72 protein-coding genes, 4 pseudogenes and 1 riboswitch (2 of these 77 cut by a window edge) are annotated in these 115,343 nt (G+C 70.8%); of the genes and pseudogenes, 34 read left to right on the forward strand and 42 right to left on the reverse strand.

Annotated elements, in window-relative coordinates:
* From AB0I82_RS02650 to rph, 4 genes are all read right to left on the reverse strand, one after another.
* A protein-coding gene (locus AB0I82_RS02650; RefSeq protein WP_363255207.1) for a glycosyltransferase family 4 protein crosses the window boundary here: on the reverse strand, positions 1-854 show its 5' portion. It extends 442 nt beyond the left edge of the window; 854 of the gene's 1,296 nt are visible here — the first part of the coding sequence; the start codon lies at positions 852-854; its stop codon lies off the left edge, out of view.
* Complete coding sequence (locus tag AB0I82_RS02655) at positions 844-2,160, reverse strand: nucleotide sugar dehydrogenase (protein ID WP_363255208.1); 1,317 nt, start codon at positions 2,158-2,160, stop codon at positions 844-846. The genes AB0I82_RS02650 and AB0I82_RS02655 overlap by 11 nt, the downstream gene beginning before the upstream one ends.
* A gap of 73 nt (positions 2,161-2,233) precedes the next feature.
* Positions 2,234-3,712 (reverse strand): sugar transferase, encoded by a 1,479-nt coding sequence (locus tag AB0I82_RS02660; RefSeq protein WP_363256050.1) that lies wholly within the window; start codon positions 3,710-3,712, stop codon positions 2,234-2,236.
* A gap of 359 nt (positions 3,713-4,071) precedes the next feature.
* A complete protein-coding gene (rph, locus tag AB0I82_RS02665; protein ID WP_363255209.1) occupies positions 4,072-6,711 on the reverse strand; it encodes a rifamycin-inactivating phosphotransferase in 2,640 nt (879 codons plus the stop codon).
* 280 nt (positions 6,712-6,991) lie between these two features.
* Between rph and AB0I82_RS02670 the strand changes: the two genes are divergently transcribed.
* Positions 6,992-7,945, forward strand: coding sequence for a squalene/phytoene synthase family protein (locus AB0I82_RS02670; RefSeq protein WP_363255210.1), 954 nt, complete (start codon positions 6,992-6,994; stop codon positions 7,943-7,945).
* Positions 7,946-7,987: 42 nt separating this feature from the next.
* Here the strand turns inward: AB0I82_RS02670 and AB0I82_RS02675 are convergent, their stop codons facing one another.
* A complete protein-coding gene (locus AB0I82_RS02675) occupies positions 7,988-9,169 on the reverse strand; it encodes an acyl-CoA dehydrogenase (protein ID WP_363255211.1) in 1,182 nt (393 codons plus the stop codon).
* 190 nt (positions 9,170-9,359) lie between these two features.
* Here AB0I82_RS02675 and AB0I82_RS02680 point away from each other — a divergent pair, with 190 nt between their 5' ends.
* Positions 9,360-9,536 (forward strand): hypothetical protein, encoded by a 177-nt coding sequence (locus tag AB0I82_RS02680; protein ID WP_363255212.1) that lies wholly within the window; start codon positions 9,360-9,362, stop codon positions 9,534-9,536.
* A gap of 105 nt (positions 9,537-9,641) precedes the next feature.
* On the opposite strand, the gene AB0I82_RS02685 is transcribed toward AB0I82_RS02680, so the two are convergent.
* A complete protein-coding gene (locus tag AB0I82_RS02685; RefSeq protein WP_363255213.1) occupies positions 9,642-10,202 on the reverse strand; it encodes an EF-hand domain-containing protein in 561 nt (186 codons plus the stop codon).
* Positions 10,203-10,446: 244 nt separating this feature from the next.
* Here AB0I82_RS02685 and AB0I82_RS02690 point away from each other — a divergent pair, with 244 nt between their 5' ends.
* From AB0I82_RS02690 to AB0I82_RS02700, 3 genes and pseudogenes are all read left to right on the forward strand, one after another.
* Positions 10,447-14,901, forward strand: coding sequence for an alpha/beta fold hydrolase (locus AB0I82_RS02690; RefSeq protein ID WP_363255214.1), 4,455 nt, complete (start codon positions 10,447-10,449; stop codon positions 14,899-14,901).
* 45 nt (positions 14,902-14,946) lie between these two features.
* Positions 14,947-15,090 (forward strand): annotated as a pseudogene (locus AB0I82_RS02695) (GntR family transcriptional regulator); the annotation flags it as partial.
* 65 nt (positions 15,091-15,155) lie between these two features.
* Positions 15,156-15,308 (forward strand): annotated as a pseudogene (locus AB0I82_RS02700) (hypothetical protein); the annotation flags it as partial.
* Positions 15,309-15,579: 271 nt separating this feature from the next.
* On the opposite strand, the gene AB0I82_RS02705 reads toward AB0I82_RS02700, so the two are convergent.
* Genes AB0I82_RS02705 through AB0I82_RS02715 form a run of 3 tightly spaced genes read right to left on the reverse strand, consistent with a single transcriptional unit; the run spans position 15,580 to position 25,413 of the window.
* Complete coding sequence (locus AB0I82_RS02705; RefSeq protein WP_363255215.1) at positions 15,580-16,518, reverse strand: adhesin; 939 nt, start codon at positions 16,516-16,518, stop codon at positions 15,580-15,582.
* A gap of 37 nt (positions 16,519-16,555) precedes the next feature.
* A complete protein-coding gene (locus AB0I82_RS02710) occupies positions 16,556-19,336 on the reverse strand; it encodes a right-handed parallel beta-helix repeat-containing protein (RefSeq protein ID WP_363255216.1) in 2,781 nt (926 codons plus the stop codon).
* A complete protein-coding gene (locus tag AB0I82_RS02715; protein ID WP_363255217.1) occupies positions 19,333-25,413 on the reverse strand; it encodes a putative T7SS-secreted protein in 6,081 nt (2,026 codons plus the stop codon). Before AB0I82_RS02715 ends, AB0I82_RS02710 begins: the two co-directional genes overlap by 4 nt.
* Before the next feature lie 235 nt (positions 25,414-25,648).
* Between AB0I82_RS02715 and AB0I82_RS02720 the strand changes: the two genes are divergently transcribed.
* Positions 25,649-26,659, forward strand: a complete 1,011-nt coding sequence (locus AB0I82_RS02720; protein WP_363255218.1) for a hypothetical protein — start codon at positions 25,649-25,651, stop codon at positions 26,657-26,659.
* 83 nt (positions 26,660-26,742) lie between these two features.
* Positions 26,743-27,051 carry a hypothetical protein gene (locus AB0I82_RS02725; RefSeq protein WP_030253916.1) on the forward strand — a complete coding sequence of 103 codons (309 nt, stop codon included), beginning with the start codon at positions 26,743-26,745 and terminating at the stop codon, positions 27,049-27,051.
* Between the two features lie 67 nt (positions 27,052-27,118).
* On the opposite strand, the gene AB0I82_RS02730 is transcribed toward AB0I82_RS02725, so the two are convergent.
* The 4 genes from AB0I82_RS02730 to AB0I82_RS02745 form a co-directional block, all read right to left on the reverse strand.
* A complete protein-coding gene (locus AB0I82_RS02730) occupies positions 27,119-31,885 on the reverse strand; it encodes an FtsK/SpoIIIE domain-containing protein (RefSeq protein ID WP_363255219.1) in 4,767 nt (1,588 codons plus the stop codon).
* Positions 31,882-33,597 carry a hypothetical protein gene (locus AB0I82_RS02735; protein WP_363255220.1) on the reverse strand — a complete coding sequence of 572 codons (1,716 nt, stop codon included), beginning with the start codon at positions 33,595-33,597 and terminating at the stop codon, positions 31,882-31,884. The genes AB0I82_RS02730 and AB0I82_RS02735 overlap by 4 nt, the downstream gene beginning before the upstream one ends.
* Positions 33,594-34,157 carry a sigma-70 family RNA polymerase sigma factor gene (locus AB0I82_RS02740; RefSeq protein ID WP_363255222.1) on the reverse strand — a complete coding sequence of 188 codons (564 nt, stop codon included), beginning with the start codon at positions 34,155-34,157 and terminating at the stop codon, positions 33,594-33,596. Before AB0I82_RS02740 ends, AB0I82_RS02735 begins: the two co-directional genes overlap by 4 nt.
* Before the next feature lie 294 nt (positions 34,158-34,451).
* Positions 34,452-34,874 (reverse strand): secondary thiamine-phosphate synthase enzyme YjbQ, encoded by a 423-nt coding sequence (locus AB0I82_RS02745; RefSeq protein ID WP_363255223.1) that lies wholly within the window; start codon positions 34,872-34,874, stop codon positions 34,452-34,454.
* Positions 34,875-34,992: 118 nt separating this feature from the next.
* Between AB0I82_RS02745 and AB0I82_RS02750 the strand changes: the two genes are divergently transcribed.
* From AB0I82_RS02750 to AB0I82_RS02775, 6 genes are all read left to right on the forward strand, one after another.
* A complete protein-coding gene (locus AB0I82_RS02750) occupies positions 34,993-35,106 on the forward strand; it encodes a putative leader peptide (protein ID WP_363255224.1) in 114 nt (37 codons plus the stop codon).
* Positions 35,107-35,375: 269 nt separating this feature from the next.
* A complete protein-coding gene (locus AB0I82_RS02755) occupies positions 35,376-36,161 on the forward strand; it encodes an ABC transporter permease subunit (protein ID WP_363256051.1) in 786 nt (261 codons plus the stop codon).
* Positions 36,134-36,892: an ABC transporter ATP-binding protein gene (locus tag AB0I82_RS02760; protein WP_363255225.1), complete on the forward strand. Its 759-nt coding sequence runs from the start codon at positions 36,134-36,136 to the stop codon at positions 36,890-36,892. The genes AB0I82_RS02755 and AB0I82_RS02760 overlap by 28 nt, the downstream gene beginning before the upstream one ends.
* 62 nt (positions 36,893-36,954) lie before the next feature.
* Positions 36,955-38,016 (forward strand): ABC transporter substrate-binding protein, encoded by a 1,062-nt coding sequence (locus AB0I82_RS02765; RefSeq protein WP_363255226.1) that lies wholly within the window; start codon positions 36,955-36,957, stop codon positions 38,014-38,016.
* 97 nt (positions 38,017-38,113) lie between these two features.
* The gene (locus AB0I82_RS02770; RefSeq protein WP_363255228.1) at positions 38,114-39,241 is read left to right on the forward strand and encodes an NAD(P)-binding domain-containing protein; all 1,128 of its coding nucleotides are present in this window, start codon (positions 38,114-38,116) and stop codon (positions 39,239-39,241) included.
* 370 nt (positions 39,242-39,611) lie between these two features.
* Entirely contained in the window at positions 39,612-39,746 is a 135-nt protein-coding gene (locus AB0I82_RS02775) for a hypothetical protein (RefSeq protein ID WP_363255229.1), read from the forward strand.
* A gap of 64 nt (positions 39,747-39,810) precedes the next feature.
* Here the strand turns inward: AB0I82_RS02775 and AB0I82_RS02780 are convergent, their stop codons facing one another.
* From AB0I82_RS02780 to AB0I82_RS02805, 6 genes are all read right to left on the reverse strand, one after another.
* Positions 39,811-41,484 carry an ABC-F family ATP-binding cassette domain-containing protein gene (locus AB0I82_RS02780; protein WP_363255230.1) on the reverse strand — a complete coding sequence of 558 codons (1,674 nt, stop codon included), beginning with the start codon at positions 41,482-41,484 and terminating at the stop codon, positions 39,811-39,813.
* Between the two features lie 218 nt (positions 41,485-41,702).
* A complete protein-coding gene (locus AB0I82_RS02785) occupies positions 41,703-42,323 on the reverse strand; it encodes an L-threonylcarbamoyladenylate synthase (RefSeq protein WP_363255231.1) in 621 nt (206 codons plus the stop codon).
* A 57-nt stretch (positions 42,324-42,380) separates the two neighbouring features.
* Positions 42,381-44,009 carry a beta-N-acetylhexosaminidase gene (locus tag AB0I82_RS02790; RefSeq protein WP_363255233.1) on the reverse strand — a complete coding sequence of 543 codons (1,629 nt, stop codon included), beginning with the start codon at positions 44,007-44,009 and terminating at the stop codon, positions 42,381-42,383.
* A 7-nt stretch (positions 44,010-44,016) separates the two neighbouring features.
* Positions 44,017-44,850 (reverse strand): carbohydrate ABC transporter permease, encoded by an 834-nt coding sequence (locus tag AB0I82_RS02795; protein WP_363255234.1) that lies wholly within the window; start codon positions 44,848-44,850, stop codon positions 44,017-44,019.
* 11 nt (positions 44,851-44,861) lie between these two features.
* Positions 44,862-45,755: a sugar ABC transporter permease gene (locus AB0I82_RS02800; protein WP_363255235.1), complete on the reverse strand. Its 894-nt coding sequence runs from the start codon at positions 45,753-45,755 to the stop codon at positions 44,862-44,864.
* Between the two features lie 10 nt (positions 45,756-45,765).
* On the reverse strand, positions 45,766-47,070 hold the full coding sequence (locus AB0I82_RS02805; protein WP_363255236.1) for an extracellular solute-binding protein: 1,305 nt from the start codon (positions 47,068-47,070) through the stop codon (positions 45,766-45,768).
* A gap of 234 nt (positions 47,071-47,304) precedes the next feature.
* Between AB0I82_RS02805 and AB0I82_RS02810 the strand changes: the two genes are divergently transcribed.
* From AB0I82_RS02810 to AB0I82_RS02820, 3 genes are read left to right on the forward strand one after another with little or no spacing between them, the layout of a single operon-like run.
* Positions 47,305-48,528 carry a cytochrome P450 gene (locus AB0I82_RS02810; protein ID WP_363255237.1) on the forward strand — a complete coding sequence of 408 codons (1,224 nt, stop codon included), beginning with the start codon at positions 47,305-47,307 and terminating at the stop codon, positions 48,526-48,528.
* A 40-nt stretch (positions 48,529-48,568) separates the two neighbouring features.
* On the forward strand, positions 48,569-48,763 hold the full coding sequence (locus AB0I82_RS02815; protein ID WP_363255238.1) for a ferredoxin: 195 nt from the start codon (positions 48,569-48,571) through the stop codon (positions 48,761-48,763).
* Positions 48,760-49,440, forward strand: a complete 681-nt coding sequence (locus tag AB0I82_RS02820; RefSeq protein WP_363255239.1) for a TetR family transcriptional regulator — start codon at positions 48,760-48,762, stop codon at positions 49,438-49,440. Before AB0I82_RS02815 ends, AB0I82_RS02820 begins: the two co-directional genes overlap by 4 nt.
* 17 nt (positions 49,441-49,457) lie before the next feature.
* Here the strand turns inward: AB0I82_RS02820 and AB0I82_RS02825 are convergent, their stop codons facing one another.
* The 3 genes from AB0I82_RS02825 to AB0I82_RS02835 form a co-directional block, all read right to left on the reverse strand.
* Positions 49,458-49,961 (reverse strand): DUF4188 domain-containing protein, encoded by a 504-nt coding sequence (locus AB0I82_RS02825; RefSeq protein WP_363255240.1) that lies wholly within the window; start codon positions 49,959-49,961, stop codon positions 49,458-49,460.
* Positions 49,958-59,275, reverse strand: coding sequence for an amino acid adenylation domain-containing protein (locus tag AB0I82_RS02830; RefSeq protein WP_363255241.1), 9,318 nt, complete (start codon positions 59,273-59,275; stop codon positions 49,958-49,960). The genes AB0I82_RS02825 and AB0I82_RS02830 overlap by 4 nt, the downstream gene beginning before the upstream one ends.
* Positions 59,276-59,385: 110 nt before the next feature.
* Positions 59,386-59,931, reverse strand: a complete 546-nt coding sequence (locus tag AB0I82_RS02835; protein WP_363255242.1) for an enterochelin esterase domain-containing protein — start codon at positions 59,929-59,931, stop codon at positions 59,386-59,388.
* Between the two features lie 93 nt (positions 59,932-60,024).
* A riboswitch (cobalamin riboswitch) is annotated at positions 60,025-60,246 on the forward strand.
* Positions 60,247-60,400: 154 nt separating this feature from the next.
* Between AB0I82_RS02835 and metE the strand changes: the two genes are divergently transcribed.
* Both metE and AB0I82_RS02845 read left to right on the forward strand, forming a co-directional pair.
* The gene (metE, locus tag AB0I82_RS02840; protein WP_363255243.1) at positions 60,401-62,710 is read left to right on the forward strand and encodes a 5-methyltetrahydropteroyltriglutamate--homocysteine S-methyltransferase; all 2,310 of its coding nucleotides are present in this window, start codon (positions 60,401-60,403) and stop codon (positions 62,708-62,710) included.
* A gap of 162 nt (positions 62,711-62,872) precedes the next feature.
* The gene (locus AB0I82_RS02845) at positions 62,873-65,068 is read left to right on the forward strand and encodes an FUSC family protein (protein WP_363256052.1); all 2,196 of its coding nucleotides are present in this window, start codon (positions 62,873-62,875) and stop codon (positions 65,066-65,068) included.
* Positions 65,069-65,078: 10 nt separating this feature from the next.
* Here AB0I82_RS02845 and AB0I82_RS02850 read toward each other — a convergent pair whose 3' ends face one another.
* Both AB0I82_RS02850 and AB0I82_RS02855 read right to left on the reverse strand, forming a co-directional pair.
* A complete protein-coding gene (locus AB0I82_RS02850) occupies positions 65,079-66,182 on the reverse strand; it encodes an acyltransferase family protein (RefSeq protein WP_363255245.1) in 1,104 nt (367 codons plus the stop codon).
* 538 nt (positions 66,183-66,720) lie between these two features.
* Positions 66,721-67,204 (reverse strand): annotated as a pseudogene (locus AB0I82_RS02855) (MFS transporter); the annotation flags it as partial.
* A 244-nt stretch (positions 67,205-67,448) separates the two neighbouring features.
* On the opposite strand from AB0I82_RS02855, the gene AB0I82_RS02860 reads away from it, so the two are divergent.
* From AB0I82_RS02860 to AB0I82_RS02870, 3 genes are all read left to right on the forward strand, one after another.
* Positions 67,449-69,833 (forward strand): hypothetical protein, encoded by a 2,385-nt coding sequence (locus tag AB0I82_RS02860; RefSeq protein ID WP_363255246.1) that lies wholly within the window; start codon positions 67,449-67,451, stop codon positions 69,831-69,833.
* 12 nt (positions 69,834-69,845) lie between these two features.
* Positions 69,846-71,210, forward strand: coding sequence for a hypothetical protein (locus AB0I82_RS02865; protein WP_363255248.1), 1,365 nt, complete (start codon positions 69,846-69,848; stop codon positions 71,208-71,210).
* A gap of 580 nt (positions 71,211-71,790) precedes the next feature.
* A complete protein-coding gene (locus AB0I82_RS02870; protein ID WP_363255249.1) occupies positions 71,791-72,510 on the forward strand; it encodes a DUF317 domain-containing protein in 720 nt (239 codons plus the stop codon).
* A 240-nt stretch (positions 72,511-72,750) separates the two neighbouring features.
* Here the strand turns inward: AB0I82_RS02870 and AB0I82_RS02875 are convergent, their stop codons facing one another.
* Entirely contained in the window at positions 72,751-74,781 is a 2,031-nt protein-coding gene (locus AB0I82_RS02875) for a hypothetical protein (RefSeq protein ID WP_363255250.1), read from the reverse strand.
* 40 nt (positions 74,782-74,821) lie between these two features.
* Entirely contained in the window at positions 74,822-76,063 is a 1,242-nt protein-coding gene (locus AB0I82_RS02880; protein ID WP_363255251.1) for a carboxylate--amine ligase, read from the reverse strand.
* Between the two features lie 347 nt (positions 76,064-76,410).
* Here AB0I82_RS02880 and AB0I82_RS02885 point away from each other — a divergent pair.
* Positions 76,411-77,126: pseudogene (locus AB0I82_RS02885) on the forward strand (MFS transporter); the annotation flags it as partial.
* 70 nt (positions 77,127-77,196) lie between these two features.
* Here AB0I82_RS02885 and AB0I82_RS02890 read toward each other — a convergent pair.
* The 4 genes from AB0I82_RS02890 to AB0I82_RS02905 form a co-directional block, all read right to left on the reverse strand.
* Positions 77,197-77,913, reverse strand: a complete 717-nt coding sequence (locus AB0I82_RS02890) for an ester cyclase (RefSeq protein WP_363255252.1) — start codon at positions 77,911-77,913, stop codon at positions 77,197-77,199.
* Between the two features lie 244 nt (positions 77,914-78,157).
* Positions 78,158-78,616 (reverse strand): SRPBCC family protein, encoded by a 459-nt coding sequence (locus AB0I82_RS02895; RefSeq protein ID WP_363255253.1) that lies wholly within the window; start codon positions 78,614-78,616, stop codon positions 78,158-78,160.
* A 479-nt stretch (positions 78,617-79,095) separates the two neighbouring features.
* Positions 79,096-80,436 carry an MFS transporter gene (locus tag AB0I82_RS02900; protein ID WP_363255254.1) on the reverse strand — a complete coding sequence of 447 codons (1,341 nt, stop codon included), beginning with the start codon at positions 80,434-80,436 and terminating at the stop codon, positions 79,096-79,098.
* Between the two features lie 280 nt (positions 80,437-80,716).
* Positions 80,717-80,896, reverse strand: coding sequence for a hypothetical protein (locus AB0I82_RS02905; RefSeq protein ID WP_363255256.1), 180 nt, complete (start codon positions 80,894-80,896; stop codon positions 80,717-80,719).
* 123 nt (positions 80,897-81,019) lie between these two features.
* On the opposite strand from AB0I82_RS02905, the gene AB0I82_RS02910 reads away from it, so the two are divergent.
* The 4 genes from AB0I82_RS02910 to AB0I82_RS02925 all read left to right on the forward strand — a co-directional run bounded on the left by AB0I82_RS02910 (position 81,020) and on the right by AB0I82_RS02925 (position 87,310).
* Complete coding sequence (locus tag AB0I82_RS02910; protein WP_363255257.1) at positions 81,020-81,772, forward strand: (Fe-S)-binding protein; 753 nt, start codon at positions 81,020-81,022, stop codon at positions 81,770-81,772.
* 66 nt (positions 81,773-81,838) lie between these two features.
* On the forward strand, positions 81,839-83,323 hold the full coding sequence (locus AB0I82_RS02915) for a lactate utilization protein B (protein ID WP_363255258.1): 1,485 nt from the start codon (positions 81,839-81,841) through the stop codon (positions 83,321-83,323).
* Positions 83,320-83,964, forward strand: a complete 645-nt coding sequence (locus tag AB0I82_RS02920) for an LUD domain-containing protein (protein ID WP_363255259.1) — start codon at positions 83,320-83,322, stop codon at positions 83,962-83,964. Before AB0I82_RS02915 ends, AB0I82_RS02920 begins: the two co-directional genes overlap by 4 nt.
* Positions 83,965-84,118: 154 nt before the next feature.
* Positions 84,119-87,310, forward strand: coding sequence for a glycoside hydrolase family 2 TIM barrel-domain containing protein (locus AB0I82_RS02925; protein ID WP_363255260.1), 3,192 nt, complete (start codon positions 84,119-84,121; stop codon positions 87,308-87,310).
* Between the two features lie 16 nt (positions 87,311-87,326).
* Here the strand turns inward: AB0I82_RS02925 and AB0I82_RS02930 are convergent, their stop codons facing one another.
* Together AB0I82_RS02930 and AB0I82_RS02935 are read right to left on the reverse strand one after the other, a co-directional pair.
* Positions 87,327-87,641: a hypothetical protein gene (locus AB0I82_RS02930; protein ID WP_363255261.1), complete on the reverse strand. Its 315-nt coding sequence runs from the start codon at positions 87,639-87,641 to the stop codon at positions 87,327-87,329.
* Between the two features lie 10 nt (positions 87,642-87,651).
* The gene (locus AB0I82_RS02935; RefSeq protein WP_363255262.1) at positions 87,652-89,517 is read right to left on the reverse strand and encodes an ABC transporter ATP-binding protein; all 1,866 of its coding nucleotides are present in this window, start codon (positions 89,515-89,517) and stop codon (positions 87,652-87,654) included.
* A gap of 147 nt (positions 89,518-89,664) precedes the next feature.
* Here AB0I82_RS02935 and AB0I82_RS02940 point away from each other — a divergent pair, with 147 nt between their 5' ends.
* Positions 89,665-90,123, forward strand: a complete 459-nt coding sequence (locus tag AB0I82_RS02940) for a MarR family transcriptional regulator (RefSeq protein ID WP_363255263.1) — start codon at positions 89,665-89,667, stop codon at positions 90,121-90,123.
* A gap of 52 nt (positions 90,124-90,175) precedes the next feature.
* The gene (locus AB0I82_RS02945; RefSeq protein WP_363255264.1) at positions 90,176-93,118 is read left to right on the forward strand and encodes an FAD-binding and (Fe-S)-binding domain-containing protein; all 2,943 of its coding nucleotides are present in this window, start codon (positions 90,176-90,178) and stop codon (positions 93,116-93,118) included.
* A 75-nt stretch (positions 93,119-93,193) separates the two neighbouring features.
* On the opposite strand, the gene AB0I82_RS02950 is transcribed toward AB0I82_RS02945, so the two are convergent.
* On the reverse strand, positions 93,194-94,573 hold the full coding sequence (locus tag AB0I82_RS02950; RefSeq protein WP_363255265.1) for an alpha-amylase family protein: 1,380 nt from the start codon (positions 94,571-94,573) through the stop codon (positions 93,194-93,196).
* 275 nt (positions 94,574-94,848) lie between these two features.
* Here AB0I82_RS02950 and AB0I82_RS02955 point away from each other — a divergent pair, with 275 nt between their 5' ends.
* On the forward strand, positions 94,849-96,381 hold the full coding sequence (locus AB0I82_RS02955) for a Gfo/Idh/MocA family oxidoreductase (protein ID WP_363255266.1): 1,533 nt from the start codon (positions 94,849-94,851) through the stop codon (positions 96,379-96,381).
* An 81-nt stretch (positions 96,382-96,462) separates the two neighbouring features.
* Here AB0I82_RS02955 and AB0I82_RS02960 read toward each other — a convergent pair whose 3' ends face one another.
* Together AB0I82_RS02960 and AB0I82_RS02965 are read right to left on the reverse strand one after the other, a co-directional pair.
* Positions 96,463-97,863 (reverse strand): cation:dicarboxylase symporter family transporter, encoded by a 1,401-nt coding sequence (locus tag AB0I82_RS02960; protein ID WP_363255267.1) that lies wholly within the window; start codon positions 97,861-97,863, stop codon positions 96,463-96,465.
* A gap of 215 nt (positions 97,864-98,078) precedes the next feature.
* Complete coding sequence (locus AB0I82_RS02965; RefSeq protein WP_363255268.1) at positions 98,079-98,849, reverse strand: L,D-transpeptidase family protein; 771 nt, start codon at positions 98,847-98,849, stop codon at positions 98,079-98,081.
* Between the two features lie 311 nt (positions 98,850-99,160).
* Here AB0I82_RS02965 and AB0I82_RS02970 point away from each other — a divergent pair, with 311 nt between their 5' ends.
* Both AB0I82_RS02970 and AB0I82_RS02975 read left to right on the forward strand, forming a co-directional pair.
* Positions 99,161-101,356 (forward strand): ABC transporter ATP-binding protein, encoded by a 2,196-nt coding sequence (locus AB0I82_RS02970; protein WP_363255269.1) that lies wholly within the window; start codon positions 99,161-99,163, stop codon positions 101,354-101,356.
* On the forward strand, positions 101,353-103,134 hold the full coding sequence (locus AB0I82_RS02975; protein ID WP_363255270.1) for an ABC transporter ATP-binding protein: 1,782 nt from the start codon (positions 101,353-101,355) through the stop codon (positions 103,132-103,134). The genes AB0I82_RS02970 and AB0I82_RS02975 overlap by 4 nt, the downstream gene beginning before the upstream one ends.
* Positions 103,135-103,517: 383 nt before the next feature.
* On the opposite strand, the gene AB0I82_RS02980 is transcribed toward AB0I82_RS02975, so the two are convergent.
* Positions 103,518-104,309, reverse strand: a complete 792-nt coding sequence (locus AB0I82_RS02980; RefSeq protein ID WP_363255271.1) for a metal-dependent hydrolase — start codon at positions 104,307-104,309, stop codon at positions 103,518-103,520.
* A gap of 154 nt (positions 104,310-104,463) precedes the next feature.
* Here AB0I82_RS02980 and AB0I82_RS02985 point away from each other — a divergent pair, with 154 nt between their 5' ends.
* Together AB0I82_RS02985 and AB0I82_RS02990 are read left to right on the forward strand one after the other, a co-directional pair.
* Positions 104,464-106,977: a DUF3516 domain-containing protein gene (locus AB0I82_RS02985; protein ID WP_363255272.1), complete on the forward strand. Its 2,514-nt coding sequence runs from the start codon at positions 104,464-104,466 to the stop codon at positions 106,975-106,977.
* A 139-nt stretch (positions 106,978-107,116) separates the two neighbouring features.
* The gene (locus tag AB0I82_RS02990) at positions 107,117-107,986 is read left to right on the forward strand and encodes an acyl-CoA thioesterase II (protein WP_363255273.1); all 870 of its coding nucleotides are present in this window, start codon (positions 107,117-107,119) and stop codon (positions 107,984-107,986) included.
* Here AB0I82_RS02990 and AB0I82_RS02995 read toward each other — a convergent pair.
* The 5 genes from AB0I82_RS02995 to AB0I82_RS03015 all read right to left on the reverse strand — a co-directional run bounded on the left by AB0I82_RS02995 (position 107,917) and on the right by AB0I82_RS03015 (position 113,587).
* Complete coding sequence (locus tag AB0I82_RS02995; RefSeq protein ID WP_363255274.1) at positions 107,917-109,386, reverse strand: DUF6397 family protein; 1,470 nt, start codon at positions 109,384-109,386, stop codon at positions 107,917-107,919. The two genes, AB0I82_RS02990 and AB0I82_RS02995, sit on opposite strands and share 70 nt — an antisense overlap.
* 79 nt (positions 109,387-109,465) lie before the next feature.
* Positions 109,466-109,873, reverse strand: a complete 408-nt coding sequence (locus AB0I82_RS03000) for a roadblock/LC7 domain-containing protein (RefSeq protein WP_030253702.1) — start codon at positions 109,871-109,873, stop codon at positions 109,466-109,468.
* Positions 109,874-110,092: 219 nt separating this feature from the next.
* The gene (locus AB0I82_RS03005; protein WP_363255275.1) at positions 110,093-110,710 is read right to left on the reverse strand and encodes an ATP/GTP-binding protein; all 618 of its coding nucleotides are present in this window, start codon (positions 110,708-110,710) and stop codon (positions 110,093-110,095) included.
* Between the two features lie 277 nt (positions 110,711-110,987).
* The gene (locus AB0I82_RS03010) at positions 110,988-111,410 is read right to left on the reverse strand and encodes a roadblock/LC7 domain-containing protein (protein ID WP_363255276.1); all 423 of its coding nucleotides are present in this window, start codon (positions 111,408-111,410) and stop codon (positions 110,988-110,990) included.
* Entirely contained in the window at positions 111,410-113,587 is a 2,178-nt protein-coding gene (locus AB0I82_RS03015; RefSeq protein ID WP_363255277.1) for a nitrate- and nitrite sensing domain-containing protein, read from the reverse strand. Before AB0I82_RS03015 ends, AB0I82_RS03010 begins: the two co-directional genes overlap by 1 nt.
* Positions 113,588-113,879: 292 nt before the next feature.
* On the opposite strand from AB0I82_RS03015, the gene AB0I82_RS03020 reads away from it, so the two are divergent.
* On the forward strand, positions 113,880-114,533 hold the full coding sequence (locus AB0I82_RS03020) for a methyltransferase domain-containing protein (RefSeq protein ID WP_363255278.1): 654 nt from the start codon (positions 113,880-113,882) through the stop codon (positions 114,531-114,533).
* 7 nt (positions 114,534-114,540) lie between these two features.
* Here the strand turns inward: AB0I82_RS03020 and AB0I82_RS03025 are convergent, their stop codons facing one another.
* On the reverse strand, positions 114,541-115,343 hold the 3' portion of the coding sequence (locus tag AB0I82_RS03025) for an oxygenase MpaB family protein (RefSeq protein WP_363255279.1). It continues 100 nt past the right edge of the window; 803 of the gene's 903 nt are visible here — the last part of the coding sequence; its start codon lies off the right edge, out of view; the stop codon is at positions 114,541-114,543.

Genomic DNA, 115,343 nt, shown 5'->3' on the forward strand with positions numbered 1-115,343 from the left:
AGCCCGAGCTGCCGGGACAGCTCCACCATCGCGTCGAAGGCGTCGCCGGCGCCGACGAACACCGCATGCCAGTCGGTTCGCCCGAACTCGTCGCGCAGCTTCGCGAGCGCCCGCAAGGCGTAATCGACGCCGTCCTGCGGGCCCATGACACCGAGGTAGCACAACAGGTGAGGCTTGCCGCGCTTCAACTCCGGCTCGGGCCATACCGGTTGGAACCGGTCGACGGCGGGTGCGCTGCGCACCACGAACACGTCCTCCGGCCGCTTGCCGCCGCGCCGCGTCGCAACGTCCCGGTAGCTCTCGTTCGTGGCGAGCACGACGTCCGCGGCCCGGTACGTCATCCGTTCCAGTGCGCACACGGCGCGGTAGAGCAGATCCTCGCCGCGGTCGAACCGGGAGAGGTACAGCTCGGGCACCAGGTCGTGCTGGTCGAAGACGAATCGCGCGCCCTGCCGCTTCGACCACAGCGCCGGCAGGAACAGCAGGTCGGGCGGGTTGCAGGCGTGCACCACATCGACCGGGCCGACCTTGCGGGCCAGCCGGGCCGTGTGCCACAACGCCGATCCGTACTCCCGCAGGTAGCCGGCCGGTCCGCCGGTGGCGGCACGCAACGGGTAACGGTGGATCCGTACCCCGTCGATCACCGCCTCCGGCTCCGTGTCCCGCTTCTCCCCCCGGGGGCAGATGACATGCACTTCCCAGCCCGCGTCGCGCAGCGTCGTGCACTCCTGCCACACCCGCCGGTCGAACGGCACCGACAGGTTTTCCACCAGGATCAGCGCGCGCCGGCCCGACCCGTCACCGCCGGCCTTGTCACCAAACGATCGGTCACCGAACGATCTGTTACCAAGCAAGGCCCACGTACCCCGGTTCGGCCCGGCGCGCCTCGGCGTCGGGAAGGCGGACGAGATCGACAATCACGGGTCCTTCACCATGGGGCAGCGCCGACAGCACGGCCGCGTCCCTGGTCCCGACCAGGCACACCTCGGCGTGTTCGAGCACCTCCTCGACGGAGTCCGCGAGCAGCTGCGCGAGGTGCGGCAGCCGGGTCTCGATGTACTCGCGGTTCGCGCCGATCAGCCGGGAGAGGCTCACATTGGCGTCGTAGATCTTGAGTTCGTACCCCTTGCCGAAGAGCCGCTCCGCCAGCTCGACCAGCGGGCTCTCGCGGAGGTCGTCGGTACCGGGCTTGAAGGACAACCCGAACAGGCCCACCCGGCGCTTGCCGGTGCGCTCCACCAAGTCCACCGCACGCTGCAGATGGTCGGAGTTGGAGGGCAGCACATGGGAAAGGATCGGCACCGAGATGTCGGCCCGGCGCGCCGCGTGGACCAGGCTGCGCAGGTCCTTGGGCAGGCAGGAGCCGCCGAAGGCGAAGCCGGGCCGCAGGTAGGCGGGGCTGATGTTCAGCTTGCGGTCGGCCAGGAAGACGTCCATCACCTGGTGCGAGTCCACCCCGAGCGCCTGGCACACCGCGCCCAGCTCGTTAGCGAAGCCGATCTTGAGGCCGTGGAACGCGTTGTCCGCGTACTTGATCGCCTCGGCCGTCGGGACCGGCACCCGGAACACCTCGCCGGGCACGCCGTCGTACAGTGCCAACACCGCGTCGCCACTTGCCTTGTCGAGCTCGCCGATGACGGTCTTGGGCGGGTCGAAGAAGTCCCGCACACTCGTGCCCTCGCGCAGGAACTCCGGGTTGACCGCAACGCCGATGTCCACCCCGGCCGTGCCGCCGACGTACTTCTCCAGGATCGGTACCAACAGGTTCAGGCAGGTGCCCGGGAGCATGGTGCTGCGGAACACAACGGTGTGCCGTCCGCCCCGCTCGGCCAGCGCGGCACCGATCTGCTCGGTGACCCGCTCCAAGTACGTGGTGCACAGGCTGCCGTTGGGTTCCGACGGCGTGCCCACACAGACCAGCGATATCTCGCTGCCCATGATCGCCTCGCGGACGTCGACGGTGGCGCGCAACGCTCCGCTCCGCACGACCTCGGCGGTAAGCTCGCCGATCCGTTCCTCGACCACCGGGGCCTTGCCGTCGTTGACCAGGTCGACCTTCACCTGGTTCACGTCCACCCCGATGACCTCATGGCCCATGCTGGCCAGGCACGCGGCCGACACGCAGCCCACGTAGCCGAGCCCGAAAACACTGACTCTCATGCCTCGTTCTCCCCCCGAGCAGACCCCTGCGGCCTGCGATCCATGCGTCGGCCGGCTGCCGAGCCCCCGCGCATCAGTACGCCCCGTGTCCATGCAGCACCGCGCGCAGTGTCTTCCACAAGATCACTGTGTCCAGGGCGAGCGACCAGTCCTCCACGTACCGCAGGTCGAGGCGGACCGCCTCCTCCCACGGCAGGTCGCTGCGTCCGCTGATCTGCCACAGGCCGGTGAGCCCGGGCTTGACCAGCAGCCGCCGCCGGATGTCCGGGCCGTACGCGGCACACTCCTCCGGCAACGGAGGCCGCGGTCCGACGAGTGACATCGATCCCGTGAGTACGTTGAACAGCTGCGGGAGCTCGTCGATCGAGTACCGGCGCAGCACTGTTCCCACCCGGGTCACCCGCGGATCCCGGCGGAGCTTGAACAGCAGCCCCGCGCCCTCGTTGCGATCGGCCAGTTGTGCCCGTGCTCCATGGGCCCCGGCGACCATGGTGCGGAACTTGAGGATGGTGAACTCGCGGCCGTCCTTGCCGACCCGGCGCTGGCGGTAGAACGCACCGCCCCGGCTGTCCACCATCACGAGCAGTCCGACGCACACCATGAGCGGCGCGAACAGCACCAGCAGGATCGCCGCGCCCAACCGGTCGACGACCTCTTTGACCGCGCGCCGCCCCCCGGTGAAGGTCGGCATGCTGACCCGCAGCAGTGGGATCCCGAGCACCGCGTCGACGTGCAGTCGCGGCCCCGCCACCTCCATCAGCACGGGGGCCACGACCATCTCGGCATCGCTGTCTTCGAGGTTCCAGGCGAGCCGCTGCAGGCGGTCCGGTGTCCAGTGCGGGTCCGGTGTGACCGCGACGACTCGGTAGCCGTCGTGGTGGACGTGCTTGGCGACGTCCTCCAGCCGGCCGACGACCGGCACTCCGTCCAAGTCGTCACCGTCGAGCCCGCGACCGTCCGTCGTACACACCGCCGCCACCTGCCAGCCGAGGTGCGGGAACTTGCGGGTCCGGCTGATCAGGTCGCGCACGGTGTCCGGGCTCCCGGCAGCGAGCACCGGTCGCAGGCACCGCCCTTCCTTCCGCTGTTTGTGCAGCGACAGGCGGAGCAGATACCGCGCGGTCATGGTGACGAGCGCGATCGCGGGGATCGCGACGAAGATCCAGAGCTTGATGTTGCGCGAGGTGAGGGCGATCCCGCCGAGCGCCAGTACGACGGTCGCCGTGAACAGTGAGCGTCCGAGCCGGCGGAACTCCTCGGCACCCTGGCCGAGCACGGCCGGCGCCCACGACCGGCTCACCGCAAGCGCTCCCAACACCAGCAGCTCGGTGCCGAAGGCGAGAATTCCCCACTTCTCATGCCAGTCGGCGGCATCCCGGACCCCGAAGAAGTTGCCGATCCCCGCCACGACCAAGCCGGTGGCCACGATGTCGCTGGTGATCACGGTACGGCGGTACCGCTGCTCCCAGTCGTTCGCCGGCCGGCCGACCGCCCCGTCCGTCAGCCGCCCACGCGCCGACGGAACAGGGCCGACTAATCCCCCCTGCCGCACAGAAACCCCCCGGTCCCCCGTGGTACATGGTCGAAAAAACGCCGAGTTGATCGTCGCCACGCCTGGCGCCGGGGGCACGGTTGCTGGGTGCCCGTAATGGTCGACCTATAGATCACCATTTGTCGCTTCATGTCACAGCACTGCACTTGAAGCAAGGTCAATCTAGACCATCGGGGCCCATCTGCAGAGAGAGATGTGTGGAAATTGTGCTCACGATTTGGAGACGAGTCGACCGATCAGTGATGGGTCAGTGACCAACCATGGGTTCCTTGGTTCTGAAGTCACACCTGTGACCTGTGATGACGGGCGTTCTCGCACGGGTGGTGGCGACGACGGACGGTCCTTCCAAGTGGGGGCCGTCAAGGCAAAATCTCGACGTACCCATCGGTTCCGTGTACGCGGATTCGCTGCCCGTCCCGGATCAGCCGGGTGGCCCGCTCCACGCCCACGACGGCCGGCAAGCCGTACTCCCTGGCGATCACCGCGCCATGGGTCATCAGGCCGCCCACCTCCGTCACCAGGCCCGCGATGCCGACGAACAGCGGCGACCAACTGGGGTCCGTGTAGGCCGTGACCAGGATGTCGCCCGCCTCGAGATCGGCCTTCGCCATGTCCAGGATGACGCGGGCCCTGCCCTCGACGGTCCCGACGGAAACCGGCAGGCCGACCAGGGCACCGGCCGGCACGTCGTCGCGCCGGTACGCCCCGCTGAGGGCCTCACCATCCGATGTCAACACCCGCGGCAGCGTGAGCGCCTGGTACGACCGGAACGCGTCCTTGCGCTGCTGGATGAGCCGGGCATCGGCCCGCTGCCCGCGCACGACGTCGTGGAACTCCTGGAACGTGAGGTGGAAAACGTCCTCCTGCTCAGCAAGCACGCCTGCCTGCACGAGGCGCTCGGCCTCCGCCAACAGCGCCTGCTTGTAGACGAAGTAGCGGCTGACGATGCCGTACTTCGGGTACTCCCGGTACCCGATGAACGTCCGGACCCGGTCGATCATCCGCTTGGCCTCGGCGGCCTTCCGGTCCCCGTCCGGCAGGGCCCGCAGGCGTGCCAGCACGTCCTGTTCCTTCGCCGCCGCCTTCTGCCGCCCCTGCTCGAAGCGCCGTTCGGCGGCGCCCGGCTCGAAGTTCCTGACGTTGTCGAGGATCACGGGCACGAGCGTGGTGGGGCGCTCGCGCCAACGCGGCCTCGTAATGTCGATCTCGCCGACGCAGCGCATGCCGTACCGGTCGAGGTAGGTCTCGATGGCATCGCGTACTTCGGCCCCACCCGCGAGCTTCGCCAGCACGTCCAGGAAGTCCTCATCCTTGATGGACTCGACGCCCTGCAGGAACGCCACCACCTCCGGATACCGGCGGACCACGTCCGCAACGTCCAGCAGCGCCAGTCCCATCTCCGAGGTGACGTTGTCGGGGGCAGACAGCGTGAGCGTGTCAGCCGCGTTCTTCTCGCCCAGCCACTCCTGCAGCTTGTCGTTGAGCCACCACGTGGCCTCCATCCCCGCCATGATCGCCTGCATGCTCAATGGATCACTGAGGACTCGCTTGTGCTCTTCGAAGGCTTCGAGGAGGAAGTCGAAGAGCGCCGGTCCGGTCTTCCTCCGGATGTCGCGTTCCAGGGCGGCGAGGGACGCCTGGCTGCGCTCGATCAACTCGGTGACGAGGGCCGGATCGGTCTCGATAGGGGCGGGCGGGGGTCCGGCCGACGGCCCGCCGGGGCCCGCGTCCGGGAGCGAGGGGACGAAATCGCCACGGTCGAGTACGGTCTCCAGCGCATCCCTGACCAGCGGATCTCCCCTCCCCATCATGTCCAGCAGGCCGTCGCGGCTCGCGGGCGACGCCAGCCGCCGGGTGACATCGACGAACAACCTCCCCCCTGCCTCATGCATCGGCACCATGGCCGTCAGCTGCCACATGGAGAGCCCCAGGGGCTTCATGGCATCGGTCATCATCTGCTGATGACCGACGGAGACGTAGAGGCGATTCCCCTGGTCACCGACCTCGGGCACCTCGTCACCGGTCTCGGGAATGGGGAAGAGCGTGGTGATCGGCCGGCTCTGCACGATCTGAAAGCCATCCCGCGATTCGTCATCGACTAGACACCATTCGATGTCCTGCGGGCTGCCGAAGTGCGCTTCGATCCGCCGCCCGAGCTGTACGAGCCGCACTGCCTGCGCATCCGTCAGCGCCGGCTGCTCCTGCCGCCGCGAGTCGATCACCACTTCCTGCGTACCGCCGGTCGGCAGGGCCTGCACGGCACGCTGTTTGGCGGCGATCGTCTTTGCGACGACTTCATCGTCTCGCACCTTGAAGACGTCCGGGTTCACCAGGCCGGAGACCAGGGCCTCGCCGAGGCCGAAGCCGGCGTCCACCATGGCGACCTTCCGGTTGCCCGTGACGGGGTCGGCCGTGAACAGGATGCCGGACGCGCGCGGGAAGACCATCTGCTGCACGACCACGGCCATGTGGACCGTACGGTGGTCGATGCCGTTCCGCTGACGGTACGTCACAGCCCGCTCGGTGAACAGCGAGGCCCAGCACCGGCTGACGTGCCGGAGAATCGCCGCCGGCCCCACGACGTTCAGGTACGTGTCCTGCTGACCGGCGAAGGAGGCCGTCGGCAGGTCCTCTGCCGTCGCGCTGGATCGGACGGCGTAGGCGGCCTGCTCGCCGTACCGGGCGAGCGCGCGGGTGATCGCCGCCGCGAGATCGCCCGGGATGGCGGTCCCTTCGATGGCCCCGCGGATCTCCGCGCTGAGCGTACGGATCGCCTCCCGGTCCTCCGCGTCCAGGCGCGACAGTCGGTCGAGCCGGTCCTCCATCCGCGGCGCTTCCGCCATCATCCGCCGAAAGGTATCCGTCGTCACACAAAAACCGTCCGGTACGCGGATGCCTTCGATCCGCGACAGCCCGCCCAGGTGCGCGCCCTTGCCGCCAACGACCACGATCTGCGTCTCGTCAGCCTCTCGAATATCCAACACGTACTGCTCGATCATCAGGTCGTATCCCCGTTTCCGCAGGTAGTGGCTTCGGCCGACGATTCTGCGCCGTACCCTGGGCCTTGCCGCAAGCCCCCCAGTGAGCTATACCTTGAGAGAGGCAAGGAGAGATCTCTCCTTGCCTTTGTTGTGTTTTACCGTCCGTTGCAACGGACGAGCTTCTCAAGGCGCGGCGCCGGTCATGGCTACCACCCGGGCTAAAGGCTGCGCGCGTCCTCCTACCCCGTTGATGCGACCATGGAGCACCGAACCGAGAGAACGGCGAACGAGGAGAGCATTGACCAGGTGGTCCACCGCGCTGACCGAAGCCGGCATCAGCAATCCATCACTCCGACAGGACTACGAGGCTCAGCGCCGACTGGTTCGGCGTTTCAAGGTCCAGGAGTTCCTCGCCGTTCGACTGCTTCTGCCCCCACGTCTCCAGCCGTCCGTCATCGCCGCCGTAGCGTTCATGCACGAAACCGACAGGCGCATCGACGTAGGTGAGATGGCCACCCGGCGGAACACACTCCACTCCTGGGGCCAGCAGGTCAGAGAGGCAATGGAGCACGGCACGTCCGAGCAGCCCACCCTCAGAGCTTTGGCCGACACAACCCAGCGGCACCCGCAACTGTCTACGTACGTCCAGAACTTCCTGGACGGCGCGCGTCTGGAGGCCGATTGGACGGGCTTCGAGGCCGAGAGCGACTTCCAGGCATACGTGGACACCTACTCGTATCCAGCGTTCATGCTCACCGCGTCGCTGGTCGCACCGACGGCACCAGCAAAGCGAGCCGAGGCATTCGAACGCGGCTGCCGTACTCTGATCGAGGCCATGCAACGCACCGACTTCCTCGCAGACCTGTCCGAGGACGCCGCGCAGGGCCGGATCGGTATTCCCCGCACGGAGTTGGCCCACTTCGGCCTCGAAGTCGATGACCTCCTGCACCCATCGTCGACATCTGCACCCGCACTGGAACAGCTAGTCCAGGCTCAGGCACGTACCATCGGCGCCGGACTGAGCGCCTGCCGCAACCTGCCCGACCTGGTGACGGTGGAGCATCAGCCCTTCCTACGTGCCTTCATCCGTGTGCAGGAGCTGCAACTGGAGGATGTGCAACGCAAGGGTGGCAAGCTCTTGCACGAGGAAGCGGGAGCTTTGAAACCGGCCGCCCTAAAGGTGTTGCTGCGGCACTACCTAACTGCCCGGAAGCAGCAACATCGGCGTCGACGTCAACGTCGACGTCAGTAGGCACGCCGCCGCTCGCCAATTGCGGGGCACTGCGGAATCCGATCACGGCGCCAAGTCGAGGAACTCCCAACGTCCTTGGGGCTGTGCACCGCTGAGCCATTTCCCGCAGTTCTGCAGGACCGTCGGGCTCGAGGTGATGTGTTGGGTACCTGTGCCGAGGTCGCGCAGGAACCGGTCGATCGGGCCGCGCCTGATCGCCGCCGTTCCCGCCCATCGGTGCACCGTCTGGCCCACGTCCTGTGCGGTCCACGTCGCGTGGTTGAGCGCCAGCCTGAGCAGTGTGTCCTGCTCGGTACTCAACAACTCACCCGCGTCCAGGGTGGCTTCGATACCTCGCCACACCTCCATCGCCCACGCCCGCGCCGCACGCAACTTCGCTTCGGCAGTCGCGTACTCCGCGTGGAACTGCGCGGTGTCGACGGCGGCGTTCCGCGTGCCGGATTTGGCCGCGGCTACCCGCTTCAGTTCATCGAGCAGGCGCCGCCCGACACCCAACGCCCAGCCGGTGTGCCCGATCGCGGCCATGTTGACCAGGCCGACGCGGTAGATCGCACCGCCGTTGACCGGGGTCGTCGTAGTGGCGAGATAGGTGTGCGTCGCCGGGACGTACACATCAGCGCAGTGGTAGTCGATACTGTGCGTCGCACGCAGCCCGAGCACATCCCAGTTGTCGACGAGTTCCACCTGCGACTTCGGCATCGCCAGCACCCGCAGCTCCCCGGTGCCCTCGACCTGTATCGCACTGTGAATATGGGTGGCGTGCGCCATACCGGAGGCGAACTGCCAAGAGCCGCTCACCAGGTAGCCGTCCTTTGCCGGGACGGCCCGACCGGGCCGGGTGCCGTGCCCGGCCAACAGCGCGTGATCCCCACCCGCGACATCCGGGAACAAGTCGGCCGTCGCAACGCCATCGAGATAGGCCGCAGTGGTGCCGGTCACCAACTGCAACGCCATCATCGTCCAACCGGCCGACGCATCGTGGTAGCTGACCCGCTCGACCGTCTCGATCACTTGGCGCGGGGAGAACTCGTATCCGCCGAGGTTCCGCGGCAGTGCGGCCCGGACGACCCCGGCGTCCAGCAACGCCCGCGCGGTGCCCTCGGTGAGTCTGCCGAGCTCCTCGGCCGCGTCCGCATTCGCGTCGATCGCCCCGCCGAGTGCGTCGATTCGCTGGAGCATCGCGGGAAATTCCGAGCTGACATGTAATCCGGCCGAGACCGCCATGAATGGTCGCTCCTCGCTATCAGCATGAGTACTGAGCCATGAGTGCTGAGCCAGCGACACTTTAGCCAGATACCGTCCGGTTCCACAGTGCGGCGAACGAGCTGTTCCCCGCCGAGGTACGCGGCTCCGCCGTCGGCCTGTCCTCCCCCTGAGCCGCATCGGAGCCGCCGTCGGGACCTACCTGGTCCCGGTGGCCCTGGCGAACTGGGGCATCGGCCGCACGATGCTCGCCGCCGCGGTCATCAGCCTGATCGGCGCGGCCGTCTCCATGGCCTGGGCCCCGGAGACACGTGACCTCCCGCTGCACGAATGCGCTGCCCTGCGAGAACAGCCAGCGCCCGCAAAGCCCCTGAGCAGCCGCTCCTGAACCGGCCTCACTTCCGGGAAGCAACGACACCACGTCAGGCCGGTACTGAGAAATCAGCACCGGCCTGACGTGTTTTCCGGAGGGCGGGGAGTCCGCGGGCAGTGGTCAGCCGATGCGGCCGAGGATGTGGTTGGCCGGGGCGGCGGGGTCAATGGTGGTGAAGTAGTCGAGCCAGGCGGTGGCGTACTCGTCGCGGGTGATGGTGCCGTCGCCATCGCGGTCGAGGAAACGAGCGGCCTCGACGGCGTCCTCGGGGGCGACGCCTCCGGTGGTGAACATGGCCACCAGGGTCGCGACGGGGATCTGGCCGTCGTCGTCCGCGTCCATCGCGGTGAACGCGGCGTCGACCGCGCCCCTTACGGAGTCGCGGATTGCGGGGTCGTCGGGCGCGAGGCCGCTCATGGAGGCGCGGAACTCGTCCCTGGTGATCCTGCCGTCACCGTCGGCGTCGGCGTGCGCGGCAAGCGCCCGCCACCAGGCGGCGTACTCGGCCTTCACCTGGGTGGCCTTGGCGGAGTCGAGGGGGACCTGGCTGCCTTGCAGGATCTTTCCTGCCATGAGGTCGATGTCCTCCTGATCGATGTGCCCGTTTCCGTCGACATCGAGGAGGGCGAACATCCGGTCACACTTGCTGTGGATGGCTTCGGGCGTCGTCTCTGTCGTCATGAGCGCTGCTTCCGTTCTCCGTGTGCCGGACCGCCGCCTCTTGGCGCCGGGGTCCGGCGGGGACCGATGCTGATCTTCCGAGAGTCGCAGTGGCCGAGGGGAAACCAGTGCCGGATTCGGGACGGTTCACCCCTTCGTGCTGTTCGCCCGCATCGGGGATTGATCGTCGAGGCGCGTGGAGAGGGTGTGACCTGCTGGACAGCGAAAGGAAGACACGCGAAAGGAAGACACTGTGCTCGGGAAGATGGCTGTCGACACGTCCGACGCCCGTCCTGCGCGGGATTCCGGGGTGACGGGCCTGCGGCGGTCCGTCGCCGAGGGGCCGCCGTTGACGACGAAGCTGTGGGACACACTGCCCGCGGTGCTGCGCCGGGCGGCGGCCGCGAGCTCCCCTCAGGAGTTGGTGTACGTCCTGGGGGACGGGGCCGTGGACCGCCAGTCGTACGCCGAGCTCGCCGTCGACGCCTCGCGTGTACTGGGCGGTCTGCGCGCCGCCGGGGTGCGGTGCGGGGACCGGGTGGTGTTGCAACTGGCCGACAACCGGGACTTTGTCTCGGGTCTATGGGCGTGCCTGCTCGGCGGCTTCGTCGCGGCGCCGCTGGCGGCGGCACCCTCGGCGGGTGCCGTGGGCGGGCAGCGGACCGGGGCGAACGGCGGCGGCGAACGGCTGGCGGCTGCCCGGCTCCTGTTGGACGATCCGTGGGTGCTCGGCGGTCGCACCGTGACACAGGCGTCGACACGGGTACCGACGCAGGCATCGGCCGCGGACCGTCCCGTACCCAACGGTGCGCGGGCACTGTCGATCGACGAGTTGCACGAGGCCGAGCCCGACGCCGACTGGCACACCGGCGGCCCCGACGACCTGGCGCTACTGATGCTCACCTCGGGCAGCACCGGCACGCCCAAAGCCGTACGCCTCAGCCACCGCAACGTCCTCATGCACGCGGCGGCCGGCCAACAGCACCACGGCCAGACGGAACGGGACGTCTGGTTCAACTGGATGCCACTGGACCACGTCGGCGGTGTTGTCATGTCCCACCTGCGCAATGTGGCGGTGGGCTGCCGTCAGGTGCACGCCTCGACCCCGTGGGTACTCGCCGACCCGTTGCGCTGGCCGGCGCTGCTCCACGAGCACCGGGCGACCCTCACCTGGGCGCCCAACTTCGCGTACGGGCTGGTCAACGAGCGCGCGGCGGACATCACCGGACAGGACTGGGACCTGTCCGCGCTGCGGATCGTGCTGAACGGGGGCGAGACGGTTGTTGGGCGGACGGCCCGCCGGTTCGTCGAACTCCTCGCTCCGTACGGCCTGCCCGCCGACGCGATACGTCCGGTGTGGGGCATGTCGGAGACGGCCTCGGCGCAGATCGACACGGTGCTGCCCCCGACGACGACGTTCGACGACGACGGCTCCCGGGGAACGGAGGCCGTCGAGGTCGGCCGGCCCTATCCGGGGTTCGCCGTGCGGATCGTGGACGAGGCGCAGCAGGTGGTTCCCGAGGGTACGACCGGTCGCATCCAGGTGCGCGGGGCGGCCGTCACCGCCGGCTACCACCGCGCACCGGAGCGGACCCGCGAGGCGTTCACCGGGGACGGCTGGCTGGAGACGGGCGACCTCGGTGTGCTCCGCTCGGGCGCGCTGACGATCACCGGACGGGCCAAGGACGTCATCATCGTCAACGGCGTCAACCACCTATGCCACGAGGTGGAGGCCGTCGTCGAGGAACTCGGCTGCGTGGAGCGGTCGTTCACGGCTGCCTGCGCCGTACGGCCCGAAGGCGCCACGACCGATGAGCTCGCCCTCTTCTTCCCTCTCAAACCGGACGCGGACCCGGAAAAGGCGCCCGCTCTCATCCGCGCCGCGGTGCTCCGCGAGACCGGCCTGAGCCCGTCCCACCTCGTGCCCGTGGCACGCGAGCAGATTCCGAAGACCGAGCTGGGCAAGATTCAGCGGAGCCGCCTCCGGGAGCAGTTCGAGGCCGGGGCGTTCGCCGGGCGCCACGACGGTGCCTCCCCCGCCCGCCTCCACCGCCTCGTATGGCGTCGGGCCCCGCTGCCGGAGCGGGCGCGCAGGGACGCGCCCGGCGGCCACACCGTACTCCTCGCCGACCGGCACGGACTGGCCGAACGCCTGGCCGACCGGCTCCGTGCCCGCGACCAGCGGTGCACGCTCACCCATCCCGGTGCCGAGTTCGCCGCGCTGGGCCCCGACCGGTACGCGCTCCCCTTCGACGACCCGGCCGCCTGCACGCAGCTGCTGGCCCTGCTCGCGGAGCGCGGCGAAGATGTCACCGCCGTGGTCCACCTGGCCACTTGGGCCCCGTACGGTGGCGAGCCCACGCCCGACGATCTGGCCCGGGCGGAGCGGGACGCCGTACGCTCGCCCACTCGCCTCGCCGCCGCGCTGACCGCGCGGTACGGGGAGGCGGATCCGCCCGCCCTGTACGTGGTGAGCAGCTACAGCCAGTCCGTGCACCCGGAGGACGCGGTGGCGTTCGAACGAGCGCCCGCTGCCACCGTGATCAGGAGCCTGCGGCAGGAGCTGCCGAGGCTGCGCTGCCGCCACATCGACCTGCCCGCCGACGACGCGGACGCCGCCGCGGGGCTGGTACTCGACGAGCTCGACGCCGCTGCCGAGGACACGGAGGTCGCCTTCCGCGGGGGCGACCGGTACACGCGGAGTCTGGTGGCGGCGCCCGTCCCCGCGGCCGGTTCGGGGCCCGCGACCGGTTCCCGGCCCCCGCTGCGCCCCGGCGGCCTGTACGCCATCAGCGGCGGGCTCGGCGCCATCGCCGTGGAGGTGGCCCGGCACCTGCTCACCACGTACGGCGTGCGGCTGCTGCTGCTCGGCCGGACCCGGCTGCCGGACCGCGGCGAGTGGCCCACCCGCATCGCCGCCGGTGGCGAACTGGGGCGCAGACTCGGTGCGCTCAAGGAGCTGAGCGCGCTCGGCGAGGTCGACTACCGGGCGGCGGACGTGTGCGACGCCCGGCAGCTGCGGGCCGCCGTGGCCGCCGCCGAGCAGCGCTGGGACACCGAACTCGCGGGCGTCCTGCACCTGGCGGGTCACTACGCGGACACCCCTGCGGACGAGGCGTCCGCGGAGCGGTGGGAGGCCGTCCTGCGGGCCAAGACGCACGGGGCCTGGGCGCTGCACCAGCTGCTGCGCGGGCGGCCGGGGGCGGTGTTCGTGTCGTTCTCCTCGACGGTGGGCGCGTTCGGCAGCTCCCGCATGCACGCCTACAGCGCCGCCAACTCCTTCCTGGACGCCCTCGCCGTCCACCAGCGCACACGCTGCGGGATGGCGGCGTGGAGCCTGGGCTGGAGCATGTGGGACGAGATCGGCATGAGCCGCGGCCACCCGTACCGGGCGCTGACGGCCGCCCGGGGTCACCGCGCCATCGGCGTCCCCGAGGCGCTGCGCTGCCTGGACGCGGCCCTCGCCCAGGACACTCCGCATCTGCTGATCGGCCTGGACGCGGAGCGGATGGCCCGGGCGGGCCTGGTGGCCGGGCCGCCGCCCCTGCCGCGGGCCCGGCAGCTGCCGGCGGAGGAGCAGCTCTCCGCCCGTCCCCCGGCGGGACACCCGGGCGGGCTTGCCGCGGCGGGTACGCCGGACCGGGTGGAGCGCGTACTCCGCGGGATCTGGTGCGAAATCCTGCACCGGGACCACGTCGGCCCGCACGACAACTTTTTCGAGCTGGGCGGGCAGTCCCTGCAGGCCACCCGGATGCTCGGGCAGGTACGTGCCGCCCTCGGCACCGAGCTCACCTTCGACGCCCTCTACGCCGACCCCACCATCGCCGGGCTCGCCCTGCGGCTCCGGCACGACGCGCACCACCCGGACTCCGGCCCCCACCGGGATCCGGCCGGTGTCCTGCTCCCCCTCCGTCCCGGCGGGCGGCTTCCCCCACTGTTCTGTGTCCATCCGGCCACCGGGGTGGGCTGGCCGTACGCCGCGCTCCTGTCCGGCTCCGCACCGGATCGGCCCCTGTACGCGCTGCAGGCCCGCGGCCTGGCCGGTTCCGAGCCGATGGCCACCACCGTGGAGGAGATGGCCGCCGACTACGTCCACGCCGTGCGTACCGTCCAGCCGCGCGGCCCGTACCACCTGCTCGGCTGGTCCTTCGGAGGCCTCGTTGCGCACGAGATGGCCGTCCAGCTGCAGGCCGCCGGCGAGGAGACCGGTCTGCTCGCGATGCTCGACACCTGGCCGCCAGGCCCCGGGGCCACCCGCCCGGCACCCGAGCAACTGGAGCGGATGCTGATGGAAGTCCTCCTCAAGGACGCGGGGCTGCAACACGCCCTGCCCGCATCCGAGTACGAGCACCTCGACTGGCCGGGCATCGTGCGCAGCTTGGGCCACCATCCCAACAGCTCCCTCACCGCGCTCGGCGCCGAGGGCGTCTCGGCACTCGTCGGCGTCATGCGTAACAACGCCGCACTGGAGCGGTCCTTCACACCGCACTCCTACTCCGGGGACCTCATCCATTTCACCGCTACCGACCGCCTCTTCGGTACCGCATCACCGCAGGACGCCTGGCGCCCGTACGTAGCCGGCCGCGTCGTCATCCACCCCGTCGACTGCCACCACGTCGACATGCTCCGCCCACAACACCTCACCCGGATCGTCCACGTCCTGGACGAGACGATGCGGACCGCCGACCGCACCACTGGCTCCGAGGTCCGCGCTGTCTAGGATCCACTCGTGGATATGTCCAAGCGCCTCGAGCCGACGCCGTCCATGGCCGACCGTGTGTACGCGGTGCTGCACGAGGCAATCATGAGTGGCGAGTTTCCCGTTGGGTATCGCTTGCGCATTCGTGATCTCGCTGCCGAGGTCGGCACCAGTGAGATGCCGGTCCGTGCAGCGATCCGGCGTCTTGAGGAAGCCGGCTTCGGCGCCACAGCGATTGCCCGCATGCGCGAAGAGTTGAAGCACACGAGGCTGCCGGCAACCCTGTGCTGGTCAACACCATCCGTACGATGTGGCAGCACTGCCGCGCCTACAAGACCGTCGGCGTCCGGGCAACGCTCGCCGACCCCGGCAACGACGCGCTGTGGCGTTACCAGGAGCGGCTGGTCGATGCCGTCGCGGCACACGACGTCGAGGCCGCGGGTCTCGGGCGCCCACAGGACGGAGACGACGGCGCCGACGAGGCTGATGGCGGCGGCCGCGATCATGGTGCCGGCGTTGGTGGCCGGATGGTGGGGGGCCGGAGGCGGTCAGTGGTGGGCGGGCGCCGTTGCGTGTGTCGTTGTGTTGTCCTGCCTGCCACCAGCACATCCGCTTGCCGGTGCGCGGCCGGCTGCGGGCCCGCTGCGCGCTGTGCCGTAGGGAATGGCCTGCGACACGCAGCGGTCCCGCAGTGGACGCTCAGCCGTGACAGGTGACCTTGACGGGCGCCGCCGCGTGGTGAGCACCCTCGCGGCCCGGCCCGAAATCGATGCCGCGGTCCAGCAGCTTCACGGCGATCTTGCCCTGGCGGACCTGGAAGGTGCCGCCCGGCTGCCAGGTGCCGCGGTGCCCGGCCTGGTCAATGGTGAACTGGCCGTACTTGCTGTCCCGGTTGAAGGCGTCGGTCAGCACGTGATAGGTGGTCGGATGGCCGTTCACGTCGCGGTCGTTGGGCCCCTGGGGCACGTAGACCGAGACCTGGCAGGTCCGGGACTCCGGGCCCGGCGCGAACCACCACATCACTCGGCTGTTGGCATCCTTGCCCGGCTCGCCGGACATCGGTACGGACGTGAACTGGCCGCTGCAGCCGCCCTCCCGGGTGGAGCCGCCGGTGAGCCCGTACCAGCCGTTGCCGCCGTCGTTGTACGCGCCCTGCTGCTCATAGCCGCCGCCGGGCGGGGTCGGGCAGCCGGGGCCCGCGAGTCCCGTGTAGGTCACGCGCGGCGGACCGGCGGGCTTCTTGGCCTCGGGGGCCGGGGTCTTCTTCTCCGGCGCTTTCGGCGCCTCAGGGGCCCGGGAGGGCGCCCCCGCTTCGCTGGGCTTCGGGGACGCCGGGCTCGGGGACTTGCTGGGCTTGGCGGCCGGTGCCGGAGAGCTCGTCTTCGTCGGCTTCGGCTGCTTGGCGGCGACGGCCTTCTCCTGGCCGTCACCGAAGCGCACCTGGGAGGCGCCGAGGGTGGCCAGCGCCACCACGCCGACGCCGACACCGGCCAGCACGGGCAGGCCCAGCACCGTCTTCCACACCCGTCGGCCGGGCGCCAGGCCACGCAGCGGGGTACGCGCCCCCTTGGCGAAGGTCTCCGCGAAACCGGACCGGGACGGGCGGTCCGGGCCGGTGTTCTTGTTCGGCTGTGACAACGGGGTGTTCCTCCTGGGAGTAGTCGGGGGAGGCGGGTCAGGCCCGACGGACGGGCCCGCCGGGTCCGGACGGGAGCGGTTGCGGCAGGCCGGGGCCGGGCGAGTCCGTCTCCGGTACGTCGAGTTCGGGTACGTCCAGTTCGGACAGCGTCCGCAGGTCCGCCTCGGACGGGGCGTCGTTCTCCGCGACGCGGTACGCCTGCCGTTCGGTCATCGCCTGGAACGTCTGCCGGGCCGAGCGTCCGTTTCCGAACCGGCCGTCCCGGGGGACGTGGTCGAAGTAGCCGGTGAGCGTGGCGCGTGCCGCGTCGGTCAGTTCGTACTGGTGGGCCGCCGCGTGTTGTTCCACGATGCGCACCAGGTCCTCGGTGCCGTAGTCCTCGAACAGCAGCGTGCGGTTGAAGCGGGAGGCGAGTCCGGGGTTGGAGTCGATGAAGTGCTCCATCTCCGCCGGATAGCCGGCGACGATGACCACGACGGCGTCGCGGTGGTCCTCCATCAGTTTCACGAGGGTGGCGATGGCCTCCTGCGCGAAGTCGTTGCCGCCCGAGCCGTGTGCGGGTGCCAGGGAGTACGCCTCGTCGATGAACAGCACGCCGCCCATCGCTTCCATGAAGACCCGCTGGGTCTTCGGCCCGGTGTGGCCGACGTACTCGCCGACCAGGGCGGAGCGGTCGGCCTCCACCAGGTGGCCGCGCTCCAGCAGGCCGACGGCGGCCAGGATGCGCCCGTAGAGCCGGGCCACCGTGGTCTTGCCGGTGCCGGGATTGCCCGCGAAGACCAGGTGGCGGCTGAGCGGCGGTGCCGCGAGCCCGGCCGCCTCCCGGCGCTGCACCATGCGCATCAGCTTCACGAGCGAGGCGACATCCTGCTTGACCCGGTCCAGGCCGATCAACTGGTGCAGCTCGCCGAGCAGTTCATCGAGGTCCTCCTCGGTGGCCGGGGCCGTGGTCGCGGCGCCCGCGGCCGGGGTCCCGCCGGACCCCGCGGTGGCGGTGGCCGTCACGGGCGCCAGCGGCGCGGGCCACTGCGCGTCCTTGACCTGCCAGGAAACGCAGTCGCGCACCTCCGGCTCGGCGCCGGTCCCGGTGCTCAGGTCGGCGTCGGCGTCCTGTACGCGGATCCGGGTCAGTACGGGGGTGGCCATCTCACCCAGGTGGACAGCTGGGTAGCCGGGGGCGGTGATCTCGCAGTCCTCGAAGACGCCGGCGCCTCCGGCATCCACGATCAGGCCGTTCTTGCCGGCGCGTACGATCCGCACCCGGCTCACGTGCGGGGCGGCGCCGGCCGCGACCACCACCCCGGACCCGGCCGCCTCGGTGATCTCCACATCCCGGGCCCGTACGGTGGCGCCTTCCTGGACCACCAGCCCGGCGGTGCCGGCGCGCAGCACCCGGCCGCCGGCCAGTTCCGCGTCGCCGTCGGGACCGAAGCTGAACCCGGCGCGTTCGGCGTCGGTGACCGTGCAGCCGGTCAGGCGGACCGGGCCGCCGGAACCGGCGACGACACCGTTGCGGCAGCGGACGACGGACAGTTCGGCGGCTTCGGTGCGCGCCGCGCCGGACAGGTCGAGGCCGGACATGCCGCAGTCGGTGAGGTGCACCTCGGTCAGCGCGAGCCGGGCGTCGGCGACCGCGTGCAACCCGTGTTCGGGGGTGTGGCCGGCCCGCAGCCGGGTCAGCGTCACCTCGGCGGCACCACCGGCGTGTACGGCGCTGAACCGGGAGTCGGTCACCTCGCCGTCGGTGAGCCGGATGGCGGCGGAGCCGGTGGCCAGCACGCCGTTGGCCGCCGAGCCGCGTACGGTCGTGCCGCGCGCCTCCAGCCGGGCCGTACCGTGGGCCATCAGGGCCGCCGACGTGGTCCGTACGACCCGGGTGTCGGCCAGCCGTACCCGGGCCCGCTCCCCCGCGGTGGCGCCGGAGCCGCCGCCGTCGCGCAGGACGCAGCCGGCCAGCACGGCGTCGCCCGACCCGGCGACGTGCAGCGCGTCCGCGCCCGCACCGCTCAGCTCGCAGCCGTACAGCAGCAGTCCGCCCCGGGCCTCCGCCGGGGCTGCGGTGCCCGCCGCCTCGTACGGGTCGTCGTCCTGCGGTACGGGCGAGGAGTCCAGCACGCGCACCGCTTCGCCGCCGCAGTCCCGTACCCGGCAGTCCACGAGCAGGGCCACCGACCGGTCCTCGAAGAGCAGCCCGCTGCGGCCCGCGCCGTCGATCAGACACTCGCGCAACACGACGCGCGCGCCGTCGCGGACCCGCACGCCCGAGCCGGTGGCCTCCCTGATCCGGCTGCCGGTCATCTCCAGCCGGGAGTCGCCGCCCACCACGACGCCGGTGCCCTGGGCGCCTTCCAGGACGCAGTCCGTCAGCCGTACCGCACCGGTGGTACGGATCAGCGCCCCGGCCAGTGCCGCGCCGGTCAGGCGGGCGCCGGTCATGGTGAGCGCGGCGTCCCGCAGCACTTCGAGGCGCCCGCGGCCGGTGCCGCCGCCGTGCCAGTACGTGCTGCCGCCGGAGAGCAGGACGGCGGGCTGGTCCGCCGCACCGCCCCGTACGGTCACCCCGTCCAGCGTCAGCCGGGCACCGGGCAGGACTTCGAGGGCGGGGGCGGTGCCGCCGGGCGCGGCGATGGTGACCCCGCCGTCGTCCGCGCGCAGGACCACGTCGCGGTCGATGCGCAGGGTCTCCTCGTACGTCCCGGGCGACATCCGCACTTCGTCGCCCGGGGCAGCGGCCTCCAGGGCCGCGGCCAGCGCGCCGGGTCGGCCGGGGGTCACGTGGTGCACGGTGGCGTTCGGAGCCGCCTGATCGGTGGTCATTGGAGGTCTCCCATGGGCGTGTCCGGGTCGGCGGGGCCGTCGGCCCGGCCCTTGCCCTTGCGCGGGCGCTTGGAGTGGGTGTCGCCGCCCGGCCCGTCCGCACCAGCGCGACCGCGCTTGCCGCCCGCGACCGGGCCCGGTTCGTTGTCCATCACGGTCCAGTGGCCGCCGTCCGGGTAGCGCACGGTGTCCGTACTGGCCGTCCAGACGATCTCCACCGGGGGCGGCAGCCGCTTCTTCCCCTGCCTCGCGGGCGCGATGGTGGTCATGCTGCCGTCGGCGAAGGTGATGTGCAGTTCGCGGCCGAGGGCGTTGGCGTAATACGTGAGCGCCAGGTCCTCGGCCGTGTTCCTGGCGGGCCGGCTCGTGGAGCCGCCGAGGCCGTCGGGGAGGAAGTTCTCGCGGCGCAGCCGCCCGGTGGCCAGGGCGATGGACAGTTCCCGGCCGTCGGTCCCGTGCGCGATCGCGTCGTTGACCGCGGCCTCGACCCGGGTCTTGGTGACGGTGCCGCGGTACTCCAGCTGGCTCCGCACACCGCGCAGGATGTCCTCCGGCGAGGGCAGGCCCAGACGGCCGGGCGCCGTCTCGAAGGCGTGGAGGACCGAGGTCGGCGGCGACTGGTGCGAGGTGTGCACGATGGCGTAGTCGAGCAGGTCCAGGAACCGCGACGGGTCCTCGTTGTGGGCGTAGCCGTGGGTGACGATCCGCAGGTCCTCCTGGCGGATGCCGGCCCGTATCGACGGGTCGCTCGGCAGCCCGGCGGAGACGTTGATCCCCAGCGGGTTCGCGCCGGTGCCCAGTTTGTCGGTCAGCCGCGCGGCGACGTCACGAGGGCGCTCCTGGTCCGGGCTCTCGACCGGCCGCAGCGGGTTGTCGTGGTCCGCCGCCTCCGGGGACAGTCCGAAGCGCTCGTCACGGACGGGCTTCAGCTCCAGTCCGCGCTTGCTGTCCTTGTCCACGACCAGCCGCTCCACGTTCCCCAGCCCGGCGTGGTCCTGCAGCAGCTTGCCGCTCTTGCCGAAGAGCGAGGCCATGATCCGGGAGAGGTCTGTCGGGATGGCCGCCTTCTCGAACTCGGCGACGAAGGCCGTACCGCGGTCGGGCAGCGTGTGGTTGCCGGCGGCGATTTCCCGCTGCGCCTCGCGGTCGGTGATGCCGTCGTCCACCCGCTTGAGCCAGTCGTCCTGGCTCTCGCCCGCCAGCCGCGGGAAGTCGTCCCTGGTCAGGCGCGGCAGGGTGGTGTCCAGTTCCCAGGCGTTGAAGTTGTTGAGCGCCTGGCTCAGGTGGTGGAACTCGGCGCCGCCGTCACCGAACCGCAGCGGCAGCCAGCCGTGCACACCGGGCATGGTGTCCACCAGCGTCGCGGTGGCGTCCACGAACAGGTTGGGCTCGGGCGCGTACGGCAGCAGCGGGTGGCGTCCCGCGATACCGGTGCGGGCCCGCATGTCCGCGCGCACCCGCAGGTCGAAGGTGTGCCGGTTCTCCGGCGTGACGCGCAGTTCGCCGGGCTGCGGCGGAGTGGCCCTGGCCTTGCCCTTGCCCTTCGCCTCGGCATCGGCCAGGTGCTCGTCGGTCTTGACCAGCAGCGGGTCGGGCAGGCCGTTGCCGGGCGGCTCGGGCACCCGGTACCCACCGGTCATCATCAGCGGGCGCAGCGGCTCCGCCGACGACGGCACTCCCGGCTGCTCGACGCCGCGCATCTCGAACTTCTTGTCGAAGTAGTCGAAGATGTGCCGGCCGCTGGGCACGGTGTGCTCGAAGGTGTCGAAGTCCATGAAGGCGAAGTACGGATGGGAACGCCCGGCGCCGTCGGCGCCGCCGGCCATCATCGCGTGCACCATCGACCGGCTGGCCGGGCTGGTCATGACGGAGTTGCGGACGGTGCCGTACGGGAACGAGCCGCCGCGCCAGCCGACACCGACGACGGCAACCGGGAAGTCGGCCCGCACGCCGTCCAGGGCACCGCGTACCGCGGCGTTGATCCGCTGCATCTCGCCCGCCGGGCCGTTGACGCCGATGACCACGCCGAACCGCCCCCGATAGCCGTCCGGGAGGTTGGCGGTGGCCGAGCGCAAGAAGGCGTCGAGCTGTCCGCCGCCAATCTCGTCGTACTTGACGACGGCGTTGACGACGTAGGAGATCGGGCGCCGTTCGCTGAGGCTGTCACGCAGGTTGCCCAGATAGTCCCCGCCGGACAGCGGCCGCTGGTCGAGTCCGTGCAGGTCCCGGAAAGCGGTGTTGGCGCGGATTTCGCCCGGCGTGGTGCCGCGGGTGAGGGCGTTGTCCCACCGCAGGCCGGGCATCTGGTGGTTGCCGCCGCCCTGGCGCGAGGGGCCTGGCTGTACGTCGGTCATCTCCACGTCGCGCGGCCCGGGGTGCGGGGACGGCGCGCCGCCGAGCGGGCCGACGTACTCGCCGCGCTTCAAGCGCTCGACGGCGATCGCGCTGTTGGCCTCGTCGATCTGCTGCTGTAGGGCGTGCGGGTCCATGCCCAGCTCGTCGAGCCGGGATTCGGCTCCGGCCATCTCGGACTGCCGCACGCCGAGGTCGTCCAGCGCCTCCAGAGCCGCGGCGGACGGCTTTGACGGGCCGGGCTGCCCCGCCTTGGGTACGAGCCGGTCCACCTTGTCCTGGGCACGCGCCAGGTCGGACGACGCCCGCTGGTACTGCTCCCAGGCGTCGAGCCGCAACTCGGCCTCGTGGCCGCTGGTGCCGCCGGTGACGATGTCGTGCCGGGCCTGGTCGCGGGCGCCCCGCCCGGTGTTGGGGCCGAACCCGAGCCGGTCCTCCGGTGCCGGGCGTTGCGGGATGGGGCTGCTCGGTACGGGCTCGGGGTCGGCGAGGTCCGCCTTGGCCTTGCCCTTGCCGACGGGCGGGGCAGGCTGGGGTTCCGTGAGATCCGCTGTGCCCTTGCCCTTGGCCGTGTCGGCGGCCGGGACCGCCTGCGTCTCCGGCTGCGGGCGCGGCAGCGGGCCGCCGCCGAGACCGTGTTCGCCGAACAGGCCGCCGTTGAGGGCGTTGATCTGCTTGCGGGTGCGCGCCGCGTCGATGCCCAGTTCGTCGAGCTTGGCCTCCGCCTCGGCGGCCTCGGCGCGCTTGACTCCCAGGTCGTCCAGCGCATCGGCCAGGGCGGGCGAGGGCTCGCCCTGGGCTGCGCCCGGCGGCGGCGCCAACTCCGCCACCTTGCGCTCCGCCTTACCGACATGCGACAGCGCGTTCTCGTACCCGGCCCAGGCGTTGAGCTTCGCCCCGGCCTCGGGACCGGTCGAACCGCCGAGGATCAGGTCGTGCCGGGCGCGCAGGCGCTGGTTCATGGCGGCGGCGCCGGAGAAGCCGCCGAAGCGGTTGCGCGGGGGCGCGGTGCCGGGACCGGAGTCCTTCGGCGCGGGCGCCGGAGTGGGAGCGGACCCAGCCTTCGGCGGGGGCGCGGGCGTAGGCGTAGGAGTGTGTTCGGTGGCCTTGACCGCGGCCGGTACGGCGGCGGCGTCCACCACCTTGGACAGGTCGCCGCCCGGGTGGGCGATCAGGTCGAGGGCACTGTGGTCCGCGGTGCCGGACGTGCCCGCCCCGTCCAGGTCCGGGCGGGCCGAAACGCCGGAAGGGCCGCTGTCCGGGGTCGCGCTGTGGCCGGTGGCCGGTGCGGGTTTGCGGTCGCCGACGTCCAGCAGGCTCATGGCCAGGTCATGCTGGTCAAGGACCGGCTGAGGGGGCGTAGGGGACGCCTTGGTCAGGGAACCGGTGCCGGACGATGCACCCGGCTTGATGCTCGGCGCCGCATCCGGTGTCTTCGCCCGCAGCGGGTCGTGCGCGCCGGCGCCCGTCGGCCGGATCGTTTCCGCCGTGCCGCCGTGCGCGCTGGGCACTCCCTCGGCGCCGGACAGGTGCCGGGTGCCCGCCGGGCTCTGCGTGACCGCCACATCCTGCACGCCCGTCAGGTCCGTACGGGCCGGGCCGCCGGGCGCCGTGTGCGCCAGGTCCTGCGCCGTGAACGTCCGCGTCGCCGCGTCGCCGATGCGGATGCTGATGCCGTCCCCGTGGAAGGCCGTCACCGCGACGTCCCCCGAGGCCAGCGCCTGCAGTTCGGGGAAGGTCATGTCCTCCAGGGCCTCGCCGTGCCCGGCGGCGCCGCGGGCCATCGCGTGGCCGTCGCCGATGCCGTGGACGGATCCGGCGTCGAACGAGGTCTCCGGGACGCGGACGGCGGGGGCGTCCGTCGCCACGTGGGCGAGCGGCGACGACGCGTGGGTGTCCTTGAGGAGGTCGATGGCGGTGTCCGCGGACAGCAGCAGGTTGTTGTCCAGGCGGATGTGTCCGGCGGCGAAGTCCGTCTGCTGGACGAGTTGGGTGGCGCCGGAACCGTGGACGTCCGGGACGGTCAGGCCGTTGGTATGCGTGGTCATGCCGGGTACGTCGGGGGCGGTCACCAGTCCCGGCCGGTCGACCTGGATGCCCGCGTGGGTGACGGAGCCGTTGGGTGCGGTGATGCCTTGCGGTGCGGTGATGCCCTGAGGTGCGGTGATGCCCTGAGGTGCGGTGATGCCTTGAGGTGAAGCCATACCGGGCGGCACCGTGATGCCGTTGGGGGCAATACCACCCAGCCCATTCGGTGTGAGCGCCCCCAGCCCGCTCGGTGTGAACGACCCCAGCCCGACGGGCGTCACGGTCCCGGGCATCCCGCCGAGACCACTGGGCGTGACGAGACCACCGGGCGTGAAGTGCGCGCCCGCGCCCGGGAAACCTCCCGGGAAGCCGGCCGCGCCGAGATGCAGGCCCGACAGGTCCACGAAGCCGCCCGGCACGAAGGGCGCACCGGTCCCGCCGACGGGCCGGAACGGTACGAGCGCGCCGGGTCCGCCGAACGCGCCGGTGTGGATGCCGCCGCGCAGCGCCGCGTCCGTACGTCCCGCGTTGGCCAGCAGCGCGTGCAGGTCCGGCTGCTTGATGCCCAGGACCCGTTCGCCGAAGGCGAGCCGCGCGGCGCCGCCGAGGCCCAGGACGCCCATTTCGGTGAAGTCCAGGGGCAGGACGGTGGCGATGGCGATCCGTCCGCCCCGCCCGAAGTTGACCTTCGTGTACGCGCCGAACTTGCCCCAGTTGCCGTCGATGTGACCAGTGAACTTCGCCCAGTCCTTGGCGAAGGTGCCCGCCAGGGACTCCCAGCCGCCCTTGGCGAGATTCCCGAGCCCCTTCACGCCGTTGACGATGTTGAGGGCAGGCGCCGCGTGGGCAGCGATGACCATGGGCGCCACCACGACCTTGGGCATGCCGTGCAGCGAGGAGAAGTGGCCGATCTCCGCGAAGATGTTCTTCCCGGCGCCGGCGATGCCTTCGAAGCCGCCCTTGAGGACGCCGCCCAGGCCCTTGATGATGGAGCCGACCGGCAGGGCCTTGGTGGTGGGGAAGAGCACGCCGAGGAAGGCCAGGCCGAGCTCCAGGCCGCTCGCCTTGCCCTGGCTGAAGTCGACGATGGTCTTGATCAGCAGGACCGCGTTCATGCCCCAGGCGAGGACCGCGAGGACGCCGCCGGTGAAGATGGCGATGACCGACAGCACGATGGTCAGCCATTCGAAGGCTTCCCAGAACATGTCGCAGTCGCTGACCGGCTGGACCATCAGCGACCCGGCCGCGGTCAGCGCCTTGTCCAGGGTGCTCGCCGCGTTGCCGAGCGCGGTCTTCGCCTCGTCGGCCCGGTCGATGTGGGTCTGCCGCTGCGGGTCGTCGTCGGACAGGCCCTGGATGGCGGACAGCGCCTGGTCGGCGTCGCTCTGCGCGTCGGTGACGGCGGTGGCGTACGTACGCAGTGCCGCCTCGGCCTGGTGGAAGGACTCCTCGACATGGCCGACGAAGTTGTGCAGGTGGTCGTCGACCATGTCGCGCAGCTGGTCGGCGGTCTTGCCGATGAAGCGCTGGCCGTCACCGGCGGTCTGCTGGAGCGCCTTGAGGCCGTTGTTGATGGTGCCCGCGTGGTTGGCAAGGTCGCGCATCGCGTCGGCGATGGTCGTGATGGCGGCGGCGTCGCCCGGGGTCGGGTCGCCGTCGAGGCCGAGAGCACCCCAGTCTCCGGGACGCGTAGCCAAGCCTGTTCCTCTCCCGCAGTAGACCGTTCACAGGTGTCACGACCGGCGCGTCCGGCACACCGGAGTCATAGGACACCACACTTACGATCACGGATCTGCGGCCCGATCGGTTCACTGTGTGAACGACATCACTTTGCTCCGCTTCACCGGTACTCGGGTGAACCGATTCGCTTCCCGTTGCGTTTGACCAGTGGAGAGACGTGAAGTGATCTCCGACCGCGCGAAGGGTGTGACCGTGACCGACATAGCCGTTGACTACGAACTGCTCAACGACGTCGCGCAGAAGGCCGGCAAGCTCAAGGACGAGGTCAAGCAGGCCCGCGAGAGCAAGCAGGAGTACTCGGTCGACGAGGTCGGCACCGGGGTGGCGGTCGCGGCGATCCGCAAGTACTACTCGACGTGGAAGGGCTCCTTCAAGCGCTCCGAGGAGAAGCTGGAAAAGCTCAAGAACCTCTATGAGGGCGTGGCGAAGAAGTGGGCCGACTGGGACTTCGACCTGGCCAACAAGGCGGCCAAGCAGAGCGCCTCGATCGCCTCCGACCTGTGGAACGCCCGCAACGACGAGTGGAACGCCTGGCACGAGTCGGTCGAGAAGGCCAAGAAGGAGTACCCGGACCTCGACCCGTCCATGCTGCCGAAGGAGCCCGAGAAGCCCGGTGAGCGCCCGCACGAGTGGACCACCGACGACGGGCACGGCAACAAGACCACCACGACGTACGAGTACGGGCCGGACGGCAAGCCGACGAAGGTCACCACGACCATGGAGACCAAGACGGGCCTGAAGGCGACCGACACCACGAACTACCACGCCGACGGCACGTACGACTCGACCTCGACGGACGTCTTCGGCAGCGTCACGAACACCACCGGCACGTCGAAGACGAGCGAGACGCCGGAGCACAAGACCACCACGGACGACTTCACCAGCAAGACGAAGGACACCGACGGCAACGAGAGCACCACCACTGGCACCACCACCTCGGTCACCGACCAGAAGACCGGCCATCGCGACACGAAGACCACCTACACCACCGTCGGTCCCGACGAGGACGGCAACGAACAGACGGTGACAGGTACCACCCACTCCTCCGTCGATCTCGACGGCCACGAAGTGACCACCACCATCGAGGTCAACGAGGACGGCAGCGGCACCAAGACCGTGGTGACCGACGGCAAGACGGAGGAGTGGACCAGCGACGACGCCGAGGGCGACACCGGCTGGACGCCGAAGGAGTCCGACGACTGACGGCCCCCGCCCTCGACCCGACGCGCCCCCGGGCCCCGTCCGGGTTCCCACCCATCCCCCTACCGACCCAGGGAGTCAGCACCATGCCCGCAGGCAACATCAACATCGACTACAACGAGATCCAGCGCGTTTCCGGCGTGATGAAGCAGGCCGTCAACGACATCAACCCGCTGCTGCTGAGCACCAAGACCTCCGTCGAGGGCCTGCTGGACAACGGTCTGTTCATGCAGCAGAGCAGCCCGGCGCTGAAGGAGTCCTACAGCAACCTCACCGCGTCGCTGCAGAAGGCCGTGGAGAGCATCAACTCCTTCGCCAACCAGTTCAATCAGATCAAGAACAGCATCGAGAAGATGGACCTGGACATCGCCACCGGCACCAAGAACGCGGGCTGACGGACCCACGACGCGACGGTGCCCCGCCGCCGGACATCTCGTCCGGCGGCGGGGCACCGTCGTACGGTCAGCCGGCTGTTCCGTCGCGCAGCACCGTCTCCGGCACCAGCACCGACACCAGCGCGCCGGTCACCGGGTCGACGGTCAGGCCGCGGCCCGGCGTAGGACGGCCCCGCAGCAGGTCGTACGGCACCCGCACGCCGAGGATGTCGCCCTCGCCCGGTGACTGCGGCGACAGCAGCACGCCCTTGCGGACCCGCCGTACCAGGCCGAGCCAGCCGATGCCCGCCGTGGTCAGCGTCTCGGCGGTGGCGGCGGCGACCAGTCCGACGCCGCGGTCCCGGCCGGTGGTGGCGACCTCCCGCAGCGCCGCGTCACAGGCAGGCAGCTGGGAGAGCAGGTCGGCGTCGTCGACCAGGACCACGGCGGGCCCCGGTTCGGCGTTCAGCGCCGCGCTCACCTCGTCGGCCAGCGGGTCCGGGTCCTGGAGCACGACGGCCCTCGGGTGCCGGGCCAGGCCCCGCAGCGGCGATTCACGCGGGGTGAGCGCGACCACCCGGGTGCCGCCGGCCAGCAGCGACACCGCGAGCGTGGTGAGCGCGGTGGACCGACCACTGCCGGGCGGGCCGCTGACGAGGAAGGACGGTGCGTCTGCCGCGAAGTCCACGCCGATGGCGCCCAGGTCGTCGCCGCCGACGCCGAGCAGTCCCCACAGGGGGCGCCGGTCGGCCGCCGGTACCTTCTCGTACGCGTCGGTGAACGACACCTGGCGGGGCAGGCTCAGGACGCGCGCGGGGCGGCGGGCGGCGGGCAGGTCGCGGTCGCGCAGCGCGGCCCGTTCCCCGATCCGCTTGAGCGCCTCCGCCTGGTCCCGTCCCGTGACCGGGCCCTCGGTCCGTTCGCCGAGCAGTGCGACCTGCACCTCGGTGGCGCTGCCGCCGCGCCAGCCGCGGCCCTGCGGGACGACGGCCGGCACCTGCTTCGGCGGGATGCCCGCCAGGCTGTACTCGTTGCGGTCGGTCAGCCGGAGCAGCAGGCGCTCGTCGTTGAGCGAGGCGACCTTGCCGGTCAGCAGCGCCCGTTCGGACGTGGCGACGACGTGCAGCCCCATCGGCGCGCCCTCGCGGATCAGCGCGGTCAGCTCGTGCATCGGCCGGCCGCCGTCGTGTTCGCCGAGCAGGGCGGCCAGCGAGTCCCAGCCGTCGACCAGGACGACCACATGGGCGGGGCGCTCGGCGGGCGGCAGCAGGGCGCGCAGTTCGGTGAGGTTGGCCGCGCCGTGGGAGGTGAGCAGTTCCTGGCGCGCGCCCATCTCGGCGGTCAGCCGGGTCAGCAGGCGGCCCAGCCGTTCCAGGTCGGCGCGCGGTACAACGGCGCCGCAGTGCGGCAGTTCGGACAGCGCCGCCAGGGCGCCGCCGGCCGCGTCGATGCCGTACAGGTGCACGTCGGCGCTGGAGTGCCGCCGGGCCAGCGCGCCGCCTATGGTGCGCAGCACCTGGGAGCGGCCGGAGCGTGGGGTACCCAGGACGTACAGGTGCCCGAAGCGGCTCAGGTCCAGTTCCAGGGGTTCCTGACGCTGGGCGCCCGGCAGGTCGGCCAGGCCCCAGGCGACCGGCGCGAGGCGCCCGTCGGCCGGGTCGGGCCGCTCGGGAAGTTCGGCCAGGCTCACCGCATTCGGCAGTGCGGGCAGCCAGGGGCTGGGCTGCCGCTCGATCTCCAGCTGGGCGGCGGCTTCCTGGACCGCGTCGACCAGGGCCGTCAGGTCGGTGGGCGCGTCGCGGTGTTCCATCGCCTCCTGGATGGCGTCGAAGAGGTCGGCGGTCTCCTCGACGGGTTCGGCTGCCGTACGGCCCAGCAGCGACCAGGTCAGTTCGCTGGCCCAGACGTCGGCCTGGGTCTCGGAGCCCGGCTCAGTGCCCGTCCCCGTGGCCCCGGTGTCCGCGGCTGCGGTCTGCCCGTCATTGCGTACGGCGCCCACGAAGGCGGTCTGGAAGGGCAGCACCGAGCGGTGCCCGACCCGGGCAAGGGCGCGGCCCGGGGTGTCGCTGGAGATGCTCACCGCGTCGTTGACTTCCAGGACGTCCTGGCTGTCGAGGGCGTCGGTGACGCGCAGTGAGATCCGCAGGTTGGTGTTGGCGCGGATGTCGGCGGTGACCACACCGGCCGGGCGCTGGGTGGCGAGCAACAGGTGCAGGCCGAGCGAGCGGCCGCGCTGGGCGATGCCGACCAGCCCTGGCACGAACTCGGGCACGTCGCGGGCGAGGGTAGCGAACTCGTCGATGATGAGCAGCAGCCTCGGCAGCGGTGCCAGCGCGGGGTCGCGGCGGCGCATCGCCCGGTACTCGGTGTGGTCCTTGGCGCCCGCGTCGGCCAGGACGCGTTCGCGGCGGGTCAGTTCGGCGCTCAGCGAGGTCAGCGCCCGCTCGACCAGGTGGCTGTCCAGGTCGGTGACCATGCCGAGGACATGCGGCAGCCGCTCGCAGCCGGCGAAGGCGCTGCCGCCCTTGTAGTCGACGAGGACGAACGTCATCTCGTCCGGCCGGTTGACCGCCGCCAGGGAGGCCACCAGCGTCTGGAGGAGTTCGGACTTGCCGGCGCCGGTCGTGCCCGCGATCAGGCCGTGCGGGCCGTCCTTGACCAGGTCGAAGGTGACAGGGCCGGTGTAGCCGGTGCCGAGCAGGACGCCGGTGGACGCCGGGCGCTTGGTCCAGCGGGCGGCCAGTTCGGCGGCCTGCGGCGGCTCCAGGCCGAGCAGGTCCAGCAGCTTGACCCGGTCCGGCAGGCCGTCCGAGCCGTCCGGGGTGACATCGCGTACGGGTGCCAGGGCCCGGCCGATCCGCTCGCACCAGCCGGTGTCCACCAGGTCGGGCCGGATGCCGGTGATGTCGGTGCTGCCGGTACGGCGCAGCGTCACCTCGCGGGCGCCGACCGCGCAGACGGTGACGCACTCCTCGGGGAGCATCCGCTCCTCCTGGTCGAGGCAGATCAGGAAGACCCGTACGGCCGGGCCCTCCTTGAGCACCTGCACCACGCCGGGCACGTCCCGCAGCCGCCGGGCACCGTCCAGCACCACGACGAGGTCGGGCTCGGCGAGCAGCGCGCCGCCCATCGCGGACTCCCGCGAACGGGCCCGCGAGCGGATCGCGGAGACCAGTTCGGAGACCCGATTGGCAACCGTCTCCGGGTCGTTGCCGATGGTCACGGTGGGCCCGCCGGACGGCGGCGCGGCGACGCCGCCCTCGCCGGGGCGGGCGTGCGGCAGCCAGCGCACCCACTGCCAGGCGGGCGCGCCCGCCGCGTCGGTGAGCACGGTGATCCGGACGTCGCGGGGGCTGTGCAGGATCGCGGCCTGCGCGACGGTCCATCGGGCCAGCGCGCGGGCCGCGTCCGTCTCGCCCGAGATGCCGACGACACCGTCCGAGCAGAGGTTCACGCCGATCGGCATGTCGGGGATCTGCCAGTTGACGGAGCGGTGGTTGTCCTCGCGGGAGGCGTCCTCGATCGTCAGCAGCGATGCCTGGCGTACGGTGCCGACGCGCAGCAGCAGGTGGTCGGAGTGGCCGCGGCGGCGTTCCCACAGCCGGGCGCCGGGACCGACGGCCCACATGCCGGCGGCGGCCGGGTCGGGTCCGGCAGCGACCCGTTGGCCGCGCTCGCGCGCGACCATGTCCTTGACGTCCGCCTCCAGCGAGGCGCGCCGGGCCCGGTAGTTGGCGACCGAGGTCAGGAAGTCGCGCCAGCCGCTCCGCTTGGAGCTGATCCAGTTGCCGATGGCGAGCACCGGGCTGAAGAACGCGAACATCAAGTAGAAGTACGAGTGCAGGAAGACGACCATGCCGATGCCCATGAACATCGGCGCGAGCACCACCAGCAGCGGGATGGTGCGGCGGGCCGGCGGCACCGGCGGCGAGGGCAGCGTGAACCGTTCCGGCACCAGCGGCGGCACGATCCGCGGCGGCCGGTTGAAGTCCAGGTACGCGCCGTCCTCGGAGGCCGTGACGGCGGCGTCCGCCTCGGTGGGCTCGGCCGCCCGCAGCAGGTACTCGCCCATCCGCAGCTCACCACCGAGCGGCCACTCCACCCAGCCCTCGGGAACGGGGGCGTGCGTGTCGGCGTAGGGGTCGGGGAGTTCGGGCGGCGGCGGGGGCGGCAGCGGGGTGTCGTCGGCGCGGGGCCGGGCGGCCGGCGGTTCGGGCACGGACAGGCGTACGCCGGTGCGGTGGCCGGGCCCGGTGCCGCCGTCCGCCGGCGCACCGTCGCCGGACCCGGGCCCGCCGGCCGCCGGGTCGGTGTTCAGCAGCACGGTGCCGTCCGGGCGGACGGTGACGCGGATGCCGTCGACGGGCACCTCACGGCCCTGGAGCCGCACCGAACTGCCTGCCGCCGGGCCGACGGTGTGCGTGCCGCAGTCCAGGGGCCAGACCCGTCCGGCACCGCGCCCGCCGATGAGCTGGAGTTCCACCCGGGGTGCGCGTGGCAGCCGCTCGCCGTCGGCGGAACGGGACGGCGGCGGCAGGTCGGCGCGGCCGGGTCCGTAGCCGCCGTCGGGCTCGGGCGGGACCGGGCCGCCGAGGCCGAGCGTGGCGCCGTCCCGTATGCCGGTGGCGGCCAACGGCAGGTCGGCGGGGAGTTCGCGGTTTTCGAGGAAGAGCGCGGGCGCCGTGCCGCCGGCCGGTGACTCGCCGGCGACGCGTGCGGCCAGTGCGCCGACGGTGGTCGAGCCCGGGGCGTCCAGGACCAGGTCGCGCCGCTCGGGGGCGGCGTGCGGGGAGCCGGGCCGGGCCGGAGCGGGGGTTTCCGGGGCGGCTGGCGCGATGGTGACGAAGAGTCTCACGGGTTACGAGGGGTCCGTTCCTGGGGATCGCCGGAGTCGGCGGGGTCGGAGTCGGCGTCGGAGCGGTCGGAGGCGGCGGACACCCCCGCCAGGCCGGGCGCGGGGGCGGCGGCCCGGGGCTCGGCCAGATCCGGTTCCGTGAAGTCGAAGTCGTCCTCCACGGCGGAACCGGCGTCGGCCGGGCGGTCGGGGCCGGCCGCGCCACGGGCCGTGCGCGGTTCGGGTGCCGTGGTAGCCGGTCGTCCGGGCGCGTCCGTGCTCTGTGCGGGAGCAGTTACGGCGGGAGTCGCTGGAGCAGTCGCCCTCGGAGCGAGCGCACTGGGAGCGGGCTCGTCGAAGTCGGCGGCGCGGGCAGCGGGCTCAGTGCGGTCCGGCACGGGCTCGGGCTTGCGGAGTTCCGGCTCGGCCGGGGCGGTTTCCCGTACGGGCCCGGCGACCGGGTCCGTTTCCCGGGCGGGCCCGGCGGCCGGGAGGCCAGGTCCGGCATCCGTGCCTGCGCCCGTTCCGGTACCGGCATCCGTGCCTGCGCCCGTTCCGGTACCGACGACCGTGCCTGCGCCGGTTCCGGTACCGACGACCGTGCCTGCGCCGGTTCCGGTACCGGCGTCCGGCAGCACGCAGTGCGGCGCGGGGAGCCCTCGCCGTACCGCGCGGGCCACGGCCCGGCCGAGTGCGGACGACTCCACGTCCACCTGTGGCCCGGGGCCCAGCAGCCGGCCGTCCGGCTCGGCGTGCAGGACCCAGCAGGCACCCGGCAGCCGGCCGCCGGCCAGCACGCGGGCCTGCCCTCGCGCGCACAGTTCCGCGAGCCGAGCCGCTTGTGCGGGCGTCGGTGCCCAGCAGACCACCACCGGCACCGCTGCGTCCGGAACCTCTGCTTCCGTCGATTGCTCCTGCACTGCCGGCCGGCTTGCCAGTTCGGCGAGGATGTCGTCCAGCGGGCGTCCGGGGAATCGCGGGTGCACACCGGAGGCGACCTGGACCGGCGGCCCGTCCGGCATCCGGTCCACCTGCGCGGCCAGCGCCTGGAGCACGCTGCGGGAGACCCGCGCGTCGCCCTCGATGCCCAGCGCGGCGGGACCGCGCAGCCAGTCGACGAGGACGACGCCCGGCGCCTTGCGGTCCACACCCAGCACGAGGGGAAGCCGTACGGCGCGGCCGGGTCCCCCAGGCCGCGTCCGTATCGCCTCGGCCGGTGCGGCCCAGATCCACTCCCCCGGCTCGTCCGCCGCGTCGGCCCAAGGCAACACCGGCCCGGTGGATCCGGCCGGGTCGCGGCCCGCGACGACGACGCGGACGCGGTCCCCGGTCTGAGACAGCTGGACGGCGGGCGCGTAGCAGCCATCCCCCGCGTCCGCGTCCGCACGGTCGAGGGCCGCTCGCACCGTGTCGCCGGCGGCCGGGCCGGCGAAGTACCCGGCCAGCATCCGGGCACAGCGCCGGTGCCGCAGGTAGGCGCGCAGCGGCGCGGTGAACGCCCGTGCGGTCATCCGCGCCTCCCACGCGATCCGTCGGCAGGTACGGCGGAAGCCGCCCTGCCTGCTCACGGTGCGGACGAGAAGCCAGACGAACAGGACCAGGGCGACGAGGAAGCCGATGAGGATCAGCCAGGAGTTGCGGTCCGGCATGCCGAGGGCCAGCGGTACCGGGAACTGCGCCGGTGCCGCGGCGGCCGCCGCGCCCGAGGATGCGGCGTGACTGGAGGGACTCACGCGCACTCCCGCTCGGCGAACGCGGCGGCCTGCCGCAGGCGGTGCATCGCGTGGTGCAGCCGGGACTTCACCGTGCCGGACGGAATGCCCAGGGCATGCGCCGTATCGGGGCCGGAACAGCCGAGCAGGTATGTGTACACCAGAACCTCTCGATGGGGGCGGGACAGTTGGGCGAGTAACTCGACGACGTGCGTCCGCTCCACGACGCGCGCGGTCTCGTCCGCGAGAACGGCCGTCTCCGGCGGCAGCCCGGTCGGCACCACCGGCCGGGAGCTGTCACGCCGACTCCAGTCGATCACGACGTTGCGGGCGACCTTGAACAGCCAGGGCAGGCTTGGTTCCCACCCCGCCTCGCGCCGGGCGCCGCGGGCGCGGCAGGTCTCACTTTCCAGCCAGGCGCGCAACAGCGTTTCCTGGACGACATCCTCCGCGCGCTGCGGGTCGGCGGGCAGCAGACTGGTGACATACCGCAACAACGGCTGCCGGTACGTCAAGACAAGTGCGGTGATGCGCTCCTCGGCGGCAGCAGGCCCCGGGGCCGATATCGCCGGTTCGCTCATCGATGTGCTGCCTCAGGGGAGTTCGGGGGGTGCAGGGCCGCACCCCGACCGGGAACAAGTGGTTGCCTTAACCACGTACCCCACCCTAATCAGCGGCCGCCGAACGCGGCAAAACCCCCGGGGTGAACCCGTGCTCCCCTGCTACGTCCAAACGTACCCATGACAGTACAAAGTCAATGATTCGACACCGGTTCCGGCAGTCGAGGCCCGCCTTCCGCAGCCGGCCGATCCCCGGCTGCCGGCGACCTACCTCTCGCCCCAAAACATGCCGGCCACGCCCCAGGACGTCCCGGGTCAGCCCAGGAAGCTCAGCCGCACCTGGCGGCGCGCATTGTCCCCGTTGGTGTCGACCAGGCACACCGACTGCCAAGTTCCCAGGGCGAGTTGGCCGTTGATGACGGGGAGGGTGGCGTGTGGGGGGACGATGGCGGGGAGGACGTGGTCGCGGCCGTGGCCGGGGGTGCCGTGGCGGTGGCGCCAGCGGTCGTCGGCCGGGAGGAGGTCACGGAGGGCGGTCAGTAGGTCGTCGTCGCTGCCCGCGCCGGTCTCGATGAGGGCGATGCCGGCGGTGGCGTGCGGGACGAAGATGTTCAGGAGGCCGTCGCGGCCGGGTGCCGTTTCGGCGAGGAAGGCTGTGCAGTCCCCGGTGAGGTCGTAGACGGTTTCGGCGGAGCCGGTGGTGATGTTCAGTACGTGGGTGGTGAATGCGTTGTCCATGCCTCCCATGATCGGCGATTGGCCGAGGGGCGCCGAACGTGACACACGGCCGCAACAAAGGACCACTGGCCGAGACGGCGATTGACCCTGTTCCGGCCACGCGGCTACGTTCAGCGACATGTCTTCGTCAGCCTTGCTCACCACGCGCGGTCACATCGACCTGCTGCGGGTGGCCTCTGCGGCCTGTCGCCACGGCGACGGCTGCGGCAACGACTGCTGCTGCTGCCGCTGACCAGTCGGCTGACGTGTTTCGGTTGACGAGTTTCGGCTGACGAGTTTCACCTCCAGTTTCACCCCGGTCTTCACCCTTTCCTTTCGCGCGCCTCTTGCTGTTGCGCGCGTTGCGCCGTGCTGGGGTGCGGCCTGGCCTGTCTTTCTTTTCGTTGTGGGGTTTTTATGACGCCTGATCAGGCTGTGATTGATCGATATCGATCGTCCTCTTCGCCGCCCGATTCTTCCGATGCAGCCGATGCCTCCCGGGGGCCCGAGCTCGTCACTCTTGTGCCGGTGTCTGCCCGGCGGCGGTCGGTGCCGCGGTGGTTGCGGCGTACGAGCGGGCCGGTGGGGCTGGTTGTGTTGTGGCAGGTGTTGAGTGCGTCGGGTGTGCTCCATCCCGACATACTTGCCTCGCCCGGCACCATTGCGCGTACCGCCGCGGGGCTCGTATCGGACGGGACGTTGCCGTCGGCGATGCTGGTGTCCGTCCAGCGTGTCCTGGTCGGGCTGGTACTGGGCGGTGTCGCCGGCGTTGCGTTGGCGCTCGTCTCCGGGTTGTCACGGCTGGGCGAGGACCTGGTGGACGCGACCGTGCAGATGCTGCGGTCCGTCCCGTGGGTGGGCGTCATTCCGTTGTTCATCATCTGGCTGGGCATCGGCGAGGCGCCGAAGATCGCGTTGATCGCGCTCGGGGTGGCTTTCCATCTGTACTTGAATGTGTACGCCGGGATCCGGGGCGTGGACGCCCAGTTGGTCGAGGCGGGTACCTCGCTCGGGCTCGGCCGGTGGGGGTTGATCCGGCACGTCGTACTGCCCGGCGCGCTGCCGGGTGCGATGACCGGGCTGCGGTATTCGCTGGCCACCGCGTGGCTGGCGCTGGTCTTCGGCGAGTCGGTCAACGCCGATGACGGCATTGGGTTCCTCATGAATCAGGCCAGGGAGTTCTTCCGTACCGATGTGATTGTCGTCTGCTTGATCGTGTACGCGCTGCTCGGGCTGCTGGCTGATTTCGTTGTTCGTACTCTTGAAAGGCTGTTGCTGCAATGGCGACCGACGTTTACGGGGCAGTGAATCCCAGCGCTGCAGGCAGTGCCTCCGCCGCCGTGCGGGTGGCAGGGCTGACACGCTCATTCGGCGGGCGCGCGGTGATTGATGGGCTTGAAATGACAGTGCAGCCCGGGGAGTTCGTTGCGTTGCTCGGGCGTAGTGGGTGCGGGAAGTCGACGTTGCTGCGGGTGCTGGCCGGGCTCGATCGGGAGATCGAGGGTGAGGTGTCGGTACCGCGCCGCTCGGCCGTTGCGTTCCAGGCGCCGCGGTTGATGCCCTGGAAGAGGGTGTGGCGGAATGTCCTCCTCGGCTTGCCCGGACGACCCGAACGGGAAGTTGCTGAGCGGGCGTTGGGCGAGGTCGGACTTGCGCACCGTACCGATGCCTGGCCGAAGACGCTTTCCGGTGGCGAGGCCCAGCGGGCTTCGCTGGCGCGGGCTCTGGTGCGTGAGCCCGATTTGTTGCTGCTCGATGAGCCGTTCGGCGCGTTGGACGCGCTCACCCGTATCAAGGCGCAGCGGCTGGTCGCCGAACTCTGGCGACAGCGCGGCTGCGCGGTGTTGCTGGTCACCCACGACGTCGAGGAAGCACTGCTGCTCGCGGACCGGGCGGTGGTGATGGATGAGGGCGTGATCGCGTACGAGACCGCCATCGACCTGCCGCGCCCCAGGGACATCGCGTCCCCGCGCTTCGCGGCGTTGCGCGCCCAGTTGCTGGACCGGCTGGGCGTGGACGGCCTCGCCGACGCGGCCTGACCTCTGGCGGGCCCCCTCCCCCGCCCCCACAAACCAACGAACACCCAACGAACGGAACTGTAATGAGACCACGCCGACCGGCCCGCGCCCTCGTACCGGGTGCTGCCCTGCTGCTCCCGCTCGCACTGCTGCTGACGGCATGTGGTGGGGCGTCCCGGGCGGACGGTTCCGCCGGTGGTACGGGCAGTGGTACCGATGGCAAGGGCTCCGTGACACTGAACGTCGGGGACCAGAAGGGTGGCTCCGAGGCGCTGCTGCGGGCCGCCGGTGAGCTGGACGACCTGCCGTACCGCATCAAGTGGTCCACCTTCACCTCCGGGCCGCCGCTGCTGGAGGCGCTCAACGCGGGCGCCGTGGACATCGGCGCGGTCGGCAACACGCCGCCCGTCTTCGCCGCGGCCGCACAGCAGAAGCTCAAGGTCGTCGCCGCCTCGCACAGCTCATCGGCGGGCGAGGCGATCCTGGTGAAGAAGGACTCGCCGCTCAAGCGGCCCGGCCAGCTCAAGGGCAAAACCATCGCGGTGGCGCAAGGCAGCTCGGCCAATTACCAGCTCGTCGCCTCCCTGAAGAAGGCCGGCCTGACGACGAAGGACGTCAAGCTCAGCTATCTGCAGCCGGCGGACGCGCTGGCCGCGTTCACCCGCGACCGGGTGGACGCCTGGGCGGTGTGGGACCCGTACACCTCGCAGGCCCTGGACCAGGCCGACGCGCGCGTGCTGACCAGCGGGCAGGGCCTCGTCAACGGCCTCACCTTCCAGGTGGCCGCGCCTGCCGCGCTGAAGGACAAGAAGAAGGCCGAGGTGCTCAAGGACTACAACGACCGGCTGCGACGCGCCCAGGACTGGGTGTTCAAGCATCCGCAGAAGTGGGCCGAGGTGTGGGCGAAGGAGACCGGGCTGCCGGAGAAGGTGGCGCTGGAGGCGGTCAAGCGGACGTACGGTACGGACGTACCGGTCGCGGTCGACAAGGCCGCCGTCGCCTCCGAGCAGCAGATCGTGAACACCTTCGCGGACATCGGGCTGATCCCCCGGAAGTACTCCTTCGCCGACTACGTCGACACACGCTTCAACGGTGATCTGCCGCCGTCGAGCACCCGACCGCGTACGTACGGAAAGGACGGATGAGGCCGAATGAGGTCGGCTGAGGCCTGCTGAGGCTGCAGCCAGGAAGAGGCCGGCGGCGCCGGGAAGACAGCGGCGCCCCGCGCGGTTTAGTACAAACATGAACTACTCCAGCGGGGCGCGTGACGTCGAGGTCGTGGTGATCGGTGCAGGTCAGGCCGGTCTCGCCGCCGCGTTCCATCTGCGGCGACTGGGCTACGTACCGGATCAGGACTTCGTCGTACTCGATCACGCGCCCCGCCCGGGCGGCGCGTGGCAGTTCCGCTGGCCGACGCTGACGTACGGCAGGGTGCACGGCATGCACGCGCTTCCCGGCATGGAGCTGACCGGTGCCGACCCCGGCCGGCCCTCCGCCGAGGTGATCGGGGACTACTTCACCACGTACGAGGAGACCTTCGGGCTGCGGGTGCACCGGCCGGTGCATGTCACGGCGGTACGTCCGGAGGGACCGGAAACGGGAGGGCCGGAGCCGGATGGTCCCGAGCCCGGCGGCCGGCTGCTCGTAGAGTCCTCCGAGGGGACGTACGCGACCCGGGCGCTGGTGAACGCGACCGGGACCTGGGACCGCCCGTTCTGGCCACACTTCCCTGGTCAGGAGCGGTTTCGTGGGCGTCTGCTGCATACCGCCGGTTACCGCGGGCCGCAGGAGTTCACCGGGCAGCGGGTCGTCGTGGTCGGCGGCGGCACCTCCGCCGTACAGCATCTGATGGAGATCGCCGAGGTCGCGGCGGACACGGCGTGGGTGACCCGGCGGCCGCCGGCCTTCCACGAAGGCCCCTTCGACGAGGAGCGCGGCCGCGCCGCCGTGGCCCTGGTCGAGGAGCGGGTCCGCCAGGGTCTGCCGCCCCGCAGTGTGGTCTCGGTCACCGGCCTGCCGATGACCGACGAGATGCGGCGGGCGCGGGAGCGAGGCGTGCTCGTGCGGCGACCGATGTTCGAGCGGATTACGGAAGACGGCGTGCGTTGGGCCGATGGCAGTGCGTACGCGGCCGACGCCATTCTCCTCGCCACCGGCTTCCGGCCGGTCATCGACCACCTCGCCCCGCTCCGCCTCCGCGATCCCGGTGGCGGCATCCGCATGGACGGCACGCGGAGCGTCCGCGATCCCCGTATCCACCTCGTCGGCTACGGGCCCTCAGCCAGCACCATCGGGGCCAACCGCGCGGGACGGGCTGCCGCGCGCGACATCCAACGACTCCTGGACGCCGCGCCGGTGGCCACCGCCTGAGCGAGGTCGCTCCCCGGAAAGCGCCCCCTCCCGACTGCCTGCACGACGTGAAAGTCTGCGGCAACGCCGCCAATCTGCGCGCCTACCGGGCCCGCCAGAAGCAGCAGAAGCTCAACGAGGAACGGGAGCACGGACAGCCGGCTTGAGCGGCTGTCGGCGCGTCCGCCTCGCGTGGAGAGGACACCTCCTGATGCCCCGTACCACCGCGTGCCCGCCGTTGTGTTCGCGCACGGTTTCCTCGACGACCGCCATGTATGGCGGCCCCTCATCGCCGAACTCGCCGAGCGCGGCCACACCTCGTACCGTCTGATCGCCCCCCGACCTGCCCGGCAGCGGCGAGCGCACTGCCCACCCCGGCCCCACACTCATCGTGCACGGTGCCCAGGACCCCTTCGTCACGCCCGGAATGGTCGACAAGGACGTCGCCTGGCGCTTCCCTCAGGCGCATGCCGCCACCGTCGACGAAGCCGGCCACTGGCCTCACCTTGAACAGCCCATGCCGTAGCCGAGCTTCTGACGGGGTTTCTGCAAGAAACCGCGAGAGGCTCCGGTACGAACACCGACGCGATTTAGCCTCCGTACGTCACCTGCCGATGACCCACCTCCAGGCGTGGCCAGTCCGCGAGGTCCCGTAGCAGTTGTCGGTCGTGCGTCGCGACGACGACAGCGGCGCTTGTGTCGCGGATCGCGTCGGTCACCTCGTCGACCAGCGCCGAGGACAGATGGTTGGTCGGCTCGTCGAGCAGGATGAGTCCGGGCCGCCCGGCCAGCGCCAGCGCCAGGTCCAGGCGCCGCTGCTGCCCCTGCGACATCCGCCCGACCGGCGTGCGCAGCGCATCGGAGTCCAGCAGACCGAGCGCCCCGAGCGGTACGGCGTCGGCGTCGCGGAGCGCCCCGCGGGCCACCAGCCGTCCCACGTGACGGGCGTACACCTCGCGGGCGGTGAGTCCGGGGTCCTGCTCGGCGGTCTCCTGGGTCACCCGGAGGATCCGTGCCCCCTTTGCCGTACGGACGTACCCGCAGGTGGGTTCCAGCGCACCGGCAAGGACCGCGAGCAGCGTGGACTTCCCGGCGCCGTTCGGTCCGGTGACGAGCAGCCGGTCACCGCCGTCGAGGGTGAGGTCGACCGGACCGGCGAGGCGTCCGTCGACGGCGACGCCGTACGCGCGCAGCTGCGGTGCGCCCGGCCGGACGCCCAGGTCCGGCCACCGCAGCGCGGGCGGCTGCTCCGGCACGTCGATCCGGTGCGCCGCCAGGGCGTCCTGTTGCCGCTTCAGGGCCTGGACGACGCCCGGTGCACGGGACTGGCGCTGGTGCTTGCCGGTCCCCTTGTCCGGGCGCCAGCCGGTGGTGAGGCGGTCGCGGGCCTTCGACACCGCGTCCTGCAGCCGCCGGTGCTCGGCGTGCTGCTCCTCATGGTCCTGCGCCCAGCGCTCGTGCTCACGACGCCGGGCGACCTGCCAGGCGTCGTAGCCGCCGGCGTACAGGCGCGGCTTTCCGTCGCGGGTCGGGTCGAGGTCGAGGAAGCGGTTCGCGACGTCGCGCAGCAGTGCCCGGTCGTGGCTGACGACGGCGAGGCCGCCGTCGTGCTCGCGCAGCCTGCGGGTCAGGAAGTCCAGCCCGTCGGCGTCGAGGTGGTTGGTCGGCTCGTCGAGCAGCAGGACGTCGTGGTGGGCGCCGAGCAGGCACGCCAGCCGGACCCGGTAGCGCTGCCCGACCGACAGTGTCGACAAGGGGCGGTCGCGGTCGGTGCACGCGCCGAGCGCGTCGAGGGCGACGTCGACGCGGCGTTCGGCGTCCCACGCGTCGAGCCGGGTGGCGGCGTCGAGCGCGGCGGCGTAGCGGTCGTCGGCGGCGGGGGCGCCCTCGGTGAGGGCGAGGGTCGCCTCGTCCAGTGCGGTGAGGGCCGCGAGCGACGCGGCCAGCGCCTCGGAGGTCAGGGCACCGACGGTCTCACCGTCTCGTACGGACAGCTCCTGGCGGGCCAGGCCGATCGTGCCGGTACGGCGCACGGTGCCCTCGTCGGGCGTGATCAGTCCGGCAAGGACGTGCAGCAATGTCGTCTTGCCACGGCCGTTCTCGCCGACGACGGCGATCCGCGACCGGGCGGAGACGGTGACCGAGACGTCGTTCAGTACACGCCGGGCACCGCGGGTGACGGTGACGCCTTCGGCACGGATGTGTGCGCTGCCGCCCGCCTCGGCGGGCCGGTACATGGCTGAGTGGGTGGGGGTGAAGGTCAACGGGTGCTCCGCAGCTCGCAGTGGAGCCGGGCAGCAAGAAGCGGCCGCCCGGCGGGAACCGGGACGGCGAGCGCGAATTCAGTAGGGAGAAGGCGCCGCCGTCAGCGGGCGGAGCGGACCTTCTGCGACCAGATACCTCGTGCCATGACAATCATGCTAGCAGCGCCGACGCCCCGTTCGCCCGGCGACGGAAGCGGGGCGTAGCAGCGCTGCAGCGCTCATTCGAACCGCGACGGGTCGCCCGCTCCCCGGCGGACGATCTCGGTCGTGCCGCCGGAGAAGTCAATGACCGTGGTCGGCTCGGTGCCGCAGTCGCCCGAGTCGACCACCGCGTCCACCACGTGGTCGAGCCGTTCCTTGATCTCCCAGCCCTGCGTCAGCGGTTCGTCCTCGTCGGGCAGGAGCAGGGTGCTGGAGAGCAGCGGCTCGCCCAGTTCGGCGAGGAGCGCCTGCGCGACGACGTGGTCGGGGATGCGGACCCCGACCGTCTTCTTCTTCGCGTGCAGCAGCTTGCGCGGCACTTCCTTCGTCGCCGGGAGGATGAAGGTGTAGCTGCCGGGCGTCGCGGCCTTGATGGCCCGGAACACATCGTTGTCGATCTGTACGAACTGGCCGAGCTGCGCGAAGTTCTGGCACACCAGGGTGAAGTGGTGGCGGTCGTCGAGCTTCCGGATGGACCGGATCCGGTCGATGCCGTCCCGGCTGCCCAGCTGGCTGCCGAGGGCGAAACAGGAGTCCGTCGGGTAGGCGACGAGCCCGCCCGAGCGGATGCTGTCGGCCACGCTGCGGATGGTGCGCGGCTGCGGGTTTTCGGGGTGCACATCGAAGTACTTCGCCATCCGTCGAGCGTAGGCGATGTGATCGGAAACGTGCATCATCTGACTGCTCAGGGGCGCTCATGCATGCGGCGGCGGGCCCTCGATCGGCCGGCCGAGGACGCCGGGGCGGCGCTGGCGGGGCAGCGGGCCGCCGGGCGGGCGGTAGTCGACACCGAGTGCGTCCAACCGCGCGTAGTGGTCGGCCATCCGCGCCTCGAAGGCCGGGTAGTCCCGTTCGGCCGGGGCGGGCAGCTGGGACCAGGCGACCTCGGCGAATGCAGCAAGCCGGGGGAAGACCTGGTAGTCGACGCGGGAGCGGTTCTGCATGACCTCGGTCCAGACGTTGGCCTGGGTGCCGAGGACGTGTCGGGCAGCTTCCGGGGAGAGGCTTGGGGGCACGGGTTCGAACCGGTAGACGTCCTCCAGAGTGCGTACGTAGCCGATGGGCATCGGCTCGTCGGGGCCGCCGTGCTGGCGGTGGTCCAGGTACACCTGCTGCTCCGGGCACATCACGACGTCGTGCCCGGCCTCGGCGGCGGCGATGCCGCCCGCGTAGCCGCGCCAGGAGGAGACCGCGGCGCCTTCGGCGAGGCCGCCTTCCAGGATCTCGTCCCAGCCGATGAGGCGGCGGCCGCGCGCGGTCAGCCAGCGGTCGAAGTGGCGGATGAACCAGGACTGGAGTCCGTCCTCGTCGGCCAGCCCGAGTTCGGCGATCCGGGCCTGCGCGGCCGGGGACTGCCGCCACTGATCCTTGGGGCACTCGTCCCCGCCGATGTGCACGAACGGCGAGACGTGGGGCGGGAAGAGCTCCAGTACCTCGGTCAGGACGTCCTCGTAGAAGCGGAGGGTGGCGTCCGTGGGCGCGAGGATGTTCGGGCTGACGCCCCAGGTGTCCCACACTTCCAGCGCGGCGGTGTCGACGACATCGGTGTTGCCGAGCCAGGGATAGGCGGCGATGGCGGCCTGCGAGTGGCCCGGGATGTCGATCTCGGGCACGACGCGGATGTGCCGTTCGGCGGCGTACGCGACGATCTCCCGGATGTCGTCGTGGGTGTAGTACCCGCCGTACGGCGTCTCGTCCCACAACTCCGACGCGCGGTGGCCCCACTGGGTGCGTGCGCGCCAGGAGCCGACCTCGGTCAGGCGCGGGTGGCGCTTGATCTCGATGCGCCAGCCCTGGTCGTCGGTGAGGTGGAAGTGGAAGACGTTGAGTTTGTGCGCGGCGAGCAGGTCGAGGTAGCGGAGGATGTCGTCCTTCGGGAGGAAGTGGCGAGCCACGTCGAGCATCATGCCGCGCCAGGCGAAGCGGGGGCCGTCCTCGATGCGTACGGCGGGCAGGGACCGGGTCGCTTCGGGGTCGATGGGAGCGCGGCGGAAGGCGTCGGCACCGAGGAGTTGGCGCAGGGTCTGGGCGCCCCAGAAGACGCCGGCCGGGCCGCCGCCGGTGATCCGTACGGTGCCTCCGGTGGTGTCGAGCCGGTAGTTCTCGGGTGGCAGGCCGTCTTCCAGGACGAGGGTGATCGTGCCGGGCGCGTCGGCCGGACCGGGCGGGAGCGGCAGTCCGAGCGCGGCGCCGAGGGTGGTGCGCAGCCACCGCTCGGTGGCCTCCGTGCCGGGCCCGGCCGCGAGCGTGGTGGCCGCGTCCAGGACCCATCCGGCGCCGTCGCCGGGCTCCATACGCACGGGGGCGGGAATCAGTTCGTTCATCACGGCATCAGTCCTTGACCGCGCCGCCGAGTCCGGAGACCAGGCGTCGCTGTACGAGTACGAAGAAGACCAGGACGGGGACGGTCATCACCGTGGAGGCGGCCATGATCCCTCCCCAGTCGTTCTCATCGGGCTTGAAGAAGACCAGCAGCGCCATGGGCAGTGTGGACTGCGAGGTGTCGCTGATGAGGAAGGACTTGGCGAACAGGAAGTCGTTCCAGGTGGAGATGAAGGAGAAGACGCTGGTCGCGGCGAGGCCCGGGAAGACCAGCGGGAAGAGGATCTGCCACAGGAAGCGGGCGCGGCTCGCACCGTCGATCGCGGCCTGCTCCTCCAGCGCTTCCGGTACCGCCTTGACGAAGCCGCGCAGCATCCAGATGGCGAACGGCAGCGAGAAGGCGAGGTGCGGCAGGATCAGCGAGCCGAGGGTGTTGAGCTGCCCGAAGTCCCGCATGAGGAAGAACAGCGGGATGGTGAGCGCCTCGACCGGCACCATCTGCGCGACCAGGAACATGATCAGCAGGGTGGTACGGAACCGGAAGCGGAAGCGGGTGACCGCGGTGGCGGCCAGGAAGGCGATCAGCGCCGAGGCGAGGACGACGGTGCCCGCCACGAGCAGGCTGTTGAGGAAGTACCGGCCGAAGTCCTGCTGCTCGAAGACGCGGCGGAAGGACTCCAGGGTCGGGGCGAGGGTCCAGGGGCGTGGCTCGGTGGACTGGATCTCGGCCGCGGGTTTGAGGGCGGAGAGGACCATCCAGTAGAGGGGGAAGGCGACGAGGGCGGCGATGGCGACGGCGGCGACCTCGGCGGCCAGCCGCCCGGGCCGTCGGATTACCCTCATGAACAGCAGGCTCACAGTTCCTCCCCCTGACGCCGCACGATGCGCAAATACACCAGGGTGACGGCCAGCAGGATCAGCAGCATGACGACGCCGATGGCCGAGCCGAGGCTGTACTGCGAGGAGGCGAACGCCTTTTGGTACGCGTACACGTTGAGCACGAGGTTCTGTCCGGCGATGCCGCCGCCGCCCGTCATCACATAGATCTGGGTGAAGACCTTGAAGTCCCAGATGACCGACTGGATGGTGACGACGACGAGGAGCGGCCGGAGGATCGGCGCCAGGACGGAGCGCCAAGTGCGCCACTGCGAGGCGCCGTCGAGCGCGGCCGCCTCCAGTACTTCGGCGGGGACGGCGCGGATGCCGGCGTACACGGTCACCATCACGAACGGGAACGAGCACCACACGACTTCGAGGAGGACCAAGGCGAACGCGCTGTACTGGCCGTACGTCCAGGAGAAGTCGCCGAGTCCCAGCACCCTGTTGACGGGCCCGAAGTCGGGGTCGAAGAGGAAGACCCAGACGGTGGAGCCGGTGATGGCGGGGGTGGCCCAGGCGCCGAGCGCGGCCAGCATCAGGACGAGCCGGGGCAGCGCGCGGATACGGGTCAGCAGGACGGCGAGCGCGCAGCCGACGAGCAGGGTGGAGAGGACGCAGGCGGCGGCGAAGAGGACGGTGGCGAGGAGCACCCGCCAGAACTCGCCGTCGGAGAAGAGCGTCGCGTAGTTGCCGAATCCCTGGAAGGAGGTCGGCTGCCCGCCGCTGACCTGGGCCTGGGTGTACTCCAGGAAGGAGATCAGGCCGAGCTGGTAGATCGGGTAAACGAGCAGTCCGGCGAGCAGGACGAGTGCGGGCAGCAGATAGAGCCAGGGTGTCCAGCGGGAGCGGCGCAGGGCGGTCGGGGTCAAGGGGCGGCCCTCACCGGGCGGCGTTGAACGCGGCGTCCATCTTCTTCGCCGCGTCGTCGGTCGCCCGGTCCACGCTCTTCCGGCCGCTGACGATCTCCTGGTACATGGTCGGCAGGATCAGCGAGGCGTCGATCTGGCCCCAGGCGGGCGAGGCGGGGACGAACTTGGTGTCTGCGTCCAGGGTTTTGACGAACGGCGCGACATACGGCCGCTGTTGCGCGGCCTCGTCCAGCACGTCGGTGTAGGTCGGCAGGAAGCCCATCGCGTCGAAGAGTCCCCGTTGCGATTGTTTGCCGGCCAGCGACTTCATGAGGTCCACGGCGAGGGTGCGGTGTGTGGTGCTCTTCAGGACGCCGATGTTGTTGCCGCCCGCGAAGGCCGGGGCGATCGAGCCCTTCTTCACGCCGGGCAGCGGTACCACCGCGTACTTGCCCTTGGCCTTGCTCGCTTCCACGGCGGCGTGGCTGAAGTCGCCGCCGATGGCCATGGCCGCCTTGCCCGAGGTGAAGGCGGTGACGGTCGCGTTGCCGCCCATGGAAGCGCATTTGTCGGCCGGGCAGTTGTCGTCGCCGAAGAGGGAGGCGTACGCCTTGATGCCCTTGCGGGCCTTCGGGGTGTTGACGGCGGCCCGGTAGGTGTCGCCGTGCCGCACGGCGAGTTCGCCGCCCTGGGCCCAGAGGAAGGGCAGGGCGCCGTAGATGTACGCGCCGCCGACCGCGAGGCCGTAGAGGTCGGGCCGGGCCTTGTGAATCTTCTTCGCGGCGGCGATCAACTCCGCCTGGGATTGGGGCGGGGCGATGTCCAGGTCCTTGAGGACGTCGGTGCGGTAGTACAGCGCGCGGGCGCCGCCGGAGAACGGTGCGCCGTAGACCTTGCCGCCGACGGTCACGGACTGCTTGGCGGTGGGGGTGGTGTCCTTCGCCTGGTCCCAGGCGGTGTACTCGGCGGTGATGTCGGCGAGGCCGCCGTCCTTGACGTAGCCCGCGGTGTCGGTGTTGCCGTACTCGATGAGGTCCGGCGCGCTCGCGGGGTCGTTGAAGGCGGCCTTGATGCGCTGGGCGCGGGTGTCGACCGGGATGTACTCGACCTGTACGTCGGTGCCCTTGTGCTGCTTCTCGAACGCCGCGACGGCCGCGTCGACGACCTTCTCCTTGGGCTTGTTGCCGACCTCCCGGAACAGCCACACGCGCAGCGTCCCGCTCTTCTCGTCCTTGGTTCCGCCGCTCGCCGAGGTCTGCGGAGCGCAGCCGGTGACGGCGAGGCCGGCGAGGACAAGTCCCGCCAGTGGAGCGGCTATTCGGGCATACGCGGTCATCGGCACCCCTACAGATCGAGCGTTGCAACATACGCAATGAACGTTTCGCTCTGCACAACTGGGGCTGGATCTTATGGGCGCCGGAGAGCGACGACAAGTGGTCTGTACCACCCAACTGCCACCCAACCACCACTCAACTGGCGATCAGTATCGGCCAATCGCACTTAAGGCAATTGTCTTAGTAAGACGTGCGTCTTACGGTGGCCGGGACGCCGACGCCCGGAGGAGCCCCCCATGACCGACGAGGCCACACCGATCCCCGACTACCCGTTCGCCCAGCCCCACGTACTGGAGCCGCCGCAGGAGTGGGCCGAGAACCGCGCGAAGTGCCCGGTGGCGCATGTGCGGATGCCCAGCGGCGACGTGGTCGGGCTGCTGACCGGATACGACGAGGTCCGCACCCTGCTGGCCGACCCGCGGTTCAGCCGCGACCTCTCCCGGGAGGGCGGCGCACGCCTGTCGAATACCGAGGACGGCGGGATGTTCAGCCGGCGCAACCCCGGCGCCACGGACATCCAGGAGGGCCCGGGCCACCAGCGCTGGCGTCGGCTGCTCAGCCGCGCGTTCACGGTGAAGAAGATGGAGGCCTGGCGACCGCGCATCCAGGGCATGGCCGACGAGCTGGTGGACGCCATGATGGCCCAGGGCTCGCCCGCCGACCTCCGGACGGCCCTCGCCCTGCCGCTGCCGGTCCAGGTCATCTGCGCCCTGCTGGGCGCGCCGAGCGAGGACCAGGAGAAGTTCGCGTACTGGTCGGAGGTGGCGCTGACGCTGACCAAGTACACGCAGGAGGAGGTCGACGCGGCGCAGCAGGCGTTCCTGGACTACGCCTCGGACCTGGTCGAGCAGAAGCGGGCGCACCCGGGTGACGATCTGCTCAGCGAGCTGACCCTGATCTCGGACAGCGAGGACGGCCGGCTCAGCCACGACGAGCTGGTCTCCACGGCGCGCGGCCTGCTGCTGGCCGGGCACGAGACCACCTCGAACATGATCATGAAGATGACGGCGCTGCTGCTGGCCGAACGGGAGCGCTACGAGGCGGTGGTCGCCGATCCCGAGCTCATCAGGGGCACGGTGGAGGAGTCGCTGCGGATGGACCCCCTCGCGGGCGTCGGCATCCCCCGGTTCATCACGGAGGACACCGAGGTCGGCGGGGTGCCGGTCGGCGCGGGCAGCAATCTGTTGGTCAACATGGCGGCCGCCAACCGGGACGCGCGCAAGTTCCCCGAGCCCGACCGCTTCGACCCGCACCGCGAGAACAACAGCCAGCACGTCACCTTCGGCGCGGGCCCGCACTTCTGCGTCGGCCAGACGCTGGCCCGGGTGGAACTGCAGGTCGTACTGGGTACGTTCGCCCGGCGGCTGCCCGGTCTGCGGCTGCGGGACAAGCCGGAGGAGCTGCGCCCTCGTGACGGCGTCGCGGCCGGCGGCTTGCAGGAGCTGTGGGTCACCTGGTGAGGTTTCGGATCACCGGGGCGGCGGAAGGCGAGGAGGTAGCATGAAGATCACCGTGGACCAGGAAGCGTGCTGCGGCAGCGGGTTGTGTGTGCTCAGGGCCGATCGGGTCTTTGACCAGCGGGAGGAGGACGGTGTCGTGATGCTCCTGGAGGAGGCGCCGGCGCCGGAGGACTTCGAAGAGGTGCGCGCCGCGGCCGCGGGGTGCCCGACCGGAGCCATCCGACTCGCGGAATGAGGACCCCAGCGCCGGCCGCCCCGCCGTCCCCCCGCTCCGTGGTCGCGCGGACCAAGCTCATGCGCACCGCGGAGCGGCTCTATGCCGAGAAGGGCTTCGCGAACGTCTCGGTCCGGCAGATCAGCGAGGCGGCTGGCCAGCGCAACAACTCCGCGGTGCAGTACCACTTCAACGGCCGTGACGAGCTCATCAAGGCGATCCTGTCGAGCTATACGGACGTCATCGAGGAGCGCCGCATCGCCATGGTGGAGACGCTGCTCGGCACGGACCGGGCGGTGACGCGGGAGGAGCACTTCGCGTGCCTCATCCTGCCGGGCGTCGAGTACCACATCGAAGCGGCCGCGCCGACCTGGGGCGCGCGCTTCTTCGCCCAGGCGATCGTCGAGCCGGCGCTGCGGGAGTACGTCATCCAGGAGCAGCTGAACACGCCGTCGCTGCGCATGCTCAACACCCATGGTGCGGTGCGGCGGAAGGACTTCCCGCCCGGGTTGTTCCAGCGGTACAGCGCGATGGTGCGGCAGCTCAGCGTGCACGCCTTCGCGGAGCTGGAGTACGACCTGGCGAACGGCCGGATCGAGCAGCGGGAGGCGGCGGCGCGCTGGCGGCTGCTGGGGCAGGACCTCATCACGTCGCTTTGCGGGCTCTCCTCCGCGCTGCTCGGCGAGGCCGGGCGGTAAGGCCCAGCCACGGGCTCTCAGGGCAGGCCCAGCCGGGCGGCCGCCGTGTCGCCGCGGTCGCCGACCGGGCGGACGCCGGTGGCGGCGGCCAGCCCGTACGGCGGCATGTCGACATAGACCGCCTCGTACCGGCCCGCCGGCACGAGGTAGTTCTCGTGGTAGATGCCCACGGCGCCGCGGCTCTCCCGGGCCCGCCGGTTGAACGCCGCCCATGCGGGCCGGTGGCGCCGCCGCGCGTCCGAGGCGTACGCGAGCAGCTTCTCCGGCGACTCCCAGTACTGGATCAGCTCGATCACCCGGGGCGGGCCCAGCCGGGTCCGGGAGCCCAGCAGGCCGCTCTCCCGGTCGGCCAGCAGCTCCCTGATCATCGGCGCCATCGCCCGGCTCACCGGCACCCAGTCGCGCGGCGAGCGGAGCCGGTTGATACGCATCCCGAGGACGAAGACGACCAGGTCACCGGTGGCCGCCGCGGTCGTACGGCTCGGTGCGCCCGACTCCGGCTGCGGTGGACGAGAGGTCACGCGGGCACCCCGCACTCCGCACCGGCCAGGGCCTCGCGGGCGAGCCGGGCGTTGTGGCCGATGTGCTCCGGGTCGAGCAGCTCGTCGTGCGTGCCGGAGCCGTCGAGCCGGACCGCGCCGGTACGGGAACTCTCCTGCCAGCCGGCCCGTTTACCGAGTGCGTACGGCAGTCCGCTCCGCTCGGCGGCGATCACCGTGATCGGTGCGGCGATCGTGCCCAGGTTCGGTGTGCGGCAGCAGAAGTCCAGGTAGTCCCGGGCCCGGTCGAGGGTCTCCGCCGCGAGCGGGCCGGTGCCGGCCCTCCCGCCCAGCCGGTCGCGCAGTCCCTCCTCGAAGCGGGCCAGTTCCTCGGCGCCCAGCGGCCCGGCCTCGGTGAAGCGATAGGAGTCCAGCAGGACCAGCCGGGACACCTCCCTCCCCCGGCGTTCGAGCTCCTTGGCCACTTCGAAGGCGAGGTTGCCGCCGAGCGAGTAGCCGAGGAGGGCGCAGGGGCCGTCCGGCCGGTGGGACTCGATCAGGTCGGCGTAGCGGGCGACCCTGGCCTCACCGGGGAGGTAGTCGAACGCGACGACGCGGAAACCGTCCAGGTGGGAGGCGAGTTCGCGGTACGCCGCGCCGTGGCCGCCCGCCGGTGGGAAGCAGAAGACGGTGCGGTCCGGTGCCGGGTTCTCCGGGCCGAAGCAGGCGTAGGGCGGGGCATCGCCCGCTTCGCCTGCCACCACGTCCTCGACGGTGCGGGTCATGCCGCGCAGCGTGGTGTCCTTGAGCAGCGGGCCGACGGGGATCTCGGCGCCGTACTCGGTACGCAGATGGTGGATCAGCTCGATGAGTACGAGCGAGTTGCCGCCCGCCTCGAAGAAGTCGTGGTGCGGGCCGGGGAGTTCACCGCCGAGCAGGGCCTGCCAGTGCGCGGCCATCCGCGCCTCGTAGGGCGTGCCCGGCGCTTCGGCGGCCCGGCGGTCCGGCGCGGTGGCGGGAGCGGGGAGGGCGGCGGTGTCGACCTTGCCGTTCGCCGTCAGCGGCAGCGCGGGCAGCGCCACGAAGTGGGACGGGATCATGTAGGCGGGGAGGTGGTCGGCGAGCCGCCGGCGCAGCTCGCCCCGGTCCACCGGTGCCCCGTCGTCCGGTACGTAATAGGCGCACAGGGTGTTGTCGCCGCCCTCGGTCCGGTGGGTCGTCACATGGACCTGGCGCAGGGCGGCGCAGCGGGAGAGTTGGGTCTCGACCTCGCCGGTCTCCACGCGGTGGCCGCGCACCTTGACCTGCCGGTCCACGCGCCCCAACAGGTGGACCGTGCCGTCCGCCGACCAGCGGGCCAGGTCGCCGGTGCGGCAGAGCCGGCGCGGTGCCCCGCCCAGGGTGAGGGCCGGGAAGGTCCGTGCGGACTCCCCCGCGTCGCCGAGACAGCCGGTCGCGACGCCCGCGCCGCCGATGAAGAGCTCGCCGGTCACGCCGGGCGGCACCGGCTCGCCGTACCGGTCGAGAATGTACAGCTCGCTGTTGGGCAGCGGGCGCCCGATGGGGACCGTGGCGCCCGGCGCGAGGCCGTCCACCGGGCCTTCGAAGTACGCGCTGTCGATGGTGGCCTCGGTCAGCCCGTACGAGTTGATCAGGCGGGTGCGCGGTCCGCACAGGGCGCGCAGCCGCCGGTGCTCACCGGCCCGCCAGATGTCCGAGCCGACGATGAGCAGGCGCAGGAAGTCCAGCCGCAGCCCGGCCGCTTCGCAGTGGCTGATCAGGCCGCGGGCGACCGCCGGGACGAATTCGGCGCAGTCGACCCGCTCCTCGGCCATGGTCCGGTACAGCCGGTGGGTGTCGAAGAGCAGGTCGCGGTCGGCGAGGAGCAGGGCTCCGCCGGAGCACAGCGCTCGCACCAGGTCGCCGGTGAAGACATCGAAGGACGGCGCGGCCATCTGGAGGTGGACGCCGGGCTCGTCGTCGAGGCGGTACTCGGCGCGCCAGGCGGCGTGCACGGCGGCGAGGTTGCGATGGCTGACCCGGACGGCCTTGGGGCGGCCGGTCGAGCCGGAGGTGTGGAGGAGGTAGGCGGGCGCGTCGAGGTCGATCGGGGGCTCGGAGGCGGTGTCCTCCGGGGTGCTGTCCGCCGGGACCGGTGCGGCCAGCTCGTCCGCAGTGATCACCTCGGGCGCGTCCCGGTCGGGCCCGTCCCGGTCGGGTTCGGACCGGTCGGGCTCAGCCCGGTCGGCCACGAGCAGGACCGCACCGGCGTCCGCGACCAGGCGGGCCGTCCGGTCGGCCGGGTGGCCGGGGTCGAGGGGCAGATAGCAGCCGCCCGCCCGCAGTACCGCGAGGAGCGTGACGATCAGCTCCGGCGACTTGGCCATGCGGACGGCCACCACGGCGCCGTCGCGCACGCCCAGCGCGCGCAGTCGGCGGGCCGCCCGACGGGAGCGTTCGTCCAGTTCGGCGTAGGTGAGCCGGCGGGTTTCACCGGCTGCCGTGGGGTGCACGACGGCGACGGCTCCGGGCCGTTCGGCGGCGCACCGCCGGACGAGGTCGGGTACCGGCACCTCGTGGTCCGCCGTCCGGTCGGTCCCGCTCCACCGGGTGAGGATGCGGTCGCGCTCCTCGGGGCTGAGCAGGGGCAGCCGGGCGGCCGGTGCCTCGGCGGCGGCGCGGGTCAGCGCGTCCAGCAGATTCAGGTAGTGCCCGGCCATCCGGCGGGCCGTCGCCGCGTGGAACAGGTCGGTGTTGTACTTGACCGCGCAGCTGAAGCGCCCGCTCGCGGGCTCCTCGTAGGCCGCCAGCGTCAGGTCGAACTGCCCCTCCTGCTCCGGCAGTTGCACGTTCTCCACCGGATGTCCGGCCAGCTCCTCGCCGAGCTGGTGGGTGAGCAGGACGAACATCGCCTGGAACACGGCGGAGCGGCTGGCGTCGTGCGGCAGCCCCAGTTTCTCGACCAGGAGGACGAGCGGGTACTCCTGGTTGTCCAGGCCGCCCAGCACGGTGTCGCGGGTGCGGGCCAGCAGCTCGGCCACCGAAGGGTCGCCGGCCAGGCTGACATGGAGCGGCAGCGGGTTGACGAAGTAGCCGTAGACCGGGGCGAATTCCGGGCGGGTGCGGCCGCTGACGGGGCTGCCGACGATGAGGTCGTCCTGGCCCGAGTAGCGGTGCAGCAGCAGGTAGTACGCGCTCAGCAGCACCATGAAGGGCGTGACGTCGTGGCGGCGCGACAGCGCGTGCACCCGTGCGCTGAGCTCGGCGTCGATCTCGAAGAGCTCCGAGGCGCCGTGGTGGGTGGCCACCGCGGGGCGGGGCTTGTCGGTGGGCAGCTCCAGATCGGGGATCCGCGTGGGCAGGTGGGCCCGCCAGTAGTCGAGCATGGGCTGTGCCTCGGGGCCGGCGAGCAGGCTGTTCTGCCGGTTGAGGAAGTCCAGATAGCGGGCCGGCAGCGGCGGGAGCTCGGCCGGCCCGCCCTGCCGCAGTGCGTCGTAGAGCGTGAACAGCTCCTCGATGAAGGCGAAGATGGAATGCGCGTCGGAGACGATGTGGTGGACACCCTTGAGAAGCACCCAGCGGTCCGGGGCGAGCTGGTAGAGACGGAGCCGGACCAGCGGGTCGCGCGTCAGGTCGTACGGCCTGCGGTATTCCTGGACCAGCCGCGCGCGTACGGCGTCCCAGTCCTCGCCCCGTACATCGAACACGGCCGTGTCGGCCCGCACCTCCGGGGAGACGCGCTGCACGGGCCGCCCGTCCTCCGCGACGAAGGTGGTCCGCAGGCACGGGTGCCGCTCGATCAGGATGCGGAAGGCGTCGAAGACCAGGTCCGGGTCGAGTGCGCCGTGCACCACCATCGCGCCGCCGAGGTTGTAGGCGTGTGCCTCCGGGTCGAGTTCGTGGAGGAACCACAGCGCCTTCTGGTTGTGCGTGAGGGGATACCGCTCCTCGTCGCTGTGCTGCTCGGCCGCGGGCCCGGCCTCCGATCCATCGGCCACCAGCAGCCCGTCGTACAGCCGGTCGGTCAGCGCGTCGACCGGCTCGCCGCTGAGCAGCGCCACTACCGGGAGTGTGACGCCCAGCTCGGTGCCGGTCCTGGCGCGCAGCTCCATGGCCAGCAGGGAGTCCAGGCCCAGCGCGAGCAGCCCGGCGGCCGGATCGACGCGTTCTCGCGGTACGCCCAGTACTGCGGCGACCAGCTCGCCGAAGCGCTCCGTGATCAGCAGACGGCGGGCCTCCTCGCCCTCGGCCGCGCGGAAGGCGTCCAGGAACGTGCCGCGCGCGCCGGTCGCCGGGGTGTCGGCGGCAGCCGCCGCCAGGTCGGCGACGAGCGCAGGCGGCGCGGCGTACCAGTTGGTTGCGGTCCGCCAGTCGGTCACGGTGGCGACCGCGAGCTGTGCCCGCTCCTGGCCGATGGTGCGCTCCAGTACGGCCATCCCGGCGGCGGGCGAGAGCGGGCTCATGCCGCGTGCCGTGCGGTAGTGCTCCGCGAGGCCGCGCTCCTCGATCATGCCGGCGTCCCAGGGGCCCCAGGCCAGGCAGAGCGCGGGCAGGCCGCGGGCCCTGCGGTGGTGGGCGAGCGCGTCCAGGAAGGCGTTGCCCGCCGCGTAGTTGGTCTGCCCGGCGGTGGTCAGCAGGGCCGCGATGGAACCGAAGAGGACGAAGTGGTCGAGCGGTTCGTCGCGCAGGTGGTGGTGGAGCAGTTGGGCGCCGAGCACCTTGGGGGCGTACGCGGCGTCGAATGCCTCCCGGTCCATCGCCGGTACCAACGCGTCCCTGACCTCCCCTGCCAAGTGGAACACCCCGCGAATGGGCGGAAGTTGGCGGCTTCGGCGGTCCGCCAGCCAGTCGGTCAGCGCCGTCTCGTCGGTAATGTCCAGCGGTGCCGGTACGGGCTGGGCGCCGAGCGCCTCCAGCTCCTTGAGGAAGGCGACCCGCTGCCCGGTGGGGGTGTCGGGGTCGACGCGGTGCCACTCCGTGCGGTCGGGCAGCGGGGTGCGGCCCACCAGGGTCAGCCGTCGGGCGCCGCGCTCCACGAGGGTGCGGCAGAGCACCTGGCCGAGCGCGCCGAACGCGCCGGTCACGAGGTAGTCGGCGTCGGGGCGCAGCCGCAGTGGCAGCGGGCGGGTGAGGCCGGTCGGCGGGCGGAGCCTGCTGGTGCGGCGTCGGCCGCCGCGCAGCGCGATTTCCTCGTCGCCGCCTCGGCCGGTCCCGGTGGCGAGCTCGCGCCAGAGCGCCTCGGCCTCCCCTTCGGCGGGCTCGGCCGACAGGTCGATCAACTTGCCGCGCTGCGCGGTGAGTTCCTGCTGCCACAGGACCCGGCCGAGGCCCCAGGCGGCGGCGCCGAGCGGTTCGACGGGGTCGTCGGCGGCCACGGCCTGGGTGCCGCGGGTGACGATGTGCAGCCGGGCGCCGGGCTGCGCGTCCGGCAGCAGCTGCGCGAGGCGGACCAGCGAGTACGCCCCGAGCGCTGTGCACCGGGTCAATTCCGTACCGGTGATCTCATCCAGTGGCGGCTGGTCCAGGTTCCACAGGTGTACGACGGCGTCGAAGGGGGCGTCGAGGTCGGCGAAGAGGCGGGTCAGATCCTCGGCCGAGTCGGGCCGGACCGTGGATTCCGCCGGGCCGTGGGTGTAGTGCGTACCGGAGCGGACCAGGTGGCAGCGTCCACCGTGGGCCCGGGTGAGCCCGGCCAGTTGCTCGGCGAGCGGGCCCGCGTCTGCGAGGATCAGCAGGTCACCGGGGCCGTCCGCGTCCTCCGGCAGAGCGTCGGCGTCGGTCCAGGCGACCTCTGCCAGCCAGTTGTCGATCGTGTGGAGGCCGACCGAGGCCGAGGCCCGTTCGACGTCCGCCGCCCTGAAGCCGGTGATCCGGCCCAGTGGGGTGCCGTCCTCGGCGTACAGCGCGAGGTCGCCGGTGATCTCGTCGGCGTCCCGGCGGGTGAGGGTGGCGTGCACCCAGAACGGCCGGTGGCCGACCGGGTCGAGGCGCACCTCGGCGATCGCGAGCGGCAGGCGGATGCCGCCGGACGCAGGGCCGTCCGCCACCAGCAGCGTCTGGAAGGCGGCGTCGAGCAGCGCGGGGTGGCAGTGGCTGTCCGCCGTGCCGCTGCCGAGCCCGGCCGGCGGCCGAATGCGGGCCAGCGCCTCGCCGGACCCGGTCCAGACCTCCTCGATGCCCTGGAACGCCGGGCCGTACTCGTACCCCTGCTCGGCCAGCGCCGCATACGTCTCGGGGCCGGAGAGCCGACGGCGGGTGCGGGAGCGGATCTCGTCCGGGTCGAGAGCGGGGCCGGGCGCGCGGCGCTGACCTGTGCGGACCACGCCGGTGGCGTGCACGGTGGGGTCCGCCGCGCCCGTCGCGACGGTGAAGTCCGCGCCGTCCGGGTCGAAGGAGAACTGGACCGCCGTCGGCTGTGCGTCGTCGAGGAAGAGCGCCTTGGCCAGTCGGATGTCGGCCAGCACCGCCGGGCCGCCGCCGGTCAGCGCCCGTACCGCCTGTGCCGCCATCTCCAGGTAGCCCGCGGCGGGGAAGACCACGTTGCCCTGGATGCGGTGGTCCGCCAGGTACGGCAGTTGTTCGGTGTCGAGCCGGGCTTCCCAAGTGGGCCGGGTGTGCGTGGTGCGGCGGCCCAGCAGCGGGTGGTCGAGGCGGCCGAGCCGGAGCTGCGCGATGCCCTCGGGCTCGGCCCAGTACCGTTCCTGGCGCCAGGGATAGCGGGGCAGCGGGACCACCCGCCCGCCCGGGTGGAGACCGGACCAGTTCAACTCAACGCCCAGCGTGTGCAGTTCGGCGAGCGTGCGAGAAAAGCGCTCGGCCTCGTCCTCCTCCTGACGGTGCATCGAGGCCAGCGTCCGGCCTTCGGTGCCCGTGGCCTCCAGGCACTCGGCGATCGAGTGGCCGAGCACGGGGTGCGGTCCGAGCTCCAGGAAGAGGCGGTGGCCGTCCTCGGCCAGCCGGTCGACGGCGGCCCGGAAGCGGACCGGCTCGCGGACGTTCGCCCACCAGTACGCGGCGTCCAACTGGCTACTAGGGGCGATGTCCTGATGTGCCGTCAAGTACAGCGGCACCTCCGGCGGGCGCGGCTTCAGGTCACCCAGCCCCGCCAGCAGCTCCTCCCTGATCGGGTCCATGCGCACGCTGTGGTACGGGATGTCGACCGCCAGGAAGCGGGCGAAGATCCCCTCCCCTTCGAGGTCGGCGGCGAGAGCGCGGAGCGCGTCCGCGTCCCCGGAGAGGGTGCAGCCGTGGGGGCTGTTGACCGCCGCGACCGACACCTGGTCGCGCAGCGGGCGGATGCGGCGGGCCGCCTCGGCCTCGGTCAGCCCGACGGCGAGCATCGTGCCGGTGCCGGCCAGCCGGTGCTGGAGACGGCTGCGGTGCAGGATCACCGTGACGGCGTCCGACAGGCTGTAGACCCCGGCCTCGTAGCAGGCGGCGACCTCGCCGGTGCTGTGGCCGACCACTGCGTCGGGCCGGACCCCGTTGCTGCGCCAGAGGGCGGCGAGGCCGGTCTGGAGCGCGAAGTTGGCGGGCTGTGCGAGCCAGGTCTCCCCCATCCTCGACTCGGCCTCGTCCTTGGCGAGTTCGTCCAGCAGGGACCAGCCTGCCTGGGCCCGGATCTCGCGGTCGCATGCCTCGACGGCCGCGCGGTACTCCGGTTCGGCCGCCAGCAGCCCGCGCCCCATCCCCCACCACTGCGGTCCCATACCGGTGAACACCCAGGCTGTTCCCCGGTGTTCGCGCGCGCGGCAGTGGCCCGTGACGACGCGGGGATGCCGCTCGCCCCGCTCGTACGCGGCCAGCGCCTCGTCCAGCGAGTCGGGGGCCGCCGGGGAGTACACCACCGCGAGCCGGTGCGCGTGGTGTTCGCGACGGTGGGCGAGGGTGTGGCCGAGGTCGGCGAGGGCGGGCGGGGTGCCGTGCACGCCGCTGAGCTCGGCGCGGATGCCGGTGGCGAGTGTGCGCAGCCCGTCCGGGTGGCGGGCGCTCAGCGGCAGGATCGTGAGGCCGCGCTCCGACACCCGGGGGGCTTCCTCACGTACCGGCGCCTCCTCCAGCAGTACGTGGGCGTTGGTGCCGCCGAAGCCGAAGGAGTTGACGCCGGCCCGGGCCGGCCCGTCGTGCGTGGGCCAGTCGACCAGCCGGTCCGGGATCTCGAAGGGCAGCGCGGCCGCGTCGAGGGCGGGGTTGAGCCGCTCCAGATTCAGATGCGGCGGGATCTTCTTGTGCTTCAGCGCGAGCACCGTCTTGATGAGTCCCGCGATACCGGCGGCGGCCTCGGTGTGCCCGATGTTGGTCTTGACGGAACCGACGTAGCACGGGGCGCCGGGCGGGCGCCCGGCGGACAGGACGCGGCCGAGCGCCCGGGCCTCGATCGGGTCGCCGACCGGGGTGGAGGTGCCGTGCGCCTCGACGTACTGCAGGCTGCCGGGCGCGACGCCCGCCTCGGCGCACACCTTCCGTACGAGATCCACCTGGGCGTCCTCGCGCGGCACGGTGATGCCGTTGGTCCGCCCGTCCTGGTTCACCCCGCTGCCGAGCACCACGGCGTGCACCGGGTCGCCGTCGCGCACGGCGTCGGCGAGCCGTTTCAGTGCCACGACGGCGACGCCCTCGGCACGTACGTAGCCGTCGGCCGCCGCGTCGAAGGCGCGCGACCGGCCGTCGACGGAGAGGAAGCCGCCCTTGGTCTCGGCGATGGTGTACTGCGGCGCGCTGTGCAGCAGCGTGCCGCCGGCCAGCGCGAGGTCGGTCTCGCCGCGCAGCAGGCTCTGCCGGGCGAGGTGCAGGGCGACGAGGGAGGAGCTGCAGGCGGTGTCGAGGGAGACGCTGGGGCCGCGGAAGTCGAAGGCGTGCGAGACACGGTTCGACACCATCGTCATCATGGTGCCGGTCGCGGTGTGTGCCGCCAGGAAGTCCGGGTCGGAGAAGTGCAGGATGTTGTAGTCCATCGTGAACGCGCCGATGAACACGCCGATGTTGCCGCCCGCCAGACCGGCCGGGCGCTGCCCGCCGTCCTCCAGTGCCTCCCAGGAGACCTCCAGGAGCTTGCGCTGCTGGGGGTCGAGGTGCGCGGCCTCGCGCGGGCTGATGCCGAAGAACTCCGGGTCGAATGCGTCGAAGCCGTCGATGTAGCCGCCGCGGCCGCCGACCAGCCGGCCGGGCTTGGCCCGGTCCCGGCTGCCCAGGGTGGTGACGTCGTACCGGTCGGCCGGGGTCGGGACGATGCAGTCCCGGCCCTCGGCCAGGTTCCGCCAGAACGCCCGGTGGTCGTTGGCATGGCCGGGCAGGCGGCAGCCGATGCCGATGATGGCGATCCGGTCACGAAGGGCGGAATCAGGCACTTGACTCATATGTGCACGATAATGGGCGCGTGCGGCACATTCCGGCGTGCCGCCTGACGACACGTCAGGTCAGCTTGTCGGACAGTCGGCCCGACGGGTCCGGCCCGTTCAATACCGAGTTACGCGGCGGCGCCCGGCACGGCGTACGCGGAGCCGCCCGGAGCACCCCAAGTGACGTCCGCCATACGGGGGTTGAGCGGATCGACGGCGGCGTACGCACACAGCGCGCGCAGCCGCTGCCGCCGACGCTTGGGGTCGGCGGGCGGGCCGCCGGGTGAGATGTCCGCGGCGAGCCGATATGCGCCGCCACTGCCGGCGGGCAGCAGGTACGTCAAGTGCCAGACATCGGTACCCGGCAGCCGGTCCAGCAGCGCGGGGGCAAGGTCTCCGTGGCCGGTGACGCCGTCGGCCAGGAGCAGCACCTGACAGGTGGCGCGGTGGCCGCGCCGGAGGAACGTGACCGCGTACTGCCCGGAGTTTTCGGCGACCTCTTCGACGAGGGGTGTGCCGCGCCGTTCGGCGTCCGCCCAGAATTCGGCGAGCAGCGCCGCGCGTTCGACCTCGGTGGCGGCGGTGAGCCGGGCGGCGAGGCGCTCGACACACGGACCGGCCGTACGGAGAAGCCGCGCGTCCCGCGTGCCGGGACCGTCGTCAAGGACGTACATCTCTCGCACCTTTCTGGCACCATTCCGGATTGCGACTTAGGCAAGCCTAACCTAACAATAACCGGGGATGGCACGCGGACGGTGGCAGGGCATAGCCTGATGCGTGCAGCTGGTTCGCCCTGTCCGCCAGGCAGGCGCGTCGTAAGAGGGAACCCGGTGGGAATCCGGGACTGCCCCGCAGCGGTGAGCGGGAACGACCGCCGTCACACGCACTGGATCCGAGCGGGTCCGGGAAGCGACGGCCAGTAGGTGTCCGTGCCTTGTGCGCGGACGTGCTCGTGAGTCCGAAGACCTGCCCGTTGCCCGCACGCGACCCGTCGTGTGCGGTCTCCCGGTGACCTCGAGGGCGGGTCGGCGTACAGCAGGGACGCGGCACACGAGTGCGCGGCGGCCCGTCCGCTGTGCACTCCCTTCGCGCTCTCGTGCCCGTCGCCGGGCACTCGGAGACACGCTCGCGAAGGAGAGCAACGTGACCAGCAAGAACACCGCCACGGCCGTACGGGCCACCGTGTACGGGTATCCCCGGCAGGGGCCGGACCGGGAACTGAAGAAGGCGGTCGAGGGGTACTGGAAGGGCCGCGTCAGCGCCGACGCGCTGCGCGAGACCGCCGCGGGGCTGCGCCGTTCCGTCTGGCAGCAGCTTGCCGAAGCGGGCCTGCACGAGGTCCCGACCGGCGACTTCTCGTACTACGACCATGTGCTGGACACCAGCGTCATGGTCGGCGCGATCCCCACCCGGCACCGTGCCGCCGTCGAAACGGACGCCCTGGACGGGTACTTCGCCATGGCCCGCGGCACGCAGGACGCGGCGCCGCTGGAGATGACCAAGTGGTTCGACACCAACTACCACTACCTGGTGCCGGAACTGGGCCCTGACACGGTGTTCTCGGCCGACTCGCGCAAGCAGGTCGGCGAGCTGAGTGAGGCCCGCGCGCTCGGACACACCGCACGCCCCGTCCTGGTCGGCCCGGTCACCTACCTGCTGCTGGCCAAGCCCGCCCCCGGCGTGGACCCCGACTTCGAGCCGCTGACCCTGCTCGACCGGCTGCTGCCCGTGTACGCGGAGGTCCTCGCCGACCTGCGGGCCGCCGGCGCCGAGTGGGTACAACTGGACGAGCCCGCGCTCGTACAGGACCGCACCCCGGCCGAACTGAACGCCGCGGCCCGCGCCTACCGCGACCTCGGCGCCCTCACCGACCGCCCGCAACTCCTGGTCGCGACCTACTTCGGCCGCCTCGGCGAGGCCCTGCCGGTACTGGCCAAGTCCCCCGTCGAGGGGCTCGCGATGGACTTCACCGAGGCGGCGGCCGGCAATCTGGACGACCTCGCGGCGGCCGGCGGGCTGCCCGGCAAGCGGCTGGTCGCGGGCGTCGTCAACGGCCGCAACATCTGGATCGACGACCACGCGAAGTCCCTCGCCACTCTCGGCACCCTGCTGGGCCTCGCCGAGCGGGTGGATGTGGCGGCCTCCTGCTCACTGCTGCACGTCCCGCTGGACGCGGCCGCCGAGCGCGACATCGACCCGCAGATCGCCCGCTGGCTCGCCTTCGCCCGGCAGAAGACCGCCGAGCTCGTCACCCTGGCCCGCGGGCTGACACACGGCACCGGCATCATCGCCGCCGAACTCGCCGCCAACCGCGCCGACCTCGCCTCCCGCACCGGCGCCGCGCTCACCCACGACCCGGCCGTCCGCGCCCGCGCCGCGGCCGTCACCGCCGCCGACTGCCGACGCTCCCAGCCGTACCCGGAGCGGTCCGCCGCGCAGCACGCCCACCTCGGCCTGCCGCCGCTGCCCACGACCACCATCGGCTCCTTCCCGCAGACGGCCGCGCTGCGCACCGCACGCGCCGATCTGCGCGCCGGCCGCATCGACGACGCCGCGTACAAGGAACGCATCGCGGCGGAGATCCGCGAGGTCGTCGCCTATCAGGAGAAGGCCGGGCTCGACGTCCTGGTGCACGGCGAGCCGGAACGCAACGACATGGTGCAGCACTTCGCCGAGCGGCTGACCGGCTACCTCGCCACACAGCACGGCTGGGTCCAGTCCTACGGCACCCGTTACGTCCGCCCGCCGGTGCTCGCCGGTGACGTGTCCCGCCCGGAACCGATGACGGTGCGCTGGACCCGGTACGCGCAGTCGCTCACCGGGCGGCCGGTCAAGGGCATGCTCACCGGTCCCGTCACCATGCTCGCGTGGTCCTTCGTCCGCGACGACCAGCCGCTCGCCGACACCGCGCGCCAGGTCGCGCTGGCGCTGCGCGACGAGGTGGCCGACCTGGAGGCGGCGGGCACCGCGATCGTCCAGGTGGACGAGCCTGCGCTGCGCGAGACGCTGCCGCTGCGGGCCGCCGACCACGGGGCGTATCTGGCCTGGGCCACCGAGGCGTTCCGGCTCGCGACCAGCGGCGTACGTCCGGACACCCAGATCCACACGCACATGTGCTACGCGGAGTTCGGCGACATCCTGCCGGCCATCGACGACCTCGACGCCGACGTGATCAGCCTGGAGGCGGCGCGTTCCCATATGCGGGTGGCCGGCGAACTGGCCGCCGCGTCGTATCCGCGCGAGGTCGGCCCGGGTGTCTACGACATCCACTCGCCGCGCGTCCCGGACACCGACGAGATCGAGGCGCTGATCCGCGCGGCGCTGACGGCCGTTCCCGCCGAGCGGCTGTGGGTCAACCCCGACTGCGGACTGAAGACCAGGGGCTGGCAGGAGACCCGTACCTCACTGGAGCACCTGGTCGCGGCGGCGCGCCGAGTCCGCCGTCTCGGCTGACAGACCGACCTCGGTACCGGGGTGTGACTCATGGGATGCTGATGCCTTGATGGATCTTGGCGAGCATCGGGAGAGTACGGCAGCGTGATAGCAGCGACACGGCGGGCCTCCGTCCGCGCCTGGGACCGCTTCGCGGCGTCCGACCCGGGACTGCTGCGGCTGATGGCGGGGCTGCGGACGGTCGGCGCGATCGTCCTGGCCCTCGCCGTCCTCGCGCTGCTCGGCACGGATGTCACGCACATGGTGGCGGGCGCGATGGCGGCCATGGTCGCCACCTTCGCGATCAAGGAGAAGGAGTGGCGCGGGCAGGCCGTCACGCTCGCGTGCGGCCTGCCCGTCGCCCTCGTCGCGATGTCGCTGGGAGCGCTCCTGCACACCCGGATCATCGCCGGTGACATCTTCTTCGTGCTGCTGATCTTCGGCGCGGTGTACGGGCGGCGGTTCGGCGACCGCGGCACGGCCCTCGGTCTGATCGGCTTCCAGGTCTACTTCGTCTCGCTGTTCGTCCAGGCCACCGTCGGCGCGCTGCCGGAGCTGTACCTGACGCTGGCCGTCGCCTTCGCGTGCAGCGCGGTCGTCCGATTCGCCGTCGTACCGGAGACGCCCCAGCGCACCCTGGGGCGGCTCCGCGAGGCTTTCAGGGCGCGGCTCGCACAGCTGGTGGCGGCGCAGATAGAGCTGCTCGACGCCACTACGGACGACGATCTGGACAAGGTCCTGGACAGTCTGCGGCGGTGCACCGCCCGGCTGCACGAGGCGGCCCTGATGATCCAGGGCCGGCTGGAGGAAGGGACCCGGGACGAGGCCACGGCGGCGCGGCTGCAGCGCCGTATCGCGGACGCCGAGATCGCCGCCGAGCGGCTGGGCGTCATCCTGCTCAACGCGCGCAGCGCCGAGCGTGCCGACACCATCACGCTGCATCTGCCGCACGCGCCGGTGCAGGTCGCCGCCGAGCGGCTGCCGCGCGAGGACGCCGCGACCCGGACCCTGCGCCGGGACCTGAGCGCGCTGCACCTGCTGATCGCGCGCCGCGGCGCCGACGACCGCGGCATGGCGCTGGCCCACGTACGGAACCGGCTGCTCGGCTACCGCGACGAGGACAAGCTGCCTGCGGCCTCCCCCGCCGTCCAGGACGTCTTCCGCGGCATCGGCGAGGCCGCGCGCGCCGTGCTGGGTCTGCGGCTGGCGCTGGACGGGCCGCAGGACGCGTCCGACGACACCCCCGCGACGGCCCGCTCCCGTGAGGAGTTCGACGCCGAGGACGTCGCGATGGCAGGGCTGGACGAGGAGGCGGCCGAGCAGGCCGCCGACGAGCGCACCGGCCTGCAGCGCCCCACCACCAGGGCGGCCTTCCAGGTCGCGGTGGGCTCGACGCTGGCCATCATCGGCGGCGAGTTCCTCTCCAGCCAGCGCTGGTACTGGGCGGTGCTGACCTGCTGGGTCGTCTTCCTCAACACCGCGTCGACCGGCGAGATCCTGGTCAAGGGCTACCGCCGGCTTGTCGGCACGATCCTCGGCGTGGTCGCCGGTGTCGCGCTCGCGGGGCTCGTCGGGAACAACACCTGGCTCGCGTTCGCCCTCGTACTGCTCTTCATCTTCGGGATGTTCTTCACGGCGCCGCTGTCGTACGCGCTGATGTCCTTCTGCGTCACCGCGATGCTGGGCCTGCTCTACACGCTGCTGAACACCTACAGCCTGGCCGTGCTGGTGCTGCGCATCGAGGAGACGGCGCTCGGCGCGGCGTGCGGGATCATCGCCGCCATGCTGGTGCTGCCGGTGCACACCGACCGCCGCACGGACGAGCTGCTGGGCACGGTGCTGGAGCGGCTGCGCGACGTGGTGACGGCCGCGGTGGCGCAGCTGAGTGGCGGCCCCGCCGCCGACCTGCTGGACAAGGCGCGCGACCTGGACTCTGCGCTGGACGATCTGCGTGCCTCCACGCAGCCGCTGACGCACCCGATCACGCCGTTGCGGGGCCGCCGGCAGACCGCCCGCTATCTGGTGGCGCTGCTGGAGACCTGCGCGTACCACGCCCGTTCGCTGGCGGCGACGGCCGAGCTCGTGCCGTACAGCAAGAATGTCGCGGCCGATCCGCGGCTGGAGCGGGCCGGCGGGCGCATCGCGCGGAACATCGACATCATCGTGGCGCGCGCGGTGGAGGAGAGCGGCAGGGGCGAGGTCACGGCCGGCGCGAGCATCGCCTCGATACTGGACGTGGACGACACCGGCACTCCGCGCTCCGGCACCGTCACCTACCGCGTCCTGCGCCACCTCCAGCGCCTCGACGAGGGCGTGATCGGCCTCGCCCGCCCGCTGGAGGTCCCGGTGTCGGGCCGCAATGTGGGGACGACTGGCTGAGAGCCGACGTTCAGGAAGCCCGGTGGCTGCCCGCCGGTACCGGGGCCTGCTCGCGGGCCCGGTCCGGGTCCCGCTGCTGGCGACGCGCACCGGCCGGCAGCCGGAACGCCCAGTCCAGCCGCGGTTCCATGACCGGGCGGAAGAAGCGGCGGACCGGGGGCGAGGTGAGCGCCAGCGCGAGGGCGACGCCGAAGGCGGTGACGGCCAGTTCGCCCGCCGGAGTGTGCCAGAAGGGCGCGTCGAACCATCCCTCCCAGGCGGCGGTGCGCACGAAGAAGCCGTGCAGCAGATACGCACAGAGGGTCCCGGCGCCGAGCGGGGTGAACCAGGTGCGGCGGCGCGGCACCCAGGCCAGGAACGCCACCGCGAGGACCAGCGAGCAGGCGGTGGTGCCCAGCGTCATCGCCATCCCGACCGGCCAGGAGACGTGCAGATCGCCCCAGCTGTGGTTGTGCATGGCCCACTGGGCGGTCATCCGGCCCTTGGCCCAGTACGCGAGCACCGCGCCGCCCGCCAATACCGGTACGGCGGCGATCCGTACCCACCGCGCCCGCAGCAGCTGCCAGTGCTCGGGGCGGAGCACGAGGCCGATCACGAAGAACGGCAGGAACTGCAGGACACGGGCGAGGTTGAGGACGCCGCTCAACGGGGTGGCCGCGCCGATCAGCGCGAGGGCGAGGGCGAGTCCGACCGCGACGTACCAGCGCATCGCCCGCCACACCGGGGCGGTGAGCCGCCATACGAAGAGCGCCGCGAGGAACCAGGTGAGGTACCACGGGGAGAGCAGGCTGAGGTCGTTGTGCCGGCCGTCGACGGCGTTGCCGTAGAGGGAGTACGCGGCCTCGAAGAGGAGGTACGGCACGGCGATCCCGGTGATCAGCCGTTTGCCCTGCTCGGGCTTGAAGGCGAAGCTCCGCGAGAAGTAGCCGGAGATCACGATGAACAGCGGCATGTGGAACATGTAAAGGAACAGATAGCCGGACCACACGGCGTGGCTGTCCTTGAGCGGCTGCCAGGCGTGCCCGGCCACCACCAGCACCATGGCCAGCAGCTTCGCGTTGTCGAAGAACGGATCTCGTCCCGTGCCCTGCGTGTCCGGCGAGCGCTGTCCCACGTGACCTCCTCGGCGATGACCGCGCGTGTTCCCTCCTACACGTTGTAGGGGACGACCCTAGGGGGCGACGGGGCACGGCGTCGAATGCCGCACGGCGACGGGCGCGGCTCTTCGGACGACGACTCCCGGCGGTGCGGGGTGGAGATCCACGGTCCGGCCGACGTCCTCCTCGGCTACCTGCCGGACCTCGGCTGAGACGAACTCACGAACACGGGAGCGGTTGTTCCCCAGAACGCGTGATCGCTCCCCAAAGCGCTTTCATTGGTTGCCCGAGGCAGGCGATTCTTACGGGGCGCAAGCGACGGGCTGCAGACCGTCACGGCGCCGCTCCCGCCCGAAGTCCCTTACCGGCGCGGCAGCGTGTCCCAGAAACGCACCATGTACAAGGAGAACAACCCGATGGACTTCCTCACCAACGTGCTGGCCGGCGTCATCCACTTCGTGGGCTGGCTCGTCTGACGGAACCGCATCACCGGGCGCCGCTCCTCCCCGTCCCAGGGAGGAGCGGCGCCCGCCGTTTTCGCAGAGACTGCGGACCTCAGGTCTCCAACGGCTGCTTCGACGTCTCCGGCAGCCGCAGATACACCACGAAGGACAGCAGACAGAGCACGGCCACGTACCAGGGGAAGAGGCCCGGGGTGCCGAGCTCCTTGAAGAGCGTGCCCATATAGGGCGCGGTACCCCCGAAGAGGGCCACGGTGAGCGAGTACGGAAAGCCGATGCCGGCGGCACGCACCCGGGCGGGGAAGACCTCCGCGTTCACCGCCGCGGCGATGGACGTGTAGCCGGTGAGCAGCACCATTCCCGCACACTGCACCAGTAGCAGCGAGTAGAACTCATCGAAGAGGCCGGGGCTGGCCGCGGCCTGCTGAGGCTCGCGGCCAACACGGCGGCGGTACCGGAGGCCACCAGCTGGCCGATGGAGGTGGGGACGTACTGGAAGCTGGCGAACAGCCCCCGCCTGCCGGGCCCGGCGGACTCCACGAGGAAGGTGGTGTCGCCGCGAACTCACCACCCACGGACGCAGGCGGGGAGCCGACGTCGGTCAGGGCTTGCCTGCCCTTCTGCTACACGTGGCGGATGTCTGCGTTGATCGCGGCGTGCCGGCCTGGGCACACCGACAGCGACCAGAAGTCGTCACCCGAGCGGTGCCTGCCCGGACACCTCGGTCGTCCGCCGGGTGCTGAGCGGCGACTCCTTGACCCTTATTGACCGAGTACAGACAATGACGGGGTGTCGACGCCTTTAGCGCTCCTCAGGATCCGTATGATCACGCTGGCCGCCGCCGTGAGCCTGATCGCTCTCGTGTGCCCCTCTGCGCCGGCCGTCGCCGCTCCTCCGGACATCCCGCTCCCGGGCGTGGAATGGAATGCCGACACGTACTTGAGGGGCGTCTATCAGTACATGGACGTTGATGGGCTCAAGGCGATACCCGAGCCCAAAGAGGCGGACCTGCACCCCATCGAGGGCAAGGACAAGTACACCTGGGGCACCTGGCAGCACATGTTCGCCCGGTGGAAGATGTACAACAAGAGGGGCATGACGTGGGAGAAGTTCCGGAAGATCTTCGAGAAGGAGGTCTTTCGGGAGCCCGGCGTACTGAGCGATGTCCGTGAGCCGTCCGACCGGGTACTGAATCGCATCGACAGCCCTGACAAGTACGTTTGGGGCACCAAGAAGTTCATGTTCGCCCACTGGAAGGTACAGAAAGAGGGCAGCGCGGTACCGGACTGGAAGCAGTGGCGCGCCGGCTACATCAATGCCTACAACAGCCATCACAAGGGCTATGGGTTCGAGCCGCTGGTCAAGCGGGAGTACATCCAGAAGGAAGGGCTGGAGCGGCGGGGAGCCTGGAAGTACGGCAAGAAGGTGCCCAGGAAGCTGATGCCGAAGCTCAAGGGCCTGGGTCTGCACAAGGACGACCGCCCGCTCGACGCCGCGGACTTCGAGAAGCTCAAGATCATCGTGGAGATGAAGTCCGGCCCGGATGTCTTGACCGACGAGGGCCGGATGCAGTTCGAGGACCTGATGAAGATCGCCAAGGCGACCGATTGCCGTCTGATCACCGTGTTCGGCGAGCGGCCCAACGCGGAGTCGGTCGAGATGATCAAGGAGCTGGCGGCGCGGTTCGGCGTCCAGTCGGACGTGAGGTACTTCCCGGCGCTCGGGCAGCGGGTGACGCCGGGCGCCACGAACGGCACGCCGCCGCCCACCCCCGGCGCGGGCGGCACGCCACCCTCCACCCAGGGCGGAGGCGGCGTACCGACCCCGCAAGGCCCGCCCGACGGGCCACGCGGCGGGCCGGCCGGTGGCGCGGCCGCGCCGGACGTGCTGGCCGCCCCCGGACAGTTGCCTGCCGACAGCCCGATGACCGAGGCGCTGGAGGGTTCGGCCGACTCGCTGGAGGACGCGATCCGGACCGGGTTGATCGATGACTGGCACGCCGAGGATCTCGCCAGAAACGGTGACACCCCGGCGACCGGCCGACGCGATCTCGGCGGCGTCGACTTCTCCACACTGGAGCTGCGCTACGTATCCGACACGTACCACAACGGCTCCGGCGTGCAGTACGCCTTCAAGGCCGACAAGCTGACCACCGACGAGCGGTCCTTCGGCGGCCGGCGCGCGGCCCGGCTCGCCTCCGACTCGTTCTTCGTCTGGCTGGCGCTGCCGCCGTCCGCCTTCACCGTGAACCTCAATCCCGACGAGCCCGACCGGATCATCGACGCCGAGTTCGGGAAGACGGACGCCGGACGGGTGCTGTTGGAGGCCGATCTCGCGATGAAGAAGTCGGTCGCGAAGTTCATCCATCCCGACACCGCCGGCGGCCGGAAGTTCTGGGACGCCCTGCAGGGCGATGCCAGTTGCCTGTCCATGCGGCAGTGGATCGTCCCCGGCAAGGCCACCGTCCGCGACAACGGTAAGGAGCTGTACATCCTGGACGCGCCCTTGCGGGTGAAGATGGAGCAGGACGTCGTCAAGGCCCAGGGCGCCGCGAAGTGTGTCCAGGGGGACGACGCGGCCACCCGGCACAACGAGGAGCTGTACCGCACGACGATCCTGCCGCGGGTCCAGGACGCGGTGAACCACGCGCCCGAGTACGCCGATCTGCGCCGGGTGTACGCCAGCCGGGTCGCCGCGGAGTGGTTCCGCAAGCGCGGCGCCACCAAGCACACCGCGTACTCCGACGTGATCGGCAAGGGCGACATCAGCCGCTGGGTCTCCCCGGAGAAATGGACGCCCCGGGAGGTCTTCGATCGCTACGTCCGCTCGTACAGGGAGGGCGAGTTCAAGGTCAAGCACACCACCACCGAGGGCAACACCGTCTATACCAAGACCTACGTCTACGGCGGCGTGGACTTCACCCGCATCGCCCAGAACCGGCTGAGCGCTGCCGCGTTCGCCAAGGAGCACTCCGAGCTGGCGGCCTCGGCGCGCAACGCGCTGTACGCGCCGAGCGGGACGAAGCGCGAGGTGTGGCTCGGCGGCCTGACCACCTCCAGACCCCTGCCCGAGGCCTACGCCGAACCCACACCGGCGACGTCGAAGCCGCTGTTCTACGCGCTCGCGGCCCTGCCTCTCACGGCATGGATCGTTGCGGGCGCCGTGCTGCTGCGCCGCCGCCGGGCGAACAAGCCGACGGGGGCCTGACCGGTGACCACGATGAGGCAGGTACCGCGGCCGACGCCTCCGGGCACCGTGTTCGCGGCGAGCTATCTGTTCGCCGGGGTGGCGGCGCTGGCCCTGGTGTCCGCGGTCGGCACGTTCTTCGCCGTTCCCGAGTTCAGCCACTACCGGAGCGAGCAGGCGGGGGACGAGTCGGCGGGCACGCTCGCCGCGGCCGGTCTGGTCACGTTCGCCGTGCTCACGATCGTGTTCGGCGCCGGCTGCGCGCTGCTGGCCCTCCTCGACGGGCGGGGCAGGCAACCGGCCCGGGTGCTGACCTGGGTGGTCGGCGGACTGTCCGGCTGCGTCGACGTCGCGCTCCTCGTGGTGAGCGCCTCGGAGCCCGTGCCGTGGTACGGCGGCATGACCCGCATCGTGACCACCGGGATGCTGGTGCTGACGATCGCCTCGGTCACCCTGCTGGCGCTGCCCGCCTCCCACGGGTACTTCCGCGACAGCCGTCCGGCCCGGCAGCGGCCGCAGCCCCGGCCCGTGCAGCCACCGCCGCCCTCGGCGGCCGGCCAAGTGCCGCCTCCGCCAGGCCATTTGCCCCCGCCGCCGGGCTTTCCGCCCTCGCCGTACGCCTATCCGCCCTCGCCGTACGGCTATCCGCCCCAGCAGCCCCAGTCACAGCCACCCCTCTCGCCCGCCCGCCGGCCGGCCACCGTCACGACGGCCATGGCCGTGCTGATGTGCCTGGCCGTCCTCGCGGTCGCGGGTGCCGTCGTGGAGGTCCTGAGTTACCAGGCGATCCTGGGACACCTCGACGACTACATGCGGACCGTGCGGCAGCAGACCGCCAAGTTCGGTGTCAGAGTGGCATTCCCCAGCCTTCCCAGTAGCGCCGTGGGACCGACCGCCATTGTGATGGCGGGGCTGGTGGCCATAGCCGCGACTCTGGTCGTCCTGGCGCTCGCGCTCCGGCTGCCCCGGCCGCGCGCCCGCATCGTCACGCTCGTCGTTGTCGGGCTGCTCGCGCCGCTGGCCGCCGCCCGGGCCTTCGTGACCATGACGACGCAAGCCACGCTGGAACAGATCGCGGAGAGTTCACGGCGGATGAGAGAGAGCATGGGCGCCGCGGGGCAGTACCGGGACGCGTTTCCGGACATCGACGAGCTCCAACCGCCATGGACGTACGCCTCCGTCTACCTGACATCGGCCCTCGCCGTCGTCGGATGCGTCGTGGTCTTCGTCCTGCTGACCGTTCGGCGCTCGACCGCGTGGTTCGGTGTGGCGGGCGGCCGTGCCTTCCAGCACGCCATGCCGCTGCCGCCCCCACCACCCCACCCCCCGCACTTCACCGACACGCGACATCTCCAGCCGCCCGTAGACCCGGGACCCCCGAATCCCCCCACTTCCTAGGACTTGTCCAACTGGTCGCGTCACTGCCTCGCACACTGACCCACGACGCGTCGTCCCAGTCCGGGTGCAGGATCTTGACCGGCTCACTTCCGCTGGAGCGGAAGTGAGCCGGTGCGGGCGGCCCCTGGGCGACCTCGGAGGCCCAGTACCTGCTGGCGCTCCGGATCACGGCCGTCGCAGCAAGGGCCGGCGTCGTACTCGTCGACTGCGGAGCTGGCGGAATAAACGCCTCCGGGTGTTGATTGTCCCTTCCCAGTGAGCGCGGTGCAGTCGGGGAGAAACATGAGCAGCCTGAAGGTCTTCCGGGTCAGAAGCGGCCGAGCCACGGAGATACCGGGTGCGGCGGCGTCGGTGGATTGGAGCAACACTCGCCTGGTCGCCTGGTGTGCATCGCGGGAGCGTTCTCGCACCACGACGAGATCGCCGTGCAGATGATCGGCCACCGGATCGACCTGCTGGCCTACCGGGGCTTCGACGACGTTCTCACTCTGCAGATGGTTGCCTCCGTTGCCGGCCGTGCCGCCGTCCAGCGCAGTACCGTGCCATCGCCGGCCCGCGCGGGACCTGTACGAGGGGCTGGATGAGGCCCTTCTCGGGTTGGAGGGCGTGCGCAAGGAGACGCAGCTGCACTACGTCGCCTATCGGCGGATCATTACCGCCCCGCGCCGACAGCGCTGACCAACGCCACTCCTTCGTGCCGGAGTTCCACCATGCCCATCCCCTGTCTCCCCGACGGCGACCTCTACGTGACGCCCATCCACCTGGCTGGATCCCGCTACATCGGCGACCCCGCTCTCCAGCCCCTGATCGATCACGGCTTCCAGCTCCACCGCGACGAGTTGCCAACGTCTATGTCCCCTCCCCCGATCAGCGCATTCGCCTGGGCTTCCTGCCCGAAGGAGAGGACGACGCCCGCTGGAAGATCGCCGTGCACTCCGACCCATTCGCCCCGCCCCATGGGATCGCCACCTTCGACAACCCCACCCCCACCGAGCTGGTGACCGCCTTCGCCACCGCCCTCGCCCACGACTATGCCCCCGGCAGCGACGCCTACCTCTACGGGAACACCAAGCAAGACGTCGGCCTCCACCCCCTCATCCAGGCAGGTTGGAAGACCAAGAAGCGCCCCTGCCTCAGCGCAGCCCACGCCCCGGATGGACTCGCCGTGGTCAACCACATCCACGGCCCGGTGGACCATCAGGCAGAACTGGCCGGTCACCAAGTCCGCTGGGGCGACTGGGGCGGCAACCGGGGCTACTGCTCCCGCTGGTACGCCAACTTCACCCCCCTTCCCACCTGATCGCCCGCCACCGCACGCCTGGCCGACCCAACTCCCGTACTCCGATACGGGACCGAGGTTCCGAAGCTCAGCCGCGACGCGGCCCAGATCGCCCCCGTGCCTCCCTCGGTCCCCACCCGTCCTCCACTGGCCGCCTCACACCGCGTCACATGGTTGCTGTCTCAAGTGCGCCCATTTTCCGCGTAGGGACGAGCCGCGATCCAGACATGAAGATCACGATCTACATCTGGAGTGCTGGGCTCACAGGCTCGTGGGTCCTTCGTGGGCCTGCAGCATCCCCGCGGGCAGTCGGTCGTTGCCCCAGCTGCGTTCGATGTAGCCGATGATCCGAGTGATGTCTTCGGCGGGTACCCGCTCCGGTTCGCCGTGTTCGAGCGGGTCGGCGTGGAAGATGTAGAGCCGCGAGGCGAACTGGTCGAACGGCAGTGAGGCCTCGCCGAACCGTTCGCCGTTGCCCGCCGTGGAGACGACGACGCCGTCGCCCCAGTCCTGGCCGCTGTCGTTGTTCGGGTTGAAGAAATACACCCGCATGACGTCCTGTGGATCCAGCGCCGCCCGCAGGATCGTGATGGCGTGCCAGCCGACGTAGCGGGCCGCGCTGTCGGTGACGGCGACGCCGGCCGGCTGCGGATGGATCAGCGGCTGGTCGCCGTTGTAGGACGGGTGGTAGCAGGCGTGGAACTGCCGCAGGAACCCGTCGAGGTCGACCAGGTTTCCGGTCGCGACGTCGACATTGATATGGAACCCACGGGCCGCCCACCAGCCGTGGAACTCGGGGTTGACCCACCGGTGCGGGTCCCCGGGCCGCGCGGCGCAGCGCCGCCCCATCTCGGCGTATATCCGGTCCAAGTGGGGTACCACGAGCAGGGACACGGGGTCCAGGTCCATCGGCAGCGTGCTCGCGACTCCGGCCGCGCTGTCCTTCGACGAGATCGGCTGGCCCTCGAAGTGCATGAGGATCTCGTCGTCACGGGCCGCCCAGACCACCACTTGCAGCAGGTAGTCCGGGTCGTTGTAGGCCCACATCGACAGCGCGCGGGCCGACTGGCAGGTGGGGTTGTCGCCCTGACCGACGCCGAGCGGCTGGCCCAGCATCGAGAGCACCCCCGCGACCAGCCGCGCCTGCGGCCCCGGCGTCTCGCCGAAAACCGTCGTCAACCGCTCCCGCGCGACCGGGGAGAGCTCGAGCGACAGCTGGCGCCACAATGCGGGCACCACCGGCGCCTCGTAAAGGATGCCGCGGTCGAGCAGCAGCGCCAGCCCGTAGACGCTTTGCGCGGTCTGCGGGTGCACGGCCACCTCGATCAGCCGGTGCACCAGTTCGCTGTAGCGCAGCAGGCAGTTCCGGCCGGTGTCGGACAGCCCGAGCGCCTCGCCGACGAGGTAGTCGCTCTCGGACAGGAGGTACCGGAGCAGTTCCGCGTGGTACGGCGACACCAGACCGGTGTCGTGCATCGCCCGCGCGAAGCCCGTCGCCTCGTACTGCAGGCCGGGGGCGTCCATCGCCTCGATCCGGGAGCGGAAGACGTCGATGCCCGGGTCCTCCCGGCACGCCTCGGTGGTCCCGAAGAGGCTCGTGATGAGCCGGTCGACGCCCTGCCCCGACGTCACGCCGAGAGCGACGTCCGGGTCGTTGCGGTGGATCGCGATCCGGGTGATGAGGGACTGCACCGCCTCGACCTGGATCGGACGCTGGCGCAGGATCCGCCAGATCTCGTCGACCAGGTTGTCCAGGACACTGTCGTAACCGACCTCTTCGGCGAGGTGGCGGAACAGGTCGCGGATGAGCTGTGCGGTCCGGCCCTGCCGGGTTCGCTCCGCCTCGCTGGGCGGAGTGAACAGCAGCTCCAGGTTGGTTGCCAGTACCTGGGACAGGAACTGGCGGGCGTCCTCGGCGGGCAAGGTCGGGTGCGCGTAGTCGCCGCGGGCGACGGCGAGCATCCGCAGCTCGCTGGTCGCCTCCATGACCACGGTGTCCGTGTCTCCGCTGTGCAGGCCAGGGCCGGCCAGCGCCGGGATGAGGATCTCCGGTGACGCCCAGTCCGTCCCCTGGAAAAGCCCGGCTTCCTCCAGGGCCTGCGCCCTGGCCTGGACCGCCGCGACGCCGCCCGGCTGCATGAGCACCCGCCGCAATGCTTCCAGGACCCGCCGCAGCTTCGTGTGCTTGCCGAAGTCGCGGGTTTCGGCCATGGCCCGGATGGCGTCGTCGAGTGAGGTCACGCGCTTCTCCAGCGTCGTGGCCTCACCGTTGGCGTCGACGGTCGGTTTCAAAGGGTTTCCCTCGGGTTGGTCTCCTGCGTCCACGGGGTCGTCAGACGTAGAAGTCGAGCTCTTCCTGCTTCTTCAACAGGTCGCGCATCCGGTAGGGGTCTTCACCGAAGAAGTACACCAGGCCCCAGTGGGTGCCGAACGCGGTCCTCTTGGTGACGGTCTCCTCGAGCGGCGTCGAGAGGTCGTGCGACTCGTAGTAGTCGTCGTCCTCGGTCTCCTCCGGGATCTCCAGGTCGCTGACGACGCGGCGACGCGGGTAGACACCGAAGCAGCCGGCGACCCCGGACGCGTCGACGACCTCGCGCGGAAAGAAGGCGTCGATCTCCTCCTCGGTCGTCTTCGGGTCGAAAGCCAGTACCAGCCCATGGTAGGCATTGAACCCGTATGCCCGCTCCAGCAGCTCGAACACCTTGAAGCCCGGTGGCCGGTAGGCGACCTCGCCGAAGTACATCTCGCCGTCACTGGTGACGAAGTACTCCGGGTGCACGAAGCCGAACTCGATGTCGAACGTCTTGATGAGCTTCTCGATCTGCGCCGTGATCTGCGGACGGTACCGCTCCAGTTCCGGAGTGGCCGGCACGAACACCGAATAACCCAGCGTGACGTATTCGGAGATGTTGAGGAACTTGATCTTCCCGTTGTGCACCCACGCCTCGACCGCGAACTCCCAGCCGTCGAGATGGGATTCCATGAGGACCGGGAACTCCTCATCCGGAATCGTGTCGACCTCGTCCGGAGTGCGGATGACGCGGTGCCCGAGGCATCCTGCCTTGTCGAAGGCCTTGAGGTGGATCGGGTCGTTCGGGTCACCGTCCAGCTTGAGCAGGGTCTGATTGACGCGCTTGAGGAAGCGGATCACGTCGTCCCGGTCGTGGGCTTCCTCGAAGATTCCGACCCGGATGCCGCCCAGTTGCGCGCGGCGCTTCATCAGCGCCTTGTCCCGCAGCAGCATGGCCTGACCGTACAGACGCGGGTTGTTCAGCAGAACGGAGTTGATCGCCCCTGCCCATTCGACCGTTTCCTCGAACAGCGGGATCGCGACGTCGACACCCTCGTCCCGAAGAGTCTCGGCGATCTCCAAGGAGCGGTCGTTGAGCCGCTCGAAGTCCCATGGCACGTAGGGGATGTCGTGCTCGACGCAGTACTTCTCGGCCCACTCCGGCGCCACGACGACGTATCGCCGATCGAACCGGTCGAGGGCCTCCACTGCGTTGAGACTCCAGCCAAGAAGCGCTACGTAGCCCTTGTTCGGGTCCTTTGTGGCCGGTTCGCCTTCTGTCATAGGCCTCTCTCCTTCGGCGCGTCCGCTCGTCGACGGCGTGGCTGGCACGACCGTGCCCGGCGATCTGCCGCGCAGAGCACCTCCTTCCCGCGCGCAAGCGCCTCATTCCCGCGCGCACGGACGGAGACGGCACGTTCGAGTGGGTACGCCTGCCACTCGGGTGAAGGGCGGCGGAGGCGGGACCGGCGGGAGTGATCGGCTCCACTGACCGATGCCCGGCCGCTCAAAAGCGAGCAGTCTTGTCGACGACCGGCATCTTGTCGTCGTGGATGAGCCGGTTGCCCAGACGCCGGCGGATGCCCTGGGCAATGAGCCAACTGGCGAAGGACGGGGGCGAGTTCGACGGTCAGGCCTGGCAGGTCTACGTCCTGGCCTTCGTGCTGCAGGCCGCCTCCGCCGCCTTCACCCCCGCCTTCCAGGCCGTCATCCCGGACGTGCTCCCCGGCACTCGCGGCCGCGCCTGGCCGTCGCCGCCGCGAGCGCGGTCGTCACCGTCAACAGCGTCGTCTACGTCCGTGACCACCTCGGCTGTTCCGCCGGCGAGGTACCGCTCGCGCTCGACGCGTACGGCGCAGGCTCCATGGCCGTCGTGCTGCTGCTCCCCCGCGTACTCGACCACGCATCCGACCGCGCGGTAATGCTGAGCGGCGCCCTGCTGCTCACCGTGCTCTTCACCGGCCTCGACGACATCACCGCGGCCGATTCCGGCAGTTGGCGGTGGCCCGCCCTCCTCGCGGCCTGGGCCGCCTTCGGCGCCGCCTGCTCGATAGTACTCATGCCCACCGGGCGACTGATCCGCCGCTCCGCACCGGCCACAGCGCGTACGTCCGCGTTCGCGGCACAGTTCGCGCTGTCCCACGCGTGCTGGCTGCTGACCTACCCGCTCGCCGGATGGCTCGGCGCCGCAACCGGACTCCAGCCAGCCGTCCTCACGCTGGGCACAACGGCTCTGGTGGCCGGGCTCCTCGCACTGCGACTGTGGCCCTCACGCGACCCGGGCCAACTCCCCCACCTGCACACCACCCTGGCCCCCGACACTCCCCAGCAAGCCCCTGGCCGTTGATCCCTGGCTATTGTGCTGAGGGACACGGACGGCGGGTGGTGCGTTCCGGGACTACGCGGACTTCGGAAATCTATGCGGACTTCGGGAGGTCGACGACGCCGAGCTGGCTGAGCATGCCGAGGACATCCCAGTGCCACCAGCCTTCCTTGATCTTGCCGTGCTCATCGAACAGGAAGGTCGTGGTGCCTTCCATCGTGACCTTCTTGCCGGTGGCCGGGATCCCGCGCATCTCGCCGCGGTGGGTACCCTGCCACGTCCAGCGCGTCACGACCCGGTCGCCCTCGGCGATCTGGTCCTGGACGGTGAACTCGAAGTCCGGGAATGCGGTGCGGTAGCCGAGCACCTCTTCGTGCATGCCGTCGACGCCACGGGTGTCCTGCTCCTTGTTGGCCACATCGTGGTCGTGATAGTCGGCCGTGAAGCACTCGGCGAACCCGGCGGCGTCGCCCTCGCGGGCCAGCTCCTGGAAGAAGCGGCGGCAGGTCGCCTTGTTGAGCTGCTCGTCGCGGACCACGTCCAGGTCCGTGAAGGTCGGCATCCCGTCGCAGAGCGCGACCATCTCCTCGAAGATCTTGTTGGTCTCCGGGAGCGCGGAGTTCGTCATCGCTTCCTCGTACGACGGGAACTCGATGATCTCGACGAAGTGATCGGCCTGCGACCGGTCCCGGCCGACGACCGAGTGCGTAGCGGTCCGCCTGCCCTGAGTCGCTTCGACCCATGAATCCATGAGCCGGTTCATGTCGTCGAACTTGATGGTCCTGCAGTCGATGATCTGCATGAATGTCATGGTGCCTCCCAAAGAGGATCCCCCGTCCAGTTTAGTGAGAAATGCCCGTATGCGGCTTGTTCGCTGATCAAACACGCCAACGGCAATCGACATCTCGGAGCGCTCGCTGATCGCCCCCGACTCGCAGCCACCGGCTCGAATCAACGCACTCCGGGGATCCATGAACTCAGCAACGGTGCCGGGCGTGCCCCGTTTTCAGGTGCCGCCCGGCACCACTACTGACCGCCGGGGCGGCCGGGCGGCCCTACACGGGGTCGCTTTCCAGAAGGTTCTTAAGGGTTTGTTCGTCTCGGGGGACTTCCTTGCGGGCGTGAGGGCGGACGACCAGGGGGGCGAGGAGGTGCCCCATTCCGTGACCTTCGAAGTCGAGGTCGATCGTCATGCGGGAGCGGGTGCCGCCTTCGAGCGGTTCGATGCTGCCGTGGACGTCACCTCGGACGGGGCCGTCGATGCCGCGCATGTGCCAGCTGCGCGGCGGGTCGACCTCGGCCACTTCCATGGTCATCGGGAATTCCCGACGACCGATGCGGCGGGTGATGCGCATCCGGGAACCCACAGTCATCGGGCCGATCGGGGCGTCACCGATCGGCTCCACGGATATGACGCTCTCCTGCCATTCGGCGAGGTGGGAGGGGTCAGTCACGTAGGAGTAGACGTCTTCGGGCCGGCGGGAGATGTCCACACTCTCTTTGATGGCAGACATTTCGCCTCCTTTGGGAGGGATAGTCACAGTTCTCGTGTAAATGATCCCACTTTTTCTTCGTGGGCACTGGTCTCAGGGGTGGACGTCGGGCCAGTTCCTCGGCTTCCGGGACCTCGTTCCGACGCGATGCAGCTACCGCACGCCGGGCCGCCATGAGGTGACGGCGCAGGTCGGCGGCGGCATCCGCGGGAATCACAACAGCCGGAACTCCCGGCAGAGGGCCGCTTTCCCCACTCCCCTGGGGAGTTTCTGGGGAGAAAGGCCCCCGCTGGGGAGACTGTGGGGAGTTCCGGCCGCATAGACGCGCACGAACCTGAAAGTCTTCGCAAGAGGCGTTGCCGCAGGTCAGCGGAGTGCTAACAGACGGAACCACAAGTCAGCGGCGTTGTCCGGGGAAGTACATGACATAGGTGCCCAGGTCGCCACCTTCGACGCCCCCAGGAAAGAGCCGCCCCAAGCAGCCGGTGCCCCGCACGTCCTCACCGCTCCAGGGGCCGGTGAGCAGTCTCCGGCAACCGGAGATAGACGGCCGAGGAGACCAGGCACAGCACGGCCACGTACACGGGGAAGAGGCCGGCCTGTCCGAGGTCCTTGAACAGCGTGCCGATGTAGGGGGCCGTGCCGCCGAAGAGGGCGACGGTGAGGGAGTAGGGGAAGCCGATGCCCGCGGCGCGCACCCGGGCCGGGAACGTCTCCGCGTTCACCGCCGCCGAGATGGCCGTGAAGCCGCTCAGCAGGATCATGCCCGCGCACTGCACGAGCAGCAGCGTCACGAAGGAGTCGTTCAGCGCGCGCAGCAGCGGCACGCTCAGCAGCGCGAAACCGAGCCCGAACATCAGGAGCAGCGGCTTGCGCCCGAAGCGGTCGGACACCATGCCCGCAATGGGCTGGAGGACGGCGAAGAACGCCAGCGAGAGGGTGCCCGCCAGCAGTGCGTCCGACTTCGTCACCCCGGCGTTGAGCTCGGCGTAGGTCGGCAGGTACGACGTCCACGTGTAGTAGGCGAGGGTGCCGCCCGCGGTGATGCCACAGATCAGCAGCGACTCGCGCGGATGGCGGCGCAGCGCCTCGAAGAGGCCGGGGCGGGGTGCCTTCGCCTGCTCCTCACTACGTGTCTCCTCCGCGCCGCGCCGGACCCAGAAGCCCACCAGGCTCAGCAGCGCGCCCAGCACGAATGGCACCCGCCAGCCCCAGCCGTCCATACTGGCCGGCGCCAGGTTCGCGACGAGGAGTGCCGCGACGCCGGACGCGACGAGCTGCCCGATGGTCGTCGAGACGTACTGGAAGCTGGAGAAGAGTCCGCGTCGCCCGGGGCCGGCCGACTCCACGAGGAACGTGGTCGAGGCGGCGAACTCACCGCCCACCGAGAGCCCTTGCAGCAGCCGGGCCAGGACCAGGATGACGGGTGCGAGGACGCCGGCGGCGGCGTACGTCGGCGTCAGCCCCACCAGCAGGCTGCTGCCGCCCATCAGCAGGATCGTCACCGTCAGCGCCGCACGCCGCCCGCGCCGGTCGGCGACCGCACCCATCAGCAGCCCACCGACGGGCCGCATGAAGAACCCCACTGCGAAGACCGCGAACGTCGAGAGCAGCGGTACCAGCGAATTCGACGCGCTCTTAGGGAAGATCTGTGCGCCGATGTACGTGGCAAGGAAGGTATATGTATACCAGTCATACCATTCGACCGCATTGCCGACCGAAGCGGCGAACAACTGCCGCACAGGGCGCGCCGGAGGGGTCACAGCACCCGCGCGAGACGCCTCATCGGTAGCGGAATGCGGCCCGCTCTCGGGCGCAGGCTCGTTTCTGGAAGCTGTCATGATTGCGAATCTCCCCGTCTTCGGGCGCGGCAGGTACGCCACGCCAACCTCTCCAAGTGCGTAGCACTACACGCCACGGCCGAAATTCCGCCGGCAACCGCTTCGTCGGGACCGCCTGCCACCCAGAGCGAGAACCTCCACCTCGCAGGGACTCAACCCAGGTGTTCGCAGCGCCGCTGACGATGCGTCAGGTAAGTCAGCAAGTGGTCAGCATCGACCCGGCCAGAGGCGGCGAAGCCCAGCAAAACCTGCACATGAATGATCGCTCATACATCTATGCCTACCTGCGTCGACGCAGGTACGAGCCGCTCAAGTGGACTGCCTGAGCGTCCGTGCAGGAGAACCAGTCGTACCACTCCACCGCGTTGCCCACGGACGCCGCGGCGAGCTGCCGCGTCGCGGACACCGGCCGCTTCTCCCCCGCCTGCCGGTCCGCCATCTTGTTCTGCGCGTTCGACATGCGCCTCCGCTCCCGGGTCCTTCACGTGGCCCTGCCGCTCGGGCAGGATGAGCCGTCAGGTGATCATGCCCCCGCGAGGCCGGTGGCCGCCAGCCGATTCGGTGGTCGAAAGGAGATGGCAACGTGCGCGTAGCACTGTTCGTCACCTGTATCAACGACACCTTGTATCCACAGACCGGCCGGGCGGTGGTCACACTCCTGGAACGGCTGGGCGTGGAGGTCGGCTTCCCGGCCGAGCAGAGCTGCTGCGGGCAGCCGCAGTTCAACACCGGGTACCGGCACGCCACCGAGCCACTGGCGCTGCGGTACGCGCGGGCCTTCCGCGACTACGAGTACGTCGTGGCGCCCTCCGGGTCGTGCGCGGCGATGGTGCGGGACAACTATCCGCGGCTGGGCGAGCGGGCGGCGGCGGAGGGGCGCGGCCGGGCGCTCACCGAGGCGGCGGCGGAGGCCGTGCCCAAGACGTACGAGCTGACGGAGTTCCTGGTCGATGTGTTGAAGGTGACGGACGTGGGCGCGTACTACCCGCACACCGTCACCTATCACCCGACCTGTCACGGCCTGCGGATGCTGGGGCTCGGGGACCGGCCGCGCACGCTGCTCCAGCATGTGAAGGGCCTCGAACTACGCGAGCTGGCGGGCGCCGAGGAGTGCTGCGGCTTCGGCGGCACCTTCGCGGTCAAGAACCCGGCCGTCTCCGCCGCGATGGGCGCCGACAAGACCCGGCACATCCAGGAGACCGGCGCCGAGGCGGTCTGCACGGTCGACAACTCCTGTCTGATGCACATCGGCGGCACGCTCTCGCGGCAGGGCTCGACGGTCCGGCCCGTCCACATCGCGGAGATCCTGGCCAGTACGGAGGGAGATGTCCTGTGAGGGAACGTCCTGCGATGGAGGGGAACGTGCTGTGAACGCATGCCCCGTGAGCGAAGGGAACGTGCTGTGAGCGTTACCGATCTGGGCATGCCCGCCTTCCCTGCGGCCGCCGCCCGCTCCACCCGCGACACCCGGCTGCGCGCCAATCTCCGGTACGCCACGCACACCATCCGGGACAAGCGCGCCAGGGCAGTGGGTGAGCTGGATGACTGGGCGGAGTTGCGCGCGGCGGGGCGCGCGATCAAGGACCGTACGCTGCGCCACCTGGACCACTATCTGGAGCGGCTGGAAGAGGCGGTGACCGCGGCGGGCGGCCAGGTGCACTGGGCGGCGGACGCGGCGGAGGCCAACCGCATCGTGACGCGTCTCGTGCGGGCCACCGGGGAGCGCGAGGTCGTCAAGGTCAAGTCGATGGCGACGCAGGAGATCGGGCTGAACGAGGCGCTGGAGGAGGCGGGCATCAGCGCGTACGAGACGGATCTCGCGGAGCTGATCGTGCAGCTCGGCAAGGACCGTCCGTCGCACATCCTGGTCCCGGCGATCCACCGCAACCGCTCCGAGATCCGCGACATCTTCCGTTCGGAGATGGGCAGTTGGGGGCGGCCCGCGCCGGACGGGCTCAGCGACCGGCCGACCGAGCTGGCCGAGGCGGCGCGGCTGCACCTCCGGGAGAAGTTCCTGCGCGCGAAGGTCGGCATCTCCGGTGCCAACTTCATGGTCGCGGAGACCGGGACGCTGGTGGTCGTGGAGTCCGAGGGCAATGGTCGGATGTGCCTGACGCTGCCGGAGACCCTGATCTCGGTCGTCGGCATCGAGAAGGTGGTGCCGACCTGGCAGGACCTGGAGGTGTTTCTGCAGTTGCTGCCGCGCTCGTCGACGGCCGAGCGGATGAACCCGTACACCTCGATGTGGACCGGCACCACGGACGGGGACGGGCCGCGGACGTTTCATCTGGTCCTGCTGGACAACGGGCGGACGGACACGCTCGCGGACACGGTGGGACGGCAGGCGCTGCGCTGCATCCGGTGTTCCGCCTGTCTGAACGTCTGCCCGGTGTACGAGCGGGCCGGCGGGCATGCGTACGGATCGGCCTACCCGGGGCCGATCGGCGCGATCCTGACGCCGCAGCTGCGCGGCACGGCGAGCGCGCTGGACGCCTCCCTGCCGTACGCGTCGTCGCTGTGCGGGGCGTGTTATGAGGTGTGCCCGGTCGCGATTGACATCCCGGAGGTGCTTGTGCATTTGCGCGAGCGGGTCGTGGAGGGTGGCAAGGTCACGCGGCGCGGGGTGAAGACGCTGATCAAGCCGGCGAAGGGGCATGCGGCGGAGCGCGCGGCGATGCGGGCCGCGGGTTTCGTGTTCGAGCGGCCCGGTGTACTGCGCGCGGGCCAGCGGCTGGCGGCGCGTACTCGGAAGCTGCATCCGCGGCGGCTGCCGGGCCCGGGGCGTGCCTGGTCCGACACCCGCGACCTGCCGCCGGTACCGGCGGAGTCGTTCCGGGACTGGTGGCAGCGCACCAGGGGCGAAGAGCGTGGGGAGAACGCGAAGTGAGCAGCCGGGACGTGGTGTTGGCGCGGGTGCGCCGGGCGCTGGCGGACGTACCGCGGGCCTCCGGCCCCGAGGAGACCGCGGTGCCCAGGGACTATCTGCGGACGCACGGCGAGCTCCCCACGGAGGACACCGTGCAGTTGCTGGCGGAGAACCTCGCGGACTACCGCGCGATCGTCCATGACATCGACACCGCCGGGCTGCCGGGCCTGCTCGCGCACCTGCTGGGCGAGCGGGGGTCGCGGTCGGTGGTGGCCCCTGCGAGACTGCCGCGTGAATGGCTGGGTGACTGCGACCTGGACGTGGTGCCGGACGTGCCGGAGACGACGCCCGGCGAACTGGACGCGGTGGACAGCGTGGTGACGGGCTGCGCGGTCGCCATCGCCGAGACCGGCACGATCGTCCTGGACGGGGGCCCGGACCAGGGCCGCCGCCGCATCACACTCGTACCGGACCACCACATCTGCGTCGTACGGGTCCCGGAGCAGGTGGTGGCGTCGGTACCGCAGGCGCTGGAGCGGCTGACTCCAGGGCGCCCGCTGACCTGGATCTCGGGACCGTCCGCGACGAGCGACATCGAGCTGGACCGGGTGGAGGGCGTACATGGGCCGCGGACGCTGGAGGTGGTGCTCATGAAGTCCTGAGTGATGAAGTCCTGAGTGATGACGTCCTGAGTGATGACGTCCTGAGTGACACGTGCGTGGTTTTCTGAGCGAAATGGCGTGCGTGAGGCTTGTGTTGCCGATGGGTTGCGTTCGATCCTGATGCTTCCTGTTGCCTTACGTTCGGAGCTGTCGCATGTCGTCGTCGCGTCGTTTCAGCCGCCGGTCGTTCCTCTCCACCGGTACAGCCCTGGCCGGCTGGGCCGCCTTCAGCGCGCAGAAAGGTGCCTTCGCCGCCGCGGCCGGACGGGCCACAGCGGCGGCGGGCGAGGAGTGGAACGGCGCGCCCCGCACGTTCCAGGTCAACCGGGAGCCCGCCCGCCCGCGCCTGATCCCGTACGCGAGCACCGCGGCCGCGCTCGCCGGCGAGGTCGCGAGATCGCCGTACCACCGCTCCCTGAACGGCACCTGGCGCTTCCACTGGTCCAAGAACCCGGACGAGCGCCCGACGGGCTTCCACGCCCCCGGCTTCGACGACAGCTCCTGGGACCGCATCCCCGTCCCGTCCAACTGGGAGATCGAGGGCTATCCGGAGCCGATCTACCTCAACATCAAGTACCCGTGGATCGGTTACGAGGACCCGCAGCCGCCGCAGGTCCCGCAGGACTTCAACCCGGTCGGCTCCTACCGCCGTACCTTCACCGTCCCCGAGGACTGGGACGGCCGCCGCACCCTGCTCTCCTTCCAGGGCGTGAAGTCCGCGTTCTTCGTGTGGGTCAACGGCGAGAAGGTGGGCTACAGCGAGGACAGCTACACCCCTGCCGAGTTCGACATCACCAGCAGGCTCAAGGCCGGCGAGAACAGCCTGGCCGTCGAGGTGTACCGGTGGTCCGACGGCAGCTGGCTGGAGGACCAGGACATGATCGACCTGTCCGGGATCTTCCGCGAGGTGTATCTGTACTCCGTCCCGCAGGTGCATCTGCACGACCTCTTCGTGCACACCGACCTGGACGCGGCGTACCGGGACGCGACGCTGAAGGTGTCGGCGACCGTACGCAACGGAGGCTCGGCCGCGCCCGGCGACCACCGGCTCTCGGCGGTGCTGTACGACGCGCAGGGCGAGCCGGTACTCCCCCGCCCCCTCACCGCCGAGGTGCGGTTCGGCGAGGACTCGGAGGTCACGGTCGCGCCGGAGGCCATGGTCCGGGCGCCCACCCTGTGGTCCGCCGAGGACCCCAACCTGTACACCCTCGTCGTCACCCTCACCGGGCCCGACGGGAAGGCCGTTGACATCCAGCGCACCCGTGTCGGTTTCCGTTCGGTCGTGTGCGAACCGGGGAAGTTCACCGTCAACGGCGTGCCCATCGTCTTCCGCGGGGTCAACCGCCACGAATCCGACCCGGACCACGGCCAGGCGGTCCCCGAAGAGCGGATGATCGAGGACATCCGCATCATGAAGCAGCACAACGTCAACGCGGTGCGCACCTCGCACTACCCGAACTCCACGCGCTGGCTGGAGCTGTGCGACGAGTACGGGCTCTACGTCATCGGCGAGGCGAACCTCGAATCCCACGGCGTGCGCGACCGGCTCCCGGCGAGCCTGCCGGAGTGGACCGACGCGTGCCTCGACCGGATGCGCACGATGGTCGAGCGGGACAAGAACCACCCCTCGATCGTGGTCTGGTCGCTGGGCAACGAGGCGGGCCAGGGCGACAACTTCAAGAAGATGGCGGAGTGGACGCACGGCCGGGACTCCTCACGGCCCGTCCACTACGAAGGCATGAGCTCCGTGGCCGACATGGAGAGCCAGATGTACACCAAGCCCGCCGACGTCGAGAAGTACGGGAAGTCCGGCAATCCGAAGCCGTTCGTGCTGTGCGAGTACGCGCACTCCATGGGCAACAGCACCGGCAACTTCCGCGAGTACTGGGACATCTTCGAGCGCTACGACAACTTGCACGGCGGCTTCATCTGGGACTTCTGCGACCAGGCCATCCGGCTCCCGGTCCCCGGCGACCGCACGCGCACCTACCTGTCCTACGGCGGCGACTGGAAGCCCGGCTACCCCACCGACGGCAACTTCAGCTGCAACGGCATCGTCTCCTCGGACCGCGTGCCGCACCCCGCGATCCACGAGGTCAAGAAGTGCTACCAGGCCGTCCGGATGGCCGCGGCCGACCTCTCCGCCGGCACCGTCCGGATCACCAACAAGCAGCTCTTCCTCGGTCTGGACGCGTACGAGCTGCGCTGGGAAGTGACGCGTAATGGGGCGCGCATCCAGCACGGCACGCTCCCCGCGCCGCGGATCAAGCCGGGCCAGGACGGCACCGTACGCATCCCGTACCGGCGTCCGGCGCGGCCCGAGCCCGGCGCCGAGTACTGGCTGAACCTCTCCTTCGTGCTGCGCCGCGGCACACGATGGGCGGACGCCGGGCACAGCGTCGCCGCCGAGCAGTTGGCGCTGCCCTGGCACGCGAAGGCCCCGGCCGACCCTCCGGCGTCCTCGCTCCCCGCCCTCAAGGTCTCCGAGACCGGCAAGGCGGTCACGGTCAGCGGCAAGGACGTCGAGGTGGTCCTGGACAAGTCCACCGGCACGCTGTCCGGTTACCGCTACCGCGGCCGGACCCTGCTGGCCGGCGGCCCGGTCCCCAACTTCTGGCGCGGGCCGACCGACAACGACATCGGCCGCGGCGCCGAGAAGTCGCTGCGGACGTGGCGCGATGCGGGCACGAAGCGGACGGTCGGTTCCGTGAAGGTGGCGCAGCCCTCGGCCTCCGAGGTCACCGTCGAGGTCACCGCCACGCTGCCCACCTCACCCGCCGCCTCCACCTGGCACACGGTCTTCACCGTGCGCGGCGACGGTGAGGTCCGCGTCGCGCACACCCTGAAGCCGGGCGCCGGCCTTCCCGATCTGCCGATGGTGGGCGCGCTCCTGACGGTCCCGGCCGGCTTCGAGCGGCTCTCGTGGTACGGCCGCGGGCCGCACGAGAACTACCAGGACCGGCGCACCGCCGCGTTCGTCGGCAGCTACCGCTCCTCGGTGGACGACCAGTACGGCCCGTACATCCGGCCGCAGCAGACCGGCAACGTGGTGGACGTCCGGCACGCCACACTGACCGGCCGGGACGGGGCGCGGCTGACCGTGCGCGCCGAGCCGGGCGACGACGCGCCGCTGCTGGAGATCAGTGCGCTCCACTACACGCCGCATGATCTGGACGGGCCGCGCCATCCGTACGAACTGAAGCGCCGCCCCGAGACGGTGCTCGGCGTCAACCACCGCCAGATGGGCGTCGGCGGCAACGACTCCTGGGGCGCGCCCCCGCTGGAGGAGTACGTGCTGCACGCCGACCGCGAGTACACGTACGCGTACCGGCTGACGCCTGCATAGCGGCGGCTTTCGCTCGTCAGGCACGCTCGCCGCTGATCAGGTGCCGCTCCCGCGCGGCTGTTTCCCCGGCCAGGTGGCGGAGCCCCTGTGCTGAGGGGCTGTCGGGCTCTGCGGTCCGGATGACGATGTGCTGGCCGGGGACGGTGGAGCTGGTCAGGGTGTCCCGGTCGAGGACGAGGGTGCCGGCGACAGGATGGTGGAAGATCTTGTTGCCGGTGCCCAGAGCGGCGACTTCGACGCCTTCCACATGGTCGAGGGCGGCACGCACATGGACTTCTACGGCGTGCCCAAGTACGTCGACCAGGCCGTCGCCGCGGCCACGCCCTTGCATTGCGCCGAGCTCAGGAGAAAGCGGCCCGCGACGGAGACAGCGGTTCCGGTCCGCCCGGGGACGGGGATGGGGACGGTGACGCCGACGCGGGTTCCTGGGCGTCGCGGCGTACGAGGGCGGCGTACCGGCCGTCGGCGGCCAGCAGCTCCTCGTGCGTGCCTCGCTCGGCGATCCGGCCCGCGTCCAGGACGACGATCTGGTCGGCGTCGCGAACGGTGGAGAGCCGGTGCGCGATGGTGATCGTCGTACGGCCCGCCGAAAGCTCGTCGATGGCCTGCTGGACGGCGTGCTCGGTGCGGGTGTCCAGCGCGCTGGTGGCCTCGTCCAGTACCAGCACCGGCGGGTCGCGCAGGATGGTGCGGGCGATGGCCAGGCGCTGCTTCTCGCCGCCGGAGAAGCGGTAGCCGCGCTCGCCCACGAGGGTGTCGTAGCCGTCGGGCAGGCCCGCGATGTGGTCGTGGATCTGGGCGGCCCGCGCGGCGCGGAGGATCTCCTCGTCGGTCGCGTCGGGCTTGGCGAAGCGCAGGTTGTCGGCGACGGAGGCGTGGAAGAGGTACGTCTCCTGGGAGACCACGCCCACCGAACGGGCGAGCGTGTCGAAGTCCAGCTCGCGGACGTCCACCCCGTCCAGCGTGACGCGGCCGCCGGTCACGTCGTACAGCCGCGGCACCAGATAGCTGAGCGTGGACTTGCCGCTGCCGGTCGGGCCGACCACGGCGAGGCTGCCGCCGGCCGGGACGGTCAGGTCGATGCCGTTCAGGGTGGGCTCGGCGGCCGGGTCGTACGTGAAGGTCACGTCCTCGAAGCGGACCTCGCCGCGGGGCGCCGCCAGCCGCACCGGCTTCTCGGGCTCGGTGATGGCCACCGGCAGATCGAGGTATTCGAAGATGCGCTGGAAGAGCGCGAGCGAGGTCTGCATCTGCACGCCGGTGGTGAGCAGCGAGACGGTCGGGCGCAGCAGGCCCTGCTGGAGGGAGACGAAGGCGACGAGCGTGCCGATGGAGAAGACCGGGCCGCCGAGCTGAAGGACGAGGCCCGCCGCCCAGTAGATCAGCGCGGGCATGGCGGCCATGACGATGCCGATGGTGGCCATCCGCCAGCGGCCCGCCATGTTGGCGCGGATCTCCAGGCCGACCAGCCGTTCGGATTCCTTGGTGAAGTTCTCGGTGAGCGAGTCGGCGCGGCCCATCGTGCGGCCGAGCAGGATGCCGGAGACGGAGAGCGATTCGGTGACCATCGCGGACATCGTGGCCATCTGCTTCTGCCGCTGGGTGGTGATCCGCTTGCGCTCGTTGCCGACCCGCCGGCTGACCCAGACGAACAGCGGGAGCAGCAGGAGCGAGACCAGGGTGAGCCGCCAGTCCAGCGCGAGCATGGCCACGACGGTGGCGACGACGCTGGTGAGGTTGGAGACCAGGGAGGTCGCGGTGGAGGTGACGGTCGCCTGCATACCGCCGATGTCGTTGGCGATACGGGACTGCACCTCGCCGGTGCGCGTACGGGTGAAGAACGCCAGCGGCATCCGCTGCAGCTTGGCGTAGACGCCGGTACGCAGATCGTGCATGACGCGCTGGCCGACGGTGGTGGAGATCAGTGTCTGCAGCACGCCGAAGACGCTGTTCATCACGGCGGTGACGATCATGCCGAGGGCGAGCAGGCTCAGCAGTCCGGTGCGCCGCTCCGGGATCGCCACGTCGAGGACCGCGCGCAGCAGGAACGGCGAGGCGACGGAGACCAGCGAGGCGGCGGCCACCAGCAGGCCCACAAGGGCCAGCCGGCCGCGGTAGGGGCGGAACAGGCGAAGAATCCGCCGTACCTGAACGGGCTGCTGCTCGTCCTTGGGCGGCGGGGTCCAGTCAATGGTGTCGGGACGCAATGAGCTCCTTCGGGCGACTCGGCGAGGGGACGCTGCGCGGCTCTGCTCTTGAGCCGCTCTTCTCGGGCCCGACAGGACGGGCGTCCGTCGAGCGTAGCCCATTGTTACCTATACTCACAATGAACATTGTCCTGATACTCTCCCGGCATGTCATCCCCCCGGTCCGGCCCCCGTACTACCCCCGATACCGACCTCGCCGAACAGCTGGTACGGCTGACCCGGCGCATGCACCGCGCCCAGAAGCGGCACCTCGAACCGTTCGCCATCACGCCCGCGCAATCCCGGCTGCTCCGCATGGTGGAGCACTCCGACACACCGCCCCGGATGGCCGATCTGGCCGCGCGCCTGGATGTCGTACCGCGCGCGGTGACCACCCTCGTGGACGCGCTCGAAGCGGCCGACGCCGTACGTCGCGTACCCGATCCGGCCAATCGCCGCGTCATCCGCATCGAGCTCACCGAGACCGGCCGGACGACACTCGGGGCGCTGCGGAGCGCGCGCCGGGCCGCCGCGGAGGACATCCTGGCTCCATTGACCGCCGACCAGCGCGAGCTGCTCGGCGGGCTGCTGTCCACCCTGGTCGACGAGCCGGGGCGGCGCTGCTGAAGGACGCTGGACCTATAGGCCGCTACCGACGGGCCGCCTACGAGGAGAAGCCATGCCGCTGCTGGAGCCGGAGCCGACCGTACTGCGCCCCGCCACGACCGAGGGCCCGGCCGTCGACCGGGTGGCCGACGAGCAGGCGTCGGGGACGCCCGAGCCGCTGCGCGGCGACCTGACAGCCCTGCTCGGCCCGGAGAAGGTACTGCACGGCCTCTCCGACCTGGTGAAGTACGCCTCGGACGCCAGCCCCTATCGGTTCGTCCCCCAGGTGGTCGTGCTCGCCGAGGACATCGACGACATCTCGGCGGTCTTCTCCTACGCGCACGGCCACGGCCGCAAGGTCGTCCTGCGCGCCGCCGGCACCTCCCTCAACGGTCAGGCACAAGGCGAGGACATCCTCGTCGACGTGCGCCGCCACTGGGCAGGCATCGAGGTACTGGGCAACGGCGAGCAGGCCCGCATCGGCCCGGGGACCACCGTCGTACGGGCCAACACCACGCTCGCCCGCCACGGCCGACTGCTCGGCCCCGACCCCGCCAGCGCCATCGCCTGCACCGTGGGCGGTGTCGTCGCCAACAACGCCTCCGGCATGACGGCCGGCACCACCCGGAACTCCTACCGCACGCTCGCCTCCGCCACGGTCGTACTGCCCTCAGGAACGGTCGTGGACACCGCCGACCCGGCCGCCGACGAGGAGCTGGCCCACGCCGAACCGGCTCTGTGCGACGGGCTGCTGGCCCTGAAGGCGGAGATCGAGGCGGACCCCGAACTGGTCGCCCGCATCCGTGCCAAGTACGAGCTCAAGAACACCAACGGCTACCGGCTCGACGCCTTCCTCGACGGCGCCACCCCCGTCGAGATCCTGCGCGGCCTGATCGTCGGGTCGCAGGGCACGCTCGGCTTCATCGCCGAGACGGTATTCGACACCCTGCCCCTGGACCGCTGCACCTCCACCGCATTGCTCTTCTTCCCCGATCTGCGGGCCGCGGCCGCCGCCGTCCCGCGCTTCACCGAAGCGGGCGCGCTCGCCGTGGAGCTGATGGACGGCAACACGCTGCGCGCCTCGGTCCGCGTCGCCGGAGTACCCGCCGACTGGGCGGCACTCCCCACGGAAACGACCGCGCTGCTCGTGGAGTTCCGCGCCCCGGACGAAGAACGTCAGGCAGCGTACGAAGAGGCCGCCCAACAGGTGCTGAGCGACCTGGAACTGGTCTCGCCGGTCGAGTCCGTCACCAACGAGTTCACCCGCGACCCGGGCACGATCGCGGGGTACTGGAAGGCCCGCAAGGCGTTCGTCACCGCGGTCGGCGGCTCCCGGCCCTCCGGTACGACGCTGCTCACCGAGGACTTCGCCGTACCGCCGACGCAGCTCGCGGACGCCTGCACGGCCCTGCTGGAGTTGCAGGGCCGACACGGCTTCGATGCCGCCGTCGCGGGCCACGCCGCCCACGGCAACCTGCACTTCCTCCTCGCGTTCGACGCGGCGAAGCCCGAGGACGTGGCGCGCTACGCGGCCTTCATGGACGAGTTCTGCCGGATGACCGTCGAGCGCTTCGACGGTTCACTCAAGGCCGAACACGCCACCGGACGCAACATCGCGCCCTTCCTGGAGCTGGAGTGGGGCCCGCGGGCCACGGACCTGATGTGGCGGATCAAGGACCTGTTCGACCCGCACGGCATCCTCGCCCCGCGCGTCATTCTGGACCGCGACCCGAAGGCCCACCTCCGCGGCCTGAAGACCATTCCCGAGGTCGAGGCGGTCGCCGACCCCTGCATCGAGTGCGGCTTCTGCGAGCCGGTCTGCCCCAGCCGCGACCTCACCACCACGCCCCGCCAGCGCATCGTGCTGCGCCGCGAAATGATGCGCCAGCGCCCGGACTCGCCCGTCACCGGGGCGCTCCTGGACGCGTACGGATACGACGCGATCGACACCTGCGCGGGCGACTCGACCTGCAAGCTGGCCTGCCCGGTCGGCATCGACACCGGCGCGATGATGAAGGACTTCCGGCACCGGCGGCACACCCCGCGCGAGGAGAAGGCCGCCGCGCTCGCCGCCAAGCGCTTCAAGACGGTCGAGGCGTCGGCGCGGCTCGCGGTCGCCGCGGCGGACCGGATCAGCGACCGCATCGGCGACCGGTTGCTGGAGACCGTGACGGCCGCCGCCCGCAAGGCCGTACGCCCCGATCTCGTACCGCGCTGGCTGCCCGAACTCCCGGGCGCGGCGGCCCGCCGCCTGCCGCCCACCCGTAAACAGGACGCGGTCGCGGTCTACTACCCGGCGTGCGTCAACCGCATCTTCGGTGAACCGGACGGGTACGCGGGCCCCTCCCTCCCCGAGGCCGTCGTCGCGGTCTCCCGGCGGGCCGGCAAGCCGGTCTGGATCCCGGAGGACGTCACGGGCACCTGTTGCGCCACGATCTGGCACTCCAAGGGGTACGACGAGGGCAACGCCGTGATGGCGAACCGCATCGTGGAGGCCGCCTGGGGCTGGACCGCCGGCGGTCGGCTCCCCCTGATCGTCGACGCGTCCTCGTGCACGCTCGGCATCGCCCACGAGGTCGTCCCGTACCTCACCGAGGACAACAAGCAACTGCACGCCGAACTGACCGTCGTGGACTCCGTCGTCTGGGCGGCCGACGAGCTGCTGCCGCACCTGGAGGTGGTGCGGACCGTGGACTCCGCGGTGCTGCACCCCACCTGTTCGATGCGCCACCTGGGAGACGAGGCGCAGCTCCGTACGGTCGCCGAGGCGTGCGCCCAGGAGGTCGTGGTACCGGACGACGCGGGCTGCTGCGCCTTCGCGGGCGACCGCGGGATGCTGCACAAGGAGCTGACCGAGGCCGCGACGGCCCGGGAGGCGGCCGAAGTGACGTCCCGCCATTTCGACGCGCACCTGTCGGCGAACCGTATGTGCGAGGTGGGCATGGACCACGCGACGGAGGGCCGGGGGTACTACTCGGTGCTGCTGGAACTGGAACGGGCGACGCGGCCCTCCTGAAGGACGGGCCGCGTCGTACGTGTGCGTGTGTTCAGCTCTTGGCACCTATGTGCTCAGCGCTTGGCTCCCACGTGCTCAGCTTTTGGCTCCCACGTGCAGGGCCACCGCGCCCTTCGCGGGCACGGTCAGCTGCGCCTTGCCGTCGTCGCCGACCTTGACGGTGTTGCCGTCGCAGGACTCCGGCGCGGCCTTTGCGACGTTGCAGTACGTACCGGCGGGCAGCGACGTCGCAAAGGTCTCGGACAGCTCGCCGTCGCCTGCGTTGAGGGCGACGAAGCCCTTGTCCCCGCGGCCGAAGGCGATCGCGCTGGACCCGTTGTCCCACCAGTCGGTCAACTCGGCGTCGCCGACCGCATTACGGAACCCGACCAGCCCGGTGATCTCCTGCTTGGCGTGCATGTCCGTCCAGCCGTCGGCGCCGCTGGGCGGACCCGCGTCCTTGTCGGACCACTCGTAGCCGGAGAAGACGTTGGGCGAGCCGTAGGGCGAGGCCAGCATGAAGACATTCGCGAGCGTGTACGTCGCGCCGTCCTTGTACGTGAGCGTCGAACCGTTGCGCTCGGTGTCCCAGTTGTCGACAAAGGTACGTGCCGACCCGCTGCTGAGCTTGCCGTCGGCGACGGACTTCAACTGGGCAATGCTGCCCCCTTGGAAGGCACTCTTGAGGTGCCCCCCATAACGGAACTCATCGACATCGCCGATCTCCGTGTACTCCTCCGGCTGAACCGCCTCGCCGCCCCCGTAGATGACTTCGGAGACCCAGAAACCCGGATCGCTCATCTTCCCCTTGATCGCGGCCATGTCGTCGGCCGCCATGTGCTTCGCGGCGTCGACACGGAAGCCGTCGACGCCCAGTGAGCGCAGGTCGTCGAGGTACTTGGCGATGGTGGTGCGGACGGCGTCGCTGCCGGTGTCCAGGTCCGCCAGCCCCACCAGTTCACAGCTCTGCACGTTCTCGCGGTTGCCGTAGTCGGAGATGTCCTTGCGGCAGGAGTGGAAGTCCTGGTCCTGGTAGTACTCGGGGTAGTTGTACTTCGTGTACTGCGTGCCGCCGGTGCCCGTGCCGGACCCGGAGGACATGTGATTGATGACGGCGTCGGCGATGACCTTGACGCCGGCTTCGTGGCAGGCGGAGACCATGGCGGCGAAGGCATCGCGGTCGCCGAGCCGGCCCGCGATCTTGTAGCTGACCGGCTGGTACGACGTCCACCACTGGTCGCCCTTGATGTGCTCCGTGGCGGGCGAGACCTCGACGTAGCCGTAACCGGCCGGGCCGAGCTGGTCGGTGCAGGCCTTGCCGACATCCGCGTACGGCCGCTCGAACAGGGTGGCGGTGACGGTCTTCTCGCCGGGCGGGGTGGCCCGGGACTGCCAGGGTGCGAGGGTCGCGAGGCCGGCGGCGACGAGCACGCCGGCCAGCGTGCCGCCGAGTATCCGGGATCGTTGATGCAGCATGCGGCTCCTTCTCCGTACGGACGCGGTGGGGCGCGTCCATGAAGGCAGCCACGCGCCGGGCCGCCGTGGGGGGATTCCGCGAGGGAGCCTGCCTTTACGAAGTGAACACGTCAAGGCATTACGCAAGAATTTCCAGAAGCTTGCGCAAGAGAAGAGTCCAAGAACTCGCCCCAGGAGTCCAATGAGCCCTCTTGTGGCCCAGTGGTCTCAACCACCAAGGTCCTCTTCGAGGTTGGACGGATTCGCCGCGCACCATCCGCACCCCGGGAGGACCCATGCACGACGCACGACCTGAGCCTCACGACCCGCACGACGAGCACGGTGACGCTGGTACGGCCGGCGGCGGGGCCGGCTCGGCCGACGGCAGCGGTGCGGCCGACGGGGCCGGCCCGAGCCGCCGTTCGGTGCTGTGGACCGCGGGCGCCGCGGGCGCCGGGCTCGGACTCGCCGGAATGGCCGCGGGCACCGCATCGGCGGCGACGCCGACCGCCGCCAACTCTGCGGCCGGCGCGGCGGGTGCGGCCGGTGCAGTCGCCGACACCGCGGCGGCGCCCAAGCGGCGGGGCAGAACGATGATCGGCGTGCCCTTCGAGGGGCGCAGCACCGTACGGATCGGCATCGTCGGCCTCGGCAATCGCGGCGGCTCCATGATCGACCTGTTCCTCGCCGTGCCGAACACCCGCGTCGTGGCGATCTGCGACCCGGTCAAGGAGAAGGCCGCCAAGGCCGCGAAGAAGGTCACCGACGCCGGCCAGCCGGCCCCCGCCGTCTACACCAAGGGCGACGACGACTTCGAGAACCTCTGCAAGCGCGGCGACCTCGACTTCGTCTACGTCGCCACGCCCTGGGACTCGCACTTCGAGATCGCCAAGACGGCCATGTTGAACGGCAAGCACGTGGGCGTCGAGTGCCCGATCGCACTCCGGCTGGAGGAGCTGTGGGAGCTGGTCGATCTCTCCGAGCAGACCCGTAAGCACTGCCTGCAGCTGGAGAACTGCTGTTACGGGCGGAACGAGATGCGCGTGCTGAGGATGGCGCACGCGGGCCTCTTCGGCGACCTGCTGCACGGCGCCGGCGCCTACAACCACGACCTGCGCGGCCTGATGTTCGACCCGGACTACTACGAGGGCCCGTGGCGTCGGCTGTGGCACACCCGGCTGCGCGGCGACCTGTACCCGAATCACGGGTTCGGGCCGGTCGCGAACTACATGGACGTCAACCGCGGCGACCGCGCCGTACGGATCTCCAGCTTCGGCACCCCTTCGCTGGGCCTGGCCGCGTACCGCAAGGAGCACATGCCGGCCGGCGACCCGAGCTGGAAGGAGACGTACATCGAGAGCGACCGGACGATCTCCCTCGTCCAGACCGCCAAGGGCCGCGTGATCCGCCTGGAGCACGACGTCTCGACCCCGCACCCCTACAGCCGCATCAACAGCCTCGGCGGCACGAAGGGCGTCTTCGAGGACTATCCGTCGCGGATCTATCTCGAGCCCGGCCACAGCGATGACCAGTGGCACGACTTCGGTGAGTTCGCGGAGTGGGACCACTGGCTGTGGAAGGAGCACGCGAATCCGCCCGGCGGGCACGGCGGGATGGACTACATGCTGGTCTTCCGGCTGACCCAGTGCCTGCACTTGGGGCTGGTGCCGGACTTCGACGTGTACGACGCCGCGACCTGGACCGCACCCGTACCGCTGAGCGACCTGTCGATCAAGGCGCACGGCATGCCGCTGGAGATCCCGGACTTCACGCGCGGCGACTGGAAGAAGGCGCGGCCGGGGATGGACTCGGAGAAGCCGGTGGGGTGACGGCGGGGCCGCCGACGGCGCGGCGGCGGGGCGGCGGCGGGGCGGCCGCCGGGGCCCGGCTTTGTGCCGGGCCCCGCGAGGTCACTTCTCGACGGGTGCGTCGGCGGTGACGTGCTTCGCTGCGGCTTCCCCCGGCACGGCGGGCGCGCCAGAGGCGGCGGAGGCTCCGGGCGTGGCGGGCACCGGGGAGGCGGCGGACGCGGCGGGCTCGGCGGGCGTGGCGGGCGTGGCGGGCATCTCCCCGTTGAGGACCTTCTTCGCCGTCACGCGGTCCAGGGCGCCCTCCCAACGGGAGACCGCGAAGACCGCGACGCAGTTGCCGAGCAGGTTGGTCGCCACCCGCATCGAGTCCATGATCCGGTCGACGCCGAGCAGCAGCGCCACCGCCGCCGCGGGGATGACCCCCAGCGCGGACGCGGTCGCCGACAGCGCCAGGAACGCCGAACCGGGCACACCCGCCATCCCCTTGCTGGTCAGCATCAGCACCAGCACAACGGTGATTTGCTGACCTATCGACAGATCGACCCCGACGGCCTGCGCGATGAAGAGCGTGCCGATGGAGAGATAAATCGACGCACCGTCGAGGTTGAACGAGTAACCGGTCGGCAGGACCAGCCCGACCGCGTCGTCCCGGCAGCCCGCGGCACGCAGCTTCTGCATCATGCGCGGCATCACCGTCTCGCTGGAGCCCGTGCCCAGCGCCAGCAACAGCTCCTCGCGGGTGTAACGGGCGAACTTCCACAGGCTGAGCCCCGTGACGACCTTGAGCGCGAGGCCCAGCAGCAGAAGGAACGCCAGCGCGACGCCGTAACAGACCGCGATGAGCTTCGCGTACGTCGTCATCGCGCCGAGCCCGTACTCCCCCACGAGGTGCGCGGTCGCCCCGAAGACGGCGAGCGGCGCGAGGCGCATGATGTAGCCGACGATCGTGAAGACGACCTCCTGCGCCTGCTCGATGAACGGCAGGATCTGCGGCACCTTCGTCTGCCCGAGGTGCAACAGCGCCGCACCCACCAGGCAGGACAGAACGAGGACCTGGAGCAGCGAGTTCTCGGCGAACGCCCCGACCGCGCTGTCCGGCAGCGACTCGAGGATGAACTGCGAGGTGGACGGCAGATGCCCACCGCCGGTCTTCTCGTCCACCGCACTCTGGTCGAGCGACGCCGGGTCGACGTTCATGCCGATGCCGGGCCCGAAGACATTGGCCGCGAGCAGGCCGACGACGAGCGCGATGGTGGTCGCCACCTCGAACCAGATCAGCGCCTTGAGGCCGATCCGCCCGAAGGCTTTGAGGTCACCGGCCTTGGTGATGCCGGCGACGACGACACAGAAGACGAGCGGGGCGATCATCGCCTTGATGAGGCGGACGAAGCCATCGCCGAGCGGTTGGACGGCCGGGCCGAATTCCGGCCACAGCCGTCCGACGAGGACTCCGATGAGCAGGGCGACGAGGACCTGCGTAAACAGACTGGTGCGCAGCATGCGGCCTGCTCGGCGAGCGAGCGATCCGGTGGCGTGCGGCACGGGCACTCCCTAGGACGGATTCTGGGATACGAAAACGGACTTCCGTTTTCCGTGGCCGTCACTATGACTGAGCCCCATGCCACACAGAAGAGGCCGGTGTTACATTCAAGAAAATCTTGGAGCTTGCTCCAAGTAACCTCCGGTACAACAGACTGTCACCGGCCGGGGTGCGCTCATCCCTCCAGATGGGCCTTGTCGCCCATGATCACGACCGGGTGCTGCGCAGGATCGAGCGTGCGCAGCAGGTACCGCATGCCGGACTTGGGCAGGCTCACACAGCCGGACGTACCGCTCCCGTGGTCCATGTGCAGCCAGATGCCGCCCCCCTTCGACTCCCCCTCGGGCCGGGTCGGGTCCAGCGGCGAGACACCCTTGGCCCGGTTGTAGTCGATGGCGATGACGTAATCGAAGTCGTGCCGGGTCCGCTTCGCCCAGTACGAGGGCGGAGTAAAGGCCGCGGACGCGGTGTACGGCAGCTTCGCCCCCGGGTCGGGCAACACCCCGCCCGCGTCCGACAGCGTGTACACGCCGACCGGACTGCGCTTGTCCCCCACGTGGTGGTGCAGCGTCCAGCCGCGCTTACCGTTGTGCGCCTGCCAACTACGCTCCCGACTCCAGGTATCGCCACCTCCCTTCGCGTCACCGCTCTTCGTTTCGCCACCCTTGTCCTCGGTATTGCTGCCCTTCGTGTACAGCACGACCGTCGAGGTGGTGGCGTTCTCGCCGTCGCCGTAAACCGCGACGACCTGCCGGGAATCGGCGGGGATGCGGGACCGCAGCTTCTCCCCCACTCCGGGTATGTGCGTCAGCCCCGTCGACGGCGTAGCACTGGGCTTCCCCGCACGACCGGCGGCCTCCTTGCCGTCGTTCTGGGCACCGCCGCAACCCGCCACCAGGACCAGCCCCGCGGCGACCAGCACGGCCGCCTTACTTGTACTCCGCATGGTTCACATGGTCGCACTGCCCCTTCCTGACCCATCCGGCGAGGCGGACCGCAGCCCCGCAGACCGCACATCGTGGCCCGATCCGTGCGTTCCGCCAGAAAAACGATTGAAAATCCCGGCCATTCCACGCCAATCTTCCATGGCTCTGCCCTGCTCCTGTCGCAGGCGCAAGCGGCACAGCCCTGCCCTGTTCCGCCGCGCCTGCCGTGCCCGGTGGGCTCCCGGCCCGCTCTCTCCGGCCAGGCTCCGTGCCCGGACTCCCGTCCGGGTTCCGTGTCCGGGCTCCGTAACCGACGAAACGCTTGGACGTCATGCAGATTCGCGATCTACCGCATACCGACCCGGGTGTCCCCGACGTCCGTTCCGGCGGCCGCTTCCTGGTCTGGCTCTACCGCCGGCAACTGGGCGGCCAGTTCAAGGCCATGGCCTGGGGGCTGGTGCACACCGGTGCCCTGGCCTCCTTCCCCGTGCCGGTGGGCATCGCCGTCCAGGCGGTCGCCGACCGCTCCGGCGTCGGACTGGCCCTCGCGGGCGGCCTGATGGTGGTCCTGGGTGTACTGGTCGCGGTCGGCGACACGATGCTGCACCGCGCCTCCGTCACCAACTGGATCACCGCAGTCGCCCGCGTCCAGCAACTGCTCGCCCGCAAGACCGCGGAGTTGGGCTCTGCCCTGACCCGGCGGGTCGCGGCCGGCGAGGTGGTCGCGGTCAGCACCGGCGACCTGGAGAAGATCGGGTGGTTCGTCGAGGGCATCTCCCGTTTCTCGGCCGCCGCGCTGACCACGGTCGGCGTGTGCGTGGCCCTGGTGATCTACCAGCCCACGCTGGGCGTCGTGGTCGCGATCGGCGTACCTGTACTGGCGCTCGCCGTGCTGCCGCTGCTGCCGCGCGCGACGCAGCGCGCCGACGAACAGCGGGAAAAGGCCGGTCGCGCCACGGAACTGGCCTCCGACACCGTCGCGGGCCTTCGCGTGCTGCGCGGCATCGGCGGCGAGGAGCTGTTCCTCGGCCGCTACCGCAACGCCTCCCAGGACGTCCGCAAGGCCGCCGTCCGCAGTGCCCGGATGTGGGCGCTGATCTTGGCCGTCCAGATCGCGCTGCCGGGACTCCTGCTGATCGTGGTCGTCTGGTACGGCGCCCGGCTGGCCCTGGACGGCCGTATCGAGGTCGGCGCGCTGGTCACCATGTACAGCGCGGTCACCTTCCTGCTCTACCCTCTCCACCACTTCGAGGAGATTGCCCAGGCATACTCCTTCGCCCGGCCGTCCGCGAAGCGAACGGCCGGCGTCCTGGCGCTCAGCCGTCCGACCGACGGCCGCATCACGGACCACGCCCCGCTCAGGGGCGACCTCTACGACCCGGCAACCGGCCTGCTCGCCCCGGCCGGCCGCCTCACGGCGGTGGTCTGCGGTGACCCGGACGCGGCGGGCCGACTGGCGGAACGACTGGGCGGACATCCGGCGAGCGAGCCGGACGAACGGGACGACCGGGGCGAGCGCGCCACCGACGGTCCGGGCAAGGCAAACTCCGCGACCGACGCGGGCGATATGGCCGACGCGGGCCAGTCGAGCGACCGGGCGGACGCGAGCGATACGGTCGCGAGCCGTATGGGCGACCGTGCCGACTCGGACGATGCGGTCTCGAGCCGTACGGACGGCGTGGGCGACGCCGCTGGTGAGCGCAGCGAAGAGGCCGCGGCGGACGCTGCCGTTCCCTCGGGCGTCGCTCTTCCCTCCGTGGAGCTCGGCGGTACCCCCTTGGACGACGTACCACGGGACGCCGCCCGCCAGGCCGTCCTGGTCCAGGACAAAGACCCGGTACTGCTGTCCGGCACGCTGCACGAGCTGTTCGACGTGCCGTCCTCCGGTGCCGTCACTGCCGAACAGGCCCTGGCCGCCGCCCAGTGCGCCGACGTACTGGCCGCGCTCGCCCAGTCCGGCACCGACGACTCGGGCGACCCGATGCACAGCCGCATCACCGAACGCGGCCGCTCCCTCTCCGGCGGCCAGCGCCAGCGGCTCGCGCTGGCCCGGTCGCTGGTCACCGACCCCGAGGTGTTGGTACTCGACGAGCCGACCAGCGCGGTCGACTCGCACACCGAGGCCCGGATCGCCGACGGTCTGCATGCCCTCCGCGACGGCCGCACCACAGTCGTCCTCACCTCCAGCCCGCTGGTACTTGACCGCGCGGACCAGGTGGTCTTCCTGCCGGACGGCAAGGTCACCGCGGTCGGCCCGCACCGCGACCTGCTCCGCTCCTCTCCGGCCTACCACTCGGTCGTCACCCGAGAGACCGACGAGGAACGTGCGCGAAAGCAGGCCGCCGACGCTCCCGCCCCGCGGGAAGACCCGCAGGGCGACCCGGGTGAGGGCCCGCGCGCAGATCCGAGTGAAGGAGCGCAGGGCACTTCGCACGAAGCCCTGGCGGACCTCCCGCGGGACACGGACCCCGCCACCCCACCGCACGCCCGCTTGGGCGCGCTCGACTCCATCGAGGAGACGGCATGATCGGCCTGGCGCCGCCGGAGTACGATCCGGAAGCCGCACGTACCACGACCATTCTCCCCGTCGGCTCTCCCGCGACCGTACGCAGTTACGTCGCGGGGCTGATCCGTCGTCACCGAAAAGCATTTGTCCTCCTCGTTACCGTCAATGCCGTCGCCGTCGTTGCCTCGGTCGTCGGTCCGTATCTCCTCGGCGGCCTTGTGGAGGACCTCGCCGACGGCGCGCGCAGTCTGCATCTGGAGCGCACCATCGGGCTGTTCGCGCTCGCTCTGGTCATCCAGACGGTGTTCGTGCGGATGGTCCGGCTGCGCGGTGCGATGCTCGGCGAGCGGATGCTCGCGGATCTGCGCGAGGACTTCCTTGTACGGTCCGTCGGGCTGCCACCCGGCGTACTCGAACGGGCCGGCACCGGCGACCTGCTGTCCCGGATCACTACGGACATCGACCGGCTGGCCAACGCGATGCGCGAGGCCGTGCCGCAGCTGTCCATCGGCGTGGTCTGGGTCGGGCTGCTGGTCGGGGCGCTCGGCGTGACCGCTCCGCCGCTCGCCCTGTCCGTACTCGTCCCGTTGCCCCTGCTGATCGTGGGCTGCCGCTGGTACTTCAAACGCGCGCCGAGCGCCTACCGTTCCGAGGCCGCCGGTTACGCGGCGGTGTCCGCCGCGCTCACCGAGACGGTCGACGCGGGTCGCACCATCGAGGCACACCGGCTCGGCGACCGCCGCATCCGGCTGTCGGAGCAGCGCGTCCGTGAGTGGACGCAGTGGGAGCGGTACACGCTGTATCTCCGCTCGGTCCTCTTCCCGGTGATCAACGCGACGCACACTCTCAACCTCGGTGCCGTCCTGATGCTCGGTGGTGTCTTCGTCCTGCAGGGCTGGATGACGCTCGGCCAGCTGACGACGGGCGCGCTGCTCTCCCAGATGATGATCGAGCCGATCGGCATGATCCTGCGCTGGTACGACGAACTGCAGGTCGCCCAGGTGTCGATCGCGCGGCTCGTGGGCGTACGGGAGATCGAGCCCGAGGCGGCCGACGAACGGATCACCCCGGACGGCCGACACGTCCACGCCGACGAGGTGCGGTTCGGCTACCGCGCCGGTGTCGACGTTCTGCACGACGTCTCGTTGCGAGTACGACCCGGCAGCCGTGTGGCGCTCGTCGGTCCGTCGGGCGCGGGCAAGTCGACACTCGGCCGCCTCCTCGCGGGTATCTACGCACCGCGCAAGGGCGAGATCACCCTGGGCGGCGCGGAGCTGTCCCGGATGCCGGCGGAGCGGGTGCGTGCCCACGTGGCGCTGGTCAACCAGGAACACCACGTCTTCGTGGGCTCGCTGCGCGACAACCTGCTGCTGGCCCGCACGGGCGCCGATGACGCGGAGCTGTGGGCCGCGCTGGGCGCGGTGGATGCGGACGGCTGGGCACGTGGGCTTGCAGAGGGGCTGGACACGGAGGTCGGCTCCGGCGGCCACGCCCTGACTCCTGCGCAGGCCCAGCAGATCGCGCTGGCGCGGCTCGTCCTGGCGGACCCGCACACGCTGGTACTGGACGAAGCCACCTCGCTGCTGGACCCGCGGGCCGCCCGTCATCTGGAGCGCTCGCTGGGCAAGGTGCTCGACGGCCGCACGGTCGTCGCCATCGCCCACCGGCTGCACACCGCCCACGACGCGGATGTCATCGCCGTGGTCGAGGACGGGCGCATCACCGAGCTCGGCAGCCACGATGCGCTGGTGTCCGCCGACGGCCCCTACGCCGCCCTCTGGCGCTCCTGGCACGCCTGATCCACTCGCCCTGCCCGTGCTCTCAGGAGGCCGATGCCCGCCGGGGAGTGCGGCCGGGGAACTCCGGCCTGGGGAGGCGGAACCACGTGTCTGGGCGTCAGACCGCTCGATCGCGGTTCGGCGCCCTGGTCGGCCGACCGAACCGACCGGCCCGCCCGGGCCGAATGAGCTGCTCGGGCCGAATGAGCTGCTCTGGCCGGCTGAGTCACTCGGCCCTGCGGAGCCACTCGGCCCGGCAGAGCCGCTCGGGGCGACGAGGCCGGCACGGTCGCCCGGGCGGCTCGCGACGCCCGTGGAGGCCGGCGTGCCCCTGTAGGTCGACATCCCCGGGCATCTCGGGATGCCGCGAGCGCCCGGTTTGGCGCGGGCGCCAAGCCCAAGGGCTACAAGAAGCCGAGCGCCGTCAGGCCGCCTATGCCGCCGAGGAGGGTGAAGATCGGCATCAGGACCTTCAGCTCCACCCAGCTGCCGGCACGGAAGCGCATGCCCTTCGGCGGACCGACCGGGTACCAGCGCTTGCGGCCTATCGGGATGGGCCACAAGATCGGGCAGCCCGAGACGGTCAGGGCGTCGCCGATGTCGTGCACCAGCGCGCCCAGCACGATCGGCAGCCCCAGCCAGAGGTACCCCTGCCCCGGCTCGGTGAACAGCCAGTGCGAGCCCATCCCCGGCTGGTCCAGCACCCCGGCGAGGATCCACGCCGAGGCCGCGCCGAGCAGCCACACCAGTACATCGCTGGAGACCCGCGCGGCCCGCCACAGCAGCCCTTCGATGGCGAGGACCATGTGCACGAAGAGGATGGCGAGCACCGCCCAGCGGCCGCCCTGCACGGCCAGTACCGACATGCCCGCGCCGACGAGCACCGCCCACAGCCAGGTGTGGGTCAAGGTGCGGTGACCACCGGAACGGCGTGCGTCGCCCTTCATCCGAGTGGCTTTGTAGACGGCGGCCGAGATGTTGTCGACGACCTCGCACAGACCCCGGGACAACGGGCCGAAGGCGCGCGAGATCGTGGCCGCCTTGTGGTCCAGATCGGGGGCGAGGGCCGCACCGGCACAGATCAGCGCGCCGACGACAACCACCGGCCAGGGCATCGGGTGCCCCATGGCGCCGGCCGCCGCGCCCACCCCCAGCCAGGCCGCGGCCCCGGACAGCGAGTGCGCCGGTCCCATCATGGTTGTTCCCCACCCCTTGTCGTCTGTGTTCTCGTCCCGGCGACGGGTGTTCGCGCCCCGGTGACGTGTGGTCGGCGACACAGCGTAGCGCCCGATGATCACCAGAGAACCCGCCGGTTCCCGCTTCCGGGGTGAAGGAAGGCAGTATGGGGGCGTGACCCTCATCGATCATCTGCCGAACGACGCCGACCCCGATGCCCTCTTCGAAGCCTTTTCGACCTGGGCCGAGCAGCAGGGCATCGCGCTCTACCCTGCCCAGGAAGAGGCAATGATCGAGGTGGTCTCGGGGGCGAACGTCATCCTGTCCACCCCCACCGGCTCCGGTAAGAGCCTGGTCGCGGCGGGCGCGCACTTCACCGCCCTGGCCAAGGACCAGGTCACCTTCTACACCGCCCCCATCAAGGCGCTGGTCTCCGAGAAGTTCTTCGACCTGTGCAAGCTCTTCGGCACCGAGAACGTCGGCATGCTCACCGGCGACGCCTCCGTCAACGCCGACGCGCCCGTCATCTGCTGCACCGCCGAGGTGCTGGCCTCGATCGCACTGCGGGACGGCAGGGACGCCGACGTCGGCCAGGTCGTCATGGACGAGTTCCACTTCTACGCCGAGCCGGACCGCGGCTGGGCCTGGCAGATTCCGCTGCTGGAGCTGCCGCAGGCGCAGTTCATCCTGATGTCGGCGACGCTCGGCGACGTCTCGATGTTCGAGAAGGACCTGACCCGGCGTACGGGCAACCCGACCTCGGTCGTCCGGTCCGCGACGCGCCCCGTGCCGCTGTCGTACGAGTACCGCACGACACCGATGACGGAGACGCTGACCGAGCTGCTGGAGACGCACCAGGCGCCGGTCTACATCGTGCACTTCACGCAGGCCGCGGCCGTGGAACGGGCGCAGGCGCTGATGAGCATCAACATGTGCACGCGGGCCGAGAAGGACGAGATCGCCAAGCTGATCGGCAATTTCCGCTTCACCACCAAATTCGGGCAGAACCTTTCGCGGTACGTGCGGCACGGGATCGGCGTGCACCACGCCGGCATGCTGCCCAAGTACCGGCGCCTGGTGGAGAAGCTGGCCCAGGCGGGTCTGCTGAAGGTGATCTGCGGGACGGACACGCTCGGCGTCGGGGTGAATGTCCCGATCCGTACGGTGTTGTTCACCGCGCTGACCAAGTACGACGGGAGCCGGGTGCGCACACTCCGGGCCCGGGAGTTCCACCAGATCGCCGGGCGGGCCGGGCGGGCCGGCTTCGACACCGCGGGCTTCGTCGTCGCCCAGGCACCCGAGCACGTCATCGAGAACGAGAAGGCGCTCGCGAAGGCGGGCGACGCCCCGAAGAAGCGCCGGAAGGTCGTCCGGAAGAAGGCGCCCGAGGGCTTCGTCAACTGGGGTCAGAACACCTTCGAGAAGCTGATCGCCTCCGAGCCCGAACCGCTGACCTCCCGTTTCCGCGTCACCCACGCGATGCTGCTCTCCGTCATCGCCCGGCCCGGCAACGCCTTCGAAGCCATGCGCCGCCTGCTGGAGGACAACCACGAGTCGCGCAAGAACCAGCTGCGGCACATCCGGCGGGCCATCGCCATCTACCGCTCGCTGCTGGACGGCGGGATCGTGGAGCGTCTCGACGAGCCGGACGCCGAGGGCCGGATCGTCCGGCTCACCGTCGACCTGCAGCAGGACTTCGCGCTCAACCAACCGCTGTCCACCTTCGCGCTGGCCGCCTTCGACCTGCTCGACCCCGAGTCGCCCTCCTACGCGCTCGACATGGTCTCGGTCGTGGAGTCCACCCTGGACGACCCGCGGCAGATCCTGGCCGCGCAGCAGAACAAGGCCAAGGGCGAGGCGGTCGCCCAGATGAAGGCCGACGGCGTCGAGTACGAGGACCGCATGGAGCGCCTCATGGACGTCGAGTACCCCAAGCCGCTGGACGAGCTGCTCTCCCACGCCTACGGCCTCTACCGGCGCAGCCACCCCTGGGTCGGCGACCACCCGCTGTCGCCCAAGTCGGTCATCCGCGACATGTACGAGCGGGCCATGACGTTCACGGAGTTCGTCTCGTTCTACGAGCTGGCCCGGACCGAGGGCATCGTGCTGCGCTACCTCGCGAGCGCGTACAAGGCGCTGGACCACACCGTGCCCGACGACCTGAAGTCCGAGGACTTCGAGGACATCATCGCCTGGCTCGGCGAGATGGTCCGCCAGGTCGACTCCAGCCTCCTGGACGAGTGGGAACAGCTCGCCAACCCCGAGGCGGAGACGGCCGAGGAGGCCATGGAGCACGCGGACGAGGTCAAGCCGGTCACGACCAACGTCCGCGCCTTCCGGGTGCTCGTCCGCAACGCGATGTTCCGCCGGGTCGAGCTCGCGGCGCTGGACAAGGTCGAGGAGCTGGGCGAGCTGGACGCCGACTCCGGGTGGGACGAGGACGCCTGGGCGGACGCGATGGACGCCTACTGGGACGAGTACGAAGACCTGGGCACCGGCCCGGACGCGCGTGGGCCCAAGCTCCTGCAGATCGAGGAGGACCCCGCGCACGGACTGTGGCGGGTCCGGCAGACGTTCGCCGACCCGAACGGCGACCACGACTGGGGCATCTCCGCCGAGGTGGATCTCGCCGCCTCGGACGAGGAGGGGCGCGCGGTCGTGCGCGTCACCTCGGTGGGTCAGCTCTGACCATGGAACCCTGCCCGGTACAGATGGTGGGCGCCCGCCCGGTTCCGACCGCGGGCGCCTGCTCAGGCCACACCGTGGGCGTGTCGGCCGAGCGCCTCTGCCCCGACTCCTCTCCGACACCGAGGAAGGACGCCCGTAGATGACCAATCCGGCGGAAAAGCTGGTCGACCTGCTCGATCTGGAACAGATCGAGGTGAACATCTTCCGCGGCCGCAGCCCCCAGGAATCCCTCCAGCGGGTCTTCGGCGGCCAGGTCGCCGGGCAGGCGCTGGTGGCCGCCGGACGGACCACGGAAGGCGACCGGCCGGTCCACTCGCTGCACGCGTACTTCCTGCGGCCGGGCCGGCCCGGGGTGCCGATCGTGTACCAGGTCGAGCGGGTGCGTGACGGGCGTTCCTTCACCACGCGCCGGGTCGTGGCCGTCCAGCAGGGGCGCACGATCTTCAATTTGACCGCCTCCTTTCACAAGCCCGAACCGGGCTTCGAGCACCAACTGCCGATGCGCCGTGAGGTACCGGCACCGGAGACCCTCCCGACGGTCGCCGAGGAGGTCCGCGAGCACCTCGGCGGACTGCCGGAGGCGCTGGAACGAATGGCCCGCCGCCAGCCATTCGATATTCGCTACGTCGACCGCCTGCGGTGGAAGCCGGAGGAGATCGAGGGTGCGGAGCCGCGCAGTGCCGTGTGGATGCGGGCGGTCGGGCCGCTGGGTGACGACCCGCTCGTCCACACCTGCGCGCTGACGTACGCCAGCGACATGACGCTGCTGGATGCCGTGCGCATCCCGGTCGAGCCCCTGTGGGGTCCGCGCGGGTTCGACATGGCGTCGCTCGATCACGCGATGTGGTTCCACCGGCCGTTCCGCGCGGACGAGTGGTTCCTCTACGACCAGGAGTCGCCGATCGCCACCGGCGGCCGGGGCCTGGCCCGTGGCCGTATCTACGACCGCGAGGGCAGGCTGCTCGTCTCGGTCGTCCAGGAAGGACTCTTCCGCAAGCTCGGCGACTGAGGGCGAGAGCGACCGGCGGGGCCTCGGCCGCGGCCGGGTGAGGGCGCGCCGGGCCGATCGGTCGACGGTCGGGCCGGGGACGACGCGGCTGCCTCGCCGGTCCTTCCGGCCCGTCGCCGGGCGAACAACGAGCCGGGCCTGTCGGTGCCGGACCGTGGCGGAACGCCGCCGGTAGCCGCTGTCCTCGGCCGAGTACGGGAGGTTGTCGGGGTGCCTGTCCGTGCGCGGATGAGGCGAGCGCGGCGCGCGGCTGCCTCGGGAGCGAGTGCTCCACCGGGACCGTGGGGCATGGTTCCGTCTCCGCTCGGCACCCCGTCGGGGCTGTTGGGCGCGGATTCCTCGTGGGGCGGCGCTTCATCAGGGCCGCGGGGCGCGGCGGCCTCGTCGCTCGGCACTCCACCGGAACCGTTGGGACCGGCGAGCTCGTGGGTCGGCGCTTCGGTGGGGCCGGCGGGAGATGACGCGTCGCCGCGATCCGTCGCTCCCCCGCGGCTCGCCGTCGCGGGGCTCGCAGTGGCAGGGCCGGCGGTCACAGGGCCCGTTGCCGCATCGCGCTCTTCCCCATACGTCTGGAGAAGGCGGGGTTCGTCGAAGGCCGGGCGCGAAGGGGCGGCGCCGGGGTGGGACAGGACCGGTGCCGGGTGTTCCTCGCGGGCTGCGTCCAGCTGCCGGGAGAGGCTGATGCGGTACCACATCACCTCATCGAGCTCCTCGGCCGTCTCGGCGCGTTCGACCGCCTCACGGGTGCGGGTCGAGTTCCCCCCGACCGACGACAGGCGGGGCCTCAGCTTGCGCAGCCAGGCCCGCTCCGCCGGGTCCCGGACGAGCGACGCCAGCTCCTCCGGCGGCAGTACGGCGGCGATCACGGCCGAGACCGCCCAGGAGCCGTCCGCGTCCTCCACGAGCTGGGCGACCCGCCGACTCCGCCACAGCCTGCCCCGCCAGTCCTGTCCGCGGATCAGCAGCTCGCGCATCGGCGGCGGGGTGGGCCCATGAATGAGGCTGCATTCCCTGCCCGCGAAAGCCTGGAGCTCCGCTGCGAGGTACTGCCACACAATCGCGCCGTAGCGGTTCACATAAAAGCGGACAGGGCCGAAGCAGCCCGCCCTGGCCAGACGCAGGAACCTGCCAGGGGCGATGCCCAGCAGCTCGGCACCCTCCCTCGCGCTGACGACGCGAATCCGCTCACGCAACGTGTCCGGGAATCCCTCTTCCTCCCGCAGCCGCTCGACCTCCGCCGCCGGCACCCGCCGCCGGCCGGGCGCGCCGCCCGGCCCCGGCAGGACCGTCATCACTTCGTCGAGCTGCGTGGCGAGCTCGAACTCCCCTGTTTTGAGTCCAAGTTCACGAGCCGCCCGCCCCATCGCGAGCGTCTCGGAACCGTCGTACATCGCGGTCATGTCGCACTCCCCCGCTACAGTCCAATCACTGACAGTCACGACTGTAGCCGCGGAGTGTGACAGCGGGTCAACCCCCGCCTCAGACCTGTGGATAACTTTGCGGCTGGCGCACCGCGACGCCGAGATGTTCCCCGACCCGGTTCACCAACAACGTCATTTCGTACGCGATCTGACCCAGGTCGGAGTCGGCCTCGGCCAGCACGCACAGACAACTGCCGTCGCCCGCCGCCGTCACGAACAGCACCCCGTCGTCGAACTCGACCATGGTCTGCCGCACCCGGCCCGCCCGGAACTGCTGCCCGGATCCCTTGGCCAGACTGTGCAGTCCGGAGGCGACCGCGGCCAGGTGCTCGGCGTCCTCCCGCACCAGCCCTTCGCTCGCCCCGGTGACCAGGCCGTCGTTGGAGAGCACGAGGGCGTGCCGTACCTGATCGACGCGCCGTGTCAGGTCGTCCAGCAGCCAATCCAGTCCGCTGCTCAGTGCCATGCCCGCTTCCTCCCCGTAACACCGTGCTACCTACCGGTCGGCAGTGCCACATGTCGCGCACCGCTGTGCCAGCCTCGCTCACCTCGGCGTTCTCGGCAAGCGGCCCGGCGGTGCACGCGTGGGCGACACGCATTGCCGCGCGGTACATGGGCGAGGAGTTGGCCGAGCAATGCGGGGCTCGCAAGCGGTGCCTGGGGCGTTGGCAGCGGGCCGCGGGGCCTATGGGCGATTCACGGTGTCCAGGAGGCGGGCCGTGTGCATCCGCCCTGCGTGCTCGACCAAGCGGATCAGTACTTCCTTCCCGGAGTCCCGGTCGCGCGCGTCGCACAGCAGTACCGGTGTACCGCCGTCCAGGTCCAGCGCCCGCGACACGTCGTCCGCGCCGTAGGAGCGCGTTCCGGGAAAGCAGTTGACGGCCACGAGGAACGGCACTCGGCGGTTCTCGAAGTAGTCCACCGCGGGGAAGCAGTCCGCCAGTCGGCGGGTGTCCGCGAGGACGACGGCACCCAGGGCGCCTTCGGAGATGTCGTCCCACAGGAACCAGAAGCGCTCCTGCCCGGGGGTTCCGAAGAGGTACAGCGACAAGCCCGGTCTGATGGTGATCCGGCCGAAGTCCATGGCGACCGTGGTGGTGGTCTTGCCGACCACACCGCGGATGTCGTCGACCCCCTCCCCCACTTCGCTGAGGTACTCCTCCGTGCGCAGCGGGCGGATTTCGCTGACCGAGCCGACCAGCGTCGTCTTGCCGACTCCGAAGCCGCCCGCTATCAGGATCTTCAGGGCCATCTCGGGCTCGTCCTGCACCGTTCCGGGGTGCACGGAATCCGCGGAAACCATCGGTACTGTCCTCCAGGAAGCGGTGTGCGCACTCGGGGCAAGTGCGCAAGTGAGGGACGGACGCGTTCATGGGTGCCGGGGACCGGTCATACCGGTGCCGGACGGTGTGACGGGAGCGGTTCGGTGGGCCGATGTGCGGTGCTCGGCAGTTACGGTCAGGACCGTAAACCCTCCTGCGTCACCACGCGGGGCGATTCGGTGAACTGGATCACCGCTACGGCGGCACGGCTGCGCCCGGTACATGCTGTCCTGGGGCATCACGCGCCACCTGCGCCGCTCATGTGGTGAAGCGCGGTGGAGTACGCAGGTGTTCGCCCACGCGCCGGACGAGTCGGGCCATCTCGTAGGCGATCATCCCGATGTCGGCCACCGCCGTACTGAGCACCGCCAGACAAGAACCGTCCCCGGCCGCGGCGACGAACAGGACGCCGTTGTCCATCTCCACCACCGTCTGGCGCACCCTTCCCGAAGAGAAGTGACGCCCTGTGCCCTTGGCCAGGCTGTGGAACCCGGAGGCGACGGCCGCCAGATGGTCGGCGTCCTCCCGAGGGAGCGAGCCCGAGGTCCCGGTCACCAGGCCGTCGCCGGAGAGCACCACGGCATGCCGTACCTCCGGCACCCGGGCGGCCAGATCGTCCAGCAGCCAGTCGAGGCCGCTCCGGGGACGCGGCGGTGTGCCGCTCGCTCGTTCCTCGTGCATCAGGGTTCTCCCATCGTGGAGCCGCGGTCCCAGCCGTGGCGGTAGGCGGTCATGCGGGTGCGTGTCTGTTCCGGGACGAGCTCGGGCTCCGCCTCGGGCGACGTGTCCCCCACGGCAGGGGAAGGCTCGCGCAGCTGAACGGCGAGGCTTCGCTGCCGTATGCGGCGCGGAAGCCCGTCCGGACCGTCGGGCGGGGCCACGCCATCGGGCGAGTCCGTCACGGCTGCGTCTGCCGGCGGCTCCACTGCGCGTCCGGTCCGGCGTTCGAGGTGCGCGCGCACCCGCTCCAGTGGCGCGTCCTGGGGTGGGCCGACCGGCGCACTCCGTGCAGGGAGCGTGGCCTCGTGCACCAGGGTGTTCGGCAGGAGTACCACCGCCGTCGTGCCTCCGTATGGCGAGGCGCGCAGGACTACACGTACGCCGTGCCGGGCCGCCAGCCGGCTGACTACAAAGAGCCCCAGCCGGTCGCCGTCGAACGGGTCGAGCGAGGCAGCCTGCTCGATGCGCCGGTTCGCCTCGTCCCGTGCCGCTTCCTCCAGGCCACGGTCCTCGATCTCCAGCACGTGCCCGGTGCCGACCTGTTCGCCCTGTACCCGCACCTTGGTGTGCGGCGGTGAGAACTGTGCGGCGTTCTCGATGAGCTCGGCCAATAGGTGGGTGAGCTCCGCGACCGCCCCACCCGGGATCGCGCCCGCGGGAAGGCGCCGCACCTCGATGCGCGCGTAGTCCTCGATCTCCGACACCGCGGCGCGCACCACGTCCGTGAGCGGCACCGGTGACCGCCAGGCGCGTCCAGGGGCCGCGCCCGACAGGATGAGCAGGCTCTCGGCATGACGCCTCATACGGGTGGTGAGGTGGTCGAGCCGGAAGAGGTCGCCGAGTTCGGCCGGGTCCTGGGAGCGGCGTTCCATGCTGTCCAGGAGAGCGAGCTGACGGTGAAGGAGGACCTGGCTGCGGCGGGCCAGATTCACGCAGACACCGCTGATGCCGTCGGCCCGTTCGGCCCGCTCCGCAACCGCGTCCAGCGCTGCCCGGAGCACACTGTCCAGGGCAGCGCGGACCTGAATGATCTCGTCAACGGTGGGCCGAGCCTCGGATGCGGTAAGAGTGTCGGCCTGTCGGCCGGCATGCACTTCGGGGAGTCGGTGCCGGGCGATGCCGAGCGCACTGTCACGCAGGGCGGTGAGTTCCCTGATCAGACTGCGTCCGATCCGTACGGCGACGACCAGGGAGAGGACGAGCGCGACGAACCCGATGCCGACAGCCGCCACAGCGAACGGTGAGACGCCGTACACGAGCGGGCCAGAGCTGCGTACGGCGTCGGCGGCCAGCTCTTTCTCGATGCCGTGCAGTCCGCGCCGCAGATCCTCGTACGAGGGCCGCCAGCGGGCACTTGGCGCCGCCTGCGCCGCGCCGCGGCCGGGAGTAGCGGCGCTTACCGCGTTCTCCATGGCGCGGACGTCCGCGTGAGCGCGGCCGGTGGCGAGCGTGCTCCAGGCCGCGTCCACGGGTGCGGGCAGGTCCTCGGTGGCGATGCTCTCCATGAGGCGCCGCGCCGCGACGGTACCGGTGAACGACCGCTGCCGCTCCTTGTCGAGCGTTCCGGTGAGGTCGGCGGCCGTGAGGACGGCGTTCTCCTGCGCGAGCAGTTCGCGGGCGCGGCCCAATTCTCCAACGAGCCGGGTGCCATCCGCAGGACCGCTCAGCGCTGCATTGAGGGTGAAGGCCGAGGCGATGGCGGCCGTGTAGGGGCCGTACGCCTGCTGCCAGGTGAGGGAGCGCTCCGTCGTCAGCCGGCGCTGCTCCGGGAGCGCGTCGAGTGCGGTGGTGAGGTCCGTCGGACGGTCGGCCCTGCGGGCCGGAAGCCGCACGGCCTCGGCCACTGTGCGCCGCCCGTCCTGCCGCAACCGGGTGGTGGCCTTCTTCGTCTCGCCGGTGCGCGCTTCGAAGGCGTCCTTGCGCGCCTGAGTGGGGTCCGCCAAATACACGATGGCGGCCAGGCGTTCCTCCTGGAGGGCGCGCACCACCTCGTACACGGGTGCGCGGACCTCGTCCTCGATGCGCTGCGCCTGCCGCGCGGCCACAGCGTCCTGCACGGCGGTGACGGTCGCCGCGCCCCAGAGGGCGAGCAGGGCCACGACGGGGGCCGTGAGCAGGCAGATGATGCGGGTGCGCACCCTACGGGGGCGGAGGATGCGACCACCCCGTTCGGCGTGCGCTCCGCGGCCCCGTGGGCCCGGCGAATCCGGGCTCTCGGGGCCGGGAGGATGGTCCAGGTGTCCCATGGCCACGGGACGCTAGCCGCGTCGGGGCCTGCCACCGGACGCGCAGTCCGGAAGTGCTGGCATTTGGCGGCGCGGTGCCGACGCCCGACCGGCACGCGCTCGAACCTGCGCGCCCCACGGATGTTCCGGTCATTGCGGGACCGGAACCGTACGGGACCCGGCCGATGGGGGATCATGCGTCACCATGAACGGATTCAGCGACAGCACCCCCGCCGACGGCGCCGGTCCCCACGACCGGTCCGGCCACCAGGCGCACGATGTGCGGGAGTTCTTCGGGCAGCGGGCACGGTACTGGGACAGCCGCTTCCCCGAGGACGGGCCTGCGTTCGCGGCAGGCATCGCGGAGCTCGGCCTGCGGGCGGGCGACCGGGTACTGGACGCCGGATGCGGCACCGGACGGGCGTTGCCGGCGCTGCGCGCCGCCGTGGGGCCCTCTGGCACGGTGTTCGGGGCCGACCTCACGCCGGAGATGCTGGAGGAGGCCGTACGGGCCGGGCGGGGCGCCGAGGCGGCCCTGCTGCTCGCGGACGTGTCCGCGTTGCCGGTGCGGGACGGTGTCCTGGACGCGGTCTTCGCGGCCGGGCTGATCTCCCACCTCGCCGACCCGCCGCACGACCTCGCCGAACTGGCCGGGGTCGTACGGCCCGGAGGGCGGCTGGCGCTCTTCCACCCGATCGGCCGGGCCGCCCTCGCCGCCCGTAAGGGGCGACCGCTCACCCCGGACGACCTACGGGCCGAGCCGAACCTCCGGCCGATGCTGGCGCGCAGCGGCTGGGACCTCGTGCGGTACGTGGACGAGGACGCGCGCTATCTGGCGCTGGCCGTGCGCCGAGGGTGACCGCACGTCAGCGGTGGCCCGGTTCCGCAGCGGCGTGCGGCACCGGGCAGCCGGCGGTGCCCTGCCGGCCCTTGGGAAAGGTCCCGAGGTCGGCGATGCGGTAACCGTTCGGGTAGCCCTTGATCTCCGGGTTCTGCCGGGCGTAGTGCGGGGTGCGGCGCGGCGGCAGCAGGCGCACGGCCTTGGCGCGCAGCCGCAGGGCACCACGTACGGCGCCCTGGACAGCCGGGCGCGGCCGGTCGTAGCGGAACGCGTCCAGCAGGGCGTCGTCCAGGAGAGCCTTGCTCGCGGCGCGCACTATGGGGGCCAGCGGCCCGTACCACCCTGCCATCAGGTCGAGCGAGGCATCCGAGACGCGCCTGCCGCCCTCGTCCCAGCCGAAGTGCTCATGTTCGTAGTCGTCCAGGTAGCGTTCGAATTCCTGGTAGGTCCGGGGCGGATCGGTGATGCCCATGTGCTTGCCGAGCGTTCCGTAGTACGCCGCCATCGCGCGCTTCTCGTGCTCGCTCAGCCGCCGCCAGCCGTACTGGTCGATCCAGCGCTTCGGTACGACCACGAACGTGCACAGCACATAACGCATGTCGTCGTTGCTGATGTCGTAGCTGCGGTGCATCTGATTCATGCGCCGGATGGCCGTGCGGCCGCCCTCGGTCTCGAAGCCGTGCTCGACGACCGAGTCCAGAAGGAGCGCGGTGTCGTCGTAGCGCTTTTGCGTACGCTCCGTCAGCTCCGCGGTCTCCGCGAGCAGACGGCCGATGCTGGGTACCGCATACGTGCGGTAAAGGGCGAGTTCAAGCGCTCTTGTGATGT

The sequence above is a fragment of the Streptomyces sp. NPDC050315 genome (assembly GCF_040655775.1).
Taxonomy (GTDB): Bacteria; Actinomycetota; Actinomycetes; order Streptomycetales; family Streptomycetaceae; genus Streptomyces.

What these genes read in the sequence shown, in the direction of transcription:
- AB0I82_RS02655 (WP_363255208.1), bottom strand. Translation starts at nt 2,160, where the DNA reads ATGAGAGTCAGTGTTTTCGGGCTCGGCTACGTGGGCTGCGTGTCGGCC.
- rph (WP_363255209.1), bottom strand. Translation starts at nt 6,711, where the DNA reads ATGATCGAGCAGTACGTGTTGGATATTCGAGAGGCTGACGAGACGCAG.
- AB0I82_RS02675 (WP_363255211.1), bottom strand. Translation starts at nt 9,169, where the DNA reads ATGGCGGTCTCGGCCGGATTACATGTCAGCTCGGAATTTCCCGCGATG.
- AB0I82_RS02685 (WP_363255213.1), bottom strand. Translation starts at nt 10,202, where the DNA reads ATGACGACAGAGACGACGCCCGAAGCCATCCACAGCAAGTGTGACCGG.
- AB0I82_RS02690 (WP_363255214.1), top strand. Translation starts at nt 10,447, where the DNA reads ATGGCTGTCGACACGTCCGACGCCCGTCCTGCGCGGGATTCCGGGGTG.
- AB0I82_RS02710 (WP_363255216.1), bottom strand. Translation starts at nt 19,336, where the DNA reads ATGACCACCGATCAGGCGGCTCCGAACGCCACCGTGCACCACGTGACC.
- AB0I82_RS02725 (WP_030253916.1), top strand. Translation starts at nt 26,743, where the DNA reads ATGCCCGCAGGCAACATCAACATCGACTACAACGAGATCCAGCGCGTT.
- AB0I82_RS02740 (WP_363255222.1), bottom strand. Translation starts at nt 34,157, where the DNA reads ATGAGCGAACCGGCGATATCGGCCCCGGGGCCTGCTGCCGCCGAGGAG.
- AB0I82_RS02745 (WP_363255223.1), bottom strand. Translation starts at nt 34,874, where the DNA reads ATGGACAACGCATTCACCACCCACGTACTGAACATCACCACCGGCTCC.
- AB0I82_RS02750 (WP_363255224.1), top strand. Translation starts at nt 34,993, where the DNA reads ATGTCTTCGTCAGCCTTGCTCACCACGCGCGGTCACATCGACCTGCTG.
- AB0I82_RS02760 (WP_363255225.1), top strand. Translation starts at nt 36,134, where the DNA reads ATGGCGACCGACGTTTACGGGGCAGTGAATCCCAGCGCTGCAGGCAGT.
- AB0I82_RS02765 (WP_363255226.1), top strand. Translation starts at nt 36,955, where the DNA reads ATGAGACCACGCCGACCGGCCCGCGCCCTCGTACCGGGTGCTGCCCTG.
- AB0I82_RS02770 (WP_363255228.1), top strand. Translation starts at nt 38,114, where the DNA reads ATGAACTACTCCAGCGGGGCGCGTGACGTCGAGGTCGTGGTGATCGGT.
- AB0I82_RS02785 (WP_363255231.1), bottom strand. Translation starts at nt 42,323, where the DNA reads ATGGCGAAGTACTTCGATGTGCACCCCGAAAACCCGCAGCCGCGCACC.
- AB0I82_RS02790 (WP_363255233.1), bottom strand. Translation starts at nt 44,009, where the DNA reads ATGAACGAACTGATTCCCGCCCCCGTGCGTATGGAGCCCGGCGACGGC.
- AB0I82_RS02795 (WP_363255234.1), bottom strand. Translation starts at nt 44,850, where the DNA reads ATGAGGGTAATCCGACGGCCCGGGCGGCTGGCCGCCGAGGTCGCCGCC.
- AB0I82_RS02805 (WP_363255236.1), bottom strand. Translation starts at nt 47,070, where the DNA reads ATGACCGCGTATGCCCGAATAGCCGCTCCACTGGCGGGACTTGTCCTC.
- AB0I82_RS02810 (WP_363255237.1), top strand. Translation starts at nt 47,305, where the DNA reads ATGACCGACGAGGCCACACCGATCCCCGACTACCCGTTCGCCCAGCCC.
- AB0I82_RS02815 (WP_363255238.1), top strand. Translation starts at nt 48,569, where the DNA reads ATGAAGATCACCGTGGACCAGGAAGCGTGCTGCGGCAGCGGGTTGTGT.
- AB0I82_RS02820 (WP_363255239.1), top strand. Translation starts at nt 48,760, where the DNA reads ATGAGGACCCCAGCGCCGGCCGCCCCGCCGTCCCCCCGCTCCGTGGTC.
- AB0I82_RS02830 (WP_363255241.1), bottom strand. Translation starts at nt 59,275, where the DNA reads ATGAGTCAAGTGCCTGATTCCGCCCTTCGTGACCGGATCGCCATCATC.
- AB0I82_RS02835 (WP_363255242.1), bottom strand. Translation starts at nt 59,931, where the DNA reads ATGTACGTCCTTGACGACGGTCCCGGCACGCGGGACGCGCGGCTTCTC.
- AB0I82_RS02845 (WP_363256052.1), top strand. Translation starts at nt 62,873, where the DNA reads ATGGCGGGGCTGCGGACGGTCGGCGCGATCGTCCTGGCCCTCGCCGTC.
- AB0I82_RS02860 (WP_363255246.1), top strand. Translation starts at nt 67,449, where the DNA reads ATGATCACGCTGGCCGCCGCCGTGAGCCTGATCGCTCTCGTGTGCCCC.
- AB0I82_RS02865 (WP_363255248.1), top strand. Translation starts at nt 69,846, where the DNA reads ATGAGGCAGGTACCGCGGCCGACGCCTCCGGGCACCGTGTTCGCGGCG.
- AB0I82_RS02870 (WP_363255249.1), top strand. Translation starts at nt 71,791, where the DNA reads ATGAGGCCCTTCTCGGGTTGGAGGGCGTGCGCAAGGAGACGCAGCTGC.
- AB0I82_RS02880 (WP_363255251.1), bottom strand. Translation starts at nt 76,063, where the DNA reads ATGACAGAAGGCGAACCGGCCACAAAGGACCCGAACAAGGGCTACGTA.
- AB0I82_RS02890 (WP_363255252.1), bottom strand. Translation starts at nt 77,913, where the DNA reads ATGACATTCATGCAGATCATCGACTGCAGGACCATCAAGTTCGACGAC.
- AB0I82_RS02895 (WP_363255253.1), bottom strand. Translation starts at nt 78,616, where the DNA reads ATGTCTGCCATCAAAGAGAGTGTGGACATCTCCCGCCGGCCCGAAGAC.
- AB0I82_RS02900 (WP_363255254.1), bottom strand. Translation starts at nt 80,436, where the DNA reads ATGACAGCTTCCAGAAACGAGCCTGCGCCCGAGAGCGGGCCGCATTCC.
- AB0I82_RS02905 (WP_363255256.1), bottom strand. Translation starts at nt 80,896, where the DNA reads ATGTCGAACGCGCAGAACAAGATGGCGGACCGGCAGGCGGGGGAGAAG.
- AB0I82_RS02925 (WP_363255260.1), top strand. Translation starts at nt 84,119, where the DNA reads ATGTCGTCGTCGCGTCGTTTCAGCCGCCGGTCGTTCCTCTCCACCGGT.
- AB0I82_RS02930 (WP_363255261.1), bottom strand. Translation starts at nt 87,641, where the DNA reads ATGCAAGGGCGTGGCCGCGGCGACGGCCTGGTCGACGTACTTGGGCAC.
- AB0I82_RS02940 (WP_363255263.1), top strand. Translation starts at nt 89,665, where the DNA reads ATGTCATCCCCCCGGTCCGGCCCCCGTACTACCCCCGATACCGACCTC.
- AB0I82_RS02945 (WP_363255264.1), top strand. Translation starts at nt 90,176, where the DNA reads ATGCCGCTGCTGGAGCCGGAGCCGACCGTACTGCGCCCCGCCACGACC.
- AB0I82_RS02950 (WP_363255265.1), bottom strand. Translation starts at nt 94,573, where the DNA reads ATGCTGCATCAACGATCCCGGATACTCGGCGGCACGCTGGCCGGCGTG.
- AB0I82_RS02955 (WP_363255266.1), top strand. Translation starts at nt 94,849, where the DNA reads ATGCACGACGCACGACCTGAGCCTCACGACCCGCACGACGAGCACGGT.
- AB0I82_RS02960 (WP_363255267.1), bottom strand. Translation starts at nt 97,863, where the DNA reads ATGCTGCGCACCAGTCTGTTTACGCAGGTCCTCGTCGCCCTGCTCATC.
- AB0I82_RS02965 (WP_363255268.1), bottom strand. Translation starts at nt 98,849, where the DNA reads ATGCGGAGTACAAGTAAGGCGGCCGTGCTGGTCGCCGCGGGGCTGGTC.
- AB0I82_RS02970 (WP_363255269.1), top strand. Translation starts at nt 99,161, where the DNA reads ATGCAGATTCGCGATCTACCGCATACCGACCCGGGTGTCCCCGACGTC.
- AB0I82_RS02975 (WP_363255270.1), top strand. Translation starts at nt 101,353, where the DNA reads ATGATCGGCCTGGCGCCGCCGGAGTACGATCCGGAAGCCGCACGTACC.
- AB0I82_RS02980 (WP_363255271.1), bottom strand. Translation starts at nt 104,309, where the DNA reads ATGATGGGACCGGCGCACTCGCTGTCCGGGGCCGCGGCCTGGCTGGGG.
- AB0I82_RS02990 (WP_363255273.1), top strand. Translation starts at nt 107,117, where the DNA reads ATGACCAATCCGGCGGAAAAGCTGGTCGACCTGCTCGATCTGGAACAG.
- AB0I82_RS02995 (WP_363255274.1), bottom strand. Translation starts at nt 109,386, where the DNA reads ATGACCGCGATGTACGACGGTTCCGAGACGCTCGCGATGGGGCGGGCG.
- AB0I82_RS03000 (WP_030253702.1), bottom strand. Translation starts at nt 109,873, where the DNA reads ATGGCACTGAGCAGCGGACTGGATTGGCTGCTGGACGACCTGACACGG.
- AB0I82_RS03005 (WP_363255275.1), bottom strand. Translation starts at nt 110,710, where the DNA reads ATGGTTTCCGCGGATTCCGTGCACCCCGGAACGGTGCAGGACGAGCCC.
- AB0I82_RS03010 (WP_363255276.1), bottom strand. Translation starts at nt 111,410, where the DNA reads ATGCACGAGGAACGAGCGAGCGGCACACCGCCGCGTCCCCGGAGCGGC.
- AB0I82_RS03020 (WP_363255278.1), top strand. Translation starts at nt 113,880, where the DNA reads ATGAACGGATTCAGCGACAGCACCCCCGCCGACGGCGCCGGTCCCCAC.